The 113,864-nt window shown below is 65.7% G+C and carries 107 protein-coding genes and 8 tRNA genes (1 of these 115 running past the window's edge); 59 read left to right on the top strand and 56 right to left on the bottom strand.

What is annotated here, in order from left to right; genetic code table 11:
- The 6 genes from rpsA to B1400_RS06990 all read left to right on the top strand — a co-directional run.
- Positions 1–1,421, top strand: partial view of a 30S ribosomal protein S1 gene (gene rpsA / locus B1400_RS07015; RefSeq protein ID WP_095613696.1) — the 3' portion only. The gene continues 61 nt to the left of window position 1, outside the view; the window shows 1,421 of its 1,482 coding nt (coding positions 62–1,482); the start codon falls outside the window, past its left edge; the stop codon is at positions 1,419–1,421.
- Between the two features lie 158 nt (positions 1,422–1,579).
- Positions 1,580–2,218 (top strand): dephospho-CoA kinase, encoded by a 639-nt coding sequence (gene coaE / locus B1400_RS07010; protein ID WP_095613695.1) that lies wholly within the window; start codon positions 1,580–1,582, stop codon positions 2,216–2,218.
- An 8-nt stretch (positions 2,219–2,226) separates the two neighbouring features.
- Positions 2,227–4,338 (top strand): excinuclease ABC subunit UvrB, encoded by a 2,112-nt coding sequence (gene uvrB, locus B1400_RS07005; RefSeq protein ID WP_095613694.1) that lies wholly within the window; start codon positions 2,227–2,229, stop codon positions 4,336–4,338.
- 67 nt (positions 4,339–4,405) lie between these two features.
- Positions 4,406–5,392, top strand: a complete 987-nt coding sequence (locus B1400_RS07000; protein ID WP_095613693.1) for a TerC family protein — start codon at positions 4,406–4,408, stop codon at positions 5,390–5,392.
- 123 nt (positions 5,393–5,515) lie between these two features.
- On the top strand, positions 5,516–6,958 hold the full coding sequence (gene pyk, locus B1400_RS06995; protein ID WP_095613692.1) for a pyruvate kinase: 1,443 nt from the start codon (positions 5,516–5,518) through the stop codon (positions 6,956–6,958).
- Between the two features lie 141 nt (positions 6,959–7,099).
- A tRNA-Leu gene (locus B1400_RS06990) sits at positions 7,100–7,176 on the top strand.
- A 188-nt stretch (positions 7,177–7,364) separates the two neighbouring features.
- On the opposite strand, the gene B1400_RS06985 is transcribed toward B1400_RS06990, so the two are convergent.
- Positions 7,365–8,543 carry an IS1249 family transposase gene (locus B1400_RS06985; protein ID WP_106408300.1) on the bottom strand — a complete coding sequence of 393 codons (1,179 nt, stop codon included), beginning with the start codon at positions 8,541–8,543 and terminating at the stop codon, positions 7,365–7,367.
- A 745-nt stretch (positions 8,544–9,288) separates the two neighbouring features.
- On the opposite strand from B1400_RS06985, the gene B1400_RS06980 reads away from it, so the two are divergent.
- The 9 genes from B1400_RS06980 to glgX all read left to right on the top strand — a co-directional run bounded on the left by B1400_RS06980 (position 9,289) and on the right by glgX (position 18,971).
- Positions 9,289–9,576: a hypothetical protein gene (locus B1400_RS06980; protein ID WP_095613690.1), complete on the top strand. Its 288-nt coding sequence runs from the start codon at positions 9,289–9,291 to the stop codon at positions 9,574–9,576.
- Positions 9,566–9,895, top strand: coding sequence for a DUF2513 domain-containing protein (locus tag B1400_RS06975; protein WP_095613689.1), 330 nt, complete (start codon positions 9,566–9,568; stop codon positions 9,893–9,895). The genes B1400_RS06980 and B1400_RS06975 overlap by 11 nt, the downstream gene beginning before the upstream one ends.
- A gap of 281 nt (positions 9,896–10,176) precedes the next feature.
- Positions 10,177–10,434 carry a hypothetical protein gene (locus B1400_RS06970; RefSeq protein ID WP_095613688.1) on the top strand — a complete coding sequence of 86 codons (258 nt, stop codon included), beginning with the start codon at positions 10,177–10,179 and terminating at the stop codon, positions 10,432–10,434.
- Between the two features lie 236 nt (positions 10,435–10,670).
- Positions 10,671–11,267, top strand: a complete 597-nt coding sequence (locus B1400_RS06965) for an NUDIX domain-containing protein (RefSeq protein ID WP_095613687.1) — start codon at positions 10,671–10,673, stop codon at positions 11,265–11,267.
- Positions 11,268–11,393: 126 nt separating this feature from the next.
- Positions 11,394–12,161 carry an ANTAR domain-containing response regulator gene (locus B1400_RS06960; protein ID WP_095613686.1) on the top strand — a complete coding sequence of 256 codons (768 nt, stop codon included), beginning with the start codon at positions 11,394–11,396 and terminating at the stop codon, positions 12,159–12,161.
- 121 nt (positions 12,162–12,282) lie between these two features.
- Positions 12,283–15,108 (top strand): DNA polymerase I, encoded by a 2,826-nt coding sequence (polA, locus tag B1400_RS06955; RefSeq protein ID WP_095613685.1) that lies wholly within the window; start codon positions 12,283–12,285, stop codon positions 15,106–15,108.
- A gap of 72 nt (positions 15,109–15,180) precedes the next feature.
- A complete protein-coding gene (locus B1400_RS06950) occupies positions 15,181–16,101 on the top strand; it encodes a Nif3-like dinuclear metal center hexameric protein (RefSeq protein ID WP_095613684.1) in 921 nt (306 codons plus the stop codon).
- A gap of 85 nt (positions 16,102–16,186) precedes the next feature.
- A complete protein-coding gene (locus B1400_RS06945) occupies positions 16,187–16,783 on the top strand; it encodes an NUDIX hydrolase (protein WP_407641080.1) in 597 nt (198 codons plus the stop codon).
- A 43-nt stretch (positions 16,784–16,826) separates the two neighbouring features.
- The gene (gene glgX, locus B1400_RS06940; protein WP_235607374.1) at positions 16,827–18,971 is read left to right on the top strand and encodes a glycogen debranching protein GlgX; all 2,145 of its coding nucleotides are present in this window, start codon (positions 16,827–16,829) and stop codon (positions 18,969–18,971) included.
- A gap of 89 nt (positions 18,972–19,060) precedes the next feature.
- Here glgX and B1400_RS06935 read toward each other — a convergent pair whose 3' ends face one another.
- Positions 19,061–20,299, bottom strand: a complete 1,239-nt coding sequence (locus B1400_RS06935; RefSeq protein ID WP_133064638.1) for an ABC transporter permease — start codon at positions 20,297–20,299, stop codon at positions 19,061–19,063.
- A 98-nt stretch (positions 20,300–20,397) separates the two neighbouring features.
- Here B1400_RS06935 and B1400_RS06930 point away from each other — a divergent pair.
- The 3 genes from B1400_RS06930 (at position 20,398) to B1400_RS06920 (ending at position 21,732) form a co-directional block, all read left to right on the top strand.
- Positions 20,398–20,474, top strand: a tRNA-Pro gene (locus B1400_RS06930).
- A 66-nt stretch (positions 20,475–20,540) separates the two neighbouring features.
- Positions 20,541–20,927: a transcriptional regulator gene (locus tag B1400_RS06925; protein WP_095613680.1), complete on the top strand. Its 387-nt coding sequence runs from the start codon at positions 20,541–20,543 to the stop codon at positions 20,925–20,927.
- Between the two features lie 220 nt (positions 20,928–21,147).
- Entirely contained in the window at positions 21,148–21,732 is a 585-nt protein-coding gene (locus B1400_RS06920; protein ID WP_235607373.1) for a M23 family metallopeptidase, read from the top strand.
- Between the two features lie 4 nt (positions 21,733–21,736).
- On the opposite strand, the gene B1400_RS06915 is transcribed toward B1400_RS06920, so the two are convergent.
- Both B1400_RS06915 and B1400_RS06910 read right to left on the bottom strand, forming a co-directional pair.
- Complete coding sequence (locus B1400_RS06915; RefSeq protein WP_157909656.1) at positions 21,737–23,161, bottom strand: substrate-binding domain-containing protein; 1,425 nt, start codon at positions 23,159–23,161, stop codon at positions 21,737–21,739.
- A gap of 181 nt (positions 23,162–23,342) precedes the next feature.
- Positions 23,343–24,560 (bottom strand): NADP-dependent isocitrate dehydrogenase, encoded by a 1,218-nt coding sequence (locus B1400_RS06910; RefSeq protein WP_095613678.1) that lies wholly within the window; start codon positions 24,558–24,560, stop codon positions 23,343–23,345.
- Between the two features lie 128 nt (positions 24,561–24,688).
- Between B1400_RS06910 and B1400_RS06905 the strand changes: the two genes are divergently transcribed.
- The 14 genes from B1400_RS06905 (at position 24,689) to B1400_RS06840 (ending at position 38,832) form a co-directional block, all read left to right on the top strand.
- The gene (locus B1400_RS06905; RefSeq protein ID WP_095613677.1) at positions 24,689–25,810 is read left to right on the top strand and encodes a GuaB3 family IMP dehydrogenase-related protein; all 1,122 of its coding nucleotides are present in this window, start codon (positions 24,689–24,691) and stop codon (positions 25,808–25,810) included.
- 591 nt (positions 25,811–26,401) lie between these two features.
- Positions 26,402–27,067 carry an Rv3235 family protein gene (locus tag B1400_RS06900; protein ID WP_095613676.1) on the top strand — a complete coding sequence of 222 codons (666 nt, stop codon included), beginning with the start codon at positions 26,402–26,404 and terminating at the stop codon, positions 27,065–27,067.
- A 42-nt stretch (positions 27,068–27,109) separates the two neighbouring features.
- Positions 27,110–29,200, top strand: a complete 2,091-nt coding sequence (locus tag B1400_RS06895; RefSeq protein WP_095613720.1) for an AMP-dependent synthetase/ligase — start codon at positions 27,110–27,112, stop codon at positions 29,198–29,200.
- Positions 29,201–29,280: 80 nt separating this feature from the next.
- Positions 29,281–29,766 carry a peptide deformylase gene (locus B1400_RS06890; protein ID WP_095613675.1) on the top strand — a complete coding sequence of 162 codons (486 nt, stop codon included), beginning with the start codon at positions 29,281–29,283 and terminating at the stop codon, positions 29,764–29,766.
- Positions 29,767–30,026: 260 nt separating this feature from the next.
- Complete coding sequence (gene rpsB, locus B1400_RS06885; RefSeq protein ID WP_095613674.1) at positions 30,027–30,929, top strand: 30S ribosomal protein S2; 903 nt, start codon at positions 30,027–30,029, stop codon at positions 30,927–30,929.
- Positions 30,930–31,013: 84 nt separating this feature from the next.
- Positions 31,014–31,874, top strand: a complete 861-nt coding sequence (gene tsf / locus B1400_RS06880; protein WP_095613673.1) for a translation elongation factor Ts — start codon at positions 31,014–31,016, stop codon at positions 31,872–31,874.
- Between the two features lie 203 nt (positions 31,875–32,077).
- The gene (gene pyrH / locus B1400_RS06875; RefSeq protein ID WP_095613672.1) at positions 32,078–32,824 is read left to right on the top strand and encodes a UMP kinase; all 747 of its coding nucleotides are present in this window, start codon (positions 32,078–32,080) and stop codon (positions 32,822–32,824) included.
- A 53-nt stretch (positions 32,825–32,877) separates the two neighbouring features.
- A complete protein-coding gene (gene frr / locus B1400_RS06870) occupies positions 32,878–33,432 on the top strand; it encodes a ribosome recycling factor (protein ID WP_095613671.1) in 555 nt (184 codons plus the stop codon).
- Positions 33,433–33,562: 130 nt separating this feature from the next.
- Positions 33,563–34,531: a phosphatidate cytidylyltransferase gene (locus tag B1400_RS06865; RefSeq protein WP_095613670.1), complete on the top strand. Its 969-nt coding sequence runs from the start codon at positions 33,563–33,565 to the stop codon at positions 34,529–34,531.
- Positions 34,532–34,591: 60 nt separating this feature from the next.
- The gene (gene rlmN, locus B1400_RS06860) at positions 34,592–35,809 is read left to right on the top strand and encodes a 23S rRNA (adenine(2503)-C(2))-methyltransferase RlmN (RefSeq protein WP_095613669.1); all 1,218 of its coding nucleotides are present in this window, start codon (positions 34,592–34,594) and stop codon (positions 35,807–35,809) included.
- Positions 35,810–36,002: 193 nt separating this feature from the next.
- Entirely contained in the window at positions 36,003–36,581 is a 579-nt protein-coding gene (locus tag B1400_RS06855; RefSeq protein WP_095613668.1) for a TetR/AcrR family transcriptional regulator, read from the top strand.
- Positions 36,582–36,584: 3 nt separating this feature from the next.
- A complete protein-coding gene (locus B1400_RS06850) occupies positions 36,585–37,310 on the top strand; it encodes an ABC transporter ATP-binding protein (RefSeq protein WP_095613667.1) in 726 nt (241 codons plus the stop codon).
- 128 nt (positions 37,311–37,438) lie between these two features.
- Positions 37,439–38,059, top strand: coding sequence for an ABC transporter permease (locus tag B1400_RS06845; RefSeq protein WP_235607372.1), 621 nt, complete (start codon positions 37,439–37,441; stop codon positions 38,057–38,059).
- A 239-nt stretch (positions 38,060–38,298) separates the two neighbouring features.
- The gene (locus tag B1400_RS06840; RefSeq protein ID WP_106408299.1) at positions 38,299–38,832 is read left to right on the top strand and encodes a DUF5067 domain-containing protein; all 534 of its coding nucleotides are present in this window, start codon (positions 38,299–38,301) and stop codon (positions 38,830–38,832) included.
- A 59-nt stretch (positions 38,833–38,891) separates the two neighbouring features.
- Here the strand turns inward: B1400_RS06840 and B1400_RS06835 are convergent, their stop codons facing one another.
- Positions 38,892–39,917, bottom strand: coding sequence for a helix-turn-helix transcriptional regulator (locus B1400_RS06835; RefSeq protein ID WP_095613665.1), 1,026 nt, complete (start codon positions 39,915–39,917; stop codon positions 38,892–38,894).
- A gap of 306 nt (positions 39,918–40,223) precedes the next feature.
- Here B1400_RS06835 and hisF point away from each other — a divergent pair, with 306 nt between their 5' ends.
- The 3 genes from hisF to B1400_RS06820 all read left to right on the top strand — a co-directional run bounded on the left by hisF (position 40,224) and on the right by B1400_RS06820 (position 43,047).
- A complete protein-coding gene (gene hisF, locus B1400_RS06830) occupies positions 40,224–40,994 on the top strand; it encodes an imidazole glycerol phosphate synthase subunit HisF (RefSeq protein WP_095613664.1) in 771 nt (256 codons plus the stop codon).
- An 83-nt stretch (positions 40,995–41,077) separates the two neighbouring features.
- Positions 41,078–41,494 carry a phosphoribosyl-AMP cyclohydrolase gene (gene hisI / locus B1400_RS06825; RefSeq protein ID WP_095613663.1) on the top strand — a complete coding sequence of 139 codons (417 nt, stop codon included), beginning with the start codon at positions 41,078–41,080 and terminating at the stop codon, positions 41,492–41,494.
- Entirely contained in the window at positions 41,491–43,047 is a 1,557-nt protein-coding gene (locus tag B1400_RS06820; protein WP_095613662.1) for a chorismate-binding protein, read from the top strand. The genes hisI and B1400_RS06820 overlap by 4 nt, the downstream gene beginning before the upstream one ends.
- 16 nt (positions 43,048–43,063) lie before the next feature.
- Here B1400_RS06820 and B1400_RS06815 read toward each other — a convergent pair whose 3' ends face one another.
- From B1400_RS06815 to B1400_RS06810, 3 genes are all read right to left on the bottom strand, one after another.
- Positions 43,064–43,654: a uracil-DNA glycosylase family protein gene (locus B1400_RS06815; RefSeq protein WP_095613661.1), complete on the bottom strand. Its 591-nt coding sequence runs from the start codon at positions 43,652–43,654 to the stop codon at positions 43,064–43,066.
- Between the two features lie 311 nt (positions 43,655–43,965).
- On the bottom strand, positions 43,966–44,106 hold the full coding sequence (locus B1400_RS09800) for a hypothetical protein (RefSeq protein ID WP_162288190.1): 141 nt from the start codon (positions 44,104–44,106) through the stop codon (positions 43,966–43,968).
- Positions 44,107–44,333: 227 nt separating this feature from the next.
- Positions 44,334–44,648: a hypothetical protein gene (locus B1400_RS06810; protein WP_095613660.1), complete on the bottom strand. Its 315-nt coding sequence runs from the start codon at positions 44,646–44,648 to the stop codon at positions 44,334–44,336.
- Positions 44,649–44,886: 238 nt separating this feature from the next.
- On the opposite strand from B1400_RS06810, the gene B1400_RS06805 reads away from it, so the two are divergent.
- From B1400_RS06805 to B1400_RS06735, 15 genes are all read left to right on the top strand, one after another.
- Positions 44,887–46,971, top strand: coding sequence for a bifunctional indole-3-glycerol phosphate synthase/tryptophan synthase subunit beta (locus B1400_RS06805; RefSeq protein WP_095613659.1), 2,085 nt, complete (start codon positions 44,887–44,889; stop codon positions 46,969–46,971).
- A gap of 43 nt (positions 46,972–47,014) precedes the next feature.
- Positions 47,015–47,884: a tryptophan synthase subunit alpha gene (gene trpA / locus B1400_RS06800; RefSeq protein WP_407641079.1), complete on the top strand. Its 870-nt coding sequence runs from the start codon at positions 47,015–47,017 to the stop codon at positions 47,882–47,884.
- A 109-nt stretch (positions 47,885–47,993) separates the two neighbouring features.
- Positions 47,994–48,956 (top strand): prolipoprotein diacylglyceryl transferase, encoded by a 963-nt coding sequence (lgt, locus tag B1400_RS06795; RefSeq protein ID WP_095613657.1) that lies wholly within the window; start codon positions 47,994–47,996, stop codon positions 48,954–48,956.
- A gap of 57 nt (positions 48,957–49,013) precedes the next feature.
- Positions 49,014–49,679 (top strand): ribulose-phosphate 3-epimerase, encoded by a 666-nt coding sequence (gene rpe, locus B1400_RS06790; RefSeq protein WP_095613656.1) that lies wholly within the window; start codon positions 49,014–49,016, stop codon positions 49,677–49,679.
- Between the two features lie 119 nt (positions 49,680–49,798).
- Positions 49,799–50,062, top strand: a complete 264-nt coding sequence (locus tag B1400_RS06785; RefSeq protein ID WP_095613655.1) for a phosphoribosyl-ATP diphosphatase — start codon at positions 49,799–49,801, stop codon at positions 50,060–50,062.
- A 56-nt stretch (positions 50,063–50,118) separates the two neighbouring features.
- Positions 50,119–50,970 (top strand): ATP phosphoribosyltransferase, encoded by an 852-nt coding sequence (hisG, locus tag B1400_RS06780; RefSeq protein WP_095613654.1) that lies wholly within the window; start codon positions 50,119–50,121, stop codon positions 50,968–50,970.
- 12 nt (positions 50,971–50,982) lie between these two features.
- Complete coding sequence (locus B1400_RS06775; protein WP_095613653.1) at positions 50,983–51,612, top strand: CDP-alcohol phosphatidyltransferase family protein; 630 nt, start codon at positions 50,983–50,985, stop codon at positions 51,610–51,612.
- Between the two features lie 7 nt (positions 51,613–51,619).
- Complete coding sequence (locus B1400_RS06770) at positions 51,620–52,591, top strand: DUF881 domain-containing protein (protein WP_235607371.1); 972 nt, start codon at positions 51,620–51,622, stop codon at positions 52,589–52,591.
- A 2-nt stretch (positions 52,592–52,593) separates the two neighbouring features.
- Positions 52,594–52,926, top strand: a complete 333-nt coding sequence (locus tag B1400_RS06765) for a small basic family protein (protein ID WP_095613652.1) — start codon at positions 52,594–52,596, stop codon at positions 52,924–52,926.
- Between the two features lie 147 nt (positions 52,927–53,073).
- Entirely contained in the window at positions 53,074–53,904 is an 831-nt protein-coding gene (locus B1400_RS06760) for a DUF881 domain-containing protein (protein ID WP_407641078.1), read from the top strand.
- Between the two features lie 6 nt (positions 53,905–53,910).
- Positions 53,911–54,351: an FHA domain-containing protein gene (locus B1400_RS06755; protein ID WP_095613650.1), complete on the top strand. Its 441-nt coding sequence runs from the start codon at positions 53,911–53,913 to the stop codon at positions 54,349–54,351.
- A gap of 19 nt (positions 54,352–54,370) precedes the next feature.
- Positions 54,371–55,135 (top strand): MerR family transcriptional regulator, encoded by a 765-nt coding sequence (locus B1400_RS06750; protein ID WP_095613649.1) that lies wholly within the window; start codon positions 54,371–54,373, stop codon positions 55,133–55,135.
- A gap of 32 nt (positions 55,136–55,167) precedes the next feature.
- Complete coding sequence (locus B1400_RS06745) at positions 55,168–55,596, top strand: hypothetical protein (RefSeq protein WP_133064637.1); 429 nt, start codon at positions 55,168–55,170, stop codon at positions 55,594–55,596.
- A 76-nt stretch (positions 55,597–55,672) separates the two neighbouring features.
- Positions 55,673–56,032 (top strand): fluoride efflux transporter CrcB, encoded by a 360-nt coding sequence (crcB, locus tag B1400_RS06740; RefSeq protein WP_095613647.1) that lies wholly within the window; start codon positions 55,673–55,675, stop codon positions 56,030–56,032.
- A 9-nt stretch (positions 56,033–56,041) separates the two neighbouring features.
- On the top strand, positions 56,042–56,428 hold the full coding sequence (locus tag B1400_RS06735; protein ID WP_095613646.1) for a fluoride efflux transporter FluC: 387 nt from the start codon (positions 56,042–56,044) through the stop codon (positions 56,426–56,428).
- A 481-nt stretch (positions 56,429–56,909) separates the two neighbouring features.
- Here B1400_RS06735 and B1400_RS06730 read toward each other — a convergent pair whose 3' ends face one another.
- The 6 genes from B1400_RS06730 to B1400_RS06705 all read right to left on the bottom strand — a co-directional run bounded on the left by B1400_RS06730 (position 56,910) and on the right by B1400_RS06705 (position 64,615).
- A complete protein-coding gene (locus B1400_RS06730) occupies positions 56,910–57,632 on the bottom strand; it encodes an HAD hydrolase-like protein (protein WP_095613645.1) in 723 nt (240 codons plus the stop codon).
- A 19-nt stretch (positions 57,633–57,651) separates the two neighbouring features.
- A complete protein-coding gene (locus B1400_RS06725) occupies positions 57,652–57,999 on the bottom strand; it encodes an RNA polymerase-binding protein RbpA (RefSeq protein ID WP_095613644.1) in 348 nt (115 codons plus the stop codon).
- A 71-nt stretch (positions 58,000–58,070) separates the two neighbouring features.
- Positions 58,071–60,674 (bottom strand): DEAD/DEAH box helicase, encoded by a 2,604-nt coding sequence (locus B1400_RS06720; protein WP_095613643.1) that lies wholly within the window; start codon positions 60,672–60,674, stop codon positions 58,071–58,073.
- Between the two features lie 112 nt (positions 60,675–60,786).
- Entirely contained in the window at positions 60,787–61,104 is a 318-nt protein-coding gene (locus B1400_RS06715) for a hypothetical protein (protein ID WP_095613642.1), read from the bottom strand.
- A gap of 11 nt (positions 61,105–61,115) precedes the next feature.
- Positions 61,116–63,041 (bottom strand): helix-turn-helix transcriptional regulator, encoded by a 1,926-nt coding sequence (locus B1400_RS06710; RefSeq protein WP_095613641.1) that lies wholly within the window; start codon positions 63,039–63,041, stop codon positions 61,116–61,118.
- Between the two features lie 146 nt (positions 63,042–63,187).
- On the bottom strand, positions 63,188–64,615 hold the full coding sequence (locus tag B1400_RS06705; protein WP_095613718.1) for a UTP--glucose-1-phosphate uridylyltransferase: 1,428 nt from the start codon (positions 64,613–64,615) through the stop codon (positions 63,188–63,190).
- 284 nt (positions 64,616–64,899) lie between these two features.
- Here B1400_RS06705 and B1400_RS06700 point away from each other — a divergent pair.
- Positions 64,900–64,973 (top strand) — tRNA-Pro (locus tag B1400_RS06700).
- A gap of 102 nt (positions 64,974–65,075) precedes the next feature.
- Here the strand turns inward: B1400_RS06700 and der are convergent.
- Positions 65,076–67,217 (bottom strand): bifunctional cytidylate kinase/GTPase Der, encoded by a 2,142-nt coding sequence (gene der / locus B1400_RS06695; protein ID WP_095613640.1) that lies wholly within the window; start codon positions 67,215–67,217, stop codon positions 65,076–65,078.
- On the bottom strand, positions 67,214–67,987 hold the full coding sequence (locus B1400_RS06690) for a pseudouridine synthase (RefSeq protein WP_095613639.1): 774 nt from the start codon (positions 67,985–67,987) through the stop codon (positions 67,214–67,216). Before B1400_RS06690 ends, der begins: the two co-directional genes overlap by 4 nt.
- Positions 67,988–68,145: 158 nt before the next feature.
- Here B1400_RS06690 and B1400_RS06685 point away from each other — a divergent pair, with 158 nt between their 5' ends.
- Positions 68,146–69,165, top strand: a complete 1,020-nt coding sequence (locus B1400_RS06685) for an MIP/aquaporin family protein (protein WP_106408298.1) — start codon at positions 68,146–68,148, stop codon at positions 69,163–69,165.
- On the opposite strand, the gene B1400_RS06680 is transcribed toward B1400_RS06685, so the two are convergent.
- From B1400_RS06680 to B1400_RS06595, 18 genes are all read right to left on the bottom strand, one after another.
- Positions 69,127–69,414, bottom strand: coding sequence for a DUF3017 domain-containing protein (locus B1400_RS06680; RefSeq protein ID WP_095613638.1), 288 nt, complete (start codon positions 69,412–69,414; stop codon positions 69,127–69,129). The two genes, B1400_RS06685 and B1400_RS06680, sit on opposite strands and share 39 nt — an antisense overlap.
- Positions 69,415–69,591: 177 nt before the next feature.
- Entirely contained in the window at positions 69,592–71,226 is a 1,635-nt protein-coding gene (gene purH / locus B1400_RS06675; RefSeq protein WP_095613637.1) for a bifunctional phosphoribosylaminoimidazolecarboxamide formyltransferase/IMP cyclohydrolase, read from the bottom strand.
- Positions 71,174–72,592 carry a cell division protein PerM gene (locus B1400_RS06670; protein ID WP_162288191.1) on the bottom strand — a complete coding sequence of 473 codons (1,419 nt, stop codon included), beginning with the start codon at positions 72,590–72,592 and terminating at the stop codon, positions 71,174–71,176. The genes purH and B1400_RS06670 overlap by 53 nt, the downstream gene beginning before the upstream one ends.
- Entirely contained in the window at positions 72,589–73,506 is a 918-nt protein-coding gene (gene sucD / locus B1400_RS06665) for a succinate--CoA ligase subunit alpha (protein ID WP_095613635.1), read from the bottom strand. The genes B1400_RS06670 and sucD overlap by 4 nt, the downstream gene beginning before the upstream one ends.
- A complete protein-coding gene (sucC, locus tag B1400_RS06660; protein ID WP_095613634.1) occupies positions 73,503–74,699 on the bottom strand; it encodes an ADP-forming succinate--CoA ligase subunit beta in 1,197 nt (398 codons plus the stop codon). Before sucC ends, sucD begins: the two co-directional genes overlap by 4 nt.
- Before the next feature lie 40 nt (positions 74,700–74,739).
- Complete coding sequence (locus tag B1400_RS06655; RefSeq protein ID WP_095613633.1) at positions 74,740–75,321, bottom strand: adenine phosphoribosyltransferase; 582 nt, start codon at positions 75,319–75,321, stop codon at positions 74,740–74,742.
- A gap of 35 nt (positions 75,322–75,356) precedes the next feature.
- Complete coding sequence (yajC, locus tag B1400_RS06650; protein ID WP_095613717.1) at positions 75,357–75,806, bottom strand: preprotein translocase subunit YajC; 450 nt, start codon at positions 75,804–75,806, stop codon at positions 75,357–75,359.
- A gap of 73 nt (positions 75,807–75,879) precedes the next feature.
- Positions 75,880–76,962: a Holliday junction branch migration DNA helicase RuvB gene (gene ruvB / locus B1400_RS06645; protein ID WP_095613632.1), complete on the bottom strand. Its 1,083-nt coding sequence runs from the start codon at positions 76,960–76,962 to the stop codon at positions 75,880–75,882.
- A gap of 9 nt (positions 76,963–76,971) precedes the next feature.
- Complete coding sequence (ruvA, locus tag B1400_RS06640; protein WP_095613631.1) at positions 76,972–77,595, bottom strand: Holliday junction branch migration protein RuvA; 624 nt, start codon at positions 77,593–77,595, stop codon at positions 76,972–76,974.
- A gap of 44 nt (positions 77,596–77,639) precedes the next feature.
- The gene (gene ruvC / locus B1400_RS06635; RefSeq protein ID WP_095613630.1) at positions 77,640–78,221 is read right to left on the bottom strand and encodes a crossover junction endodeoxyribonuclease RuvC; all 582 of its coding nucleotides are present in this window, start codon (positions 78,219–78,221) and stop codon (positions 77,640–77,642) included.
- Positions 78,222–78,227: 6 nt separating this feature from the next.
- Positions 78,228–78,983, bottom strand: coding sequence for a YebC/PmpR family DNA-binding transcriptional regulator (locus B1400_RS06630; RefSeq protein WP_095613629.1), 756 nt, complete (start codon positions 78,981–78,983; stop codon positions 78,228–78,230).
- Between the two features lie 54 nt (positions 78,984–79,037).
- Positions 79,038–80,240 carry a glycosyltransferase family 4 protein gene (locus tag B1400_RS06625; protein ID WP_235607369.1) on the bottom strand — a complete coding sequence of 401 codons (1,203 nt, stop codon included), beginning with the start codon at positions 80,238–80,240 and terminating at the stop codon, positions 79,038–79,040.
- Between the two features lie 37 nt (positions 80,241–80,277).
- Entirely contained in the window at positions 80,278–81,297 is a 1,020-nt protein-coding gene (locus B1400_RS06620) for a phosphatidylinositol mannoside acyltransferase (protein ID WP_095613627.1), read from the bottom strand.
- 8 nt (positions 81,298–81,305) lie between these two features.
- Positions 81,306–81,968 (bottom strand): phosphatidylinositol phosphate synthase, encoded by a 663-nt coding sequence (pgsA, locus tag B1400_RS06615; protein ID WP_095613626.1) that lies wholly within the window; start codon positions 81,966–81,968, stop codon positions 81,306–81,308.
- A 165-nt stretch (positions 81,969–82,133) separates the two neighbouring features.
- Entirely contained in the window at positions 82,134–84,212 is a 2,079-nt protein-coding gene (gene thrS / locus B1400_RS06610; RefSeq protein WP_095613625.1) for a threonine--tRNA ligase, read from the bottom strand.
- Positions 84,213–84,347: 135 nt separating this feature from the next.
- Positions 84,348–85,307 (bottom strand): DUF2971 domain-containing protein, encoded by a 960-nt coding sequence (locus B1400_RS06605; RefSeq protein ID WP_095613624.1) that lies wholly within the window; start codon positions 85,305–85,307, stop codon positions 84,348–84,350.
- Positions 85,308–85,355: 48 nt separating this feature from the next.
- On the bottom strand, positions 85,356–86,954 hold the full coding sequence (locus B1400_RS06600; protein ID WP_095613623.1) for an ATP-binding cassette domain-containing protein: 1,599 nt from the start codon (positions 86,952–86,954) through the stop codon (positions 85,356–85,358).
- 247 nt (positions 86,955–87,201) lie between these two features.
- A tRNA-Gly gene (locus tag B1400_RS06595) sits at positions 87,202–87,274 on the bottom strand.
- Positions 87,275–87,436: 162 nt separating this feature from the next.
- On the opposite strand from B1400_RS06595, the gene B1400_RS06590 reads away from it, so the two are divergent.
- Positions 87,437–87,961: a GNAT family N-acetyltransferase gene (locus tag B1400_RS06590; protein ID WP_157909655.1), complete on the top strand. Its 525-nt coding sequence runs from the start codon at positions 87,437–87,439 to the stop codon at positions 87,959–87,961.
- A gap of 116 nt (positions 87,962–88,077) precedes the next feature.
- Positions 88,078–88,749: a hypothetical protein gene (locus B1400_RS06585; RefSeq protein WP_095613621.1), complete on the top strand. Its 672-nt coding sequence runs from the start codon at positions 88,078–88,080 to the stop codon at positions 88,747–88,749.
- A gap of 114 nt (positions 88,750–88,863) precedes the next feature.
- Here the strand turns inward: B1400_RS06585 and B1400_RS06580 are convergent, their stop codons facing one another.
- The 8 genes from B1400_RS06580 to B1400_RS06535 all read right to left on the bottom strand — a co-directional run bounded on the left by B1400_RS06580 (position 88,864) and on the right by B1400_RS06535 (position 93,736).
- Positions 88,864–89,487 carry an ABC-2 transporter permease gene (locus tag B1400_RS06580; RefSeq protein ID WP_095613620.1) on the bottom strand — a complete coding sequence of 208 codons (624 nt, stop codon included), beginning with the start codon at positions 89,485–89,487 and terminating at the stop codon, positions 88,864–88,866.
- Complete coding sequence (locus B1400_RS06575) at positions 89,484–90,401, bottom strand: ABC transporter ATP-binding protein (RefSeq protein ID WP_095613619.1); 918 nt, start codon at positions 90,399–90,401, stop codon at positions 89,484–89,486. The genes B1400_RS06580 and B1400_RS06575 overlap by 4 nt, the downstream gene beginning before the upstream one ends.
- Positions 90,398–90,811, bottom strand: coding sequence for a GntR family transcriptional regulator (locus B1400_RS06570; RefSeq protein ID WP_235607368.1), 414 nt, complete (start codon positions 90,809–90,811; stop codon positions 90,398–90,400). Before B1400_RS06570 ends, B1400_RS06575 begins: the two co-directional genes overlap by 4 nt.
- A 950-nt stretch (positions 90,812–91,761) precedes the next feature.
- Complete coding sequence (locus B1400_RS06560; protein ID WP_095613617.1) at positions 91,762–92,376, bottom strand: GNAT family N-acetyltransferase; 615 nt, start codon at positions 92,374–92,376, stop codon at positions 91,762–91,764.
- 981 nt (positions 92,377–93,357) lie between these two features.
- Positions 93,358–93,430, bottom strand: a tRNA-Val gene (locus tag B1400_RS06550).
- Between the two features lie 30 nt (positions 93,431–93,460).
- A tRNA-Val gene (locus B1400_RS06545) sits at positions 93,461–93,532 on the bottom strand.
- 30 nt (positions 93,533–93,562) lie between these two features.
- Positions 93,563–93,633 (bottom strand) — tRNA-Cys (locus B1400_RS06540).
- A 30-nt stretch (positions 93,634–93,663) separates the two neighbouring features.
- Positions 93,664–93,736: transfer RNA gene (locus B1400_RS06535), tRNA-Gly, on the bottom strand.
- A gap of 322 nt (positions 93,737–94,058) precedes the next feature.
- Here B1400_RS06535 and B1400_RS06530 point away from each other — a divergent pair.
- Complete coding sequence (locus tag B1400_RS06530; RefSeq protein WP_095613616.1) at positions 94,059–94,859, top strand: PAC2 family protein; 801 nt, start codon at positions 94,059–94,061, stop codon at positions 94,857–94,859.
- A 130-nt stretch (positions 94,860–94,989) separates the two neighbouring features.
- On the opposite strand, the gene B1400_RS06525 is transcribed toward B1400_RS06530, so the two are convergent.
- Positions 94,990–95,880 (bottom strand): undecaprenyl-diphosphate phosphatase, encoded by an 891-nt coding sequence (locus B1400_RS06525; protein ID WP_095613615.1) that lies wholly within the window; start codon positions 95,878–95,880, stop codon positions 94,990–94,992.
- Between the two features lie 88 nt (positions 95,881–95,968).
- Here B1400_RS06525 and B1400_RS06520 point away from each other — a divergent pair, with 88 nt between their 5' ends.
- A complete protein-coding gene (locus B1400_RS06520) occupies positions 95,969–96,832 on the top strand; it encodes a fructosamine kinase family protein (protein WP_095613614.1) in 864 nt (287 codons plus the stop codon).
- On the opposite strand, the gene dnaJ is transcribed toward B1400_RS06520, so the two are convergent.
- Positions 96,825–97,967 (bottom strand): molecular chaperone DnaJ, encoded by a 1,143-nt coding sequence (gene dnaJ, locus B1400_RS06515; protein ID WP_095613613.1) that lies wholly within the window; start codon positions 97,965–97,967, stop codon positions 96,825–96,827. The two genes, B1400_RS06520 and dnaJ, sit on opposite strands and share 8 nt — an antisense overlap.
- 40 nt (positions 97,968–98,007) lie before the next feature.
- Positions 98,008–99,111: a heat-inducible transcriptional repressor HrcA gene (hrcA, locus tag B1400_RS06510; protein ID WP_095613612.1), complete on the bottom strand. Its 1,104-nt coding sequence runs from the start codon at positions 99,109–99,111 to the stop codon at positions 98,008–98,010.
- A 313-nt stretch (positions 99,112–99,424) separates the two neighbouring features.
- On the opposite strand from hrcA, the gene tkt reads away from it, so the two are divergent.
- Together tkt and tal are read left to right on the top strand one after the other, a co-directional pair.
- Positions 99,425–101,521: a transketolase gene (gene tkt / locus B1400_RS06505; protein WP_095613611.1), complete on the top strand. Its 2,097-nt coding sequence runs from the start codon at positions 99,425–99,427 to the stop codon at positions 101,519–101,521.
- Positions 101,522–101,619: 98 nt separating this feature from the next.
- A complete protein-coding gene (tal, locus tag B1400_RS06500) occupies positions 101,620–102,726 on the top strand; it encodes a transaldolase (protein ID WP_095613610.1) in 1,107 nt (368 codons plus the stop codon).
- A gap of 115 nt (positions 102,727–102,841) precedes the next feature.
- Here tal and B1400_RS06495 read toward each other — a convergent pair whose 3' ends face one another.
- From B1400_RS06495 to B1400_RS06480, 4 genes are all read right to left on the bottom strand, one after another.
- Positions 102,842–103,510 (bottom strand): pentapeptide repeat-containing protein, encoded by a 669-nt coding sequence (locus B1400_RS06495; RefSeq protein ID WP_095613609.1) that lies wholly within the window; start codon positions 103,508–103,510, stop codon positions 102,842–102,844.
- Positions 103,511–103,536: 26 nt separating this feature from the next.
- Positions 103,537–104,700: a pyridoxal phosphate-dependent aminotransferase gene (locus tag B1400_RS06490; protein ID WP_095613608.1), complete on the bottom strand. Its 1,164-nt coding sequence runs from the start codon at positions 104,698–104,700 to the stop codon at positions 103,537–103,539.
- Positions 104,700–105,251, bottom strand: a complete 552-nt coding sequence (locus tag B1400_RS06485) for an Lrp/AsnC family transcriptional regulator (protein ID WP_235607366.1) — start codon at positions 105,249–105,251, stop codon at positions 104,700–104,702. The genes B1400_RS06490 and B1400_RS06485 overlap by 1 nt, the downstream gene beginning before the upstream one ends.
- Before the next feature lie 65 nt (positions 105,252–105,316).
- Positions 105,317–106,621: an aminotransferase class I/II-fold pyridoxal phosphate-dependent enzyme gene (locus B1400_RS06480; protein ID WP_235607365.1), complete on the bottom strand. Its 1,305-nt coding sequence runs from the start codon at positions 106,619–106,621 to the stop codon at positions 105,317–105,319.
- A gap of 147 nt (positions 106,622–106,768) precedes the next feature.
- Between B1400_RS06480 and B1400_RS06475 the strand changes: the two genes are divergently transcribed.
- Entirely contained in the window at positions 106,769–107,170 is a 402-nt protein-coding gene (locus B1400_RS06475; RefSeq protein ID WP_095613607.1) for a hypothetical protein, read from the top strand.
- A gap of 176 nt (positions 107,171–107,346) precedes the next feature.
- On the opposite strand, the gene B1400_RS06470 is transcribed toward B1400_RS06475, so the two are convergent.
- The 7 genes from B1400_RS06470 to B1400_RS06440 all read right to left on the bottom strand — a co-directional run.
- Positions 107,347–108,174 carry an HAD hydrolase family protein gene (locus B1400_RS06470; protein ID WP_095613606.1) on the bottom strand — a complete coding sequence of 276 codons (828 nt, stop codon included), beginning with the start codon at positions 108,172–108,174 and terminating at the stop codon, positions 107,347–107,349.
- A gap of 129 nt (positions 108,175–108,303) precedes the next feature.
- A complete protein-coding gene (gene secG / locus B1400_RS06465; protein ID WP_095613712.1) occupies positions 108,304–108,555 on the bottom strand; it encodes a preprotein translocase subunit SecG in 252 nt (83 codons plus the stop codon).
- A gap of 81 nt (positions 108,556–108,636) precedes the next feature.
- A complete protein-coding gene (gene tpiA / locus B1400_RS06460; protein WP_095613605.1) occupies positions 108,637–109,443 on the bottom strand; it encodes a triose-phosphate isomerase in 807 nt (268 codons plus the stop codon).
- A gap of 120 nt (positions 109,444–109,563) precedes the next feature.
- The gene (locus B1400_RS06455) at positions 109,564–110,769 is read right to left on the bottom strand and encodes a phosphoglycerate kinase (protein ID WP_095613604.1); all 1,206 of its coding nucleotides are present in this window, start codon (positions 110,767–110,769) and stop codon (positions 109,564–109,566) included.
- A gap of 162 nt (positions 110,770–110,931) precedes the next feature.
- Complete coding sequence (whiA, locus tag B1400_RS06450; protein ID WP_095613603.1) at positions 110,932–111,891, bottom strand: DNA-binding protein WhiA; 960 nt, start codon at positions 111,889–111,891, stop codon at positions 110,932–110,934.
- Between the two features lie 163 nt (positions 111,892–112,054).
- Positions 112,055–112,987, bottom strand: coding sequence for an RNase adapter RapZ (gene rapZ / locus B1400_RS06445; RefSeq protein ID WP_407641077.1), 933 nt, complete (start codon positions 112,985–112,987; stop codon positions 112,055–112,057).
- The coding region (locus B1400_RS06440) for a shikimate dehydrogenase (RefSeq protein ID WP_106408297.1) at positions 112,984–113,864 on the bottom strand (881 nt) is incomplete at its 5' end. The genes rapZ and B1400_RS06440, both read right to left, overlap by 4 nt.

Below are 113,864 nucleotides of genomic sequence, written 5' to 3'. Positions count from 1 at the left end.
ACTTCATCAAGGCAGTCGATTCCACCATCAAGAACTTCGACGATGGTGATCTGGTTGAGGGCACGGTCGTCAAGGTCGACCACGACGAGGTCCTCCTGGACATCGGCTACAAGACCGAGGGCGTGATCCCCTCCCGCGAGCTTTCCATCAAGAAGGACGTCGATCCGGATGAGGTCGTCAAGGTCGGCGACACCATCGAGGCCCTTGTCGTCACCAAGGAGGACAAGGAAGGACGTCTGATCCTGTCGAAGAAGCGTGCTCAGTACGAGCGCGCCTGGGGCGACATCGAGAAGATCAAGGAAGACGACGGCGTCGTCGAGGGCACCGTCATCGAAGCCGTCAAGGGCGGCCTCATCGTGGACATCGGTCTGCGTGGCTTCCTGCCGGCGTCGCTCGTCGAGATGCGTCGCGTGCGCGACCTTTCGCCGTACATCGGCCAGAAGATCAAGGCGAAGATCCTCGAGCTCGACAAGAACCGCAACAACGTGGTCCTGTCGCGCCGCCAGTACCTCGAGGAGACCCAGTCCGAAGTGCGCGAGACCTTCCTTTCGCAGCTCAAGAAGGGCCAGATCCGCGAAGGCGTCGTCTCGTCGATCGTCAACTTCGGCGCGTTCGTCGACCTCGGCGGCGTCGACGGTCTCATTCACGTCTCCGAGCTGTCCTGGAAGCACATCGACCACCCGTCCGAGGTCGTCAAGGTCGGCGACAAGGTCACCGTCGAGGTGCTCGACGTCGATCTCGACCGCGAGCGCATCTCGCTGTCGCTCAAGGCGACGCAGGAGGATCCGTGGCAGCGCTTCGCCCGCACCCACGTGCCGGGCCAGATCGTGCGCGGCAAGGTCACGAAGATCGTCCAGTTCGGCGTCTTCATCTCCGTCGAGGACGGCATCGAGGGCCTCGTGCACATCTCGGAGCTCGCGAACCGCCACGTCGAGAACCCGGAGACCGTCGTCAAGCCGGGCGAGGAGGTCTTCGTCAAGGTCATCGACGTCGATCTCGACCGTCGTCGCATCTCGCTGTCGCTCAAGCAGGCCAACGACTCCGTCGACCCGGCCTCCGAGGACTTCGACCCGGCGCTCTACGGCATGCCGGCCGAGTACGACGAGGAAGGCAACTACAAGTATCCGGAGGGCTTCGACCCGAACACCAACGAGTGGATCGCCGGATACGAGAAGCAGCGCGAGGAATGGGAATCCCAGTACGCCGCCGCCCACGACCTGTGGGAGCAGCACAAGGAGTTCGTCGCCAAGGAGCTCGAGAACGCCGAGGCGTCCGCCGCCGAGGACGGCCAGAACTCGCCGAAGGAAGAGAAGGTCGAGGAGATCTCGAACTACTCCTCCGATTCCGAGTCCAACGGCACCCTCGCCGATTCCGATCAGCTCGCCGCCCTGCGTGAGCAGCTGCTGAACGAGAAGAAGTGAGCCGCTGAAGCCCAAGGCGTCCCTCAGGCGCCGTGCGCATGTCCGCGCACGGCGCCTCTTTTCGTCTCCGGCGGCCGCACGGGCCGCGACGGGTTGACACGGCGCGCAGGCCGCGCCTACGATGTGGACGTCGACGATCGGACGAGGGGAGGGCGAGGATGCGAGGCGACCGAAGGCGGTTCGTGCGCGTCGGGCTGACCGGCGGCATCGCCGCGGGCAAGAGCACCGTCGCGGCACGCATGGCCGCGGACGGCGCCGACGTCATCGATTACGACTTCCTCGCGCATGTCCTGCAGGAACCATGCTCACCGGTCATCGCCCCGATCGCCGAGGCCTTCGGGGATGATGTCGTGGATGCGCGCGGCGGCATCGACAGAAAGGCGCTGGCCGACCGTGTGTTCGGCGCGTACGCGTCCGAGGGGGCGCTCGAAACGCTCAACGGCATCATGCATCCGAACGTCTACGAGCTCGCGCGCAACCGCGAACGGAGCATTCTCGCCCGGGGCGGCCGCCATGTCCTCGTCCATGACATCCCGCTGCTCGGCGAGGTCATGGACACGATCCCCTTCGTCTTCGACACGGTCGTCTGCATCGTCGCTCCGGAAGGGGAACGCATACGACGCCTCGTCGCCACGCGCGGCATGACGCCGGATCAGGCGCGGACTCGCGTCGAGGGGCAGGGGAGTGACGCCTCGCGGCTTCGGTACGCCGATGTCGTCATCGACGCGACGCAGCCGATAGAACAGATGTTCGATTATGTTGATAACCTCGTCGGGACATGGTTCGACGAGGAGTAAGGATCGCGATGGGATTCAACATCGAGCGCACGGACAAGCCGTTCGTCGTCAAATCGCAGTACAAGCCGTCCGGAGACCAGCCGCAGGCGATCGACGAACTCGCCACGCGCATCGAGAACGGCGAGAACGACGTCGTGCTCATGGGCGCGACCGGCACCGGCAAGACGGCGACGACGGCGTGGCTCATCGAACGGCTGCAGCGCCCGACGCTCATCATCGAGCCGAACAAGACGCTTGCCGCGCAGCTGTGCGCCGAGTTCCGCGAACTCATGCCCGACAACGCCGTGAGCTACTTCGTCTCCTACTACGACTACTACCAGCCCGAGGCGTACATCCCGCAGACCGACACGTACATCGAGAAGGACTCGAACATCAACGACGACGTCGAGCGTCTGCGCCATGCGGCGACGGCGAACCTGCTCACGCGCCGCGACTGCGTCGTCATCGCGACCGTCTCGTGCATCTACGGCCTGGGCACGCCCGAGGAGTACGCCGGACGCATGCTGTTCCTCAAGCGCGGCCAGCGGATCGACCGCGACCGGCTGCTGCGGCTGTTCGTGGACATGCAGTACAAGCGCAACGACATCGCGTTCACGCGCGGCACCTTCCGCGTGCGCGGCGACACCGTCGAGATCATCCCCGTATACGAGGAGCTCGCCGTGCGCATCGAGTTCTTCGGCGACGAGATCGACCGCATCTCGATGCTCCATCCGCTCACCGGCGACGTCATCGGCGAACAGGACGAGGTGCACATCTTCCCGGCCTCCCACTACGTCGCAGGTCCCGAACGCATGGAGAAGGCGATCGGGTCGATCCAGCGCGAGCTCGACGAACGCGTCGCGGAACTGCGCAGGCAGGGCAAGGAACTCGAGGCGCAACGCCTGTCGATGCGCACGACCTACGATCTGGAGATGCTCTCGCAGGTGGGCGTGTGCTCCGGCGTCGAGAACTACTCGCGCCACTTCGACGGGCGCGCGCCCGGCACGCCGCCGCACACGCTGCTCGACTTCTTCCCCGACGACTTCCTGCTCGTCATCGACGAATCCCATGTGACGGTGCCGCAGATCGGCGCGATGTACGAGGGCGACGCGAGCCGCAAGCGCACGCTCGTCGAACATGGATTCCGCCTGCCGTCGGCGATGGACAACCGTCCGCTCAAATGGCCCGAATTCCTCGAACGCGTCGGACAGACCGTCTATCTGTCGGCGACGCCCGGCGACTATGAGCTCGGCCTGTCCGACGGCGTCGTCGAGCAGATCATCCGTCCGACCGGCCTCGTCGACCCGAAGGTCGAGGTGCGTCCCGTCGACGGCCAGATCGACGACCTGCTCGCCGAGATCAAGGAACGGGTGGCCAGGAACGAGCGCGCGCTCGTGACGACGTTGACGAAGAAGATGGCCGAGGACCTCACCGACTACCTGCTCGAACGCGGCATCAAGGTCGAGTACCTGCATTCGGACGTCGACACGCTGCGCCGCGTCGAGCTGCTGCGCGAACTGCGCGAAGGCAGGATCGACGTCATCGTCGGCATCAACCTGCTGCGCGAGGGCCTCGATCTGCCCGAGGTCTCGCTCGTCGCGATCCTCGACGCGGACAAGGAGGGGTTCCTGCGCTCCTACCGTTCGCTCATCCAGACGATCGGCCGCGCGGCGCGCAACGTCTCCGGCACCGTCATCATGTACGCGGACGACATGACGGCGGCGATGAGCCGGGCGATAGGGGAGACGGAACGCCGCCGCGAGATCCAGATCGCCTACAACGAAGAGCACGGCATCGACCCCAAGCCGCTCATCAAGAAGATCAGCGACGTCAACGACATGCTCGCCAAGGAGGACGTGGACACGCAGACGCTGCTCGAAGGCGGCTACCGCAACGCGGGCAAGGCCGGCAACACGCATCTGGGCGTCCCCGCGCTCGACCCGCGTCAGGCCGACCGCAGGCACGAGGAGATCCTCAAGGCCGGCCTTCCGGCGCAGGACCTCGCCGATCTCATCCGCCAGCTGTCCGACCAGATGCACACGGCGGCCGAGCAGCTGCAGTTCGAGCTCGCCGCGAGGCTGCGCGACGAGATCCGCGACCTGAAGAAGGAGCTGCGCGCGATGACCGAGGCCAAGCGCTGAGCCGTGTCCGCGTCCGGCGCCGGACGCGGACGGCCGGCGTCGTCGACGCTCCGTAAGCTGGGTGGCTATGGCAGAAACACCCGTCTCCTTCATGATCGGCACGTACGTCGTGCTCGCCGCCTTCTTCATCGTCGACCTGTTCGTCCTGGGACGTCGCCCGCATGTGCCTTCGACGAAGGAATGCGTACAGCACATCGCGTTCTTCGTCGCGATGGCGCTCGTCTTCGGCGCCCTCATCTGGTGGGTCGCCGGATCCGGGCCGGCGATCGAGTTCTACTCGGGCTGGCTCACCGAATACTCGCTGAGCATCGACAACCTCTTCGTGTTCGTCATCATCATGTCGAACTTCGCGGTTCCCAGAAAGCTGCAGAAGTTTGTGCTGTCCGTCGGCATCACGATCGCGCTCGTGCTGCGCGGCCTGTTCATTCTCGTCGGCGCCGCGCTCGTGCAGCGCTTCACATGGGTGTTCTTCATCTTCGGCGCGTTCCTGATCTACACGGCCGTCAAGGTCGCCCGCGGCGAGGACGACGACGAGGAGTTCCATGAGAACGCGCTCATCCGCATGCTGCGCAGGGTCAGCCACATCACCAACGAATACGACGGCGAGCGGCTGCGCGTCACGAAGGACGGCGTGAAATACTGGACGCCGATGCTGTTCGTGTTCCTGACGATCGGCACGACCGACGTCATGTTCGCCTTCGATTCGATCCCGGCGATCTTCGGCCTGACGAAGGACCCGTTCATCGTCTTCACGTCGAACGTCTTCGCGCTGCTGGGCCTGCAGCAGCTGTACTTCCTGCTCGGAGCGCTGCTCGACAGGCTCGTCTATCTGCCGGTCGGCCTGTCGGTGGTCCTCGGCTTCATCGGCGTCAAGCTCATCCTCGAGGCGCTGCACGGCAACACGCTGCCGTTCATCAACCACGGGCAGCCGCTGGCGATGGTGCCCGAGGTGCCGACGTGGATGTCGCTCGCCGTCATCGTGCTCGCGATCGGCCTGTCCGCGCTGTTCAGCGTGCTCAAGATGCGCAGCCTCGAGAAGCGGCAGGGACGCTGAGCGGTGTTATCGCTCACAAGAAAAATCGTCCCCAAGCGCAACACGCCGCGCCGGGTGTTGTAAGCTTGTACCGGCGTTCGGGCTTCGTCCCGAAAAGTAATCACAAAGAATAGGTAGGCATCCATGCGCAAAGCAAAGATCGTAGATACCATCGGTCCGGCCACTGAATCCCTTGAGAACCTCACCGCCATCGTCGAGGCGGGAATGGACGTCGCGCGTCTCAATCGTTCGCACGGCACCCCGGAGGACCACCTGCGCGTCTACAACAACGTGCGCGAGGCCTCGAAGACGACCGGCCGTAACGTCGCGGTCCTCGTCGACCTGCAGGGCCCGAAGATCCGCTGCGGCTGGTTCAAGAAGAACGCCGACGGCGAGGACAAGGTCCTGCTCAAGGAGGGCCAGGAGTTCATCATCACGACCGACGACGTCGAGGGCGACGAGCACATCACGTCCACGACCTTCAAGGGCCTGCCGGGCGACTGCCACCCCGGCGACCCGATCCTCATCGACGACGGCAAGGTCCGCCTCGAGGTGACCAAGGTCGAGGGCAACAACGTCTATACGAAGGTCATCGTGGCCGGCCCGGTCTCGAGCCACAAGGGCATCAACCTGCCGGGCGTCGCCGTCTCGCTGCCGGCGCTCACCGAGAAGGACGAGCAGGACCTGCGCTGGGCGATCCGCACCGGTGCCGACATCATCGCGATGTCCTTCGTCCGCTTCGCCACCGACATCGACCGCGCCCATGAGATCATGGACGAGGAGGGCCGCCGCATCCCGATCGTCGCGAAGATCGAGAAGCCGCAGGCCGTCGAGAACCTCGAGGACATCGTCAAGGTCTTCGACGGCATCATGGTCGCCCGTGGCGACATGGCCGTCGAGATGCCGTTCGAGGAGGTGCCGCTCGTCACGAAGCGCTGCATCGAACTGTCCCGCCAGTACGCGAAGCCGGTCATCGTCGCCACCGAGGTCCTCGGTTCGATGGTGCATTCGCCGGTGCCGTCGCGCGCAGAGGCCTCCGACTGCGCGAACGCCGTCCTCGACGGCGCCGATGCGACGATGACCTCGAACGAGACGGCCGTCGGCGAGTATCCGACCGAGACCGTCAGGACGATGGCCCGCATCTCCGGCTATGCGACCGAGCACGGCTTCGACCGCATCCCCAAGCTCAAGGACCTCGATATGTCGAGCACCGGCGCAGTCTCCTCGGCCGCCGTCGACCTCGCCGAGAAGCTCAACGCGAAGGCGATCGTCGCCTACACGCAGACCGGCTCGACCGTCCATCGCGTCTCGCGTGAACGTCCGGCGACGCCGATCTACGGACTGACGACGAACGAGCACACCTACCACTGGCTCGCGCTCAGCTGGGGCACCGAGGGCATCCTGCTTGACGAGGACTACCACGACATGTCCCGCAAGGACCTGATGACCTTCACCGACAAGACGCTGCGCGCCGCCGGCAAGGTCTCCAACGGCGACAAGATCGTCGTCCTGAGCTCCGCGCAGGGCGATCACCAGCCGGGCCGCACCGACTCGATCTACGTCCACACCGTCGGCGCCTGCGACTGACGTACGGCATGGACGGCGCGCCGTTCCGCGTCCGTGCTCGCGAAGGCCGCCCGGGGCATCGGTCACCGGGCGGCCTTCGCCGTCCCTGCGTGTTGCACCATGCGTCCGTTATGGTATAGTTGAGCTTTGTCGCGCCGCGACGCCCCTGTATCCCAATCGGTAGAGGAGACAGCCTCAAAATCTGTACAGTGTGGGTTCGAGTCCCACCGGGGGCACCAAGCATCAGGAGCCGGCCATCGTTGGAACATCAATGATGACCGGCTCCTCGCATGCCTGACGATCCTGTATTTGGACACAAAGACAGCAAAGAATTTGAACCGATTCGAACGCGTGGCGGTGCCTCCGCTGTGATGCTCCTGGCGCAGTGCGGGGGTTACGTGACAAAATGTGTGCCTTATGCGGCGTGTCATGAGCGTCCGCCCCAGCCTTTTCTGATGCCGAATCCTGGTTCGTGGGTGTCGGGGTCGTCGCAGGGCAGCTGCACTTGGGTCCATGTTCCGGGTTCCGGCTCCCCGGTCGGCCGGGGTATGGGCTTGCGCTCGTTCCAGCAGTCGGGGGTCACGAAGCGTTCGGGGTCGGGATTGGCGCTTTTCATGTAGACGACCCATTCGCAGCATCGTTTCGTGTGTTCGGGGCTCAGGCCGCGGTGGGCGTCGAGTTTTCGTTTGAGGTCGGCGTTGACCCCGCCCTCGAGCCGGTTGGTGTTGTTGGGCAGGTCCTCGCCGTGTTCGAGGTAGGCGAAGAGCGTCCCCTCCCGTTGCATCGCGATGATGCGGAAATAGGCGCGGCGCGGCCGTTCGTGGGTCCACCACCATGTGCGTCCCGCCCGGGCCTTGGGATTGTCGGGGTCCGTTCTGGCGTAGGTGCGTTCCTTGATGTAGTCGCCGTGCCGGGCGTGCCAGTCGTTGAGGGCCGCCAGCCATCCGGCGGCCCGCTCCGGATCGTGGATCCGCGGCAGCTTCCTGATGGGGGAGAGCAGTTCGCGCCCCGCCTCGCTCTTGGGTCTTCTCGTCAGGTCGGCGAACGTGTTCCCGGGCGTATGCACCAGACAGCGCTGCACCGGCACGCCCGGCCAGACGCCGGCCGCGGCCCCGAGACAGGCGGCGGCGCCGTCGCACACCAGCAGGTCCGGCGGCGTCAACGACCGCATCAGCGCGTGATAGGCGGCCCTGTTCTCCCGGTGGCACCATTGCCAGCCGATCGTCGCGCCGTCGTCACCGATGGCGACCAGCATGCACCAGCCATGGGGCACGTACGTGCCGTCGACCTCGACGAACCGGTGGACCACGCCGTCGTCGCCGATGTGCGGGCGTACGTTCCAGCACCAGTCGACGGCACGCAGGAACGTGCGCCGGCTCACACCGATCGCCTCCGCCGCGGCCAGCATCGAGACCGTGCCGGTCACCCAGCGCAGGAACGCGCGGAACTGGGCCATCCGGACGCCGTCCTCGCGTCCGGCCACGCCGCCGGCGCGGCATGGGTCGCACCGCCAACGCTGTCTTCCCGCCGAGGTCTTCCCGTTCTTTCTCATCGGCGAGCCGCACAGATCGCACAGCCTCGCCCTTGGTGATTTCGCTCGTGCCATGCGACCAGCACACCAATAGCACGGGAACCGGGAAAGTCAAGCACGTCGCCGGATTAACGCCCGAAACGTTAATCCCACCACGACACGCCTTACGGCAGTAAGACCGACCGCGAACTTAAGACACACATTTTGTCACTTAACTCCAGTGCGGGATACCAATCGCCCGAGGACGTTCGCAAAGACCCCCACGATGGTGAGGCGGCCGAACAATGCGGCCGCCAGCACCCATCCGAATACACCGACGGCGAGCACGGCTACAGCCCCGAGCGTAAGGGCCGCGGCAAGCAGTCCGCCGGCGACCTCAACCTCGCCGCGTGGGGACGACTACCGCGCCTCGCTCGCGGAACGCCTTGTCGCCGCCAATGATCCCCGTTGAGAGCTGCCTCCGGAAGAGCCGATGCCGGTTCCCGAATGGTGGCGCAAGGACCGTGACCTTCCGGAACTGACCGTCAGGCATCTCAACCATCTGCTGTACGGATCCGGGAAAAGCCCCGTAAAGGCGAAGACTCACGAAAATGGCAATACAGTGGCGGTCACATGCACGGATATGGCTGGATCGCCGAACGGTCTGAATTTCCTGAAGACTGGGGCGTACAGCGAATCCTGCGAGCCGCGAAACAAGTCTGCGAGCATGGCGTGGAGGGTCTGAGAACGAAGTGGATGACCGTTGATGGATGCGATATAATCGTTGCATTCGCAGGTAAAAAGAAAAGACTCGTCAGCATATATCCGAGAAGGCAGTGACATGGGTGCTCGAAGCATCACCATTGATGACCTGCTCAAGTACTACCTCAAGCTCCTCACCATTGAGGGCTGCGGCAAATGGTCGGATGAACTGCGCGACGCATACGAGGCCGGAGAATACGCGGCCGGATTGATCATTGCGATGGCGGCATGCCAGAATCAGAATCTGAAGCCTGACCGGTCGATGCTACGGGCCACTCTCGCCTCGCCTTGGTGCGAACAAGGCTCAGACGCCGACGTGATTGGCCATGAGCTACTTCAGAAGGCGGAGGCCCACGTTGCGTCGTGACATGGATCTGATCCGGCATATCCTCATCATGGTGGGGGATTCACCTGTGCCGTTGAACGCGACGGTGTTCGTGGACGAGGCGCATCCGTTCGAGACGGTCGCCTACCATATCGATCTGATCGGACAGGCCGGTCTTGCGGACACCTCCATCACGCGGATGAGCGGGAAGGCCATCGCCCGCGCCGAGGTCAGCCCGTTGGCATGGAACGGCAACGAGTCCCTCGACGCGATCCGTTCCGACACCATCTGGTCGCGCGTCAAACAACGCGTCGGCGCCACGTGGAGTATGTACTTCACATCGACTATGACAATACGTTGAAAAGAATAACGAAAGCGGTTCCCGAGAGCCAATAACGGGTTCGGGGGAAACCGCTTTGGAACTATTCTACTGCAATCCGCCCAGATATCCAAGCTAGCGCAAAAGGAATGTGATTGCGCATCACATGGATGCAATCCTCCTTGGCAGGTACAAATCCTGCTCCGGGTACGGCGCCGACACCAGTCGGGCGGCGCCACGCGCGCCGAACACCAAGCGCGGATTCAAACGGCCACGATGACCGCATCATCGGCAAATACACTCCCGACCAATGGGGAGGAACCATGTCCATCACACGCCTCAGGCACATCTATTGCATCACGGACCCGTCCGGCGAGCCGGAAGACTCCGGCACGGAGCACGAATTAGAGGGAGGGGCGAGCCGCGATGGAGGTGGGCGAGCCGTATGCCACACACTGATCTGGATGATCGTGCCGAACGTCCAATTGCCGGCGAATGTGGAAGATCAGGTCTATGAAACCCTCACCGCTGAAGATGAACGGGAATTGGGATTCATCCTCAACCATGAGGAATCCCGCTGAATGACCAGCCGCCCATTCGGTTGGTCTTCGTTTACCGATGGTTCGGCCGCGGCAGACGACTGAATCCGACCGTAATCGGCTGTTCCCTGCCGCGCCGTTGACCGTGCGCACCATACGGCGAGAAGTCAGCGGAAAGAGCGCCGCTGCTCGCGTGTTTTCGTCTGTGCGGGAAGTCGCCGATGCTTGCCGTATACAATGGCACCAGTGTGTTGTTCGTACTCGAAAGGAGCATCCCAATGAGCAAGGAGACGTATCGCCGCTTCGATCCGTGGCGCGCGGCGCCGGTAGTCGAGGAGTCGCGCAAGACCGTGCTGGGCGGCCATTACTTCACGGTGGACCAGGTGTCCTATGATTCGCGCGATATCGGCCATTTCGACCGCTACATCCTGCACAAGAACAACGGCGATTCGGTCGGCGTCATCGGTCTGACCGACGACGGTCTGATTCCGCTCATCGAGCAGTACCGCGTCGCCGTGCACCGCTGGACGTTGGAGATCCCGGCCGGACATGCGATCAAGGCGGGGGAGCGGCCGACGGATGTGGCGCAGCGCAAGCTCGTCGAGGAGGTCGGATATACGGCGTCCCATCTGACGCAGTTCTGCCGCTTCATCAACACGCCGAGCTACTCGACGCAGTACACCGCGCTGTTCTTCGCCTCCGGCCTCACGCCGGCGTCGCCCCAGGAGGCGCCCGAGGAGCTGCGATCGTCGGTGCGGTACTTCACGCCCGAGGAGGCGTACAAGATGGTGCTTAACGGCACGATCCTCGACGCGAAGTCGATCATCGCGATCCAGCGCGTCTACGAGTCGCCGAACCACATGGTCCAGGACTGACTCGATTCCGCGCAGGCGTGCCGTTCCGGGCTCGCCATGACCTGCGCTATACTGCATAAGGACCAATGCGCGCCGGTGGCATCGGCGCCGAGCGAAAGAGACATGGGACGGATGACTGTACAGGACATGGACAAGGAACACGAAGAAGAGGTCCTCACCGAGGAGGAGCTGGACACGCTCGCCGCCGGCGGCGATGCGGCGAGCACGGCCGAACAGGACGAGGAGAAGAAGACGGAGGGGCGCAAGCCCACAGTCGTCGTCGCCGAGGACGAATCGGTCAACCGCATGGACCTCGTCGCGATGCTCGAGGACAACGGCTACGATGTCGTCGGTCAGGCGGCCAACGGCGAGGAGGCGATCGCGCTGACGCGTGAGTTCAAGCCGGATGTGGTGTGCATGGATGTCAAGATGCCGCATATGGATGGCATCACGGCCGCGGGCGTCATCTGCGACGAGAACATCGCGCCGGTCGTCATGCTCACCGCCTTCTCGCAGATCGACCTCGTCAAGCAGGCGATCGGCGCCGGCGCGATGGCCTATGTGACCAAGCCGTACGAGGAATCGAAGCTGCTGCCGGCGTTGGCGGTGGCGATGGGACGTTTCGCCGAGATCAACGAGCTGCTTGACAGCGTCGAACGCAATGAAAACGAGCTCAAGGACACGCAGGAGAAGCTCAAGGACACCGAGGAGCAGCTCAAGAAGGCGCAGGACACGCTTGAGGAGCGCAAGCTCGTCGACCGGGCGAAGGGCCTGCTCATGGACAAGGCGAACTTCACCGAACAGGGCGCGTTCCGTTGGATCCAGAAGACGTCGATGGATCAGCGCATCCCGAAGAAGCGCCTCGCCCAGGCCATCATCGAGAAATACGGCGAGGACGATCAGGACAACGACTGATCGCACGTCCGCAGACTGATCGCGGGTGCGCGATCCCGCATCGGGATCGTGCACCCGCGACGTCGTTTCGTGACGCTTCGCGCCACCCATCACACCCAACCCCAAGCATGATCGGACACCCATGGACCCCTCAACAACCACGCGCCCAACGCTGCTCGTCGTCGACGGCCATTCGCTCGCCTTCCGTGCGTTCTACGCGCTGCCCGTCGACAACTTCAGCACGGAGGACGGCCAGGCCACGAACGCCGTATACGGCTTCCTGACGATGCTCTCCCAAGTCATCGAAACCGAAAAACCCGACCGCGTCGGCATCGCATTCGACGTCAAAGGCGGCACCTTCCGCAACGAACTGCTCGCCCAATACAAAGGCACACGCGAAGCGGCCCCCGAGGAGCTGCTCAGCCAGCTGCCGCTCATCCAGCAGGCGCTGACCGCGCTCGGCGTGCGATGGATCGAAAAGACAGGCTACGAAGGCGATGACGTCATCGCCACGCTCGCGACGATGGGCGAGCGCGACGGCTGCCGCGTCCTTGTCCTGTCCGGCGACCGCGACGCCTTCCAGCTCATCGACGACGACGTGACCGTGCTCTACCCGGGCTACCATTTCAAGGACCTCAAACACATGGACCCCGCCGCCGTCGAAGCCAAATACCATGTGACGCCGCGGCAATACCCCGACCTCGCCGCGCTGCGCGGCGAGACCTCGGACAACATCCCGGGCGTGCCCGGCGTCGGCGACGGCTTCGCCGCGAAATGGATCAACCAGTACGGCAGCCTCGACGCCATCATCGAACACGCCGACGAAATCGGCGGGAAGAAAGGCGAGGCGCTGCGCGAGAACCTCGATCAGGTCCGTCTCAACCGCCGAGTCAACACGCTCGTGCGCGACCTCGACCTCGGCGTGACGATCGACGATCTCGGCTACGGGCACGCCGACGCCGACCTCACCGAACGGCTCTTCGGCGAACTGCAGTTCGGCGAACGCACCCGCACGAAACTGCTCGCGTCCTTCAACACGGCGACGGACGCCTCGGGGCGTCAGGAAGAGTCGTCGATACCCGCGATCGTCGAACCGCTCGTCGACACGCTCACCGATGCCGCGTCCCTGAGCATGTGGATCGAACAGTACTGCCCGCCGGCCGACGCGACCGGCGACGGGCCTGACCGCAGCCTCGACGTCATCGCCGAATACGACCGGCAGGGCATGCAATGCGCCGACGCCGTGCGCCGTTCATGGACGCTGTACGTCGACGGCGATGCCAAGCCGGGCCATGCCGCCGCGCGCATGGCCGCCATCATGGCCGGCGCGCATGCCGTCGTCTTCGACCCCGCAGATCCGCGTTACCACGACACGCTGCGTGCGCTGCTTGACACCCGCGCAGGCAGCATGAGCGTGCACGGCTTCAAGGAATCTCTGCATATGCTCACCGCCGCCGGCCTGCGCTGCCCATCGGTCCTGTTCGACACGAACCTCGCCGGATATCTCATCGACCCCGACTTCCAAGGCGGCAGCCTCGAGGAGTGCGCCGCCCACTTCCTCGACATCCACATCGACGGACACGCCGAAGGACCGAGCCAAGGCACCCTCGGTTTCGAAGACGACGACCAGGACGAGGATCCGGCCCAACGTTGCATCGACCACGCCGCCGTCGTCGCCGCGCTTGCGCGCCGTCTGGCCCCTGAAATCGAGCGACGTGAGCAGTACCCGCTGCTGCGCGACATCGAACTGCCGACCTCGCGCGTGCTGTTCCATATGGAGCGCATCGGCGCGAGCGTCGACCGCGCACGCCTTGACGAGCTGCACGCGCAATTCGCCGACGAGTCGGCGCGGATGGAAGCCATCGCCGAGCGCGCCGCCGGCCGCAGCCTCAACCTGCAGAGCCCCAAGCAGCTCGGCGTCGTCCTGTTCGAGGAGATGGGACTGACGCCCACGAAGAAGACGAGGAAGGGGTCGTACACGACGAACGCCGCCGCGCTGCAGATGCTGTACGCGACAAGCGAGGAGGGGTCGAAGGCGAACGAGTTCCTCGGCGCACTGCTGCGGCACCGCGAGACGAACAAGCTCAAGCAGATCGTCGAGACGCTCATCGACGCAATCGACCCGAAGGACGGCCGCATCCATACGACCTTCACGCAGACGGTCACGGCGACGGGACGTCTGAGCTCGGTCGACCCCAATCTGCAGAACATCCCCAACCGCAACGCCGCCGGTCGCGAGATCCGTTCCGGATTCGTGCCGGGCGACGGCTTCGTCGATCTGCTCAGCGCCGATTACTCGCAGGTAGAGCTGCGCATCATGGCCGATCTCTCCGGCGACGAGGCGCTTATCGAGGCCTTCAGGTCGGGCGCCGACTTCCACCGCTATGTCGCCAGCCTCGTCTTCGGAGTGCCGGTCGACGAGGTCACACCGGACGAACGCGGCCGCGTCAAGGCGATGAGCTACGGTCTGGCCTACGGGCTGAGCACCTACGGCCTGTCCAAGCAGCTCGGCATCTCGAACGGCGAGGCGACGACGCTGCGCGACCGGTATTTCGAGACCTTCGGCAAGGTGCACGACTATCTCGAGTCGCTCGTCGCGAACGCGCGGCGCACCGGTTACACCGAGACGATATTCGGACGCCGGCGCTATTTCCCGGATCTCAATTCGCCGAACCGGCAGCGTCGGGACGCCGCCGAACGCGGTGCGCTCAACGCCCCGATCCAAGGCTCGGCCGCCGACATCATGAAGATAGCGATGATCCGCGCCGACCGCGCGCTGCGCGACGCGAAGCTCGTGAGCCGCGTCGTGCTGCAGATCCACGACGAACTCGTCGTCGAACTCGCCGCCGGTGAGGTGGAGGAGGCGACGGCGCTCGTCAAGGACGCGATGGAGCACGCCGTCGACCTCGCCGTCCCGCTCGACGTCTCCACCGGCGTCGGCGTCGATTGGCAGCGAGCCGCCCACTGACCCGCCCGTCCCCTTCGTGCGGAGGGGCGTTTTCGCTTCAAAGTAATAAGTAACTTACGGAAAGGAAGCTTCATGGCAAACCTCAAGCAGACCGTCGATATACTCGAGACGCTGTATCCGCTACGATATGCGGAATCGTGGGACCATCCCGGCCTCATCGTCGGGGACCTCAAAGACCCTGCCGATTCGATCGTGTTCGCCGCCGATCCGACGATGGACGTTGTCCGTGACGCCGTCGACAACGGCGCGCAGCTGCTCGTATGCCATCATCCGCTGTTTTTCCGGGCCGTGCACGAGGTCTCCGGGAACACGTTCCGCGGCGAGATCGTCTCACGGCTCTACCGCGGGCATTGCGCGCTCTGGGTCGGCCATACGAACGCCGACGCGGCCTGGCGCGGCGTCGGCATGGCCGCGGCCGACGCCTTCGGTCTTGTGGATCAGACGCCGATGGTGCCGATCGACGATGCGAGCACGCCGCACGCCGTCGGTCTCGGGAGGGTCGGGCGGTTGCCTGAACCGATGACGCTGCGCGACTTCGCCGAACGCGTGGCGCAGGCGCTGCCCGCCACGCGCCACGGCATCCAGATCGCCGGGGACCTCGACGCGCCGGTGCGCACGGTGGGCGTGCTGCCCGGCTCGGGGGATTCGATGTTCAACGAGGTGAACGCGCTCGGCGTCGACGTCTACGTCACGAGCGACCTGCGCCACCATCCGGCGACCGACGAACTGCAGGAAAGCCTGTACGAGGCGGCGATGCGCAAGTCCGGCGTGTCGCTCGGACACGGCGATGGCCATATGCGCCCCGCCCTCATCAACACGCCGCACAGCGCCATCGAATCGCTGTGGTTCTCCTATGCGCTCGAGGATGTTCCGAACGCCGTCGAACTCGCCACCGGCTCGCGTCCGCAGGTGCGCTGGAACCGCATGAACACCGACCCGTGGGATCTGTCGCTGGGCGCGAACTTCACGAAAGGGGACGTCGATGGCCGCTGAACCCGGACGCCATGGCGCATATCAGGATGACGGACGTCTCACGCGACTCGACTCATTGTTCGACGCCACGTCCGACGGCATTGACATGGACGTGCCGGCACGCGTCGTGGACAGCGAGACGAAGTACCGCGGCGCAATCTTCACCGTCGAGGACCGCACGGTGGCATTGACCCGCGACGGCGGCGGCGAGACGCTCATCCACCGTCAGGTCGTCGTGCATGCGCCCTGCGTCGTCATGCTCGTGCACGACGTGCGATCCGACCGGTATCTCGTCGAACGTGAATACCGCGCCGGCGCGAACATCACGACGATCGGACTGCCGGCGGGGCTCATCGACCCGGGGGAGGACCCGCATCAGGCGATGCTGCGCGAACTACGCGAGGAGACGGGTGTCATCCCCGACGACGTCGTCATCGACGAAGCCGGATCCTATTATTCGTCGGAGGGCATGACGGACGAGCTCGCGCACATCGCCGTGCTGCATCTGCAGGGCTGGAGTCAGGGGGAACGCCGATTCGACGCCGACGAGCACGTCGAATCGGCCTGGGTCGACTGGCCGACGTTGCTGACGCTGCCGATCACGGCGTCGAACTCGATCATCGCGATCCAGCATGAGCGGATCCGACGCCTGAGCGAACGGATGGGCGACGCCGGCGCCCGCGGTCTTGACGCTATCCGATGAACGAAACCGGGAGGACGCGACGCGGATGTGCCATACTGAAAGCATGCAGACAAGACCAGGATCCATGTACCCGCTCGGAGCAAGCTACGATGGGGCGGGAGTCAATTTCGCACTGTTCTCACAGATGGCCGAGAAGGTGGAACTGTGTCTGTTCGACGAGCAGGACAATGAGACCCGCGTCGAACTGACCGAGCAGAACTCGTTCGTATGGCACATCTACATCCCCGGCATCCAGCCCGGTAAGCGCTACGGGTACCGCGTGTACGGCCCGTACAATCCGCACAACGGCGAATGGTGCAACCCGAACAAGCTGCTGCTCGACCCCTACGCGAAGGCGATCGAAGGCAATATCGACGGCGATGAGAGCCTGTATTCCTATTGGTTCAACGACGCCGACAACCCGGACGACATGAACGACCTCGACTCGTCGGGCCATACGATGAAATCGGTCGTCGTCAACCCGTTCTTCGACTGGGACAACGACCAGCGTCCGAACATCCCGTATTCGGATTCGGTCATCTACGAGGCGCATGTGCGCGGCATGACGAACCTCAACAAGAACGTCCCTCCGGAGATCCGCGGCACCTATGCAGGCCTGGCGCACCCCGCCGTCATCGACTACCTCAAAGGGCTGGGAATCACGGCGATCGAACTGATGCCGATCCACCAGTTCATCAACGACCCCTTCCTGCAGGAGAAGGGCCTGGGCAACTACTGGGGCTACAACACGATCGGCTTCTTCGCGCCGCACAACGCCTATTCAAGCCAAGGGCAGCGCGGTGAACAGGTCAACGAGTTCCGTTCGATGGTCAAGGCCTTCCACGCCGCCGGCATCGAGGTCATCCTCGACGTCGTCTACAACCATACCGCCGAAGGCAACGACAAGGGGCCGACGCTGAGCTTCAAGGGCATCGACAACCTGTCCTACTACAGACTCGTCGACAACGACAATCTGCATTATTTCGACACGACCGGCACGGGCAACTCACTGCTCATGCGTTCGCCGCACACGTTGCAGCTCATCACCGACTCGCTGCGCTACTGGGTGCAGGAGATGCACGTCGACGGCTTCCGCTTCGACCTCGCGGCGACGCTCGCACGGCAATTCCAGGAGGTCGACAAGCTCTCGGCGTTCTTCGACATCGTCGAACAGGATCCGGTCATCTCTCGGGTCAAGCTCATCGCAGAACCGTGGGATCTGGGATCGGGGGGCTACCAGGTCGGCGGATTCCCGCCGAACTGGTCGGAGTGGAACGGCCGCTACCGCGACTGCGTGCGCGATTTCTGGAGATCGCAGCCGGCGACACTGCCCGAGTTCGCCAGCCGCATCATGGGCAGTTCCGACCTCTACCAGCACAACGGTCGCAAGCCCGTGGCGTCGATCAACTTCGTGACGGCGCATGACGGCTTCACGATGAACGATCTGGTCAGCTACAACAACAAGCACAACGAGGCGAACGGCGAGGGCAACCGCGACGGAGAGAACAACAACCGCTCGTGGAACTGCGGCGTCGAAGGACCCACGACGATCCGCGACATCAACGAGCTGCGCCACAGGCAGATGCGCAACATGTTCTCGACGCTGCTGTTCAGCCAAGGCATCCCGATGATCTGCGGCGGCGACGAGGTCTGCCGCACGCAGCTGGGCAACAACAACGGCTATTGCCAGGACAACGAGATCTCGTGGACGCACTGGAACCTCAAGGACTACCAGCGCGACATGCTCGACTTCGTCTCCAAGCTCGTCCATCTGCGTCTCGAGCATCCGGTGCTGCACCGGCGCCGGTTCTTCACCGGCCGTGAGGCGGGCATGCCGGACGGCGCCCTGCCGCAGGTCGAATGGTTCGACCATAACGGCGCGATCATGGATCTTGAGGCGTGGCAGAACACGCATGCGTTGTCCATCATGGTGTTCCTCAACGGCGGCGACATCCCGGAGACCGACTGGTACGGCAACACGATCGTCGACAACGATTTCATCCTCATCTTCAACGCGCACTACGAGCCGATCATGTTCACGCTGCCGGACGAACGGTACGGCCGCAAATGGAAGCTTGTCGTCGATACGCATAACCCGGACGGCCCGGAACTCAACTACGAAGCCGGATTCGCGATCACCGCGCAGTCGCGCAGCTTCCTGCTGCTCATGAGCGACGACAAGGCGGACGGCAAGGCGCTCTTCGGCTGAGCCGGCCGCCGCGCGTTTCGGCGTCTGCGCATGGGAGGACCCCGGATTCCCGTACGGGAATCCGGGGTCCTCCCATGCGCAGAGCTCCGCTAGTCCCGGGTGATCTGGCGGTGTTGCCCGTTCTCGTTGAGCTGTGCGGCGAACACCGGCGAATTGGTGTCGGTCAGGACGGTGCTGAATCCGGAGCTCTCCTCGTCGCTGAACAGACTGTCGAGCTTGTCGGTATTGACGACCTCATGCGCGATGAGCTGCTGTTGGATGCGGTCCGCCTCGATCGCGGCGATCTGCCGGGAGAAGCCGATGAACCAACCGAGAAAGAGCATCGCCGCGAGCGCCTCGACGTTCGTGAGCGTGTTCTCGCCCTGCAGCCATGCGACGCCGGCGATGACGCACACAAGGATCGCGATGTCGGAGATGACGAAGAACGCGCGGCTGAGCTGCGGTGCAAGCCAGGGGAGCGCGATGAGCAGCGCGAACATGACGCATGGCATGCCGCGGGCGAACACGTTGTGCAGGATCGGGTGGGGCGTGTAGCGGAAGGTGCCGATGCCGATGAACGCGATGCCGGAGAGCGTCAACAGGATCGACAGCAGTGTGATGCGCACCTTGAAGCGGGGGATGTGGTAGGAGACCTGCGGGGTGCGGATGCCGATGGAGCCGTTGGGGCGGATGACCTGATAGGTGGCGATGAGCTCGGAGATCGCGAAGTAGGTGATGATGATGATCGACAGGCCGCCGAAGACGAGCGTGATGTTGAACATGCTCGCTGCGAAGGTCGTGCGGTCGCCGAGCTCGGAGAAGTTGTTGCGGAACCAGTGGGGGTCGTTCGTCGTCGAACAGGCGGTGCCGACGCCGGCGATGACGAAGAAGGGCAGCAGCGACGCGAGCGTCTTCGCGTTCATCAGTTCGGCCTGCACGAAGGTGAGGTAGCCGCACACTCCTGCGAATGTCGCGGTGAGCGCCGGCAGGTACATCTCGAAGACGACCTTGCCCATCATCGAGTTGAGCACCCAGAACAAGGTGTAGCTGGTCAGGAACAGCGTGACCGCGTAGACGAAGGACAAAGCGACGATCTCGAAGGCGCGGCGCAGATGGACCACCCACATGACGTGGTCGTTGAGCATCCTGATGCGGTGCGTGTAGCCGATGACGAACGAGACGACGCCGCAGGCGCCGACGAGCGCGCCGGCGGCCATGAATCGGCGCTGCGACAGCTGCCAGATGGCGGGCGCCCAGCGCAGATAGGCCATGATGGCGGCGCCGCCGACCACCGCGCAGCAGAAGAACGAGATTAAGCCGGCTGATTCGGCCCTCTGATGACGTTTCATGGTTTCCCTTTCCGGTACGACACTCCACATTGTAACGAGGTGGGCGCAAGTCATGGTATTATTTCATCTTGTGCCTGAAGGCGGATGCCTTCGCATGACGGGCTGTGGCGCAGTTTGGTAGCGCGTCTGCTTTGGGAGCAGAATGTCGCAGGTTCAAATCCTGTCAGCCCGACCAGCTTGTTCGAGGCCATCCCGTGAGGATGGCCTCATTGCAATGGTTCCGCACCGGGTGGGAGGGCGTATGAGCGTGAACACCGATGATCGCCATGCGCTCGAACAGCTCGACGGGGAGCCGCTCGACGAGCAGATTGCCTATTACCGCAAGCCGTTCATGGTGTTGTGGGCGGCGGTGCAGGAGTCGTCGGCGGAGCTCGTCGAGGACTGGGGAATGTCGCCCGAGCTCGCGCAGCTGTGGGTGGCGGAGCGCCTGCGGCAAGTGTGCGACTCGCTCGTCGATCGGCTCGCCGAACGTGCGGTGGGACACGGCGTGAGCAAATCGAACGTGTCGCGCGCGGCGGGGGCGAGCCCGACGAACGCGCTGCGCCGCTTCCCGCGGCTGCGCGACCTCGACGAGGGGCGTATGCCGGAGCGCACGCTCATCGACGACGTGCTCGACTCGCTCGATTGACGGATGCCCATGGCTCCTTCCATCACCCTTCTCTTTGTGCCTGCCGTGGCGGCAATTTTGTTGCATATGCGACGGCCATCCACATCAATTGGCCTGCTTTGATCGCGACACGCCGCGTTCGGGACCGTCCGTACACATATCCCCGTCGCGGTGGACATGCGCGCCGCCTGCGCCGGATAGTGGAACGACGACATGTTCCAGCGGCCGAAGGAGGAATCATATGGAACGTCATGATGAGCAGGCGCGTGCGCGCCGCGCCCGTCGCAGAAAGAGGTTCGAGGCGATACGAGGGCGCCGGCGGCTCACTGCGCTCGTGGCGACGTCGACGCTGATCGTCGCCACGGCCACGATCAGCGCGATCGGCGTGCGCACGGCCGATTGCGCATACGCCGACGGCGGATGCGAGCCGACGATGGTGCTGCCGGTCAAGGGAGGGGTGATCGTCTCGCCCTTCGACGCACCTGCGCAGGTGTGGCTCGCCGGTCACCGGGGCGTCGACATCGCGGCCGACGAAGGCGCGACGCTTGTCGCCCCCGCCGACGGCACCGTCAGTTTCGCCGGGAAGGTGGGCGGCAAGTCGGTCGTGAGCATCGTCCACGGCGCGTGGACGCTCACTTTCGAGCCGGCGGTCACGACATTGGCCGTCGGGACGAAAGTGAGACGCGGTCGTCCATTCGGCACGATGTCCGGTTCAAGCGACCATTGCGACGGCGCATGCGTGCACTGGGGCATCCGCATGGCGGGCAGGCGGTACGTCGACCCGGAACGCTGGCTGCGGCCGCAGCGCGTTGTGCTCGTCGACTGATGCCTTACAGGTCGGCGTCGGCGAGCGAGATGTAACCCGGGTCGATGAGCGTCGCCTTGAGGTTGCCGGCGCTGACGGCGATGAGCGGGAGCGCCATCGTCGGCACACCGTCGACCGTGTTGAAGTGCTCCAGCGCGGCCTTGGCGCCGTTGCGGTTGAGGGCCCGGCAGATGCCGGCGAGGCCGGAGGCATTGCCGTTGCGGTCGGCGAGGCCGGTCATCCACTGCTTGCCGTCGACGATGTTCGGGATGTTGCTCACGTACGAACCATAGCCGGTGACGATCGGCCAGCGGTTGGACGTCACCGGCACGGCCTCGCCGTCGCCGGAAGCGTCCCTCCCGTCGCCGTCGTCGATCTGCGGGGCCTGGGTCGGCTCGGGCGCCTTCCCGCGCTGCACGTCGCGCCGTCCGGCGATGTTGCCGAGGACGTCGCCGATCGTGATCGACGGGTTGACGTCGGCGGCGGTGCCGACGTAGCCCATGGCCTTCAGCCCCTTGATGACGCCGTCGGCGACGAAGTCGTTCATCGAGATGACGCCATCGATCGGTGTGAAGGCGCCTTTCGTGTTCGTGTGCAGGCGCGCTTTGATCTCGTCGACGACGTCATCGCTCTTGCGCGCCTGGAAGGCCACGGCGCGCCAGTCGTCCTCGGTCGACGAGGCGGACAGCTTCAGTGACGGGCTGACGACGACGCCGGCGCGGAAGTAGGTGCCGAGCACGCTCCACACCCCCTTGAACGCGTCGCGGGCGAAACGCTGCTCGTCGTCGGGGTGCGAAGCCTCGCCGTCGAAGGGCAGCATGATCTCGATGCGTTTGGGGTTGTCCCTGCTCGTCTTGTCGAGCTCGAGCTTGTTGACGAGTTGCTGCGCCTGCATGCGGCCGATCTGCTCGGCATCGCAGATCGACACGAAGGCGTCCGGCGTGAAGCCGGGGATGCGCGTCGACAGGACGACGACGTGCACGCCGGCCGACTTCGCCCGGTCGAGCGCCGCGACGGTGCGGTTGAGCGCCTCGGCCGTCTTCGCGCCGCCGTCCGTCGATTCGAGCGTCTGCGTCGCATAGTCGCCGTAGTACTTCGTCGATTCGGCCGTGCGTACCGCCGGCGCGACGACAAGCGTCCGTCCGTCGCCCCCACGGCCGTCGTCCCGCTGGACGTGGTCGCGTACATAGGTCTCGATGCTGCGGCTCTGCCTGTCGAGGTCGGCGTCGGCGTGCGTCATGATGGCATCGTCGGCGAATCCATGCTCGACGAGCGCGTCCGATGTGGCCTCGACGAGGCGGTTCCAGGTGTTGATCGGCACGTTCTGCGAGATCGTGAAGCTGTCGGTCGGCACGAACATCGCCACTTGGCCGTTCGTCGCGGACGGCGTCGCGGTCGTGGACGCGCCATCCGTCGACGAATGCGAACAGGCCGCCAATGGGATCGTCATGCCGCAGCATAGCGCCATCGCCATGCATCGTCGCAGAAGTGAGAAGCCCGGATGGGACATGCCGTACCGCTTTCTTATGGGGGATGGGGGACGGGACCGATTGTACCCGAGGAAGTCGGCAACACGTGTGATGCCCCTCTCCCGGAGCGGAAAGGGGCATCACACGAGGGGAACGCCGGCGTCAGCCGCGCAGCGCCTTGTTCAGGTTCTCGTCGAGCGCGTCCATGAAGCCCTCGGTGTCGAGCCACGGGTGGTCGGGGCTGATGAGCATCGCGAGGTCCTTCGTCATCTGGCCGCCTTCGACGGTCGCGATGATCGTCTGCTCGAGCTTTTCGGCGAAATCGGCGACCTCGGGCGTGCCGTCAAGCTTCGCGCGGTGCTTGAGGCCGCCGGTCCACGCATAGATCGACGCGATCGGGTTCGTCGACGTCTTCTCGCCCTGCTGCCAGCGACGGTAATGGCGCGTGACGGTGCCGTGCGCCGCCTCGGCCTCAACGGTCTGGCCGTCGGGGGTCATCAGCACCGAGGTCATCAGGCCGAGGGAGCCGAAGCCCTGCGCGACGGTGTCGGACTGCACGTCGCCGTCGTAGTTCTTGCAGGCCCACACGTAGCCGCCATGCCACTTGAGGGAGCTGTCGACCATGTCGTCGATGAGTCGGTGCTCGTAGGTCAGGCCCTCCTGCTCGTAGCGTTCCTTGTATTCGGTTTCGAAGACCTCGGCGAAGATGTCCTTGAACTCGCCGTCGTAGGCTTTGAGGATCGTGTTCTTCGTGGACAGGTAGACCGGGTAGCCGCGCAGCAGCCCGTAGTTGAAGCAGGCGCGCGCGAATCCGCGGATCGAATCGTCGAGGTTGTACTGCACCTGTGCGACGCCCGGTCCCGGATAGTCGAAGACGAGATGCTCGATCGGTGCAGAGCCGTCCTGCGGCGTGAACGTCACCGTCAGGCTTCCCGGGCCCGGGACCTTGAAGTCGGTCGCCTTGTACTGGTCGCCGAAGGCGTGGCGGGCGACGACGATCGGCTTCGTCCAGCCCGGGACGAGACGCGGGATGTTCGAGATGACGATCGGCTCGCGGAAGATCGTGCCGCCGAGGATGTTGCGGATCGTGCCGTTCGGCGACTTCCACATCTTCTTGAGCCCGAATTCCTCGACGCGGGCCTCGTCGGGCGTGATCGTCGCGCATTTGACGCCGACGTGCTCGCGCTTGATCGCCTCGGCGGCGTCGACGGTCACCTGGTCGTCGGTCGCGTCTCGGTTCTGGATGCTCAGGTCATAGTAGTCGAGGTTGACGTCGAGGTAGGGCAGGATGAGACGGTCCTTGATATCCTTCCAGATGACGCGCGTCATCTCGTCGCCGTCGAGTTCGACGACCGTGCCTTCGACCTTGATTTTCGCCATGGGGGACTCCTCCAATGAGTGACTCGGAACGTTTCCATAGTCATGCATAGCGCATGACTGTTTCGTCCACGGACGATTGTCCAAAACCGCGTCGCGCCGTGTCACAGCTGCGCATTAGCCTAGGAGCCATGTCTCAGGAAATTGAAATCGGCCTCGGCAAGAAGGGCCGCATCGCCTATGGTCTCGACGACATCGCGATCGTCCCGTCGCGTCGCACACGCGATCCGCAGGACGTCTCTACCGCCTGGCAGGTGGACGCCTACCAGTTCGACATTCCGGTCATCGGCGCGCCGATGGACTCGGTGACGAGCCCGAAGACGGCGATCGAGCTTGGCCGCCTCGGCACCGTCGGCGTCCTCGACCTCGAAGGCCTATGGACCCGCTACGACGATCCGGAGCCTATCCTCGAGCATGTCGCCGCGCTCGATCCTCAGGAGGCCACGGCCTATCTGCAGCAGGCGTACGCCGAACCGATCAAGCCGGAGCTCATCGTCTCCAGACTGCACGAGATCCGCGACGCCGGCGTGACCGTCGCCGGCGCGCTGTCCCCGCAGCGCACGCAGCAGTACTACTCCACGGTGCTCGAGGCGGGCGTCGATCTCTTCGTCATCCGTGGCACCGCCGTCTCCGCGGAGCATGTCTCGACCGACCATGAGCCGCTCAATCTCAAGAAGTTCATCTACGACCTCGATGTGCCGGTCATCGTCGGCGGCGCCGCGAACTACACGGCCGCGCTGCATCTGATGCGCGCGGGCGCCGCCGGCGTCCTCGTCGGTTTCGGCGGCGGCGCGGTCTCGGCCGTGCGCAAGACGATCGGCGTGCATGTGCCGCTCGCGACTGCGATCTCCGATGTGGCCGAGGCGCGTCGCGACTACATGGACGAATCAGGCGGCCGCTACGTGCAGGTCATCGCCGACGGCGGCATGGGCGATTCTGGCAGCTTCGTGACGGCCCTTGCGATGGGCGCCGACGCATGCATGCTCGGCGCGCCGCTCGCGAGGGCGAAGGAGGCGCCGGGCCATGGTATGCATTGGGGCTCCGAGGCCCGTCACATGACGTTGCCGCGTGGTTTGCGCTCCGACGTCGGCACCGTTGGCACACTTGAGGAGATCCTCTACGGGCCGAGCCACATGGCCGACGGCAAGACGAACTTCATCGGCGCGCTGCGCCGCGCAATGGCGTCTACCGGCTACGTCGATCTCAAGAACTTCCAACGTTGCGACGTCGTCGTGACGCCGACCGGGCGTTGACCGCATTCGTCGGCGCAAGGGAGGCCCCGAGCGCATGCCGGCAATGGCATGCGCTCGGGGCCTCTTGGTTGCCGTCGGACGGCGTTTGTAAAGCGATGGAAGATGCAGATGTCTTACAGGCCGGAGATTATGCGTTTGGCGTAACACAGGCGACTTGTACTGGCTGGAATTCCGGAAGTTGTTCACTATGTGGATTAGACAAATATAGTTAGATTGTCGCAATAGTGTATGCTTCTGCCCGCTTTGACGTGCAAACGTATTCAAAAATGTCGCTGGAAAACCGTGGAAGGACAACATGTTAAGGGCTTCATATGAGTGTTGTTTGGCGTTATCCACAATGAATCCGCGATTATGTGGATATTCGAGAAGTTTTCCACAAATGGACATTTGTGCTGCAACCGTTGGCATTTCGGCGCAGAATGCGCTAGATTCGTGTTCGACGAGACGACCTGCCGTCCTTTGGCCCGCCCCGGGAAGGCGGTCTCACGTCAGCGCATCAACGAAACAGGAATATGGTTCCGTGCGCACACGGCTGCGGCCATGGGTGCGCGGGGGATTCCCGCGGGCGGGAGAAGTGGAAGGGGTCATTTGATGAAGGCCAACGACGATTACCGGAATGACGAGTTCGACGACGCCGATGACGAGGAGATCCTCGACCTGGGGCTGGCGGCGTTCTACGAGGAGATGGACGAGCGCAGCTGCAGGGAGTTCGACGAGGCGGTTGAACGCGACCGCCGCCGTGCCGAGCGCGCACACATCGAGGATCTGCGGGCCGTCGGCCGCATGCAGCGCGATGCGAGGCGCCGGCCGCTGCCGTCCTACGACGGCGACATCCCGCTGGCGGTGCGCGACGAGTTCCTGCACTACCATGTGCAGCTGTGCTTCGAGCACGAGTACACGGATGCATACATCCGCAATCTGGTGATGCAGGCCTGCCGCACCGTCTGCGCCGCGGTCGAGGTCATGCGTGCGCGCCAGACCGGCAATTCGCTCGCGAAGTACGTCAAGCCCGAATGCATCGAGCGCATCGAGATGATGCGCTCGGTCCTCGCGGGCAATCCCAACCTGCTGCCCGAGCCCGTGCTCAAGATGCGCTACGCGCCGGTCATGCCGCGCCTCGTGCATGCGATGATGCTCAATGAGGGGACGCTCGAGATCTCGATCCACATCTCACTCGGCGCGACGCCCCATTGCGGCAACATGCGACTTGTGCGTCAGGGCGCGCGCTGGGTGTGCGACATGATGGACCTCGGCTGAACGCGGACGTCCGGTGCGACGCCCTGCGTTATAGTGGGAGGCATGCTCAGGGAATATGGACTCGACAACATCTATGTGACCACGCAGAAGGACACCGTGTACGCGCTGCTGGCCGACCGTGCGATCGCCGAACCGGACGACCTCATCGCCCAATGGAAGGACGAGAGGACTCGCCAATGGAACGACGTGATGGCGGGGGAGATGCTCGCCCAGGTGCGCAGCGTCGCCAAGGGCCTGATGGCCCTTGGCGCGAAGCAGGGCACAATGGTCGTGCTGTACTCGGACACCTGCTATGAGTGGGGCGTCCTCGACTTCGCGTGCGCTGCGATCGGCGCGGTGTCGGTGCCGATCTACGAGACCGATTCACCCAAGCAGGCGACGTCGATCATCGAGGAGGTGGAGCCGCTCATCGCCTTCGGAGGCGACGAGGAGCACACGCACACGCTCGACTACGTCGCCGCCGACCACCCGGGCCTCAAGCACGTCCTCAACCTGAAGAACGGCGCGTTGGACGCGCTCATCGACTACGGCGAGGCGCTCGACGACGACGCGCTCGACGAGGAGATCGGGCGCGTGCGCGCCGACGACCTGCTGACGATCGTCTTCACATCCGGGTCGACAGGCAAGCCGAAGGGCGCGATGCTGTCGCACCGCAACTTCACGCACATCGTCAAGAACGGCTATGAGATCCTCCCCGAGATGCTCTACGAGCCGAACCGCCTGCTGCTGTTCCTGCCGCTGGCGCACTGCTTCGCGCGCTACATCCAGTACACGGCCATCGGCGGCCACGGCGTCGTCGGATACGTGCCCGGCGCGAAACACCTGCTCGCCGACCTGCGTGGCTTCAAGCCGACGTATCTGCTCGGCGTGCCGCGCGTCTTCGAGAAGGTGTACAACGCCGCGTCGCAGAAGGCCGGCGCCGGCATGCGGGGACGCATCTTCGCAAACGCCTTCAGGCATTTCGTCGCATGGTCGAAGATGGAGGTCGAGCACAAGAGGCCGTCGGCCATCATGCGCATGAAGCACTCCTTCTATATGAGCACCGTCGCCTCCTCGTTCCGTTCGGCGCTCGGTCCCAACCTGCGGTACCTCGCTTGCGGCGGCGCGCCGATCAACACCGACCTCGTGCATTTCTTCAACGGCATGGACGACATCACGTTCATCCAGGGCTACGGCATGACGGAGACGGCCGCCCCGATGGTCGTCAACTGGCAGAAGGCGAACCGTCCCGGTTCGGTGGGCCGGCCGGGACCCGGCATGGCGATCCGCACCGCCGAGGACGGCGAGATCGAGGTCAAGGGCCCCAACGTGTTCCTCGGTTACTACCGCAACCCCGGCATGACCGACGAGGTCCTCGAGCCGAGCGGGTGGCTCCACACCGGCGACCTCGGCACGATCGACGACGAGGGATTCCTGTACATCACCGGCCGTAAGAAGGACATCATCATCACGGCCGGCGGCAAGAACGTCTCCCCGGCGCCGATGGAGGGTACGATCTGCGAATGCCCGATCGTGGCGCACGCCGTCGTCGTCGGCGACAACAGGCCGTTCGTCGGCGCCCTCGTGACGCTCGACCCGGAGATGACGCCATCGTGGCTGGCGCAACAGGGGCTCGACCCGGACATGCCGATGGAGGACGTCGCGAACAGCGACGCCGTCCATTCCTTCATCCAGCAGTACGTGGACCGGGCGAACGCCGACGTCTCCCGCGCCGAATCGGTGCGCAAGTTCATCGTGCTGCCGCAGGACTTCAGCCTCGAGGAGGGTACGATGACCGCGAGCATGAAGGTCGTGCGCCCCAAGGTACTCGCACGGTACGCCGAGGTGATCGACGGGGAGCTGTATGCGCCGGTGGCCGTCGTGCGCACGCCGAACGTCGGCATGCAGATCCTGGAGAGCACGACCGAGACGGTCAAGAAGGCCGGTGAAAGCGTGCGCGCCGCCTCGGAGAACGTGTCGCCGCGCGTGCGTCAGGCGATTGGCAGCGTCCATGAGCGCCTCGGCGAATGGCGCGACGAGCGCATCGACGTCTCGCACGGTCGGGACGCCGATGCGTCTGCCTCCGATGCCGGCGGCGATCCCGGCGCCCGGACCGACCCGGACGCGAAGGACGGCGCGGCCCCGGCGCGATGACCGCTTCGCGCGCTGTGCCGAAGGCCGCCGGGCGCCGAGAAGAACCAGGAACCAACGAAGCAACGAAGAGGAGCATAACAGTGGCAATCCGCGAAATACGAGTCGTACCCGACCCGGTCCTGCGCACGCCGTGCGAGCCGATCACCGAGATCACGCCGGCCGTGCGCCGCCTCGTCGAGGATCTGCTCGACACCGTCGACGACCCCGGCCGTGCGGGGCTGTCCGCCAATCAGATCGGCGTGGGCCTGCGCGCCTTCTCCTACAACATCGACGGCACCGTCGGCTACGTGCTCAACCCGGTGCTTGAGGAGACGCGCGGCGAGCAATACGGCGACGAAGGCTGCCTGTCGCTGCCCGGCCTGTGGTACAAGACGCGTCGCGCCGACTACGCGCGTGTGCGCGGCATCGATCTCGACGGCAACGAGGTGGTCCTCGAGGGCGACGGCATCATGGGGCGCATGCTCCAGCACGAGACCGACCACCTAGACGGCCACGTCTACATCGACCGGCTCGAGAAGGACGAGCGTCGCGCCGCGATGCGTCGTATGCGCAGCCTGAACTCCTGACCGGCGCCGAACGCCACGGATGCGCCCCTCGCGGAACCATTGATTCTGGGAGGGGCGCATGGTATATTCATCAACGGTGTGCCAACCGGCGCCCCGTGCAGTCGCGCGCATGGGCCGCCGCCAGACATCCCCTATGCGGCGCACCGCTGATAACGCGCCATGCGAGCGACGGCTTGTGTCGGTCGGTCGGACCCCTCGGGGCGAGATTGCACGCAATGCCGCATGGCCAGGCAATAACCGACAAGAAAGGTAGCGATACCATGGCTCAGATCACGATGAGCGAGATGCTCAAGGCCGGTCTCCAGTTCGGACACCAGACCCGTCGTTGGAACCCGAAGATGAAGCAGTACATCCTCACGGAGCGCAACGGCATCTACATCATCAACCTGTTCAAGACGCTCGACCTGATCGACGTCGCCTACGACTTCATCAAGACGACCGTCGCGCACAACGGCACGGTGCTGTTCGTCGGTACGAAGAAGCAGGCCCAGGAGGCCATCAAGACCCAGGCCACCCGTGTGAACATGCCGTACGTCTCCGAGCGTTGGCTCGGCGGCATGCTGACCAACTTCCAGACCGTCTCCAAGCGCGTCACCCGCCTCAAGGAGCTGGAGGAGATGGACTTCTCCGACGTGCACGGCTCCGGCCTGACGAAGAAGGAGCTCCTGCTCCTCGAGCGCGAGAAGGACAAGCTGGAGAAGCAGCTCGGCGGCATCCGCAACATGAACCGCACGCCTTCCGCGATGTTCGTCGTCGACGTCAACAAGGAGGCCCTCGCGGTCGAGGAAGCCCACAAGCTCGGCATCCCGGTCGTCGCGATCGTCGACACCAACGCCGATCCGGAGACCGTCGAGTACCCGATCCCGGCGAACGACGACGCGATCCGCGGCATCGAACTGCTGACGACGCTCTTCGCCGACGCCGTCGCCGAAGGCCTGCTCGAGCGTTCCGGCAAGAGCGCGCAGACCGAAGGCGCCTCCTCCGAGCAGCCGATGGCCGCGTGGGAGAAGGAACTGCTCGAGAACGCCGACCGTGAGAACGCCGTCGTCACCGAAAGCGCCGTGCTCAAGGACGACGAGGCCGAAGGTGCCTCCTCCGAAGCCGCCCGTTCGGACGCCCACTTCGAGGCGTCGCAGGCCGAGCAGGACACCGAGTCCAAGTGATCCCAAGCGGATGACGGCGTCTGCGCCGTCCTCCGCTTGCCTCCGTACACTTTTCTTTTTTCCGATTCAACCAAGGAGACATCAATGGCAGCAATCACCGCAGCATTGATCAAGCAGGTCCGCGAGGAGACCGGCGCCGGCATGATGGACGTCAAGAAGGCGCTCACCGAGGCCGACGGCGACGTCGCGCGCGCGAAGGAGATCATCCGCGCCAAGGGCATCCAGGCGGCCGGCAAGCGTGAGGGCCGCAAGGCCCAGGAAGGCACGATCGCGTCGACCGTCGTCGATTCCGCCGACGGACAGACCGGCTACGCCGTCGAGCTCAACTCGGAGACCGACTTCGTCGCGAAGACCCCGAAGTTCGTCGACTTCTCCAACACCGTCCTCGCCGACGCCGTCAAGGCCGACGCGAACAGCATCGACGACGTCCTCAGCGCGCCTTCCGCCGACGGCGACGTGAAGACCGACATCGAAGAGGCCGCGGCGCTGTTCGGCGAGCACGTCAAGGTCGGCCAGTTCGCGAAGATCACCGGCCCGCGCGTCGAGATCTACGCCCACAAGAAGTCCGCTGAGATGCCGCCGAGCATCGTCGCGATGATCGCGACCGACGAGGCCGGCGCAGCCGTGGCCCATGAGGCCGCGCTGCAGATCTCGGCGATGGGCGCCCGCTGGCTCACCCGCGAGGACGTCCCGGAGGACGTCGTCGAGAGCGAACGCCGCGTCGCCACCGAGAAGTCGCTCGCCGAAGGCAAGCCGGAGCAGATCGTCCCGAAGATCGTCGAAGGCCGTCTCAACGCGTTCTTCAAGGAGAACGTGCTGCTTGAGCAGTCCTATGTCAAGGATCCGTCGAAGACGATCGGCGATCTCTTCAAGGAGGTCGGCGGCCAGGCCCTCGCCTTCGCCCGCCTCGAGGTCGGCAAGGGCCCTGAGGCCGACGTCGACTGACATGATCCGGATATCCGGTGCGGTCATGTGCATCGCGCCGGAGCCTGATATCGGTGACGCGCCGATGGAACGGATGGGGCTGCACGCCATCATGGCGTGCAGCCCCATCCGGCGTTCATGGCCTCTTGTCGCCATGCGGTGTCAAACGCCACCGATACTCTGAAAGACGGTATTTTGCGATCCATCGACGAGGAAGGCATGATATGGCAGAGGAAACGACGCAATCCGAACCGCGCAGGGTGTTGCTCAAGCTCTCGGGGGAGGCCTTCGGCGGCGGCAGCGTCGGCATCGACACCGGCGTCGTGCGCCGCATCGCCTCCGAGATCGTGCCGGCCGTCGAGGCCGGCGTGCAGGTGGCCATCGTCACCGGCGGCGGCAACTTCTTCCGCGGCGCCGAACTCCAGCAGGCCGGCATCGATCGTTCGCGAGGCGACTACATGGGCATGCTCGGCACGGTCATGAACTGTCTCGCACTGCAGGACTTCCTCGAGCAGGAGGGGCAGGCGACGCGCGTGCAGACGGCGATCACGATGGGGCAGGTCGCCGAGCCGTACATCCCGCTCAAGGCGATCCGCCACCTCGAAAAGGGCCGCGTCGTCATCTTCGGCGCCGGCGCCGGCATGCCGTATTTCTCGACCGACACCGTCTCGATCCAGCGTTCGCTCGAGATCCATTGCGACGAGGTGCTCATGGGCAAGAACGGCGTCGACGGCGTCTATACTTCCGACCCGCGCAAGGATCCGGAGGCGAAGCGCTTCGCGCGGCTGAGCTACAAGCGCGCGCTCGTCGACAACCTCGCGGTCATGGACGCCTCGGCGATGGCGATGGCGCGCGACAACGACCAGCACATCCGCGTGTTCGGACTCGAGGCGCCCGGCGACGTCACCCGCGCGTTGCTCGGCGAATCGATTGGTACGCTGGTGTCCAACGGGGAGTCGCAGCTGGCGTGAGCGCCACGTGACGCCCACGACGCCGACAACAGGTTTCATCAAAGGAGAACAACATGGCAAATCTCGTGGATCAGGCCAAGGCCCAGATGGCGAAATCCGTCGAATCGACGAAGGAGAACTTCTCAGGCATCCGCACCGGCCGCGCCAATCCGGCGCTCCTCAACGGCATCGTCGTCGAGTACTACGGCGCTCCGACGCCGCTCAAGTCGGTCGCCACGATCGGCGTGCCGGAGCCGCGTACGCTGTCGGTGACGCCCTTCGACCCGTCGCAGGCGAACGCCGTCGAGAAGGCGCTGCGCGACTCCGACCTCGGCGCCAGCCCGCGTCGCAACGGCGCGCAGATCCTGCTGACGATGCCGGAGCTCACCGAGGACCGCCGCAAGGAATACGTCAAGCTCGCCAAGACGAAGGCCGAGGACGGCAAGGTCGCGGTACGCAACATCCGCCGCAAGACGAAGGAAGCGATCGACAAGGCCGTCAAGGACGGCGAGATGGGCGAGGACGAGGGCGACCGCCTGCTCAAGGATCTCGACAAGGTCACCAAGCAGGTCACCGATGAGCTCGACGCCCTGCTCGAAGGCAAGCAGAAGGAGATCATGGAGGTCTGATCCTCCCCGAGATGATGCGCCTGCGCGCGACCGCCACGACTCCAAGCGACGTGCGCGCGCAGGCGCATCCTTGTTATGCGCCGCGCGGATGGCCGGCGCATGTCGTCGCGCATGTTCCCGAAGGAGGGCCATGATGCCGCATACGCAGCAATCCCGTGAGGCCGAGGAGAGGCTTCAGCAGATCAACCGGAGGACCGGCAGGAACATGCCGCAGGCCGTCGCCACGGCCGTCGTCCTCATCGTGATCATCCTCGCATGCCTGTTCATCAGCCCGACGCTGTTCGCGATGCTCGTCGTCGTCTTCATGATTCCGGCGCTGTGGGAGCTGCGCGTGGACCTCGCGACACGCGGCCTGCGCATTCCGGTGCTCACGCTCTGGATCTGTTCGACGGCGACGCTGCTCGCCGTCTACTTCTGCGAGCGGCACGTCGTGGCGATGGCCGTCGGCGTCCTGGCGTCGCTGCTTGTCGTCGCCGTCACCGCGAGTCTGCAGATCACGCTCAACGGGCGTACGTCGCAGGCCGTCGCGGACAAGGCGACGACCGCGCCGGACGTGCAGGCGCGGCTTCGCGACGACGAACCGCACGGGCGCCTGACGCAGGTGGCCGTCGCGATGTTCACCGTGCTCTACATCCCGCTGCTCGCCTCATGCATCATCATGCCGATCACCTTCAACGGCCATCCGGTCGCGCATGCGATCCTCATCGTGTTCATGCCGGCGCTGAGCGACACCGGCGGCCTGTTCGCCGGCGCATGGCTCGGCCGGCACAAGCTGTGCCCGACGATCTCGCCGAAGAAATCGGTCGAGGGCCTGCTCGGGTCGATCCTCTTCGCGATGGCGGGATGCTTCGCCGTCTTCGCGTGCACCTACGAGGCCTCGCTGTGGGCGTCGCGTTGGCGGGTCCCGATCGTCGCCGGCGTCATGATCGGCGTCGTCGGCACCTTCGGCGACCTGTGCGCGTCGCTGATCAAACGCGATCTGGGCATCAAGGACATGGGCCATCTGCTCAAGGGGCATGGAGGCATCCTCGACCGCGTCGACTCCATCCTGCTGTGCGCGCCCTTCATCTGCGTGCTGCTGTGGATGACCGGACTGTGACGCCGCGTGCATCCCGAACCGTCCGAACCATCAAGACACCCGACGAAAGCCGACTCCATCATGACCTCCAACGACACCTTCCGTCCCACAGGGCAGCCGCATGACGACACGGACAGCGGCATCACGCCCGGCGGCACCTCCGGCGCGTTCCGCGACGTGCTCGCGAAGGACCACGCCCGGCGCGGCAAGCCGCCGCTGCATTTCGCCGACATGACCGCCGACGAACGCGAGGCGCGCGCGAAGGAGCTCGGCATGCCGCGGTTCCGCGTCAAGCAGCTCGCCACCCACTATTACGGTCATTTCGACGCCGACGCCGCCGATTTCACCGATTTCCCGGCGTCGGCGCGCGAGAAGGCCCAGAAGGCCTTCTTTCCGACATTGATCACCGAGGTGACCCGGCAGGTCGCCGACGACGGACAGACGATCAAGACGCTGTGGAACCTGTTCGACGACGCGAAGATCGAATCGGTGCTCATGCGCTATCCGAACCGTACGACGCTGTGCATCTCGTCGCAGGTCGGATGCGGCATGGGCTGCCCGTTCTGCGCCACCGGCCAGCTGGGGCTGACGCGCAACATGTCCACCGGCGAGATCCTTGAGCAGGTGCGCATCGCCGCCGGCATGATGGCGCGCGGCGATGTCGCGGGAGGCCCCGGGCGTTTGAGCAACGTCGTCTTCATGGGCATGGGCGAGCCGATGGGCAACTACCGGGCCATCATCTCGGCGGTACGTCAGATCGGCGCGATGCCGCCCACAGGCTTCGGCATCTCGACGCGCAACATCACCGTCTCGACCGTCGGCGTCGTCCCCGGCATCCGCCGGCTCGCGCAGGAAGGACTGCCGGTGCGCCTCGCCGTGTCGCTGCATGCGCCGAACGACGAGCTGCGCGATGAGCTCGTGCCGATGAACCGGCGTTTCAACGTCGGACAGGTCCTCGACGCCGCGCACGACTACTATCTGGCGAGCAAGCGGCGCGTGAGCATCGAATACGCGCTGATGCGCGGCATCAACGACCAGGAGGTGCATGCACGCCAGCTCGCGAACAGGCTCAACCATTACGGCGACAACTGGGCGCATGTCAACCCGATCCCGCTCAACCCGATCGAGGGGTCGAAATGGACGGCGTCCAAGCCCGAGGACGAGGCGAGATTCATCGAGATCCTGCAGAACGCCGGCATCACGGCGACGCTGCGTGACACGCGCGGGCAGGATATCGACGGCGCCTGCGGACAGCTCGCCGCGAAGACGATCGACACGACGACGCCGCAGCGCTCCTGATTCGCACGAGCCCACCGGCCCGGTACGCGCGGGACGATTCCGTCCCGCGCGTACCGGGCCGGTCGTCATAGGCACTGGCCGAGAAACGCCGCGAGGTTGTGCTCATCGCACCGACGCGATAAGGCAACACATGATACGCAACAACTGTTGCGCAACATGTCCAATGGATGGCCGCAAGAAGAGAGGTCCCCGGATGCCGCGGACGCCCAGATATTCATCGGGGCAGATCGTCGACGCCGCCTTCGCGATCGTGCGCGAGGACGGCGAGGAGGCCCTCAGCGCGCGGTCGCTCGCCGCGCGCCTCGGTTGTTCGGTCAAACCGATCTTCGGACAGTTCGCCGGCATGGAGGAGGTGCGCCACGCCGTGTGGCGACGGGCGCGCGAAGCGTACAACGACTTCACCGCCGATGCGATGCGGCGCCGCTCGGACAAGCCATATCTGTCGAGCGGCCTCGCCTACGTCGATTTCGCGAGGGCGGAGCCGCAACTGTTCGCGATGCTGTTCATGCGGCCGCGCACCGATGAGGAGATGGCGCAGGCCGAACGTGACGTGGCTCCGATCGTCGGGCTCGTCGCGGAGCAGCTCGGCGTCGGCTACGAGCGGGCTTTCGACTTCCATATGCAGTTGTGGGTGTACGTGCACGGTCTGGCGACGATGATCACGTCGCGCTATCTGGTATGGGACGCCGAGTCCGTCGAGCGGTCCACGTCGCAGGTCTATCTGGCGCTCAAGGCCGCGCTCGACGCCGAGCGCACACGGAAAGGGGAGTAGGGCATGGATGCGATACGCACCGTCGACCTGACGAAACGATACGGCGATCTCGTCGCCGTCGACAAGGAGAACCTCGTCGTCGAGGAGGGCACGGTCTTCGCGCTGCTCGGCGTCAACGGCGCCGGCAAGACGACGACGATCTCGATTCTCACCGGATTGACGCGACCGACGTCCGGCGACGCGTACCTGCTCGGCAAGTCGATCCTCGCCGACGGCGCGTGGATCCGCGAACGGATCAACGTCGCCCCGCAGCAGACGGCCGTCGCGGAGAACCTCACCGTGCGCGAGAACCTCGAGCTCATCGCCGGCATCCACGGGCAACCCCGCCGGAAGGCGGCCGCGAGCGCGGAGCGCGTCCTCGGGGAATTCGGGCTCGCGGGCGTTGCCCGCCAGCGCGCGAAGACGCTTTCGGGCGGCATGCAGCGTCGTCTGAGCATCGCGATGGCGTTGATCACCGATCCGCGGATCCTGTTCCTCGACGAGCCGACGGTCGGTCTCGACGTGTTCGCGCGCCGGGAGCTGCGGGACGTCATCCTGTCGCTTAAGGGGAAGGCCACGATGCTGTTGACGACGCATTATCTCGAGGAGGTCGAGCATCTGGCGGACGCCGTCGCCGTCATGGTGTCCGGCAACGTGGTCGCCAGCGGCACCGTGGCCGATCTGGAACGTCGGTCGGGAACGGACACGTTGGAGGACGCGTTCGTGAAGCTTGTTGGAGGTGCACGATGAACGCGCGCAGGATCTGGATCTTCTCGGTGCGCACGATGAAGGAGATACTGCGCGATCCGGTGAACCTGTTCTTCGGGGCGGCCTTCCGGGTGCTGCTGCTGTAGGCGCTGTCCGTCATCTACCGGCAGGTGGGCGCCGGTCCGGGGGCGCATGCCGCGTCGATCACCGGCCTGACGGCGGCGGTCGCCACCTATGCTCCGGTGTTCCTGTCGCTGTTCGCCGGCATGCTGCTCGCGAGGGACAGGACGTCGAGCTTCCTGTCGCGCCTGTTCGTCTCGCCGATGACGGCGGCCGATTTCATTCTCGGCTACACGGCGCCGATGCTGGCGGTCTCGCTCGTGCAGTCGCTGATCACGTTCGTGTGCGCGGGGCTTTTCGGGTATCGTCCCTCCGTGCGGCTGCTGTTCGGCGTCGTCGTCATCCTGCCGATGGCGCTGATGTGCACGGCGATCGGATTGCTGTGCGGCTGCCTGATGAGCGACCGTGCCGTCGGCGGCGTCTGCGGCGCGATGCTGACGACCGTGTCCTTCATCCTGTCGGTCGTCACCGTGCCGGTCGCGGTCATGGGGCCGGCGTTCCGCCATGTCGCGCAGGCGCTGCCGTTCTACAACGCGACACAGGCGACGATCGCGGCCGTCGGCGGCGGAGCCGGGCTGGTCTGGCCGCATCTGCGGATCGTCTGCCCGTACGCGCTCGAGTGCACGGTCGCGGCCGTCGGCGTCTTCGCGTGGCGACGGCGCGAGCGGTGAAGGCGCGATGCCGCGGCGGCCGAGGTGCGGGGATGTGAAGATTCATTGAAGGCGTCTTACAGTGAGACCGCCGTCGGCGCCGACGCGGGCCGTGCCGTTACAATGCCCGTGGATCACATCGGGGAGGCGGCTCGGCCCGCATGCCCCGCGGCATGACGAGAAACGGGCATCGTATGGGTGGAGCGCACGCGAGAAGGACGCCGCCGCAGCCGCGACGGCGGAACGCGGCCGGGGTCAGCATGACGGCACTTGCCGCCGGCGCGACGTTCGTGCTCGCGCTGGGGTTCCTCGGCGGATGGCAGGCGAAGGCGCTGAGCGCCACGGCGCACAGTCCGTCGGTGTCCGCGACGGCGGCCGCCGTCCGTGATGCCGAGGCCGGCGAGGGTATGGATGCGCCGTCGCCCGAAGCGAAGGCCCCGACGAAGCGGCCGACGATCGAATCGGTCACGGCCGTGCGCGCGGTGGACGACGCGCAAGGACGCCGGACGGTGCTGCTCACCGTCGAATGGGAGAACACGACGGCGTACACGACCGGACTGGTGCCCACCTTCACCGTCTCGCAGCGCGGCATCGTGCTCGATCAGGCCGCCTACGGCGACGAACGTCCGGCCGGGTTCGAGGAGGCGTCGCGCTTCCGCAAGGTGCTTCCCGGCACGAAGACGTCGATCCAGCTCGGCTATGCGCTCATCGACGAGGCGGCGCCGGTGCTGCTGCAGGTGACCGACGGCACGCCGAACACCTTCGGCAGCGAGATCGCGCTCGAGGTGCGCTGACATGCGGCGGGGCGCCCTCCGGACATGCGCAGGACGCCCCGCGAAGACCGTCCGTCCGCTCAGCGCCGGTCGTTGCGGTCGGCGATCGCATTCGTGATGATCGACGAGATGCCGCATAGCAGGCCGCCGATGACCCAGGCCATCCAGAACATGCCGTTGGGGCCTCCGTTGAAGAAGAACAGCATCGACAGCCCGGCGATCGTCGCTAGGATCATGATCGTGCCGCAGATCGCGCCGTTGACGCCCTCGGCCGTGTCCATGCGCCGGCTGCGTTCCTCGTGGACCGCCTCCTTGTTGTATTCCTCGACGTTGACGCGCGCGTAGTTCATGCCGCCGTAGGTGCATGCGGTCGCGCCGCCGGCGACGATCATCATGAACAGCGCGACAGGCCATCCCTCGTCCATGTGCATGACGCTGTCGGCGACCATGATGAAGCCGACCGCGATGAGGATCAGGCCGATGCCGAAGATGAGGCTGACCGTGAGCGTGCGCGTCGCCTGCTGACGGTCCTCGCGCGTGTAGAAGTCCTCGACGAAGGGGTGGCGCCGCATGAACTCGGCGTGGCCGAGGCCCGCGGGGATGAAGCAGGCGAGGCCGACGAGCACGCCGATCGAGATGCACAGGAAGACGAGGAAGTCGCCAATCGACGGCGCCACCGGTATCGCATGCTCGCCGGTGAACAGCAGCCCGACGCCGACGCCGAAGACCACGGCGAACACGCCCGCCGAGATCCTCATGTTGAAGGAGCGCATATGCTCGTCATAGCCGGTGATGTCCTGCGGCAGCGCCGAAGCCTCGGGCAGCGGTCCGATCCCGGTCCCGGACGCGGCTTTTGGGCGGGGCGTCCCGTCGCCGTCCGTACCGTCCTGCGTCGCCTCGGATGCGCGCACGTCGCCGATGACCAGATCGTCGAGCGTCACGCCGAACAGGTCGCAGATCATCAGCAGCTTGTCCATCTCCGGATACGCCTTGTCCCCCTCCCATTTGCTGATCGCCTGTCTGGAGACGCCGAGCAGCATCGCGAGCTGCTCCTGCGTCATGTTGCGCTCGGCGCGCAGATACTGCAGATTGTCACTGAAGCCCATCGTCTTCCCTCCTGTCGGATCCGGGCCCGGTGTGCGGGCCTTTCGCCATCCACTATGCCCGACGGGTGCGCGCGCCGTCCATCAGCTTGCGGTTGCATCGGCCGCGCGCAACCGGACCGGCGCATGCAACCTCCGGTTGCATCGGCGCGGTTCCAACGTTTCGCGCATCCGACGACCGTGGGACGGATGGCCCGCATCGTCCACGATGTGGGCGTCGCGGACGCGCCGGACGGCGATGTAACAGGGAATCGCTAGGCTGGAACCATCCGTTTTCCGTCCACACACCATGATTGGAGAGGTGCAGCCATGTCCTTGGCGGTCCGTGTCATCCCATGCCTCGACGTCGACGCCGGGCGCGTCGTCAAGGGCGTCCATTTCGAGAACCTGCGCGACGCGGGGGACCCGGTCGAGCTCGCCGCGGAATACTATCGTCAGGGCGCCGACGAATTGACCTTCCTCGACGTGACCGCGTCGAGCTCGCATCGCCAGACGATGGTCGACGTCGTCACGCGCACGGCCGAGCAGATCTTCATCCCGCTGACCGTCGGCGGCGGCGTGCGCACGCCCGAGGACGTCGATTCGCTGCTGCGCTGCGGTGCCGACAAGGTGAGCGTGAACACGGCCGCGATCAACGACCCGACGTTGATCAGCCGCGTCGCCGAACGTTTCGGCAACCAGGTGCTCGTATTGTCCGTCGATGCGCGGCGCGAGCGCGGCGAGCGGCATACGCGCTCGGGTTTCGAGGTCACGACGATGGGCGGCCGCAAATCGACCGGCATCGATGCACTGTGGTGGGCGAAGCGCGCCGAGGAGCTCGGGGCCGGCGAGATCCTGCTCAATTCGATGGACGCCGACGGCACGCAGCAGGGCTTCGACCTAGAGATGATCCGCGCGATGCGCGAGGTCGTCTCGATTCCGATCATCGCCTCGGGCGGCGCCGGCAAGGCCGATGACTTCCCGCCGGCGATCGCCGCCGGCGCCGACGCCGTGCTCGCCGCTTCGATCTTCCACTACGGCAAGGTCACGATCGGCGAGGTCAAGGACGCGCTGCGCGCCGCCGGCTACACGGTGCGCTGAGCCGGTGCCGCGGGGCGCGCCGGGCTGCGGGTATGATGATGTGGTTCGTTGTTGCGAACGATGATCGATGACATGGGAGCATGATGGGCAGCGAAGCTGAGAAGACCTACGACAATTCCACGACGCTGGATCCGCGCATCAAAGCGCGGCTCAAGTACGACGACAAGGGGCTCGTGTGCGCCGTCGTCCAGCAGTACGACACCCATGAGGTGCTCATGGTCGGCTACATGGACGATGAGGCGTTGCGCCGCACGCTGACGGGCGGCCGCGTGACGTTCTGGTCCAGATCCAGACAGGAGTACTGGCGCAAAGGCGACACCTCCGGTCATGTGCAGTACGTGAAGTCGGTGCGTCTCGACTGCGACGGCGACGCCCTGCTCGTCGAGGTCGACCAGGTCGGCGCCGCGTGTCACACCGGCATGCGCAGCTGCTTCGACGAGGGTGGTCCGCTGCCGGCCGCCGTCGGCGTGCGCCCCGGGGGACGGGAGGAACTGGCATGAGCGGCAACAGCGTGCGCGACCTGGGCTGGGGGGAGACCTGGCCGACCCGTGAACGATTCCATGCGTTGGCTGCCGAAGGCTACCGCATCATCCCGATCGTGCGCAGGATCCTCGCGGATTCGCTGACGCCGGTCGGCCTGTACGAGAGGCTCGCCGGACACCGTTCCGGCACCTTCATCCTCGAATCGGCCGAGACGAGCGGCACGTGGAGCCGCTACAGCTTCATCGGCGTCGACTCGATGGCGCAGCTGCGCTCGAACGGCGGGCGTGCGGACTGGCTCGGCACGGTGCCGGCGGGGGTGCCGCGCGAAGGCGACGTCATCGACGTGGCGCGCGCGACGCTCGACGTGCTGCGTTCGCCCAGGATCGAGGGGCTGCCGAACCTGACGAGCGGCCTCGTCGGCAACATCGGATGGGATGCGATCCGCCATTGGGAGCCGACGCTGCCGGCGAACGCGCCCGACGAGACCGGCCAGAGCGAGCTGACGCTCGCGTTGGCCACCGACATCGCCGTCGTCGACCACAAGACCGGTTCGGTGTGGCTCATCGCGAACGCCGTGAACGTCGATGACCGGCCCACGCGTGCCGACGCCGCCTACGATGAGGCGGTCGCCCGTGTGGGGAGCATGGAGCTGCGGGCGGCCACGCCGGCGCAGGACGAGTTCCGCGTCAATGTGCTCGACCCCTCGATCGCGCAGCCCGAACTGCGCTTCCGCACGAAGAAGGAGGACTTCCTCGCGATGGTGGAGCGTTCGCGGCGCCACATCATCGACGGCGACGTGTTCCAGGTCGTCGGCTCCCAACGTCTCGACATCGATTCGCCGGCCGACCCCTTCGACGTCTACCGTGTGCTGCGCACGCTCAATCCGAGCCCCTACATGTACTTCATGACGCTCACCGACGCGCAGGGCCGCGACTTCAACGTCATCGGCTCGTCGCCGGAGACGCTCATCAAGGTCGACGACGGTCTGGCGATGAGCTTCCCGATCGCCGGCTCGCGCCCGCGCGGCGCGACGCCGGAGGAGGACGAGCGGCTGCATGACGAACTGCTCGCCGACCCCAAGGAACGCAGCGAGCACATCATGCTCGTCGATCTGGCGCGCAACGACCTGAGCCGCGTGTGCGAACCCGAATCCGTCGAGGTGGTCTCGCTGATGGACGTGCTGCGCTACAGCCACATCATGCACATCTGCTCGACGGTCACCGGACGGGTGCGCCCCGACATGACCGTCATGGACGTGTTCACGTCGGCGTTCCCCGCCGGCACGCTCTCCGGCGCGCCCAAGCCGAAGGCGATCGAGCTGATCGACCGGATGGAGCCTGCCGACCGTGGCATCTACGGGGGCACCGTCGGCTACTTCGACTTCTCCGGTAACATGGACATGGCGATCGCGATCCGCACGGCCTTCATCCGCGACCATCAGGCCTCGGTGCAGGCGGGGGCGGGCCTCGTGCTCGACTCGGTGCCCGAGAATGAGTGGCTGGAGACGCGCAACAAGGCCGGCGCGAGCGTCGAGGCGATCAAGATCGCCGCGCAGCTGCGCCGCGTGTGAGCCGTGCCGTTCTCGCTCAGTCGCCGAGCAGCGCGTGCACATGCTCGCGCAGCGCCGGGACCACCGTCTCGTCGAACCATGGGTGTTCGGTGCGCCATATGTCGGTGCGGCCGGAGGGATGCACGATAGGGAAGTACTGCGGCAGATACCGCTCGAAGTCCTTGACGGTGTCCTCGAGCCGCGCCTTCGAATCCTGACCGAGATAGTAGCGTACCGCGTAGGACCCGGCGAGGATCGTCAGCCGCACGTTCGGCAGCAGCTTCATGATCTCGGGATGGAAGGTCGGAGCCACCCATTCGCGCGGCTCCTCCATGCCCTTGTCGCCCGGCGTATCCCCGAGATAGTAGAAATCCATCGGCACAAGCGCGAACTTGCCTGAATCATAGAAGGTCTTCCTGTCCACGCCGAGCCATGCGCGCAGCGTGTCGCCGCTGCGGTCGTCCCAGCACAGGCCGTGCGTCTGGGCGTCGAGGCTCGGCGACTGGCCGACGATCGTGATGACGGCGCTCGACGGCGCCGAGAAGACCGGCTTCTCGCCGCGTGCGGTGAACTCGGCGTCGCGCGGGTCGTCGATGATCTGCTTGGTGATGGATGCGATGGTTGCCATATGCGCTCCTTGATTGTCCTTCCTACCGGCTTAGCATGCGCCGCTTGGACGGGCTCGGATGAACGGCGTTTTTGAGCCGAGGGCGTCAACGCCGACGCCGCGGCGCCCGGATGGGCCGTTACGCACGCCATGTCCGTCGGGGCGTCCGGGCGTGCATGACCGGACGGCGCGACGCAAACCGGTCGTGGCGGCGGACGCGTGCAGTCCGCCCTGGGGACAAGAGAGCATGCGAGGAGGGCGGGACGCCCGGTCGCTCGACCGTCCACGTCCCGCCCTCCTCGCATGTCCGCCGGCGCCATACCGGCGTGGAATCACTCGGACTTGTCCTCGTGGTCCTTCTTGAGCTCGTCGAGCTTGGCCTCGGCCTTGCCCTTGAGTTCGCCGGCCTTCATCTTGACCTCGTCCGCCTTGACTTCGGCCTTGCCCTTGAGCTCGCCGATCTTTTCAGCCATATCAGTCATGATTGGCTCCTTTCGTGTTGGGCGCCTTGTGCGGCGCTTCCTCCATTACAGCAGGGACGGGCGTGCGCCATGGCGCGTTCCTCGCTCGGGGCAATGCAGCGTTCTCCCAGTTTCATCCGCTAGGCCGCGCCCGGGACCGGCGTCCGCCGGATATGCGAAGGCGGGGCGTAGTCGTGCACGACCACGCCCCGCCTTCCGCGGACGGACCGGAATGCGAATCAGTCGTCGAGATCGAGCTGACGGCCGAAGCGTTCGTTGAGTTCGACCTGATCCTCGGTGGCCTTGGCCTCCTTGGCGGCGGCCTTGCCCTCGGCCTTGTCCTTCTTGTCATCGGCCTTGTCGGTGATCTTCTCGAGCTTGGCCTGCGGGTCGTCGGCGGCCTTGACGATCTTCTCGTCCTCCTTGGCGATCACCTTGGCGGCGTGCTCCTCGGCGCGCTCGGCGCGCTTCTCGTCACGGTTCGCCTCATGCTCCTCGTGACGCTCCTCCATGTGGTCCTTGAATTCCTCGAAATGTTCCTTGATGTCTGCCATGACCGGCTCCTTTCACCATACGGTATGGGTTGCGTCCCATTAGACCACCGTCGATGCCGGCACGGGCGGCTTTTCCACTCTCAAGTGAAACTTGTCCGATGCGCATGCCCGCGTGTTAGGCGTGTCGCGGCCCGGCGACCACCATTCAGACGCCGACATGCGCTCGTCATCCGTCTTCCGTTAGAGTGTGCCATGGCGGGAAGGCCCCGCCTTCGCCATCGCATCCCCAAGGAGGAGCATGTCGGTTTTGGATGAACTGGTAGCGGGCGCGCTCGAGGATCAGCGCGACCGTGCACGTGTCACGTCGCTGGACGAGCTCAAGGCCATGGCGGCCTCGGCTCCGGCCCCGATGGACGCGAAGCGATGGCTCAGGCGCGACGACGGGGTGCCGGTGATCGCCGAGATCAAGCGCGCATCCCCGTCCAAGGGGCGTCTGGCGGACATCGACGATCCGGCGTCGCTCGCCCGCGCATACGAGCGCGGCGGGGCGGCCGCGATCTCGGTGCTCACCGAAGGCCGGCGCTTCCTCGGGGCGCTCGACGATCTGGACGCCGTGCGCGCCGCGGTCGGCGTGCCGGTGCTGCGCAAGGACTTCATCACGACCGACTACCAGATCTGGGAGGCGCGCGCACACGGGGCGGACATCGTCCTGCTCATCGTCGCCGCGCTCGACGACGACGCGCTCGGCCGCCTGCTCGCCCTCACCCATGAGCTCGGCATGACGGCGCTCGTCGAGACGCACACCCGCGAGGAGATCGAGCGGGCGGTCGCGGCGGGCGCCCATGTCATCGGCATCAACGCGCGCGACCTCAAGAACCTGCGAGTCGACGTCGGCAGATATGCGGCGCTTGCCGACGGACTGCCGGACGACGTCATCAAGGTGGCGGAATCAGGGGTCTTCGGTGAAACGGAGGTCGAGGACTACGCACGCGCCGGCGCGGACGCCGTGCTTGTCGGCGAAGGCGTGGCCACGGCCGAAGACCATGAGCTGGCGGTGGAACGTCTGGTGAACGCGGGGATCAAGGTGAAGGCCTCGCAGGCGCAGCCACTCGGCACCCACCACGGTCCGTATTACGGCCGCTTCGGGGGACGCTACGTCCCGGAGGCGCTCGTCACCGCGCTCGACGAACTCGAACGGGTGTACGAGGACGCCAAGCGCGACCCGGAGTTCCACAAGGAGCTCGCGCGCCTCAACAAGCAGTACGTGGGACGACCGTCGCCGCTCACCGAGGCGCCGCGCTTCGCCGAGCGCCTGCGCGAGCGCACCGGGCTCGACGCGCGCGTCTTCCTCAAGCGCGAGGACCTCAACCACACCGGCGCGCACAAGATCAACAACGCGATCGGCCAGGCGCTGCTCGTCAAGCGCATGGGCAAGACGCGCGTCATCGCCGAGACCGGCGCCGGCCAGCACGGCGTCGCGACGGCCACGGTATGCGCGATGCTCGGTCTCAAGTGCCGCATCTACATGGGACAGATCGACGCGCGCCGCCAGGCGCTCAACGTCGCGCGCATGCGCATGCTCGGCGCCGAGGTCGTCGAGGTCACGCTCGGCGACCGCATCCTCAAGGACGCGATCAACGAGGCGCTGCGCGACTGGGTGACCAACGTGAAGGACACGCACTACCTGCTGGGCACCGTCGCCGGACCGCATCCGTTCCCGGAGATGGTGCGCGACTTCCAGAAGGTCATCGGCGAGGAGGCGAAGGAGCAGCTGCGTGACTGGTACGGCATCGACCACCCGGATGCGATCTGCGCGTGCGTCGGCGGCGGATCGAACGCGATCGGCATCATGAACGCCTTCCTCGACGATCCGCGCGTCAACCTCTACGGATACGAGGCCGGCGGCGACGGCCCCGAATCGGGACGCCACGCGATCCGCTTCGCGCCGGGCACGGGCGAGCTCGGCATGTTCCAGGGGGCGAAGAGCTATCTGCTCGAGAACGACGAGGGGCAGACGCTCGACACCTATTCGATCTCGGCGGGCCTCGACTACGCGTCCGTCGGTCCCGAGCACGCGTGGCTCAAGGAGATCGGCCGCGTCAACTATTCGTGGGCGACCGACGGCGAGGCGATGAGCGCGTTCAGGGACCTGTGCGAGACCGAGGGCATCATCCCGGCGATCGAATCCTCCCACGCCGTCGCCGGCGCCTACAAGGCGGCGGCGGACCTCAAGGCGAAGGGCTATGAGCATCCGGTCATGATCGTCAACATCTCCGGCCGTGGCGACAAGGACATGAACACCGCGGGCAAATGGTTCGGCTATCTGACCGATGAGCAGAGCAAGGCACTGGAAGCGAATGGAGCACAGGGTGACAATGCGTGAGACGATCGAAATCATCGAGAACGGCGACGGCTTCGTCGCCGATGTGACCGAGACGGCGGCGACCGGGCCGGTCCAGCCGCTGGGAATCTCGCACCGGCCGAGCCCGTGCCGCCGGTTGTTCGCCGAATACAAGGCGCAGGACATGCCCGCGTTCATCGGATACCTGCCCTTCGGCTTCCCCGACACGGACCTGTCGCTCGAGGCGTTGCGCACGATGGTCGACAACGGCACCGACATCGTCGAAATCGGGCTGCCGTACTCCGATCCGGTCATGGACGGCCCCGTCATCCAGGCGGCCAGCCAGATCGCGCTGCGCAACGGCGAGCGGATAGCCGGCGTGTTCAGGGCCGTCGAGACGGTCGCGAACGCCGGCGGCGTGCCGCTCATCATGAGCTACTGGAACCTCATCTTCCACTACGGCGTCGAGCGTTTCGCGACCGACTTCGCGAACGCCGGCGGAGCGGGCCTGATCACCCCGGACCTGATCCCGGACGAGGCCGGAGAGTGGATCGAGGCCTCCGACCGCCACGGGCTCGACCGCATCTTCCTCGTCTCCCCGGATTCGACCGACGCGCGCCTGCGCGTCGTCGCCAGGAACACGCGCGGATTCGTCTACGCGGCCGCCCGTATGGGCGTGACCGGCGAACGCTCGACACTCGACGACTCCTCGCGCGAGCTCGTCGAGCGCACGCGCGCCGCCGGCGCCGAGAACGTCTGCGTCGGCATCGGCGTCTCGACGCCCGCGCAGGGCGCCTCCGTCGGACGGTACGCGGACGGCGTCATCGTCGGATCGGCGCTCGTGCACACGCTGCTCGACGAGCACGGAGACGTGCGAGACCCCGTCCAGGGCATCAGCGCGCTGGCGAATACGACGGCCGCGTTGGCCGAGGCGATCCACGGCTGCAGGCGATGAGCCGCTGACCGATTCCCCGTGCGGCGCGCGTCCCGGGGCCCCTGTGGGCCCGGGACGCGCGCCGCCGTCATAAGGGGAGCGGACGCACCTGTTGCTACCATCGGAAACCATGAACCTTGCCTACATCCCCTCGCCGACGGTCTCGCAGTTCCACATCGGCTCGCTGACGATCCACATCTACGCACTGACGATGCTGCTCGGCATCGTCGCCGCCGTGTGGATCACGAGCGCGCGCTGGAAACGCTACGGCGGCACCTTCGACCAAATCCTCGACACGACGCTTGTGGCGGTGCCCTGCGGCATCGTCGGCGCGCGCCTCTACCACGTCATCACGACGCCGGAGCGCTTCTTCGGGCCGAATGGCGACTGGGTGGAGATCTTCCGCGTCTGGAACGGCGGACTCGGCATCTGGGGCGCGATCGCGCTCGGCGCGCTCGGCGCCTGGGTCTGGGTGCGCCACCGGCATTATCCGATGGCGCTGCTCGCCGACGCGATCGCGCCCGCGCTGCTCGTCGCGCAGGCCGTCGGACGTCTCGGCAACTGGTTCAACCAGGAGCTCTACGGCAGGCCGACGACGCTGCCATGGGGTCTGAGGCTCAACACCGAGGGATCCGCGATCGGCAACGCCGAACAGTGCTACGACGGCGCGACATGCCCCACCGGCACGCTGTTCCATCCGACCTTCCTGTATGAGATGATCTGGAACCTCATTGGTGCGGCGCTCATCGTCTGGGTCGGGCGCAAAGCCGTGCGCACGCTCAAGGCGGGCTCGCTGTTCGCGCTCTACGTCGTGTGGTACACGGCAGGACGCACCTGGATCGAGATGCTGCGCATCGATTTCTCCCATGAGTTCCTCGGCCTGCGCGTCAACGTCTGGGTCTCGATCGTCGTCTTCATCCTCGGCGTCATCGCCTTCATCGTCATCCAACGGGTGGGCAAGCCCACGCCGTTGCTCGCCGAGAAGCTGCGCACCGTCACGGAACTCGAGGAACGCCCGCGTGACGAGCGTTCAGACGCGCATGACGGGCGCGCGGAGCGCGGCGCATCGCGCTCCGGCCCGCACGACGCCTGAGCCGCCGGGCCCCGACGGCCTGCGCGTTCGTCGCTTGCCTTACTTAGAATGGCAGACATGGATATCAAAATCGCACCCAGCATCCTTTCCGCGGACTTCTGCAATCTCGAGCGCGACCTCGATCGCATCGCGAACGCCGACCTCGTCCACGTCGACGTCATGGACCATCACTTCGTCCCCAACCTCACGATCGGCGAACCCGTCGTCAAGCGCATCTGCGAGGTCACGGAGCTGCCGGTCGACGTCCATCTGATGATCGACGACCCGGATCGTTGGGCTCCGGGCTACGCCGAGCGCGGTGCGCATTCCGTCACCTTCCACATGGGCGCGACCCACGCCCCGGTGCGTCTGGCGCGCCAGCTGCACGACATGGGCTGCGAGGCGTGGTTCGCGGTGCGCCCCGCCGAGCCTGTCGAGCCGATCTTCGACATCCTCGAGGAGTTCGACACGATCCTCATCATGACCGTCGAACCCGGATTCGGCGGCCAGAAGTTCCTCGCCAACCAGATGGGCAAGGTGCGTCGCCTGCGCGACGAGATCACGCGCCGAGGGCTGGCGACGAACATCCAGGTCGACGGCGGCGTCGGCATCAAGACCGCGCCGATCGTGGCTGAGGCCGGCGCGAACATCCTCGTCGCAGGATCGGCCGTCTACGGCGCCGAAGACCCGGCGAAGGCGATCGACGAGATCCGCGACGCCGCGCGCGCCGCCTACCGCGACTGAGCGCCCCCGGCGCATCCCACATCCGATATCACCGGCCGCGCATCCACCGCGGCCGGATCCACGACCATGACCATGCGCGCCCATCGGGGCGCGCACCCAGACTGACAGGAACCACCATCATGAAGACGTTCGAATCGCTGTTCGAGGAACTGAGTGCGAAGGCCGCCGCGAAGACGCCGGGCTCGCTGACCGTGCAGGAGCTCGAGAAAGGCACGCATTTCATCGGCAAGAAGATCGTCGAGGAGGCCGGCGAGACCTGGATCGCCGCCGAATACGAGGGCGCCGAGCGCACCGCCGAGGAGATGAGCCAGCTCATCTACCATCTGCAGGTCATGATGATCGACCGCGGCCTGACGCTCGACGACATTTACAAGAACCTGTGACCGGCACCGCGCACGCGGCAGGGCGCCCGTGCGCATGATTATCTTTGGAGGAGCCCATGCTACGCATCGCCGTACCGAACAAGGGAATGCTGTCCGAACCCGCCTGGAACATGCTCGAGGAAGCCGGATACCGACTCAGGAGCAACCCGCGCCAGCTCGTAGTCGAGGATCCGGACAACGACGTGGAGCTGTTCTATCTGCGTCCGCTGGACATCGCCGTCTACGTCGGTCGCGGCACGATCGACGTCGGCATCACCGGCCATGACCTGCTGCTCAACTCGGGGACCGACGCGCAGGAGGTCATGGACCTCGGCTTCGGCGCGTCCACGTTCCGCTTCGCGGCGCCGCAGGATTCGGACATCCGCGAGCTGGCCGACATCGACGGCAAGCGCGTCGCGACGTCCTTCGACAAACTCGTGCATGACTACCTGACCGCGCACGACATCCAGGCCGAGACGATCCACCTCGACGGCGCCGTCGAATCGTCGGTGCAGCTCGGCGTGGCCGACCTCATCGCCGACGTCGTGTCCACCGGCACGACGCTGCGCAACGCCGGCCTGCGCATCTTCGGCGACCCGATCGTGCATTCCGAGGCCGTGCTCATCCGCTCGCCCCGGCTCGAGCCGGACGATGCGCGCCTCGAGCGCCTCGAGCGGCGCCTGCAGGGCGTGCTGACCGCCAAGCGCTATGTGCTCATGGACTTCGACATCCCGGTCGACCGCATCTCGGCCGCCGTCGACATCACGCCCGGATTCGAAAGCCCGACGATCTCGCCGCTGCACGACAAGCAGTGGTCTGCCGTGCGCGTCATGGTCCCCAAGGCGAAGGTCAACGGACTCATGGACGAACTGTATGCGGTGGGCGCGCGCGGCATCATCGTCACGGCGATCCAGGCCACCCGCATGTGACGGTGGGTGCCCATGGCCGCTGAAGGAAAATACAGCCCCGAGCCGCGCGACGTGATCCTGACGATCCCGAATCTGATCAGCGCGCTGCGCATAATATCGATCCCGGTGATCGCGTGGCTCATCGCGAGGCATGACATGGTATGGGCGCTTGTCCTGCTCGCCGTGTCGTCGGCGTCGGACGGACTGGACGGCCTCATCGCGAGGAGCTTCAACCAGGTGAGCAAACTCGGACAGATCCTTGATCCGATCGCCGACCGGCTGCTCATCATCTGCAGCATCCTGGCGTTGGCGGTTTGCGGCGTCGTCCCTTGGTGGATGCTCGCGCTCGTCGCGCTGCGCGACGTCGTCCTGGGCGTCCTCACGCTCATCCTCGCCCAACACGACTACGGGCCGTTGCCGGTGCACTTCGTCGGCAAGACCGGTACCGCCGTGCTGCTCATCTCGATCATCGGGCTGATGGTGGCCGACATCCGCCGCTCGTTCATTCCGCTCGACATCCTGCACTACGGCGCGATCGCATGCGCGATATGGGGCATCGGCCTCTACTGGCTCGCCGGCGTGATCTATCTGCGTCAGGGCGTCTCGCTCATCCGCGCCGACCGCGCCGCGCGAGCCGAGCGCCGTCGCGCCTCCGACAGGTAGGTGCCCGTTGGCCGATCAGTCCTCGATGCCGCCCGTCCAGCCGATCGCGCCCGGACACGAACCGGTGCGTCGTCGCGCCGTCTTCTCTCGCGGCTGGGCGTCGATCGAGTCGCATCACGCGGCGTCGCCGGACGAGTTGCGCCACCGACCTCGCCATCGGCGCAACGGCGACGATTCGCTCCAGCTCATCGACGACCTCATCAACCGGCCGATGGATCAGCTGTACAGCGATTCGCGCCTCGTCACGAGGCCCGATTCCAGAATCGTCTACTGGGGCACGCGCATCGTCGTGTTCCTCATCTGCATCGTCGTCGGCTTCTTCGGCAGCCAGTTCGTCCGGCTGCTCAACACCGATCCGCGCAAGCAGGTCCGCGAATCGCTCGCCAATCAGCTTGTGGCGAACAACGCGCACGTCGACGCGCTCGACAAGGACATCGCGGACCTGCGCAGGCAGGTGGAGGAGCAATCGAAGTCGGCCACGAAGTCGCCGATCGAGCAGGTCGTCGAGGAGAACGAGGCATCGGCCGGGGCCACGCCGGTCAAGGGCGAGGGCATCGTCATGACGATCGCCGATCCGGTCGCGGCGGCCTCGGATTCGTCGCAGGGGGCGCTACCGCGCGACGGCGCGAACGACCGGCTGCGCGTCGTCACCGACGCCGACCTGCAGCTGCTCGTCTGCCTGCTGTGGCGAGCCGGTGCCGAGGCGATCGCCATCAACGGCAACCGCCTCGGCGTCGAGACGTCAATCCGCACGGCCGGCAACTCGATCCTCGTCGGCACGACGCCCGTCGAGAGCCCGTACCGCATCCAGGCGGTGGGGGACCGCAACGCGCTGGCCGACGCGATGGGCGAGAAGACGCTGCCGACGCTGTACAGTGATTTCCATAAGGCCGGCATGTACCCGCAGGTCGACAAGGTGGGCACGATGCGGCTCGAGGCCGCGAGCGTCGGCAAACTGACCTATGCAAGAAGGAGCTGAAGATGGCAGCCGTGCTTGGACTCATCATCGGGGTGGTCGTGGGATTGTTCGTCCGACCCGACATCCCGGTGTTCCTGCAACCGTACCTGCCGATCATGGTCATCGCCGCGCTCGACGCGCTGCTCGGCGCCGCACGCGCATACTTCGAACGCAGCTTCTCGGACCGCGTGTTCGTCATCTCCTTCCTCTCGAACGTCGTCACGGCGACGCTGCTCGTGCTGCTGGGCAACCAGCTCGGCGTCGGCTCCCAGCTGACGACCGCCGTCATCGTCGTCCTCGGCATCCGCATCTTCTCGAACGTCTCGGCGATCCGCCGCTACATCTTCCAGGGGTGAACGATGGGCGACGAACAGATGGAACGCGATCCGGCCGAAGACGAGCGCGGCATCCGCGGCATCCATGACGACGCGGCGCGTGATGGCGGCTCCGCCGTCAACGACGTGGAGGGGGAGCCCGAGCCGCTGACGGCGGAGCATCCGCGCGTGTCGGGACAGGACGACGGGCAGTCGGACCTGCTCAAGCGCATCCTCTCGCAGCACAGCCGCGACAAGGCCAACGACCGCACGAAGACGGGCGCGTTCCCGGTCGTGCGCAAACGCAAGCCGAAGGCGCTGTCATCGAACGCCAGGTCGCTCAAGGCGCGTTTCGGCACCGGGGTGCTCATCGCCGTGCTGTGCGCGCTGCTCGCCTACGCCTACGTCATCCAGATCAACAACAAAGACACCGCCTACGAGACGCTCACCGAGACCGAGCTGACGCGTCTGATCAGCGAGACGAGCACGCAGGTGGAGCGCCTCGAGCAGCGCAGGAGCGAACTGACGAACCAGCTGAAATCGCTTGAGGAGGCCGCCGACAAGGAGGCGCAGGCCCAACGCATCGCCCAGGAGAACGAGGAGACGAGCGGCATCCTGTCGGGAAGGCTGCCCGCGCAGGGCAAGGGCGTCGTCATCCGCATCTCGCGGCCGCAGAAGGCGCCGATCGACGCGGCCACGATGTTCAACCTCATCGAGGAGCTGCGCAACGGCGGCGCCGAGGTCATCCAGATCGACAACGTGCGCGTCGTCACCTCCACCTACGTCAGCGAGACGAACAGCGGACTCGTCTGCGACGGGCAGACGCTGACGACGCCATACGTCATCAAGGCGATAGGCGATCCGGCCAACCTCGCGAACGCCGTGAACATAGCAGGAGGCGTAGGTTCGAGGCTCACCGTCAAATATGGTGCTAATGTGACGGTAGAGACTTCCGACGACGTCAGGATCACCGCGACGCAGCCGGTCATGAAATACAAGTACGCAACGATTGTAGAATAGGCAGTTATGACAGAACCGATTCCAGGCGCGGGCGAGACGACGATCATCGGTCTCCCGGCCATCCAGATCCCCATCACCACATCGGGAGACCGTCCGCTCACGCAGGAGGACCTCGAGACGATCACGCGGCTTTCCGACAACACCGCACTGCTCATCGCGACGCGCGGCGCGCTGTCCGGATCGCGCTACCTGCTCGACGAGGACGAGGTGACGGTGGGGCGCGACCCGCGTGCCGACATCCTGCTCGACGATTCGACGGTGTCCCGCTCGCATGCCGTGTTCCGCCGCGTCGACGGCAAGTACGAGGTGGTTGACGCAGGCAGCCTCAACGGCACCTACGTCAACCGGCAGCGCGTCGACCGCGCCGTCCTCAAGGACGGCGACGAGATCATGATCGGCAAGTTCCGCCTCGTCTACTTCACGAATTCGGCGATCCGCCAGCACTGACGGACGGCCGCAACGATCCATGACCCGGCAACGAGGCCGCGGCGCGTCCGCGGAGCAGATCGATGGGCCACGCTACGTGGATGTGCCGCTCATCGACGTGGACGACACGATGGTGCAGGGGGAGCTGTTCCCCGACGAGTGCTCCGGCGTCGCGCTCCGCGGCTACCGCGGCACCGTCGCGTCGCAGGTGGCGGGCATCACCTACCGACAGCTCGACTACTGGGCGCGTAAGCGCATCGTCGTCCCCTCGATCGCGCCGTCGAGCGGTTCGGGTACGAGACGCCTGTACTCCTTCGACGACGTCGTCGTCCTCGCCGTCTCGAAGAGGCTGCTCGACATCGGCGTGAACCTGCAGAACGCGACGTCGGCGATCGAGTTCCTCATCGCGCAGCCGCCCGAGCGGTTGCGGCACCTGACGATCCTGTGCGATGGGCAGCACGTCGAGGAATGCTCGGACGGCGAGCAGATCGCGCAGGCGCTCGAGGACGGCGACGCCGTGTTCTGCGTGTCCGTGGGTGCGCTGTGGACGAGGGTCGAAACGGCGCTCGAACACGCCGACTACACGGAGGTGACCGGCGCCGTGCACCGGCGCAACACAAGGCCGATCGACGACATCGCCGCACGCTCGATGCGCGAGCGGCTCGAACGCCGCCGCGCGGAGCATGCGCGCTTCGTCGAACGGTATGCGAACCAGACGCTCGAGGAGGCGCTGCGCCGCAGACCGGACGCCGAGGACGGCGGCCGGGACGACATGACGGACGACGACGAAAGGGGAGCGGCATGAACGCGGTGCCGGCCATCATATGGATCATAGGCGTGGTCAGCGCATTGGCCGTATGTGCTGTCACGATCGTGCGCAGCCACTATCACGACGGAGAGGACCTCAAGGTCCGTCCGGTCAGCTGGGCCGTCATCGGCGCCCATTTCGCCACGCTCGTCCTCGTCGCGCTGCCGTATCCGATCTACCTGCAGCACCGTGACGCGATCGGCGCGCATGCGCGCGCGCTGTATGCACGGCTTGGATGGCCGTCGGCCATCATCGCGGTCAGCGTCATCATGCTCGAGCTGTTCCTGATGTACATGCAGGCGCGTCGTGCGATGCTCGCTCAGGAGGCGCGCGACACGGCCGAGCGGGGGGTCGAGGCCGACCGCGCCGACGCGCATGCGGCCGTCGGCGAGACGGCGAACGCCCATAACGAGGGCGAAGACAAAGACGAGGACGACTGGCCTAGCACGTTGGTGTGAGCGTCCCGTCCCGCACAGGGCATGATCGCGGCGGCGCGACGGCCGATCGGCGAAGAGGAAGGACAGGGAAGTGTGGATGAGGGTTCTGGCCGTCGCGGTCGGCGCGTTCGCCGGCGGCGTGCTGCGTGCATGGACGTCCGCGAAGCTCAACCGCGGTGCGGGCCGCATCCCGGCCGGCACGCTCGTCGTGAACCTCGTCGGATCATTCGTGCTCGGCATGATGATCGGATGGACGGCGCGCGGTTGCGTCGCCCCGCAACTGCAGGCGTTGGTCATGACCGGGCTGTGCGGGGGACTGACGACCTTCTCGACCTTCACGTCGGAGACGGCCGCGTTGTTCGCCGAGCGGCGCTCCGGGCGCGCCTGGCTGTACTGGATCGGCAGCGTGGCGCTCGGACTGTCATGCGCATGGGCCGGCATGCTGCTCACGCGGTAAGGGGAGGCCATGACGACCGGAATCAGGCAGATGCTCGCCGTCGGGATCGGCTGCGCGACGGGTGCCGTCGTCCGTATGCTGCTCGGCGCGTGGCTCGACGGCGCGATGATCGACGCATTGGTGATCTGCCTCGTCAATCTGTTGGGTTGTCTGCTGATGGGCGTGCTCACGTCGTTCATCGAGGCGCGTCAGCCTGATGTCATCTGGGCGAAGGCGATGACGACCGGCTTCTGCGGGGGACTGACGACCTTCTCGACCTTCTGCGGCGACGCGGTGCAGCTGCTCGCGACCTCGCCGCCGCTGTCGCTCGGTATCATGCTCGTTTCGCTCGCCGGCGGCATGGCGCTCTACGTCGCCGGTCGTCATATGATCCGTACACCGAGGGATGAAGGATGAGCGTGAGGCATTCCCGTCGGGCGGTGCACGGGTCGTCGGCGAGAACACGCGTGAACCTCATATGGTTCAACCCGATATAGCTAATCTGACATAACGTACATTATCGGAAATATATATGGAGCTTCCCTCATCATGGTCTGCGCATACCGTTCCGTCTCTGTCCGGCGCCCCGTCGTCACGGCGCGTCACCGCGATCAACGTCATGGCGCCCCGGCGTGCGTCGTTCGGGCGCGCCATGTCATGCAGGCGCGACGACGACGTCCGCTGCGTCGCCTTGTTGTCCGAGGCGCCAATATCGTCCGCATTGTCCGAGTGTCGACGCATCTGAGCGTGCTTATTATTTCCGCAGGCTTCTTTTGCCCATCAGCTTCGTGTGTCGCATGGATTCCATTAATCGATCGCCATCATCGGCATATGAAAAACCGGCGGATTTGTTCGGTAAATAAACAAATCCGCCGGCATGCGTCATGGATCGCTGATGTCAGTCGTTGAAATACTCCTCGACCGCATCGCTCAGTTCATCGACGGTGTCGATGACACGGTAGGCGCCGTGTTCGACGAGTTCGCCGGGCTCCGCGTAACCCCAGCCGCAGCCGAGGCAGTCGATGCCGCACGCCTTTGCGCCGTCCACGTCGGTCCACCGGTCCCCGACCATCAACGCGCGGTCGCCGGCATCGGGATCGTAGCCCATGTTCTCGAAGGCGTATCGGATGACCTGGTCCTTGTCGGTGCGTGAATTGTCCTTGCTCGCCCCGTAGATGGCGTCGACGAGACCGGTCAGCTGGAAATGGTCGCAGATCGGGATGGCCTGGTATTCCGGCTTCGCCGTCGCGATCGCAAGGAAATAGCCGCGTGCGCGCAACGCCTTGAGCTGCTCCGGAATGCCCGGATACACGGTGTTGTAGAGCCGCCCGGGAACTTTGTTGCCCGGTTCGTTCGGATCGTCGAAGACCGCCTCGTCGCCGTAGTAACGCCGGTAGACGCGCACCGCCTCATCGAGCTTCTCGTCCGGTATGCCGTAGCGGGACATCGATTCGAAGATCGCCGGTCCGATGAAACGCTGCAGCTGCTCAGGCGTCGGCTCCGGGACGCCGACGGCCTGATAGGCCTTCTTCACGCAGGCGAGGATGCCTGGATCGGATTTCGTCAGCGTGCCGTCCAGATCGAGCAGCACGGCACGCAGCGGATGATGGATGGTCGTCATCGTGAATCGCTCCCCTCAGTCACTCGTAGTCCGGAATCCAGCCGTCCCGGTGCATCTCGAGACGCTTCTCGAGCAGTGCCTTGAGCTCGTCCTCGCTGCGGCGTTCGAGCAGCATGTCCCAATGGGTGCGCGTCGGCTTCGTGATCTCGTCGGCGTCGGCGTCCTTGTCGTCCTCACGGTGCGCGGTGGCGCCGCAGCGGCACTCCCATTCACTCGGGAAATCGGCGCCTTCCGCGAACGGCAGGATTGTACGATGGCCGCGCGGGCAGACATACGCCACCTCGGTGCGCGCGGCGAAATCGACGTTCGCGTCCGACTCCAGCGATTTCGCGCCGATGCTCATGCCGCGCAGACTGCGTTCAGCCATTTATGTTCCTCCCAAAAGACGGTTCCAGTGGTTCCACGCTACAAAACAGTTCGGACGTGGGCTTTATTCCATCAGTCGACGCCCGAATAGGCGACGATGCCGCGGTTGACGGCGTCGTAGGCCTCATGCGCGCGGGCCGCGAGCTCCACATGCCCGGCGCCCATGTACGGCTCGGCGACCGCGATCTGCTGGAGCACGTCGGCGAGCCGCTTCGCGTTGCGCACGAAGTCGCCGGCGGTGAGCTCCGTATGCTCGAGCACTTCGGAGAGGCTGTCGCCGCGCGCCCAGTCGTAGACGACGTCGACGATGCCGAAGTCGAGCGGCTGCAGATAGTTCGTGACGCCGAGATCCTCGCACAGCATGAGCACCTGGTCGTCGAGCTCGGCGAGTTCGCGGGCGCGTTGCGCGACGAGCCCGCGCGGACCGCCCGGATACCGGCGGGGTTCTCCCCCTTCGCCGCGGCGCGCCTCGTACAGGATCGATGAGATGACCGCGGCGAGCTGGGCGGCGTCAAGTCCGTCGAGCGTGCCCGAGGTGATCGCCTGGGCGAGCATGAGGTCGCGTTCCGAATACAGGCGCCGCAGCAGCTGGCCGTGCTCGGTCAGACGGTAGTCGCGGACGCCGTCCTCGTCGGCGCGCTCCAGATAGCCGAGCTTCTCGAGGATCGTGCAGATGCGGTCGAACTGACGCGCCACCGAGCCGGTACGCGAATCGTAACGGTCGCGCAGCCGTGCGAGCTCACGGGTCTCGCGGATCCAGCGGTTGCCCCACTTCATGTGCTGCGCGAAGTCGGGACACGCCTTGCATGGATGGTCGTGCTCGCGTTCCTTGAGCGCGGCGATCCTCGCGTCGAGGCGCCGGAAGGCGCGCGACTTCTCGGCGTTGTCGCGGAAGATCTCGTGCTTGAGCCGGCGGCGCTCGTTCTTCTGCAGATCGCTCAGCTGCATGCGGATCCGCAGCAGGTCGGTGAAGTCGCCGTGTTCGCAGGCCATCGCGTCCTCGTAGCCGGCGATCGCCTTCTCGAGCGCATCCATGCGCGCCTCGATCCGCCACGCGGACGCGTTCGCCTCCCATTGCGCGAAGGAATGGTCGAGCGTGTCGCGCGCCGTCTCGTAGTCGCTGCCGTTGAGCAGGTTGACGGCCATGTTGAACGTGGGCTTGAAGCTTGAATGTAGCGGGTAGACGCGCTTGCTCGACAGCGCCACCGCCGTCTCGGGCTTGAAGCCGCGGTGGTCGACGACGATCGCGTTGCCGATCGTGTCGATGCCGCGGCGCCCCGCGCGGCCGGTGAGCTGCGTGTACTCCCCCGGAGTCAGTCCGACGATGCCGGTGCCGTCGTATTTCTCGAGCTTCTCGATGATGACGCTGCGCGCCGGCATGTTGATGCCCAGGGCGAGCGTCTCGGTCGCGAACACGACCTTGATCAGGCCCTCTTCGAAGAGCCGTTCGACGATCTGCTTGAACAATGCGATCATGCCTGCGTGATGCGGGGCGAAGCCTTCCTCGAGCGCATGGCGGAACTGCGTGAACCGCAGCGTCTTCAAGTCGTCATGTGTGAGCTGGCCTTCGATCATCTCATCGATGATGACGTCAATGCGCCGCGCCTCCTCGTCGGTCGTCAGGCGCAGGCCGGCGTCAAGGCACTGCTCGACGGCCTCGTCGCACCCGTTGCGCGAGAAGATGAAGTAGATCGCCGGCAGCATACGCAGGAAGTTGAGCTCGTCGACGACGGCCCAGCGACGAGGATGGTAGCGTTCGACGCGCCCGCGGCCGCCCCGGCCGTCCGGACGCCCATGGCGCCCCCCGCCACGGCGCCGGTCATGGGCGTCGGCGCCGCGGCGCCGCAACTCACGCCGGTCGAACTCGTCGAGCTTCGCCGTCAGCCGCGCGTTCGGCTTCGTCGTCGCCTCGCCGCGCTCGTCACGCCGGTACAGGTCGAGCACCTCCGGCTCGGTGCGCGGGTCGCGCTGTACGAGGACGTACTGGTCGAGCGGCACCGGACGGTGTTCGGAGATGACGAGCTTCGTCTCGCCGCGCACCGAGGCGATCCAGTCGGCGAAGTCCTCGACGTTCGAGACGGTCGCCGACAGGCCGACGATGCGCACCGAAGACGGCAGGTGGATGATGACCTCCTCCCAGACGGGTCCGCGGAAGCGGTCGGCGAGGTAGTGCACCTCGTCGAGCACGACGTAGCGCAGCGCTTCGAGCGTCGTCGAGTGCTCGTACAGCATGTTGCGCAGCACCTCGGTCGTCATGACGACGATGTCCGCCTCCGAGTTGATCGAGGTGTCGCCGGTGAGCAGACCCACCTTTTGCGGCCCGTAGAGCGTGACGAGGTCATGGTATTTCTGGTTGCTCAACGCCTTGATCGGCGTCGTGTAGAAGGCCTTCGCGTTCTGCTCCTGAGCGAGATAGACGGCGAAGTCAGCGACGACGGTCTTGCCGGCGCCGGTCGGCGCCGCGACAAGCACGTTCGACCCCTCCTCGAGCGCCTCGTTCGCATCCATCTGGAACCCGTCGAGCTCGAAGGGCAGCGAGTCGGCGAAGCGCTGCGCCACCGAGCGTCGCCGATGGCGCACCTCGGTGAAACGTGCGTAGCGCTCGGACGGGCTCAGCTCCCGTGCCTGTGCGTCCTCCTCGCGATGATGTGCGGTGTGCCTGTGATGTCGTGCCATGATGGAACCTTCATCCGTTGATGTCGATGGCCGCGGGCGCCCCATGTCGGAACGCCCGCGGCCGGGTAATATGCCGTCGCGCGACGACGGGGCGTCATCGCGCGACGGTCTTTCAGTCGTTGAACCGCGACCAGCGGCGCCAGACGGCGGCATGGCGGTCGTGCCGGCGCTCCCTGCGTTCGATTACGCCGGCATGGGCATCCGCGTAGCGGTCGGCGGCGACGGCGAGCGGTTCGGTGAAGATCGCGCGCCGGGGAGCGGCCCCCTCGTCCTGCGGCGCGTTCATCTCGTCGATGCGCGCGGTGATGTCGGCGGCGACGGCGCCGACGACCTTCGATGCGCGCATCGCGTGCACGGCCGCATAGACGACGCCGGCGACGAGCATCGCGAGCATGAAGAGCGCGAGGATGAGCCAGATCCACCAGGGCATGGATGTCCTTCCTACTGTTCCTGTTCGGTCTCGATGACCTGATCGGAGAGACTGAGTTCGCGTTCGGCGCGGGCGATCATCATCGTGCGCAGCGTCTCCGGGGCGACGGCGACGATGTGGCGGGCGTGGGCGATGCAGAAGGCGACGAACCAGGAATCGGACTGCACGAACAGATGCACCTTCTCGCCTTCGCCGCATGGTTCGACGTCCGCATCGGCGAGCGTCTTGATGAAGTCGAGATGCGGCTGGTCGGTGATGAACACGGCGGGCGTGGCCGTGTCGATGATCCACTTGCGCAGGTCGGAGACGGAGACCTTCGGGATGTCGAGCGGCTTCGTCGGCGCGACGATGCTCGCCTCCTCGATGCGCGCGATTCGCAGCACCTGCCAGATGCGGGGCTCGCCCGTCTCCTTGTTGAGCGTCATGTCCTTGCGCACGAGCGCTTTGAGATCGTCCGGCGCGTACTGCTCGACGTCCGTCCACATCGCCGCGTAGTAGACGCCTTCGTCGACGTAGATCTTCGACGGGGCGACGAGACGGCGCATGACGCGGCCCGAGCCGTCTCGGTACTCCATGTTGAGCAGCGCATGGTCCTTGATCGCGCGCTTGACGGCGTCGAAGCAACGCGGCTCGAGCTCGTATCCGGTCAGGCTCAGCCAAGGCGTCTCCCCCGGCGCGACGTATTTGACAAGGCGTGCATACAGGTCGCGCGCCTGCTCTCGCTGGTCCTCGGGCAGCAGCTGCGCATGGGCAAGATAGTTGACCGAGGCGGTGAGCATGCTCATGTACTGCGGCGAGATGCCGGCGAGGCGTTCGAGACCGAGCGAGTTCGTCGCCGAGACGATGCCCTCGGCGTCGAGCAGCGACCAGTCGATGTCGAAGAACTGGCTGCCGGCCATCTCGCCGTCGTCGGAGACCGTCGTCAGCGTGTTGATATCCTTGTGGATCGTGTTGACGTACTTCTTCATCTCGTCGTCGTTCTTCGGGCTGCCGATGAAACGCTCGGCGAGTTCGGGCAACGAGTACTCCTCGCCCAGATGCGCGGACAGGAACAGCATCAGGCGCAGACGCCGGTCGACCTCGCTGCCGGTCTGGAACGCGTTCTTCTTGTGCGTCTTCGCGTTCTGGGGCTCCTCGTCCTCGTCAGGCTCTCCCGATTCGATCGAATGGGCGTGGACCTTGGCGCTCATCGGGTTGGCGGAGTCGTCGGCGAGCTCGAACCGCGTCGCCGCGTTGAGGCGGCGATGGTACGCCGCGACGGCCTCGGGCGGGCTGACGACCGACGAATTGGGGTGTTCGAGGACGAACATGGCCAGATCGTCCGAATCGGTGTAGGCGACGTTGATGTGCTCGCCGTCGACGGCGACGGTCGCGGCGAAGCGACGCGAATCGACTTCCCTGACCAGATTCTCCGGGATGTGCTGGGTGCCGAGCCCCGGCGCGATCGAATCGAGACCGAGTCCGGGAATCGGCGTCTGCGGCACACGCGGCGCGGTGCGGGAGGCGTGTGCCGGTTGCGTGGGGGCCGGCATCGAGGACATCGACATCGAACGCGCCAGATAGTTCGCGGCGGCGAGGACCGGCAGGTCCTCGGGACGGAACCGCAGGCGGATGCGCGGCTCGTCGCCGAGCTGCAGGCGGTATGACGCGAAGTCCTGCCCTTCGGACTTGGATGAGTATTCGGGTTGCCGCGACTCGATCGCGATGCCCATCGCGGCGAGCTTCGCCCGGTCGCGCTGGAACTGCTTGGCGAACGCCGCCTTCGCCGCCTGGTCGGCCAGCTCGCCGTACGAATCGGCGTAGGCCTTCACGCGTTGTGCGATCTGCCGCGATGTCAGCCATTGCGGAAAGGCGGATGACAGTACTGCCAGAACATCGAGCTCGTGTTTGCCCCACTTGTCGGAGAAGCGGCGCCTACCGTTACTACCCTCAGCCATTGGTCCTCACGTATCATTAAAGTTTTTCGTAGGTGTGGGCATCGGGGGATGCCGTGCACCCTCTCCCATGATATAGGCTTTTTCAGCCCGGATGGTCGATTTCTCGAAAAAACTCCGATTTTCTTGGTCTGCGAACAAACGGCGGATCACAGCCATTCGTCCGGCTCGACGCCCTGCGGTCCGACGAATTCGCCGTTCGGCACGTAGCTGGGACGCCCCGAATCCGCAAGGCGCGCGTCCCCGAACAGGCTGACGTTGCGGCCGAAGGTCCAGTCGCCCTCGACACGGAACGACGCGGCCGCGGCAATCGACGGCACGCCATAGGGGAAACGCTCCTCGAAGTCCTGGATGTTCTTGTAGTAGCGCTTGTCGAGCTCGACGTTCGGGAAATGGTAGTCGCCGTCCTCCATCTCGTAGGAATCAGTCAGATGGAAGCGGTCGGAACGCATGATGAACAGGTCGTCGGTCGTCTTGACCGGCAGGAAGCGCATGCGGTCCACCTGCACGCAGATCGCGCCGTTGAACAGGTTCACGGCGGCGCCCATCGCCGTCTCGAGCTGGACGACCTTCGTCGACGTCGGATCGGTGGGGTCGACGGTCTTGTGGTTGCGGATGACCGGCAGCGGCAGCACACCGCCGTGCTCGTCGAGCATCCTGCGCAGCGCGTCGATGCGCACCCAGATGTTGTTCGTGTTGAAGAACGGATGCTTGTGGATGTCCATCGCGGCGCCCCGGTCGCGTGGATCCACCTGCGTCATCTCGCGCAGCATCAGGCGTCCGGTGACGCGGTCGCGCACGATGTGGCCGCCCTTGCGGTCGGCTTCGGTGCGCCGCGCCACCTCGATCATGATCGGCGCGCCGGTGTTCTCGAAATGCTGTGCGAGCGTGCGCGACGGTCGTGCGCCGAGGTTGTCCGAATTGGAGATGAACAGGTAGCGGAACCCGCGCTCCTCGAGGATGGTGAGCAGTCCGGACTCATAGAGCGTCGAATACAGGTCGCCGTGCCCCGGCGGACACCATTCGAGGTCGGGATTCGCCGACCATCGCACCGGTTCGCCGGTCGACAGGTCGATCTTGGGCTCGACGTGCTGGACGATCTCGATGGGCACGTCCTCCTGCACGAAGTGGTGGTTCTTCGCGATCGCGTCCATCGTGTCCTTCGACGTGCGGAACGAGTTCATGAAGGTCAGCGGCAGCTCGACGCCCAGACGCGTGCGCGCCGTATCGACCTGGCCGAGGATGATGTCGAGGAATCGCATCGGACGCGCCTTGTGGCGGCGCACCGGCAGCAACGACTTCGCGTAGTCGAGGCCCATCGACGTGCCGAGGCCGCCGTTGAGCTTGAGGAACGCCGTCTTGGCGAAGGCGTCGACGGCCTTGTCGTGGTTGATCGTCTCATAGACGTCGTGGAAGTTCGGGACATCGGTGATCGGCTCGACGTCGGCCTCATGGATGTAGCTCGTGTCCTCCTCGTTCGCCCAGACGTCGTAGAGATGCTCGAACTGGGCTATCGCGGTGTCGCTCATGCCCTGCGACCGCATCTTGTGCGCGGAGCGCTCGAAAACATCGACCATGGTGATGACCAATCCCTTTCTCGGTTGCGCGCACGGCCGGTGGCCGGCATCCGTGCGCAATGCCGTGTCCCAGTGTAGCGGCTCCACCTTCAATCTGTCTAATTGAGCGCGAGGCAATATGCATTATCTTCGTTTCTCTGCGATTTAGAGAGAGTTTTCCGTGGTGATAACACGACGATTGACGGCATCGCGGGACGGACGCGGACAATGGTCGCCGCGCCGGCCGATTTGGCGTTGTCGCCGAGGCTGTGCTACATTGGCTCTTCGGTGCAGGACGCACCGCTCGGACCATAGCGCAGTTTGGTAGCGCACTTGACTGGGGGTCAAGGGGTCGCGGGTTCAAATCCCGCTGGTCCGACAGATCAATCCCCCGGGGCGGCGAACGCCCCGGGGGATTTTCGTATGCGGCCCATGGGTGGGCGCCCGTGACACACCACGGGCGCCCACCCATGCCATGGCGTCACTTGCGCCGCTTCTTCTCTCGGATGTTGACGGAGATCTGGATCGGCGATCCCTCGAATCCGAACTCCTCGCGCAACTGACGCTCGAGGAAGCGGCGGTAGCCGTGCTCGAGGAAGCCGGTGGCGAAGACGACGAAGCGCGGGGGCCGGCTCGAGGCCTGCGTCGCGAACAGGATGCGCGGCTGCTTGCCGCCGCGCAGCGGATGCGGATGCGCGGCCTGGACCTTGCCGAGGAAAGCGTTGAGCTTGCCGGTCGGGATGCGCTTGTCCCACGACTCGAGCGCCTGCGTCATCGCGCGCGACAGGCGGTTCGTGTGCCAGCCGGTCTTCGCCGAGAGGTTGACGCGTTGCGCCCAGGTCACGCGGTCGAACTCGGTCTTCCACAGACGCTCCATGCGCTGGCGGTCGAACTCGTCCATGAGATCCCATTTGTTGAACACGAGCACGACGGCACGGCCCGCGTCCACGGCGGAGCTCATGACCTTGAGGTCCTGATCGGAGATCGGCACCGACGCGTCGAAGAGCACGAGCGCGAGTTCGGCGCGTTCGATCGCCGCCTGCGTGCGCAGCGACGAATAGTATTCGGCGCCGGAGAGCTTGTGCTGCCGGCGCTTGATGCCGGCCGTGTCGATGAAGAGGTAGTCTTCGCCGTCGATCGTGACGATCTCGTCGACCGGGTCGCGCGTCGTGCCCGCCAGATCGTTGACGACCGAGCGCTCCTCATGCGCGAGCTGGTTGAGCAGCGACGACTTGCCGACGTTCGGTTTGCCGACGAGCGCGACGCGGCGCAGATGCGACGGCGTGAGGAACCCGGAGGTGCGTTCTGCGCCGCGCAGCGCCTCGAGCGCCGCATCGAGCAGGTCTCCCACCCCCCTGCCGTGCATCGCGGAGATCGGGTACGGTTCGCCCAATCCGAGCTTCCAGAACTCGGCGGCCATGTATTCGCCGGCCTGGTCGTCGACCTTGTTCACGGCGACGACGACGGGCTTGCCCGCGGAGCGCAGCATCCTGACGATGCGCTCGTCGGTCTGCGTCAGCCCGGTCTGTCCGTCGACGACGAAGACGACGGCGTCCGCAAGCTCGACGGCGATCTGCGCCTGCGAGGCGATCGCCGAGTCGATGCCCTCGACGTCGGCCTCCCAGCCGCCGGTGTCGACGAGCTTGAAGTCCGTGCCGGCCCATTCGGCGTCGTAGCTGACTCGGTCGCGCGTGACGCCTGGCGTGTCCTCGACGACGGCGGCGCGACGGCCGAGGATGCGGTTGACGAGCGTCGACTTGCCGACGTTCGGCCGGCCGATGACCGCCAGCACGCCGACCTCCTTGCGCTGCGCCGTCCGTTCGCCGGAAGTGAACGCGGAGCCGTCGATGAGCGCCTCGTCGCCTTCGTCGAGCTCGTATCCCTCGAGGTTGCTCGCATATTCGGCGTACTCCCGCTCCTCGATGGCGTCGTCGACGAGCCCGATGAGCAGGTCGAGCGTCTGCTCGAAGTTGAGGTCGGAGTTGTCGATCGTCGTGACGCCGTCCTCGGCGACGGTGAAGTTCGTCACCTTGGAGTCGGCGGCGTCGCGCGCGGCGACGTTCTCGGCGCCGGCGTCGCCGTCGGCGGCCTGATGGGCGCGCCGCGCCTGACGCACATCCTCGCGCGCCGTGAGCAGGACGCGCACCTCGGCGTCCGGGGCGACGACGTCGGTGATGTCACGCCCCTCCGCGACGATGCCGAGACCATGCGAGAAGCCCTCCTCGACGCCTTCGGCGGCGATGTACGCCCGCTGGGCGGCGACGAGGATGTGGCGCACCGGGATGATCGACGAGACGCGCGAGACATGCGCGCTGATCTCGCTCGAGCGGATCTGCTCGCTGATGTTGCGCCCATCGCAGAACACGCGTGCGTCGTTCGGCGTGTCCGGATCGACGCTGATGTCGAAGTGCCCCTCGGTGAACAGCGCCGCGACCGTCTCGGTGACCTCGCGCTCGTCGACGTCACCGGCGTCGAGGTCGATACCCTGCTCGAGCACCCACCAGGTCGCGGCGCGGTACATCGCGCCGGTGTCGAGATAGGCGAAGCCGTAGTACTTCGCAAGCGCCTTGGACGTCGAGGACTTGCCGACGCCGGCGGGGCCGTCGATGGCGACGGTGATCACAGGCCCACCTCCTTGGAGAGCGAACGGACCTCGGTGGCGGACAGCACACGATACGAGCCGGGCTTGAGGTCGCCGAGCTTGATCGGTCCGATCTGCGTGCGTACGAGGCGCTTGACCGGGAAGCCGATCGCGCCGAAGATGCGCCGCACGATGCGGTTCTTACCCGAATGGAGCGTGACCTTGACGATCGTCTGCTCACGGCTCTGGTCGATGATCGAGCAGTGGTCGAGCTTGATCCATCCGTCGTCGAGCTGCACGCCGGTGCGTACGAGGCGCCGGCAGACGTTGCCGCTCATGCGCCCCTCGAGCGTGGCGATGTAGGTCTTCTCGACCTCGTACTTCGGGTGCATGACGTGCTGGCTGAGCTCGCCGTCGTTCGTCATCAGGATGAGGCCCTCGGAATCGTAGTCGAGGCGTCCCATATGGAAGATGCGCTCGTACTTGTCGCCGACGATGTCGCGCAGCGTGTAGCGTCCCTTCGGATCCTCCATCGCGCTGAGCACCTTCCTCGGCTTGTTGAGCGCGAGCGTGACATGCTTCGGATTGAGGCGGATACGCGATCCGTCCACGCGCACCTGCTGCGTCTTGGGGTCGACCCTCGTGCCGAGCTCGGTGACGAGTTCGCCGTCGACCTCGACGCGGCCGTCGACGATCATCTCCTCGCATTTGCGCCGCGAACCGAAGCCGGCCTGCGCGAGCAGCTTCTGCAACCGTATTCCGTCGTGTTCCTCGGTGTGTGATTTCCTTGCTTGACTATATGCGTGTGGCATCGTTCTCCCAACGTGGCCGTTCGTGTTGATGGCGTCGTCCCGCACGCCCGAAGGCGACGGCAGGACCACTGTCTAGTATTGTACAGCGTGGCCGCCGAACAACGGCGTCCCAGCCATGGTGAAGACCATGGCTTCAAGTACCGCAAAGGAATATATCTATGACCGCTGTTGATAACGATTCCACGGTCGACGTCCGCGAGGACGCCGCCGTGCAGAACGACGGACACAGCATTTGGGCCCGCCTCGGCGCCGAATTCGCCGGCAGCCTGCTCATCTGCTTCTCGATCTACATGGTGAGCTCGTTCGGCGTGGTGAACTTCGGACTCAACCTCGCGTTCATCGTCGTGGCGACCGGCGTCGTCTACGGCGCGATGACGTCGATCTTCGCGCGCGTCTCCGGCGCGCAGTTCAACCCGGCCGTCACCGTCGCGGCGATGCTCACGTCGAAGACCCGCGTGCGCGACGGCGTATTCTACATCATCGCGCAGGTGCTCGGCGGCCTCGTCGCCGGCGCGCTCTTCGTCTTCCTCATCCCGAGCTCGGAGACGGTGAACAAGTCGCAGTGGACGATGATGGCGATCAACGGCTACGACGTGAACAGCCTGACTTATGCGAGCCTGAGCCAGTACGGCCTGACCTACGGCGTCACGATGGCGATCGTCGTCGAGCTGCTCGCGTCGGTCATCGTTGTGGCCGCCGCGATGACGACGCTCAAGCGCAGCGGGCGTGCGACGCGCTCCGCGGCCGTCACGATGGGCGTCGCCTATGCCGCCGCCGCCGCGATGGCCGCCCCGATCACCGGCGCGTCGATCAATCCGATGCGCGCCACTGGCGTCGCCGTCTTCGCGCAGCATGAGGAAGGCTCGCACACGGTCAATCCGCTCTCACAGCTGTGGGTGTTCTGGGTGACGGCGATCCTTGCCGCCGCCATCGTCGCGCTCGTCATGATCGTCGCGCAGCTCGCGCATTCGCGCGCGGCCAACGGCGACGAGATGGACGTCGACGTGGCCGAGGCCGCGATGGCGCAGGGCGACGCGGCCGATCACGCCGACGCCGATGACGCCGTGGTCTATGAGGAGCAGGCCGAGTCCGTCGAGCTGCCGGCGCCCGAAGCGCCGGCGACCCCGGACGACGCCGGCTCAGCGGATGAAGCGGATGGCGAGGTACAGCAGCGTTAGCGCGACGCCGAAGCCAATGCCGCACACGGCGTCGAAGGCGACTGACCTGACCTTCCAGGGACTGCGTTCCCGGTAGATCAGCCGCACCGCACCGGAGCCGATGGCGGTCACGGACACGATGGCCGTGGCGGCCATCGGCTCCCCCATTATCGCGAGCACCGTGGCGGCTACGACGAGCCCGGCGACGCACCATTCGAACCATGGCCTGCCCTCATGGTGCTCCGAGACATAGGGATGGTGTGCGTTCATCGTCAGGCTCCTTGGCGGTTTCGGCGGTCGGGACACCGACCATCCTACTCCCGCGGGGATCCCCCCGACGTGGTCCTTTGGACGCGCCGATGCAGACGGGCGGGGCCGCGTCACGGGAATCTCCCGTGACGCGGCCCCGCCCGTCATATGCGCTGAGACGGTTGCGCCGGTATGGGATCAGTGGAAGAAGTGGCGCGTGCCGGTGACGTACATCGTCACGTTCGCGTTGCGCGCCGCCTCGAACACCTCCTCATCGCGGATCGAGCCGCCGGGCTGCACGATCGCCTTGACGCCGGCGTCGATGAGGATCTGCGCGCCGTCGGCGAAGGGGAAGAACGCGTCGGAGGCCGCGACGGCGCCCTGCGTGCGATTGCGGCCGTCGTCGAGCGTGTTCGCGCGTTCGACTGCGAGGTTCGCCGAATCGACGCGGTTGACCTGCCCCATGCCGATGCCGACCGTCGCCATGTCGTCGGCGATGAGGATCGCGTTCGACTTGACGCAGCGCACCGCGCGCCATGCGAACTCGAGGTCCTTGAGCGTCGCGGCGTCGGCGGGCTCGCCGGCGACGAGCTTCCAGGCATCCGGGGCGTCGCCCGGGGCATCGATGAGATCGGTGGACTGCACGAGCAGGCCGCCGTCGATCTGACGGAACTGCCGCTTCGCCTTCGGCGGCTCGCCGACCTTGAGGATGCGCAGGTTCTTCTTCTTCGCCTGCAGCAGCGCCAGCGCCTCGGGCTCGTAGTCGGGGGCGACGATGACCTCGGTGAAGATCGGACGCACGCCCTCGGCCATCTCCAGCGTGACGGTCGCGTTCGTCGCGATGACGCCGCCGTAGGCGCTCATCGGGTCGCAGCTGTGCGCCTTCCTGTGCGCCTCGGCCACGGTCTCGCCGACGGCCAGTCCGCAGGGGTTGTTGTGCTTGACGACGGCGACGGCGATCTGCGGGGCGAAGTCCCACACGGCGCGCCATGCGGCGTCGGCGTCCACGTAGTTGTTGTAGCTCATCGGCTTGCCGCCGAGCTGCTCGGCGTCGGCGAAGCCGCGCATGTTGAGCGGATCGACGTAGAGCGCGGCGTCCTGATGCGGATTCTCGCCGTAGCGCAGCACATGCGCGCGGTTCCAGGTGCGCGTGAAGGTCGCCGGGAACTTGGCGAGCTTGGCCTCCTCGACGGGGTCGGCGTCCGCGGCGGCGTTCCGGATCGAGTCGGGCTTCGGCCAGTGGGCGGCCGTCCATTCGCCGATCGTGGCGTCATAGGCGGCGGTGTGTGCGAAGGCCTTGCCGGCGAGCCAGCGACGCTCCTCGAGCGAGAAGCCGGTGCCGTCCTCGATGCGTTCGGCGACGAGCGCGTAGTCCGCCGGGTCGGTGACGATCGCGACGGTCGCGCTGTTCTTCGCCGCGCCGCGCACCATCGAGGGGCCGCCGATGTCGATCTTCTCGATGACGTCGGCCTCGCCGGCGCCGGAACGCACCGTGTCGGCGAAGGGATAGAGGTTGACGATGACAAGGTCGAAGGGCCGGATGCCGAACTCCTCGAGCTGGCGGGCGTGGTCCTCGTTCGTCATGTCGGCGAGGATGCCGGCGTGGATATGCGGGTCGAGGGTCTTGACGCGGCCGTCGAGGCATTCCGGGAAACCGGTGACCTGGGACACCTCCGTGACGTCCACGCCGAGCTCGGCGAGCCTGCTCGCGGTGGAGCCGGTGGACACCACCTGCGTTCCGGCGTCAATGAACGCCTTGGCGAGGACTTCGATGCCGTCCTTATGGAAGACCGATACCAATGCCCGTCGTAGCGGTCGGTTCGTTGTCGTCACCTTGCTTCTCCTTTTGTTGCGGGGTTGAGTTCACCACTCGTGCGGTGAACGGCTTCTTCTCTGTGGGTGCGTCCCCGTCCTCCTGCTGCGAGGAGACGCTGCGCGCCTTGGCCGGGGCGCCGGAGCCGGACTCCGTGGCGCCGCGGCGCGCGATGAGCGTGCGGACGGCGAGGACGATGGCGGTCAGGAGCAGCATCGTGCCCCAGGCCAGGAACAGACCCGACGCGCACGGCCGCGCCGTGGCGTTGGTGGCATGGCGGACGTCGACGCCGACGGACGCGAGGTGTTTCGTGCCGAGCGCGCCGTCGGACAGCGCGTACAGCAGCGTGCACATCAGCGAGACGACGGCGGACGTGATGCAGAACGCGCCCACCGGATAGGCGTAGGCGAACAGGAGGTCGCGTGCGTCGGAGGCCTTCGCCTGCGAGGGCCTCAACCCGAAGCCGCGTTTGGCGATGAGCACGAGCAGGCCGAGCGTGAATCCGACGACGATCGGGATGAGCGTCACGCACAGGCGGATCGTCGGATCGGCGACCGGCTGCGGGAACAGACGGAAGAGCGGAAGGGCCGGCAGATGCGCGGCCGAGCCCTCGGTGAGCGTGAACGTCGCAAGGTCGCCGATCGAGAACCCGGCGCCGAACAGCCAGGATACGGCCCACAGCATGAGGTTGGGCAGCCACGCGACCGCCATGACGCACATGAGGGCGCGCGAGCCGGCCTGCACATGCATCATGTCGAAGGCGGCGCCGACGGCGTGGTGGCCGAGCACGATCCAGGCGATGACGGTGCCGAGTCCGCACAGCAGCACGATGGCGACGATGAGCAGTCCGAGCCTCACGCCGACGGCGATGACATGACGGATCGGCGCGGAAAGGTGCGCGCGCAGATAGCCGCGCAACGGCTCGAGGCGCTCCCTGTCACGGACGAAGGCCCACGCGAAGCCGAGCGTGAAGACGAGCGCACCCTTGCACAGGACGAGGAAGGTCGGGTCGTTGAGCGCGACGGTCAGGTTGTTCTCCAGCAGGCGGTCGAGCACAAGCCATGTGGCCAGGCCGGCGACGTAGCCGCGGGGGTCGGTGCCCATCCTGCGGAAGACGGAGCGGATGAGCGCGACGAGCAGGAAGGCGAGCAGCAGCGGGACGACGGTGACGACGATCGAGGATGTATGGAAGCCGACGCCTTGGGACAGCAGCACGACGGCCTGCGTCAGCGGCACCGTGAACGCCGACATCGTGTCGCCGCCCTCCTCCATCGCGGCGACGAGGAGGACGAGCGCCATCAGGAAGCCGAGCGGCACGGCGTAGACGAGCATCGCCACGCACGACGCGGCGACGCCTCGCAACCACGGCATCAGCTTTCTGTTCATCCGAGCGCTGCCAACGCCTCTCGCATGTACTGCGCGGCCTGCGCCGGGGTCCTGCCGACGCGGATGCCGACGGCCTCGAGCGCCTCCTGCTTGTCCTGGGCGGTGCCTTTGCCGCCTGAGACGATGGCGCCGGCATGCCCCATCTGCTTGCCTTCGGGGGCCGTGAAGCCGGCGATATAGGCGACGACGGGCTTCGTCATGTGCTCGCTCGCCCAACGTGCGGCGTCCTGCTCGGCGCTGCCGCCGATCTCGCCGATCATCATGACGGCCTTCGTGTCCGGATCGGCCTCGAAGGCCTCGAGCGCCTCCTGCAGCGTCGTGCCGACGATCGGGTCGCCTCCGGCTCCGAGGCAGGCTGTGAAGCCGATGTCGGACAGCTCGCCCATGAGTTGGTAGGTGAGCGTGCCCGATTTCGAGACGAGGCCGAGCGGGCCGCGGGCGACGATGCCGTCGGGGATGATGCCGAGGTTGACGCCGTGGGTGTCCGCGCTCGACGGCAACGTCATCAGGCCCGGGCAGTTCGGGCCGACGATGCGCACTCCCCGGCGCAGCGCGAGTTCGACGAAGTAGGCGCTGTCGGCGACCGGGATGCCCTCGGTGATGACGACGACGACCTCGAAGCCGGCTTCGACCGCCTCGACGACGGCGTCCTTCGCGAACCTCGGCGGCACGAAGACGACGCTCGCCTTCGCGCCGGTCGAGGCCTTCGCCTCGGCGCATGTGGCGAACACCGGTACGTCGACGTCCGCGCCCGAAGCGTCCTCGAAGACGATCGACGTCCCGGCCTTGCGCGGGTTGACGCCGCCGACGATGTTCGTACCCGCCTTGAGCATGCGCGCCGTGTGCGTCATGCCCTGATGTCCGGTCATGCCCTGAACGATGACCGGGGCGTCATCCTCGATGAAGACGGTCATTTGGTCTCCTCCTTCGCCTGTGCGGCGAGACGGGCCGCTTCGGACGCGGCCGTCTCCATCGTGGCCGCCACATGGATGTTCGGGATGTCCGCGTCGGCGAGGATCGTCAGCCCCTCGGCAGCCGCGTTGCCGTCGAAGCGCACGACCATCGGCTTCGTGACGTTGAGCCGTTCGATGGCCTCGATGATGCCGAGGGCCACCTGCTCGCAGGAGGTGATGCCGCCGTACACGTTGATGAGCACCGATTCGACCTGCGGGTCGGACAATACGATCTCAAGGCTCTGGCACATCGTATCGGCCGAGGCTCCCCCGCCGATGTCGAGGAAGTTCGCCGGCTGGACGCCGGTCCCCTGCTCGCGCCCGGCGAAGGAGACGGCGTCGAGGGAGCTCATGACGAGACCGGCGCCGTTGCCGATGACGCCGACCTGTCCGTCGAGGTGCACGTAGTGCAGGCCGTGTTCGGCCGCCTTGCGCTCATAGGGGTCCTCCGTCGCGCGATCGTCGAAGCGCGTCCAGCCATCGTGACGGAACGCGGCGTTGCCGTCGAGCGAGATCTTCGCGTCAAGCGCGCACAGGCGCTTCGTGGACTCGTCGTCCGGATCGCCGACCTTGGCGAGCGGGTTGATCTCGACGAGCGTCGCGTCGTTGTCGTGGAAGCATTTCCACATCTTGAGCAGAATGTCGGCGGCCTGGTCGACGTCGGCGTGGTAGAAGCCGATGCTCGCCGCCATCGCGGTCGCGGCGCGCCGGTCGAAGTCCTCGAGCGCGCTGATGTGCAGGCGCTTGACCGACTCGGGATGCTCCTTGGCGATCTGCTCGACCTCGGTGCCGCCGTTGGCGGTCGCGAGCACGTCGAAATCGCGCGAGGAACGGTCCACGGAGATCGACACGTAGTATTCATGCAGTATGGATTCGGCCTCGGCGATGAGCACGCCGTGCACCCTGTGCCCGTGGATCGTCATCGGCAGAATCTGCTCGGCGGCCCGCACGGCCTCGTCGCGGTCGCGGGCGATCTTGACGCCGCCGGCCTGGCCGCGGTGCCCGATCTTGACCTGCGCCTTGACGACGACAGGGTATCCGATCGTCTCGGCAGCCTGCGGGACGTCCTCGACGCGCTGGACGAAGATCGCGCGCGGTGTGTCGATGCCTTGTTCGTCAAGCAGCTGACGTGCTTGGTATTCGTATAGATCCATGGATTCCTCTTGAAATGGGCCGGGTGGCGTGCGGCGATGCTCAGGCGGGCATCATCAGCAGGGAGCTCGTCGGGTAGTCGCCGAGCGCCTTGACGCCGTCAAGACCCGAAAGCTCCATGATAAAACTAAAGCCGGCGACGACACCGCCGCACGATATGACCAAATCGCGGGCAGCCGAGGCCGATCCGCCGGTGGCGATCAGATCGTCGACGATGAGGACGCGTTCACCTTCGCGGATCGCGTTGCGCTCGATCTCGATCGTGGCCTCGCCGTATTCGAGCGCGTAGCTTTCGCTCACGGTGGGCGGCGGCAGCTTGCCGGCCTTGCGCACGGCGATGAATCCCTTGCCGAGCCGCTCGGCGAGGGCCGGTCCGAAGAGGAAGCCGCGCGCCTCGAGTCCGGCGACGGCATCGAATTCGTCGTTCGCGATCGACAGGTTCGAGACGAGCGCGTCCATCAGGATGGACAGGCCGCGCGCGTCGGCGAGGACCGGCATGATGTCGCGGAACAGGATGCCCTCCTTGGGGAAGCCCGGGATCGCGCGTACGAGCGAGATGAGATAGTCGGCATCCTCCTTGTCCATCGATGCCGGGTCGGTGAGCGTGATGTCCGTGGAAGTCATGGTCGGCGGTCCTCCCCTGTGTCGGCGGTCGTTCGTCAGTCCTCGTCGTACGGCGACTTCGTGTTCTTCGTCGTCGTCTCCTCGACGTCGACCTCGTCGCCGTCGCCGTCCGTCGCGCGTTCGCTCACCTCGGTCGTGATCTCCTTGGGGCCGTCGGCGTCGTTCTCGTCGTCCTTGACGAGCGGATTGCCGTTTTCGTCCACGTCGTCATCGGAGACGTAGGCGGGACGGATGTACTCGCGGCTGATGGCCTTCGAGGAGAACCGCAGGATGCTGCCCTCGGAGTCGATGACGATCTCGTCGTATTCCTCGTCGACCTCGACGACCTTGCCGATGACGCCGCCGATCGTGATGACCTCGGTGCCGGCGTCCAGGTTCTTCCAGAAGCTCTGGCGCTCCGCCTGCTGCTTCTTCGCTTTTCTCGTCTGGAACACCATCATCAGGATCATGGCGACGAGAAGAACGATGAGGAAGATGTAATCCATGCTCATGAGAGGGCTCCTTGGGAAACGGGACGACCGTGGGATCGGTTGGAAACGGTGTTACGGATGGTTCAGTCTAGAACAGCTTGCTGACATCGCCGCCCGTCTCCTGCGGCGGCGTCAGGCCCAGATGCCCCCACGCCTTGGCCGTGGCGACGCGGCCCTTGGGGGTGCGCATCATGAAACCCTCACGCACGAGGTACGGCTCGCACACCGTCTCGACGGTCTCCGCCTCCTCCCCGACCATCGCCGAGAGGTTGTTGAGACCGACCGGACCGCCGTTGAAGTTGCGGATGATCGCGTCGAGCACGGCGATGTCGAGGCGGTCAAGGCCTTCGGTGTCGATCTGGTAGAGCGCCAGCGCCTCCTTGACGTCATCGGGCTCGACGATAGGCAGATCGTGCACGATCGCCCAGTCGCGCACGCGGCGCAGCAGGCGGTTCGCGATGCGCGGCGTGCCGCGCGAACGGCGCGCGAGCTGGTGCGCGGCGCCTTCGCCGAGTTCGAGGCCGAGCACCTTCGCCGAACGTTCGATGAGCTTCTCGAGCTCCTCGGTCGGGTAGAAGTCGAGATGTGCGGTGAATCCGAAGCGCGCGCGCAGCGGCGACGGCAGCATGCCCTCACGCGTCGTGGCGCCGATGACGGTGAAACGCGGCAGCGTCAGCGGGATCGACGAGGCGCCAGGCCCCTTGCCGACCATGACGTCGACGCGGAAGTCCTCCATCGCGATGTACAGCAGCTCCTCGGCGGCGCGAGGCAGGCGGTGGATCTCGTCGATGAACAGCACCTCGCCCGCATCGAGCGAGCTGAGGATGGACGCGAGGTCGCCGGCATGCTGGATCGCCGGGCCCGAGGTGACGCGGATCGGCACGCCGAGCTCATTCGCCACGATCATCGCCAGCGTCGTCTTGCCGAGTCCGGGAGGACCGGCGAGCAGGATGTGGTCCGGCGGCACGTCGCGCTTGCGCGCCGCGTCGAGGAACAGCTGCAGCTGCGCCTTGAGCCGTGGCTGGCCGATGAAGCCCTCGAGGATGTGCGGCCGCAGCTCCTCGTCGCTCACCGGTTCGTTGCCCACGGCGTTCGCGGACACCATGCGCAGCGACTCCTCGTTCGCGTTGCTGTTGTCCGCGCTGAAGACGTCGAAATCATCATGCGCCATGAGGTCGCCTCACCTTCCCCGGTCCATCGACGCCAACGCGAGCCTGAGCACGTCGGACACGGCCTCGTCGGGCAGGGGCGTCGCGAAGCCGTGGTCCCTGATGACGGCTTCGACGGACTGCTGCGCCTCCTGCTGCTTCCATCCGAGGGACATGAGCCCCTCGACGACGCGGTCGGCCCCGGCGTCCTGCGGCATGCGCCGTGCCGTACCCTCGTCCTTCGTCGGCGCCGCGGACAGGTCGATCGACCCCTTGAGCTCGAGGATGATCTTCTGCGCGCCCTTCCTGCCCAGCCCCGGTGCCTTCGCGAGGGCGCCCGCATCCTCGTCGCGGATCGCCTGCACGAGCTGGTCGCTCGGCAGCGTGGACAGCAGCGACAGCGCGACCTTCGGACCGATGCCGCTGACCTTCTGCAGCTGCAGGAACATGCGGCGCTCCCCGGCGGTGAGGAAGCCGAACAAGGTGATCGCGTCCTGCGCCACGCTCATCGACGTCTGAACGGTCGCCGCCGATCCGACATGCAGCGAGGCCAGATCGGCGCTCGGCATCCGCACCTCGAACCCCACGCCGTGGACGTCGATGAGCGCCGTCGTCGCGTCGATGTGGGCGACGACGCCGTTGAGCATGCCGATCATGCGATGGCCGCCTTTCGTTGGTCTTCGAACAGATGTTCGGTAGTCTACATGCCTCTGCGGACGCCGCCGCGGCGCGAGGCGTGCTGGGCCGCCTGCGCCCACTGGCGCTGCGCCTTCGTCAGATGCTGCTCGCGTTCGCCGCCTTCGAGCGCGCCGGCCGGCCGCAGCGCATGGCAGATCGCGATCGCGAGGGCGTCGGCGGCGTCGGCGGGCGTCGGCGGTGCGTTGAGGTTGAGCAGCCGGGCGACCATGCGCTCCATCTGGACCTTCTGCGCCTTGCCGTTGCCGGTGATGGCGAGCTTCGACTCGGTGGGCGTGTGCAGCGCGACCGGGATGCCGCGCTGGGCGGCGGCGAGCATCGCCACGCCGGCTGCCTGCGCGGTGCCGAGGACAGTGTTGCGGTTCTCCTGCGCGAACACACGCTCGATCGAGACGGTGTCCGGGATGAACTCGTCGAGCTTGGCGGCGATGCCGTCGTAGATCGTCAGCAGACGCAGGTCCTGCGACAGATGGGGGTCGGAGCGGACGACGTCGACGTGGATAAACGAAAGCCGGCGGGGTGCGCCGGCTTCGATCACACCGACTCCGCACCGTGTCAGTCCGGGGTCGACTCCAAGGATGATCAACGGGGATTACTCCTCGTCGAGCTGTGCCATGACCTCGTCCGAGGCGGTCCAGTTGCTGTAGATGTTCTGCACGTCGTCGAGGTCGTCGAGGTTGTCGATGAGACGGGCGACCTTGCGGGCGTCGTCGAGCGAGAGCTCGACCTCGTTCTTCGGCATCATGACGAGGTCCGCGGAATCGTAGTCGATGCCCGCGTCCTGCAGCGCCTGGCGCACGGCGGTCAGGTCGGACGGGTCGGTGACGACAGTGTAGGATTCGCCGTCGTCGGTGACGTCCTCGGCACCCGCCTCTGCGGCCTTCTCGAACAGGTCGTCGAAGTCGACGCCCTCGGACGGGACGACGATCGCGCCCTTGCGCTCGAAGTTGAAGCTCACCGAGCCGGTCGTCGCGAGCGAGCCGCCGCCCTTGCCGAGCGTCGAACGCACCTCGGCGGCCGCGCGATTGCGGTTGTCGGTGAGGCATTCGATGATCAGGCCCACACCCGCCGGGGCGTAGCCCTCGTAGACGATGTCCTCGTAGTTGGCGCCGCCGGCCTCCTCTCCGGAGCCGCGCTTGACGGCGCGCTTGATGTTGTCCGCCGGCATCGAGGCCTTCTTGGCCTTGTAGATGGCGTCATAGAGCGAGGGGTTGCCGTCGGGATCGCCACCGCCCTGGCGGGCGGCGATTTCGATGTTCTTGATGAGCTTGGCGAACAGCTTGCCGCGCTTGGCGTCGATGGCGGCCTTCTTGTGCTTGGTGGTGGCCCACTTGGAATGCCCTGACATAATGCTCCTAGACAGGTGATGGATATTACGAAACGTGTTGATTCTAATGCGCTTCTACGACAAGGCGCCGCGCCTGCCGGCCAAGGCGCTGCGGTATACGGCGAGCACCTCGTCGACGACGCGCTCCCAGTCGAAGTCCCCGGAGCGCTTCAGCCCGGCCCTCCCGAGACGCGCCCGGCGTGCCGGGTCGGCGAGCAGATCGCATATGCGTTCGGCGCAATCGGCGGCGTCCCGGTTGGCGAACAGCGCGGCGTCGCGTCCCCGCTCGGTCACGTCCACGAAGGCCGGCAGGTCGGAGGCCACGATCGGACAGGACGCCGCCATCGCCTCGGCGAGGACGATGCCGAAGCTCTCGCCGCCGGTCTGCGGCGCCACATAGACGTCCAAGGACTTGTAGAAACGCGCCTTGGCGTCGTCGTCCACACGGCCGAGGAACTCGAAGCGTTCGAGCAGCGCCTCTCCCCCGTCGCGCTCGGCGATGGCCTTCGCCGCCTCGGCGCCGCCGTCCCCGACGACGAGGAATCTCGCCCCCGGATGGCGTTCGAGCACCAGTGCCGCCGCGTCGACGAAGACCGGGAACCCCTTGCGATCCTCCTCGAGACGGCCGAGGAAGCCGATCGTAGGATGTCCGGGCGTACCCTGCCAACGCCTGTCCGGGCGTGCGCGCAGATAGGAGGCGCGGTCGATGCCGTTGGGGATGACATGGCGGCTGATCGAAGCGGGCAGATAGTGGTCGGCGGTGCGCTGCGCCGCCGGCGAGACGAAGATCGCCTCGTTCAACGGCTCCAGATACGAATGCAGATACCGCTGGAACAGGTGCAGCGCCTTCGGATACGGTTCGATGCTCGCGTGGAACGTGGCCACCATCGGCGGCGCGCCGCGCATGACGAGCGGCTTGTGGCTCACCGACGGCGCCTCCGGCTCATGCAGATGCACGATGTCGAACTGGCCTTGGCGCACCCAGCGCCTCGTCTGCAGGCCGGCGGCGAGGAAATAGCTCAGATGCGCCCACGAGCCGTTGTAGGGGATCGCGAACGACGAGCCGTTCGTCTGCACCCACAGCGGCATGTCCTTCGTGCGCCGGCCGGGCGCGAAGACCGACACGGAATGCCCGCGGCGCATGAGCGCCTCGGAGAAGTCGCGGATATGGTTCTGCACGCCGCCCGGCGTCTCGAACGAATACGGGCAGACGATGCCCACGCGCAGCGGGCGTTCGTCCGGGCGCACATCGGTGGAGGCTGGTTCCTGCGAAGACATACAGAGCATTGTCGCCGACCGAATGGACTTCGGGCGGTCAGTCCCCGACGCGCGCCGACGCGAGCAGCGACTCGGGCACGTCCTTGAGCCTGTCCAGATCGAGGTCCTCGAGGAAGATCGGCTGCAGCATGTGCCAGTCCTCGGGATGCGCGGCGATGCCCCGCGCCCAGACGTCGACCCACGCCTGACTGATCGCATGGATCGCATCCTCGCGCTCGAGCCCTCGGTAGGCGTCGATGTCCAGCGGGCCGCTGATCTCGCACACATAGCCGTACGGCGTGCCCGCGGCCCGGCGTCGCTCGCCGGAAAGCCGCTCCCGGTACGTGTTGACGACGTACAGCGGCAGACCGGTGTCGTAGGCGAGCGTCGCCGGTCCCCTCGCGACGCGGATCGTCGAGCCGAAGGCCTCGACGAACTCGCCGTGCCGGCTCAGGTCGCGGTCGGCGAGCAACGGCACGAGGACGGACGGCTGCCTGAGCGCCTCCTCCAGCCGCTCGGTCAGATGCGGCGTGCCGGTCAACAGGATGCGCATGCCGAGGCGCTCGCGGATCGAGACGAAGGCGTCGAGCATGTCCGGGTCGGCGAGCCGCTCGGCCACGGTCGTCACCGGCGCCACGCCGAACTGCGCCCAGAAGCCGTCGTAGTCCCAGTTGCCCTGATGGCCCATCGCGATCGGCGCCGAGGAGGCTTGCCCGTCCGGCGCCGTGAGCGCGATGATCGAATCGAGCCCGTCGCCGTCGCCGCGGATGCGGGCCAGCAGGCGCGAACGGTCGCTCGCCCCGACGGTGAGCGCCTCGGAGAAATAGGTGAAATAGGAGCGCATGCCCTTGCGCGAGAGCCTGCGTAGCGTCCGGGAGCCGACGTGGGAGGAGCCGTTGTCCTCGGCACCCTCGGCCGCTGACCATGCGAGCACATGCCGCAGATTGCGTTCGAGCTGGCGCACCGACCCGACGCGCAGCAGCCACGCGACGTCGGCGGCGGCGAGGAACGCCCCGCGCACGACGCGTTCGGGCAGCACGCGCGGGTGGTTCGCGAGCCATGCCATCACATTGACCATGCGGATCCTCAGCCTTTGTCCGCATCGTCGAATTCGGCTTCGATCGATACGCGGGCCTCGTGGATGCGCTGGCCGACCGTGATGGTGCCGAGCGCCGCGAGGATGCACATCGTCGCCATGAGCCAGATGTCCTGATGCGTCAGGCCGCTGATCGCCATGCCGACGAGGATGATCGTCAGCCGGTCGGAGCGCGTGGCGATGCCGCCTTTCGCATCGGCGCCCACCGATTCGGCGCGCGCTCGGATGTACGAGGTGACGAAGGACGTCATGATCGCGTAGATCGCGGCGCCCATGCCGACGAGCGCGACGACGTCGTAGCGGCCGTCGGCGAGCAGCATCGCGTTGCTGCGCATAAGGAAGTAGATGATGACGCCGAGCAGCACGGCCCAGTCGGCGACGCGGTCGAGCGTCGAATCGAGGAAGGCGCCGAAATGCGTGCCGCCGTTCGTCAGCTGCGCGACCGAGCCGTCGAGCGAATCGAAGATGACGAGCAGCGTCATCACGAGGGCGCCCCAGAACAGCCAGCCGGTGATGCCGGTGGCGATGCCCGCGACGATCGTGCCGACGGCGCCGATGACGGTGACGGCGTTGGCGGTCAGGCCGATCCGCACCATACCCCTCGCGATGGGGTTGATGAGGCGCTTGAACCATGGTCGAAGCTTTTCCAGCATGATGTGTCGTTCCCCGGTGTGTTCGTGCGGCTCCCCGTTGGAGCCTTCCGTACATGAAGCATAGAAAAGGACGCCGATAAGCGGCTCGTCGGGAGCCGGCCGTCCGCCCACGGACGCGGGAAGGCCGGGCGCGGAGATCATCCGCGCCCGGCCTTCGCCGACGGACTATTCGGCGTCGGTGTCCGAGACGCTGAACTCGACGTCCTCGGCCGGCTGCCCGGTCGCCCTGCGGAAGTCGTCCGCGCTGTTGACCTGGACGCGCTTGGCGATGACCTCGAGGATCCACGCCTTCGCCTGGTCCACCGGCACGCCGTTGAGCTGGCTGCCGTCGCGGAAGCGGAAGCTCACCGCGTCGTTGTTCATATCCTCCTCGCCGGCGATGATGATGAACGGCACCTTCGACTTCGAGGCGTTGCGGATCTTCTTGCCGAAGCGGTCGTCGGACAGGTCGGTCTCCACGCGCACCATGTCCTCCTCGAGGGAGTCCATGAACCGCTGCAGATGCGGCGCGAACTCGTCGGCGACCGGCACGCCGAGCGCCTGCACCGGCGCGATCCACACCGGGAACGCGCCCGCGTAGTGCTCGAGCAGGATCGCGAAGAAGCGCTCGATCGAGCCGAAGAGCGCGCGGTGGATCATCACCGGGCGCTGATGCGTGCCGTCCGGCGCGATGTACTCGAGCTGGAAGCGCTCCGGCAGGTTGAAGTCGAGCTGGATCGTCGAGACCTGCCATGTGCGGCCGATCGCGTCACGCGCCTGCACCGAGATCTTCGGCCCGTAGAACGCGGCGCCGCCCGGATCGGCGACGAGTTCGAGACCGGATTCCTCGGCCACCTCGGCGAGCGTGTTCGTCGCCTCCTCCCAGATCTCGTCGGAACCGACGAACTTGTGCTCGTCCTTCGTGGACAGTTCGAGGTAGAAGTCGTTGAGGCCGTAGTCCTTGAGCAGGTCGAGGACGAAGGTCAGCAGGCTCTTGAGCTCGTCGCGCATCTGCTCGCGCGTGCAGTAGATGTGCGAATCGTCCTGCGTCAGGCCGCGCACTCGCGTCAGGCCGTGCACGACGCCGGACTTCTCGTAGCGGTAGACGGTGCCGAACTCGAAGAGGCGCAGCGGCAGCTCGCGGTAGGAACGCTGGCGCGACTTGAAGATGAGGTTGTGCATCGGGCAGTTCATCGGCTTGAGGTAGTAGTCGAAGCCCTGCTTGACGATGTTGCCGTCCTCGTCCTTCTCCTCGTCGAGGTGCATCGGCGGGTACATGCCGTCCTTGTACCACTGCAGATGGCCGGACGTCTCGTATAGGCCGCCCTTCGTGATGTGCGGGGTCTGCACGAAGCTGTAGTGGTGCTTGCGGTGCATCTCGCGCGAGTAGTCCTCCATCGCGTTGATGACGGCGGCTCCCTTGGGGTGGAACACGGCCAGGCCAGGTCCGATCTCCTCCGGGAACGAGAACAGGTCCATCTCCTGGCCGAGCTTGCGGTGGTCGCGCTTGGCGGCCTCCTCCATGCGTGTCTGGTAGGCCTTGAGCTCGTCCTTCGTCGGGAACGCCACGCCGTAGATGCGCTGCAGCATCGGGTTGGCCTCGGAGCCCTTCCAGTAGGCGGCGGCCGCGCGCTCGAGCTTGAACGCCTTGATGAAGCGCGTGTTCGGCAGGTGCGGTCCGCGGCACAGGTCGGTCCATACGACGTTGCCGTCGCGGTCGACGTTGTCGTACATGCTCAGCTCTTTGTCGCTGATCTCGACGGCCGCCTCGGTGTCGAGCGCGTCCTCCTTGTCCTTGATGAGCTCGAGCTTGTACGGCTGGTCGGCCTCCTCCTTGAGCGCCTCCTGCTCGGTGACGACGCGGCGGGAGAAGCGCTGCGCGGATTTGATGATGCGCTGCATGTGCTTCTCGATCGTCTTGAGGTCGTCCGGCGTGAACGGCTCGGCCACGTCGAAGTCGTAGTAGAAGCCGTTCTCGATGACCGGCCCGATGCCGAGCTTGGCGTCCGGGCGGATCTCCTGCACCGCCTGCGCCATGACGTGAGTCGCCGAATGGCGCATGATCGCGATGCCGTCCTCGGAGTCGAGCGCGATCGGCTCGACGGCGTCGCCGTCCTTGAGCGGCGTGTAGAGGTCGCGTGGTTCGCCGTTGAGGCGCACGGCGATGATGTTCTTGTCGTCGGCGAACAGCTCGACGCCCGTCTGGCCCGCATCCACCTCCTTCGCCTCGCCGTTGACCGTGATGGAGATGGTGTTCTGTGCCATGGGTTTCGTCCTTGTCTATCTGGGTCCGCGGTACAAGGTGCAGACCTGGACTGTTGGTTACAGGTACATAACCTAGGGTTCAGCGCAGACAACGACCCGCTTGTCCCAAAGTGCGGGCGCCGGCGTCCCGCGGCGTCACCGGTAGGTGCCGCGGGAACGGTCGACCGTGGCCTCGGACACGCCCGCCGTGCGCAGCAGCATGAGGATGTCCTGATCGCTCGCCGCGCAGCATGGGCCAGTGACGACGTGACGCAGCGTGCGGCGCAGATCCAGCCCCAGATCGAGCGCCGGCACGAGGCGCTCGCCGCGCGCCAGCATCAGGAAACGCGCATGGGTGACGACGTCCGGGAAGCGCCGCGGCAGCGCGGACGCCAATGCGGCCTGCAGTTCGCCGAATCCGGGGGTCCTCGCGTTGGGACCCCATACGGCGAGCCGCCATTCGCACTCCTCCCGGAAGAAACGCTTCTTGCAGAACGCGGTGGACGCGACGAACTCGAGCGTCGCGTCGAGCAGACGCCCGCGGACGGCGTCACCGTCGCGCTCCGCCGCCTCGCGCAGCTCGCGCACGTCGTTCGCGACGCGCGAGGCGAGGGCGTCGAAATACACGGCGGCGCGCTCATGTCCGTAGACGATGGGCCGGTACATCGTCATCATGTGCGTCTCCAGCGGACGGCCGTCGTCGCCGCCGACCGTGAACGAGGGCTCGGCCTTTGCGAAATCGGACAGGTCGAAGCCGAGCGCCACGCCGCGGCCGTCGTCGCCGTAGGCGCGCCACTGGCTGAGCCGGTCGGGTTTGCGGGAAAGGCATGCCGCGTAGCATAGCCGGTTCGGCGGCAGCAGATGCTCGCTGAGCGCCTCGCGCAGCAGCGCGCGGTAGTCGGGGCGCAGCAGCCCGTCCCAGCCGTCGGCGAAATGCAGATCACCGCCCGCGCCGCGGACGAGCCCGGCGCGTCTGAGGCTGTCCATGGCAGCCGCGTACCCGTACGTGATCTCCGCCGAATCGTTGGACTTCGTGACGTCGCACAGCCGCAGCGACGCGTTCTGCACGATCGCGCACGCCGTCTCGAGCGAACAGTAGTGATAGGTCAGCGTCATCGTCGTCTCCTGCCGTCGTATTCCCCCGCCATGATACCGTCCGTCGCCTCACTTGTCGGCGCCGCAGGCCTCGTCGAGGAACCACCGCTCATGGCTGACGACGACGAGCGCGCCCGGATAGCCGCGCAGGAACCGAGCCAGCGCCCGCTTGGCATGCAGATCGAGATGGTTCGTCGGCTCGTCGAGCACGATGAGCTGCGGCCCCGACAGCAGCCCGAGGCACAGCGCGAGCTTCTGCGTCCGCCCAGGGCTCGGCTCCTCGCCGCGCAGCAGCCGGTCGGGGTCGTCGTTGAGCTGCGCGAGCATCGACAGCACATGCGCCTTGTCGCCCGCATCGAGCGCATGCAGGCGCGCGAGCAGCCGCGCATGGGCGTCGGCGTCCGGGATCTGCCCGACATACAGCGTCGGCAACGCGTCGTCGACCGATCCGAGCAGCGCGCGCACGACCGTCGACTTGCCGGTGCCGTTGGCGCCGTCGACACCGATGTGGTCGCGCGGTCCGACGCTCAGCCGCGGCACGCGGATCCCGCGGACGCCCTGCGCTGCCGCATCTGTATCCGCGTCCGAGATCGCCCGCGCATGCCATCGCACGCCGTCGACATCCAGTTCGGACACGGCGAGGCAGCCGTCGTGCGCCGTCGCATCGTCGAAACGCAGGACGCCGGCCTCGACATGCGCCGGCTCCCGGCGTGCCGACGGCGTGATGTCCAGCAGGATGTCGCCGTCGTAGCGCTTCGCGTCCGTCTCGATCGACGCGGCTTCGCGCCGCGCCGTCTCCAGACGGCTGCCGAGCGCACGGTAGGCGGCGGCGCTCGCCTTGTCCGCCTGCTTCTCGTTCCATTTGTGCGTGTTGCGCGCGTCGTGGTCGTGGCGGTCGATCAGATGGCCGCCGTGCTTGCGGGCCGCCGCGGCGTCCATCATCGCGCGGCGCGCGGCGCGCGACCCTTCGAGCGCCTGCCTTTTGCGCTGCGCCGCCTTGAGTTCGTCGGCGGCCTCGGCGCGGCGCAGCTCGTGCGTCCGCCGCGCCTTCGTGTAGCCGCCGGCGTAGCGTTCGATCACGGTGCGGTTATGCCTGTCGCTGTGCCGTCGCGTGAACATCAGGCATTGCATGCAGGTGGCGTCGATGAGTTCGACGTCGTGCGAGACGAGCACGCCGACGCCGCGGTACGCGCGCATCGCCGCGGCGATCGCGTCGCGGGTGTCCGCGTCCACATGGTTCGTCGGTTCGTCGAGCACGAGCAGGTCCGGCGAGCCGTGCAATGCACACGCCACCTGCAGGCGTTTGCGTTCGCCGCCCGAAAGCGTCGCGAAGCGGTAGGGCCAGTCGTCGCCGATGCCGAGCGCGTCGCGCAACGCGATCGCCTCGGGCGACCAGTCGTCGCGCAGCTCGTCGAGATTCGCCGGCTCGTGTGCGCATTCCTGCTCGCAGTAGGCGACGACGAGCGTGGACGGCGACGGATTGACGGCGCCATGCGTCGGCGTCAGCGCGCCGCAGACGATCTTCGCGAGCGTCGTCTTGCCGCAGCCGTTGTCACCGAGCAATGCCGTCCAGCCCTGCGGCAGCGTCATGTTCACGCCGTCGAACAGAGGCTCCTGCGCGCCGTCATAGATATAGGAGATGTCATGCAGATCGAGTGTCGTGGCCATGGTCGGTTCCTTTGCCGATATGGCGTGCTGCGAATATGGGAAAACGAACAGTGAACGAGACCGCGCTGCGTAGGTATGGGCGACGGGATGACGGATGTCATCGCCGACGGATGCAGCAGAACACGGCAGCACGCGGGACGTGGCTGGCCGACTGATTCATTCACTGCATTCAGATCCGCAAGTGTCCGTTGACCTCCGATGAGGAACTCCCCTGGCATATCGGGGAATTCGCGATGATGATGGTGAGAGCGGACAACGGGACTCGAACCCGCGGTCTCGACCTTGGCAAGGTCGCGCTTTACCAACTAAGCTATGTCCGCATGTGCACGGCGCGGCATGCATCGCACAAGCACGAGTCGTTACTCTACCGGATATCGTCGTCCATGCCAAACCGGCGTGTCATGCATATATGCGCGCGTTCGGCCATCACCGAACACGTGTTTCTACACTGGAGCGAAACCGAACGAAAGGAGCACGCATCCATGCCGATGATCGAGCTGTCCAGAAGCGACGACGTGGCCACGATCAGGGATCTGAGCATCGAGACGTTCACGCAGACCTTCGCCGCGCTCAACACGCCGGAGGATATGGACAAGTACGTCGCCGACCATCTCTCCCCCGACGTGATCCGTCGGGAGATCGACGATCCGGACTCGACGTTCCTCGTCGCCACCGTGGACGGCGCGCCGGCCGGCTACATGAAGGTCAACGTCGGCGACGCGCAGACCGAGAAGATGACCCACGGCCATATGGAGGTCCAGCGCCTGTACCTCCTCAAGGCGTTCAAACGCCACGGGCTCGGGACGGGTCTCATGCGCGCCGCCTTCGACATGGCGCGCGCGCAGGGCAAGACGAGGATATGGCTCGGCGTATGGGAGCACAACGACCCGGCGATCGCGTTCTACGAGCGTTTCGGCTTCACGCGGATCGGCTCCCACGACTTCGTGCTCGGCGAGGACAGGCAGACCGACCTGCTGATGGAGGCGGTCGTACCGGCGCAGGAGTGACGAGGCTGTGGGGGCTTTGCGCAGGAACCCTCACCCGCGGGGTCCGGCAGCAGTCGGACGATATACTTGGTGCGGAAAACGATACGCCCGAGGACGACCGACGAAAGGACGTGCAGATGACCACACGATCAACGAAGACGGCGGCGCTCGCCGCGGCGGCGCTCATGGCTTCCGCGCTCGCCGGATGCGGTTCGTCCGCCTCGTGGGACGCAGATCGGATGGACGCCGTCTGGAGCGAGCACGTCGCCGATGCGGGCACGCCGTTGACGGCCGACGAATTCGAGACGACGACGTGGCGCGCCTCCAACGGCGACATGGTCATGTTCCATGACACGTCCGAAGCGTGGCCGCATATGCCGATGCCGACGACTCGCGGCAAGGACGACCATCATACGACGCTCATCCCCGAAAGCGTCCAGGGGCAGAGCGAGCTGCTGCAGTTCGAGTTCCTGCAGTACGCAGATGTCAAGCTCGACGGCGCCTACTACGTCGTCTCCACGTCCTTCCCCGCCGACCCGGCGGACCTGTCCGGACAATGGAACGAGGGCAAGGACGGCGACCTCTTCGTGCTCGCCGTCAACACGGACGCCCATGAAGGCTACCGCGTGCGCGCCACGGCAAGCGGCCTCGACGCGCAGTGCATGACCGACGGCGTCAAGGACGCCGGCTGCTATCAGGTGCTGTTCCAGGGCCTCGCCGACGACGCGAAGGCGAACGGCGGCGTGCTCACGCTCGAATACGTGGACATGGGCACCGGCGACGCCGATGCGTCAACGTCGCAGGAATAGACGCCGCGCGCATGCATATGCATATATATAGAGGTGCAAGAGAATCGCGGAATCGGGCGGCCTCGTCGATGAACGACAAGGCCGCCCGATTCCGTTGATGATGCCGCCGGTCGTCTACAGCTGCGCCGACCGCAGCGCATGCCGCGACACGATGGCGGAGACGACGAGCACGGCCGCGCCCAGTGCGGCGCCGATGCCGTACAACGCCCACGACGGCGTCGAGACGATCGTCGCGAGCAGTCCGTCGGCGCCCATGTCGAGCGACACGGCGAGCACGACGAGCGTGAACACGATCGCGAGGATGCACACGCGGGCGATCTGCGCGCGGTCGCGGAAGATGATGTTCACCGGGATCTCGATCGAGACAGTCAGCACAGTGAGCAGCGTCGCACATGCGACGACCATCGCCGACTGCGCGACGGACTGCCGATGGATTACGGCGCTGAGCGCCTGCAGCACGAACGCGAGCAGGCAGGACGGTACGATCGAGACGAGGTACTTCTCCGCCACGTACTGCTCTCTGCTGAACGGCATCGAGAACAACATGCGCCGTATCGGGGCGCTCAAATCGTTGCGAATCATGTTCCCGCACACCGTGGCGAGCAGCATCGGCATAAGCAGCACGCCCGTGACGTACATGTCCGAGACGGTGTAGAACACGCACAGCGCCAACGCCACGAGCAGGAACGCCCGGTTTTTGCCCATCGCAATCACATCCCTTGCCAGCAGTCCTCTCATGACCGGTTCCTTTCCCTGATCGTCTCGTCGGTCTCCTGATCCATCGGCGCGTGTTCCGACTCCCCGGCCATCGTCATGACGGTGATGAGCCCGTCGATGTCGCCTCGCGCGATCTGGACGCCGGGCATGTTCTCCTCGTAGTAGCGGCGTTCGTCGGTGAGCGCATGGACGGCGCCATGCATGCGCGCGCTCGCGAGGATATGCGAGCGGTCCATCGCCGCCGCCTGCCCGTCGGTGAGGATGAGCGTCGCATAGTCGTCGCGCAGACGGTCGATCGTCTCGTGCAGGCGGATATGTCCGCGGTCGATGAGGTAGAAGTCGTCGCACAGCGATTCGATGTCCTTCGCATTGTGCGAGCTGATGAGGATCGCGCGTCCCGGCGTCTCCATGTAGGCGCGCAGCAGGTCGAGCAGCTCGCCGCGCGCGACGATGTCGAGCCCGGCCGTCGGCTCGTCGAGGATGAGGACCTCGGGTCGATGCGACATCGCGATGATCGTCCTGAATTTCGCGGCCATGCCGGTGGAGAAGTCGCCCATCGGCTTGTCCACAGGCAGCTCGAAGCGTTCGAGCAGCTTCCGGCACAGCGTCGCATCGAAGTCGGGATAGAAGGCCGCCTGCTGCCTGATGACGTCGTCGCCGGAGAACACGGCGTCGAAGGCCGCGTCGGCGAGCACGGCGCCGACGCGTCGTTTGACGGCGTTCCGCAGCCGGGTGACGTCGGCGCCGAGCAGCGCGCCCGATCCGGCATCCGGTTCGGCGAGTCCGAGGATGATCCGGAACGTCGTCGTCTTGCCTGATCCGTTGACGCCCACCAGCGCGGTGATGCGATCCTTCGGCACCCGCATCGTCACGTCGAGCGTGAAGTCCGCGTATCGTTTCGTCGTATGGTCCAGCGTGATCGCGTCGTCGCTCATCGCGTCTCCCCTTCCATGTCCGTCGCCTCGTCGTCCGTCTCGTCGAGCAGCATCGTGACGAGTTCCATGATCTCCCCGTCATCCAGCCGCAGCCTGCGCGCCTTGGCTATCGCCTGCGCGAATTCCTCCTCCACCCGGCGGTTGAGTTCCTCGGCCACGATGTTCGGCGAGACCTCGGCGACGAAGGTGCCCTTGCCCTGCACGGTGACGACGAGGCCCTCCTGTTCGAGCACGTCGTACGCCTTTTTCGCGGTGAGCGCCGAGATCGCGCATTGCCGCGCGAGGGCGCGCACCGAGGGCAGCGCGTCGCCCGCTCTGAGGTCGCCTGTTTTGATGAACGCGCGGATGCGGTCCACGATCTGCTCGTAGATCGGCGTCATCGAGGCGGCGTTGATGACGATGTCCATCATGCCTTCGTCCTCCCGTCGTCGTTGGTTGCGGCGTATGCCGCAACCAAGTGTATAACACTATATAACAGTACAGTACACTATATAACGATAGTGACGGCATGCGGCGCGTCGGACGGGAAGACGGGGTGTCTGCGAACCGAGGCGCGTGGGGCCGAAGTCATATTTTCTATGTTTTTATCTCTCTATGATTATGGTGAATACGCTGTAGATTATGTAATTACATACATTGCAATCCGTTTTTGTTTTCATAATTGAATGACATCTCGCTAGGCAATCCATGCACGTATGTCGCAACAGAGTCCATCGGTATGGTCGAATACCCTTTGATTATTCTGCTGATTCGGCAATCGGGACCGTTGGGGTTCTCTGCGGCGTATATTTCGGCCCAACGATTCAGCGCTGAGTCGTGGACAAGGAAGGAGGACGAATATGAAAAAATCCATATGGAAAAATCAGCCGCGATACTTATGTCATTGACTGCTGCTCGGCGAGTTCTAGCGATTGTTACAACACTTCGAGGAATCGGAGATTACGGTGTTGAGCCACGAGTCCGAAGAGGTCGCATACAAGCGGTTGCGTGACATGTAAGCCGCCAAACGCGGTGTGTGAAACGCATTTTATCAAGTTAGCTTTTTTAGTTAGCTTTTTGGTTTTTCGTCATGGGCATGATGGTGTGCTTATTGATTGGTGTTGTTGAACATGAGGGTCTGGATCATGTGTTGACTTGGTCCGTGGAATTCGATGATTCTGCCGTCATCGACCGCATCGTCCATCACAGCAGAATCGTCCACTCCTACAACGAATCCCACCGGGCGTTTCGCCCCGACAAGGAGATGTGCCCGCATGGCCATGTCCGCGCCCGGGTCGGCTCCTACGATCGACATCGCGCTGGATATGGATGGCCCCGCACCTTAGGATGCAGGCCATCCATTCGCCGACCGTCGACGAGGTCAGTCCTTGAACCAGACCCATCGATGATAGCGAGTGGCATCGGGATCCGTCCCGAGGTCCTCGAACCCGTGCCGCGCGAACATGTTTTCGCTGGGCGTGTTCTCCGGGTGGATGCGCGCCATGATGCTCAATGGGTTCGGCCTGTCCTCGCACTGTCGCTGGATTTTTTGGCAGGCGTGATTCAGCAGCACCTTACCAACGCCGCATCGGGAGACGGCGTTGGAGCGGGCGATATAGGCGATGAAGCCTCGATCCTCATCGAAGTCGTTCTCCGCCAGATCAAGTGCGAAGCACACGAATCCATAGATGCTCCCCACTTGGTGCGCGTCCCGGATGCGCTCCACGCATATATCAGCCCACTGGTACCGAAAATCAAGATCGTAATTCACATCCTGAATGAACCGCTGCACCTCGAGCGCATAACGCCAGTAGATGCAACCGTTTTCCGATTCGAACAGGCTGACGAAACCGACTTCATCGTCCTGGTCGACATATCGTTTGAAGGCAGCTTGATACGCCTCGGCGGAAACAGGTTGGGCGCACTCGAACCTTTTGAGTTCGGGGTAATAGTCAGGACTGACGTTGAGCCATCTGTAGTCGCTGTCTGCGCTCATGTTCTTCTCGCGCCCTCCGCAGGAACTCCTGATCGAACGATTTCCTCAGACTCGCACCGTACTCTTTGGGTGCCAATCCATAACCGGTAGGCGCGGCGGGTTTCTTCAGCGTGTTCGACATGCTTTCGGACATATCCGACACCTCCTCACTATGTCTTCCAACGCAGTATTTTGCTCATGCATGGGAGACAATGTTGTTCTTTATGGCCATCCATTGTTTTATGTAGGGCGTTATCGTTTGCGCTGTAGCGATAATCCTACTCGTCAGTGCATACTACCGCACTGGAGATGGCGTGTCCATAATACATGCGATAACAGAGACCCCGCGTCCGGTTGACGAAGGTGCCGGCACCCACCGCGTATGCGGAACCGGTCATTTTGGCTCTTCCCCGGAAGTGAGCGGCTTGTTTGTTCGCAGCATGGAAAGTGAGGGAATCAGCCGCGACGGCGCGGCTGACGCCGAACGCCATTTTTGAGCGGGGGCGTCCATTGTCCTGTCGCTTGGGTGTCGTCCAGTCGGCGAGACCGCGCCGGTACTTGTCGACGCGGATTCGCTCGTCGTCAAGTTACGCCCTCGCGCGGGCGCGAGTGTCGAACAGGCACTCACCCTGCTCCCCGGACGTTTGGGATTCGCGTAACGGGCCAGATAGGCCACGCTCCCATCCGTGCGTCCCTTCTCCAGAACACCGCCGAAACGACATCCCTCCATACTCGTGTTTGTGTTCGTCGTGCGCCTCTCCGATGCGGCAGAAAGCTACCTCACTGCGACACGCCGAAACACAGGGATGCACGTCCAACCCGGAACGATCCCCGGGTACCTTGGTACCCGACCGGTACCCGAAATCGCATATCCGGTTTCCGAAACCACGCACGCACCACCCATGGACGCGCACTCGGGCGACACGCCCGACACGCCGACCAATCTCAACGGACACGCCGAAACAGAAAGGCCTCCGACATGCCGTCGGAGGCCTAAGCGAGTGGGTGATGTAGGAATCGAACCTACGACCCCTTCCGTGTGAAGGAAGTGCGCTAGCCGCTGCGCCAATCACCCGTTCTTCAATTATGCCGATCACTCGGCTTGTGGGCGATACAAGATTCGAACTTGTGACCCCTTCCGTGTCAGGGAAGTGCGCTACCACTGCGCCAACCGCCCGGTCGGCTTGGATGATCGCTCATCCGTGCGAGGTGGGTACGAGAGTCGAACTCGTCTATACGGCTTTGCAGGCCGCTGCCTAACCGCTTGGCTAACCCACCGACAAGGTCGTCAGACTCATCGGACCTTAGAGCGGACAACGGGACTCGAACCCGCGGTCTCGACCTTGGCAAGGTCGCGCTTTACCAACTAAGCTATGTCCGCATGTGTTCCCGGCGGCGCTTGGGCTGCCTGAGCACGATTGACTACTTTAAACGACGCCGCTGCGATTCGCAACATCACGGCGTGTCGCCCGTCGTGCCGCCCTTCCCCGGCCGCGTGGCCCGACGTTCAGGAAGAACATGCGGCCCACAGTGCGGAACGGGAGCCGCACACGGCGGCGAGACCGGCGTAGACTGTGCTTCCAATACCCCGATACGCCGTACGCCGAGAGGTGTCAGCCCGGGGCTAACCTTCACGATTCCTGAACAAATCGAGGTCTAGAGTAAAAGTCATGTACGGACAGAGACCCAGAGCGAGATACATCATGGTCGCCGCGTTCGACGGTTGGAACGATGCCGGTCAGAGCGCGACGAACGTCGTGCGCCATCTGGTCTCCAAGTTCCATGCGCTCGAGGTCGGCCACATCAGCCGCGACGGTTACTACGACTATCAGACCTCCCGCCCGATGCAGTGCGTCATCCAGGGCACACGGCGCATCCTGTGGCCGCAGACCGCGTTCTACGACATCACGATCGACGATTCGTTGCACATCCTCGCCCAGCTCGGCCCCGAGCCGAACTACCACTGGATGGAGTACTGCAAGGAGAGCCTGCACTTCGCGCAGCAGTACGACGTGCACAGCATCATCACGCTCGGATCGATGTTCGCCGAGTGCCCGCACACGCGTCCGCTGCCGATGGACGTGAGCGTCGACGGCGAGCAGACGGATCCGGACAGCGAATACAGCGGCCCGATCGGAATCCCCCATCTGCTTGACGCGCTCGCGATCGAGGAGGGCTACGAGACGACGGCCATCTGGGTGTCGCTGCCGCAGTACCTCGGATCCGACCCGTGCCCCCAGGCCACGTTGCAACTGCTCGACGAGCTCTCGAAGGTCATCGGCGTCAGGCTCGACGCGAAGGACCTCGAGAACAAGGCCGCCCAATGGCGCTCGCACTGCGACATCATGGTGCGCAACAACGCCGACCTCGCGCAGTACGTGGACCAGCTCGAACATGATGCCGACATGCGCCAGCGCGCGAAGGACATCACGACGGCCGGCGCGCCCGCCGTCGAACAGCTCGTGCAGGAGGCGGAGGCCTATCTGCGCGACCAGCAGATGTGAGCGTCGGCGCGGACGTTCGCGAATTCATCTGATGTTCATCTCCGGCGCGCCGTGACCGGCGGCCGTATATGGTTCGGGGCCCGTGCAAGGATTCCTTGCACGGGCCCCGAACCATATACGGCCGCACGGCTCAGGCGTTGCCGCCGAGCGCCGCGCCCTCGAGCGGCTGCAGCACGCCGGTGAGCAGCAGCACGGCGACGACGACGGCCAGCACGATGCGGTAGATCGCGAACGCCTTGTAGGAGAACGTCGACACGAACTTGAGGAAGCCGATGATGACGATGTAGCCGACGACGAAGGCGACGATGGTCGCCGCGATCGTCGCACCCCAACCCGGGAACATCGGGTCCGCCGCCGCTCCCCCGTTGATCGCCTTGGCGGCCTCGAGGATGCCGGCGCCGAACACCGCCGGGATCGCCATCAGGAACGCGCAGCGCACGGCCGCCTCTCGCGTGTAGCCCATCGCGCGCCCGAACGTGATCGTGCCGCCCGAACGCGAGACGCCCGGGATGAGCGCGAGCATCTGGCCGATGCCGTAGAGGACCGAGTCCTTCGTCGTCATGTCGTCGATCGTCTTGACCTGCGGGGCGCGGTCGTCCACGATCCACAGGATGACGCCGAAGACAAGCAGCATCGCCGCGGTGATCCACAGGTTGCGCAGCGTGCTTTCGATCGCGTCCTGGAACAGCAGGCCGGCGACGACGATCGGGATCGTGGCGATGATGATGTACCAGCCGAGGCGCGCGTCCTTGTTGCCCGCGCCCATGCGGTGGCGCCAGTCGGAGCCCTGCCTGCCGGCGAGGCACAGGCACCAGTTCTTGAGGATGTTCCAGATGTCGTGGCGGAAGTACAGCAGCACGGCGAGCTCGGTGCCGATCTGGATGATCGCCGTGAACGCCGCGCCCGGATCCTGTCCGAGCATGAGGTCGCCGATGATGCGGATGTGCGCGCTCGACGAGACCGGAAGGTATTCGGTCAACGCCTGCACGAGTCCCAGGAATATTGCTTGGAAGAAGTTCATGGACCCTCGTTGAGTAGATGGATGAGTGTATTGACTTCGTTGTTCACTGTACCGCCACCCGTCCCGCCGATACGGCGCACGGCCTAGGATGGGCAGCGGAAACGGGGCGCGGCGCCCCAATCCGGACACGGACAGGCAACGGCGAAAGGAGCCGACGATGGCTTTGGAGTACAGGAAGAGCAGGGCGCACGCGCCGAAGGGCTTCTTCGAATGCGAGGGCAAGGGGCTCGAATGGCTCGGCGAGGCGACGCCGCATGGCGGCCCGCGCGTCGTCAAGGTGTACGGCTGGGGCGACGACCACCTCGACATCGAACGCGTGCAGGCATGCCCCAGCACGCCGCAGGCCGCGCGCCGCTTCGGCGCCGCCCTCGCGCATATGCACGACGCCGGCGCCGCGTACTTCGGCTCCGCCCCCGACGGATACGACGGCACCTGCTACTTCGGGCCGTTGCAGGACCCGGTGCCGATGGACACCGGCGCATGGACCGACCCGGCCACCTACCTCGCTGAGGGACGTCTGCGCCCGATGGTGCAGCTCGGCATCGAACGCGGCGCATTGCGCGACATGGACATGGACCTGACGAACGAGGTCATCGACGCGCTGCCCGAACTGCTCGGCCGCGCCGCGGCGGACCGTCCGGCCCGCGTGCACGGCGACCTGTGGAGTGGCAACGTCATGTGGACCGACGACCAGGGCGAGGTCGAGGCCGTCCTCATCGACCCGGCCGCCCATGGCGGACACCGCGAGGAGGACCTCGCGATGCTCCACCTGTTCGGCATGTCCTACCTGGGCGAGATCACCGAAGGCTACCAGTCCGTGCACCCGCTCAAAGCCGGATACGAGGAACGCACGACGCTCTGGCAGCTCTACCCGATCGCCGGCCACTGCGTGTTCTTCGGCGGCGGCTACGTGAGCGAATACCGCCAGATGTGCCGTTCGCTGCTCAGCTGAACGCGTCCTTGATCTTGCTGAAGAACCCCTTCTTCTGGGCCGCGACGGGCTTCGAGCCCTGAGCGTCGATGGAGCGGTCGCCGTCCTTGCGCAGCTGGCCGAATTCGTCGATGAGCTTGCGCTCGCGGTCGTTGAGCTTCGTCGGGATCTGCACCTCGATGTGCGCGATGAGGTCGCCGCGCTCTCCGTCGCCGCCCAGATGCGTGACGCCGAGTCCCTTGAGCTCTATCTGCTGGTCCGGCTGGCATCCGGCCGGGATCTCGAGCGACCGCTCGCCGTCGAAGGTCTCGAGCGTGGTCTCATGTCCGAGCACGGCCCAGGTCATCGGCACGCTGATCCAGCAATGCAGGTCGTCGCCGTCACGCGTGTACTGGCGGTCGCGGCGCACGCGGAAGTCGATGTAGAGGTCGCCAGCCGGTCCGCCGCATTCGCCGACCTCGCCCTGACCGTCCATGCGCACGCGCGTGCCGTCGGCGACGCCCGCCGGCACCGGCACGTCGAGGGTGCGGCGCGTGGGGACGCGTCCGTGGCCGTGGCACACCGTGCACGGATGCTCGATGATCGTGCCGTGCCCCTCGCAACGGTCGCACGGCGCCGAGGTCATCATCTGTCCGAGCAGCGTGCGCACGACCTTCTGGACGTGGCCGGTGCCGTGGCACTGCGGGCAGGTGACCGGCGGCTTGCGGTCCTCGGACCCGGTGCCCTCGCAGTGCTCGCAGACGCCCATCGTGTGGTATTCGAGCTTCTGGGTGCCGCCGAAAACGGCGGTCTTGAGCGTGATCACCATCGACTCGATCGTGTTGCGTCCCGGCTGCGTGCGCGGGATGGGCCCTTCGCCGCCGCCGCCGAAGGCGCCGGTGAAGAACTGGCTGAAGATGTCGCCCATGTCGAAGGGGCCGGACGCGCCGTATGCGCCGGAGCCCGGGTCGTTCGGATCGACGCCCGCGTCGTACATGCGCCGCTTGTCCGGGTCGGAGAGCACCTCGTAGGCGCTGTTGACCTCCTTGAACTTATCCTCGTATTCGGGGCCGGCGATGTCCGGGTGGTATTTGCGGCTCATCCTGCGGTACGCCCGCTTGATCTCCTCTTCGGTAGCCGTGCGTTCCACGCCAAGCGTTTCGTAGTAGTCAGCCAATGCCAGGGTTCCTTTTCTTCCAATGGGTCAACGTGTGGTGTCACGAGGCCATGCCGGTCTCGGTCGTCCCGGTGTGCTCCAGGAACGTCGTCAGGTACCGCGCGACGGCGCGCACCGACGCCATCGTGATGGCATAGTTCATATGGGTGGGTCCGATCGAGCCGACGAAGGCGATCGGCGCGGCCGCGCCGTCCTCGTCCCCGCCGGCGTCGGCGGCCTCCCCGTCCGTCTCGCTCGCACCGTAGCCGCTCGTGACGACTGCCGCGTGGATGAGCCCCGGCGTGTTCGTCTCGGAGCCGATGGCCACGCCGACGCCTCGCGCGTCGGGCGCCTCGCTGAGCTCGGTCATCAGATGCATGAGCACCGCGCGCTCCTCGAGGGCGTCGAACAGCGGCGCGAGGTCCTGCGCGGTGGCGCGTTGGCGGGCGAGGGCCGAGACCCCCGACATGAACAGCTCGTGGGTGCGCTCCTCGTCCGCCATCGATTCGAACGCGGACGCGACGCGGCCGGGCAGCGCGCGCACGTCGTCCATGTCGTCGCCGAGCCGCAACGCGCGGATGCGAGACGCGGCCGTGCGCAGCGTCAGCGAGCCGCAACGCTCGTTGACGGCGTCGCACAGCGACTGCAGATGGCCGCGCGCCGGCAGCTGCCCCACCGACAGCACATGCTGCGCGACGCGGCCGGTGTCGGTGACGACGACGGCCAGGATCGACGAGGCCGACACCGGCACGAGCTCGAGGTGCCACAGCCGCGACTTGCCCAGCGACGGTGAGGCGACGACGGCCACCTGACCGGTGAGCTCGGACAGCAGATGGGCGGCGCGCTGCAGCGTGTCCTGCAGGTTCACTGAATCGTCCAGGAAGGTGTGGATGGCGCGCCGCTGCGATTCGCTCAACGGCACGACGGTGGCGAGCGTGTCCACGAAATAGCGGTAGCCGCGCTCGGTGGGCACGCGGCCGGCCGAGGTGTGCGGCTGGACGAGGTAGCCCTCCTCCTCGAGTGCGGCCATGTCCTTGCGGATCGTGGCCGAGCTCACCTGAAGGTGGTGGCGCGCGATGAGCGCCGCCGAGCCGACCGGCTCCTGGGTGCGGATGTAGTCCTCGACGACGGCGTGCAGCACCTGCATGCGACGTGTCTGGGTCATGGTCGCTCAAGCCTCCTGAACTGTTCGAAGCGGACGGGCGCGCGGGTGAGGCGCGCGGCCGGTCGACTTCCATTGTATGAGCACTCTTGGTCATCGAGTGCTAGTTTGCCGCTGCCGGCGAACGGCGCATGGCGCCGCGGCGCCGGCCGTTGCCGGCCGGCGCCGCGGCCGGCGCGCATCCGAACACGCCAAACGCCGCCGTTTAAGTCGGTTACGGCGGCTACTATGTAAGGGCAATGTGAAGGACGGGCGAAGAACGGCACAATGCCGGACCCCCGCGCGCCCGAAGTATTGGAAGGAAAGTAGATCACCTATGACCGATAACATCTGGTCTGAACTGGACGAGCGCGCCATCAAGATGGCGAAGGCCCTCTCCGCCGATGCGGTGCAGAAGGCGGGTCACGGCCATCCCGGCTCCCCGATTTCGCTGGCCCCGATCGCCTACACGCTCTATCAGCGCTTCATCAAGCAAGACCCGAACGACCCGAACTGGGCCGGCCGCGACCGCTTCATCCTCTCGGGCGGCCATGCGTCGCTCACCCAGTACGTTCAGCTGTACTTCTCCGGCTACGGCCTGACGCTGGATGACCTCAAGTACTTCCGCGGCGGTGCGGACACGCGCACCCCGGGCCATCCGGAGTACGGCCTGACCCCGGGCATCGAGATGACGACCGGCCCGCTCGGCCAGGGCGTCGCCTCGGCCGTCGGCTTCGCGTACGGCCAGCGCTACGAGCGCGGCCTGCTCGACCCGGACGCTCCGGAGGGCACCTCGCCGTTCGACCACAAGGTGTGGGTCATCTGCGGCGAAGGCGACATCGAGGAAGGCGTCTCCGGCGAGGCCTCCTCGCTCGCGGGCAACGAGAAGCTCGGCAACCTCTTCGTGATCTTCGACGCGAACCACATCCAGATCGAGGGCGAGACGAAGATCGCGCTCGACGAGGACGTCATCGGTCGTTACAAGGCCTATGGCTGGTACACCGACGAGATCAGCTTCATCCAGCCCGACGGCTCCTACAAGGAGGACATCGAAGGCCTGACCAAGGTCCTCGAGAAGGCCGAGCAGGTCACCGACCGCCCGCACTTCATCAAGGTCGACACGCTCATCGCATGGCCGACCCCGGGCAAGACGAACGATCCGTCGTCGCACGGCTCCGCCCTCGGCGACGAGGCCGTCGCCGGCCTCAAGAAGGCGCTGGGCCTCGACCCGGAGAAGACCTTCGAGGTCGACGAGGAGGCGCTCGCCCACGCCCGCAAGGTCGCCGAACGCGGCCTCGAGGCGCACAAGGAATGGGACGAGGCCTTCGATAAGTGGGCCGCTGCCAACCCGGACAAGGCCGCGCTGTACGAACGCATCAAGAACGGCGAACTGCCGGCCGAGTTCGACAAGGCCATCGACGACCTCGAGGCGGGCTTCGAGGCCGGCTCCAAGGTCGCCACCCGCAAGGCCTCCGGCGCCGTCATCAACGCGATCGCTCCGATCATGCCGGAACTGTGGGGCGGCTCCGCCGATCTGGGCGGCTCCAACAACACGAACATCAAGGGCGCCGCGTCCTTCGCCCCGGCCGAGGACGCCACGACCCAGTGGCCGAACTGCTCGCCGTACGGCCGCCAGCTGCACTTCGGCGTGCGCGAGTTCGCGATGGGATGCATCACCAACGGCATCCTGCTCGGCTCGGACACCCGTCCGTTCTCCGGCACCTTCTTCCAGTTCGCCGACTACATGCGCGCCGCGGTCCGCCTGTCCGCGCTCATGGAGATCCCGAACCTGTACATCTGGAGCCACGACTCCGTCGCCCTCGGCGAGGACGGTCCGACCCATCAGCCGATCGAGCACCTGAGCTCCTTCCGCGACATCCCGCAGCTCGAGGTCGTTCGTCCGGCCGATGAGTGGGAGACCGCCGAAGCCTACCGCTACTTCTTCGAGAAGAAGAACACGCTGCCGACCGCGATGGTCCTGACCCGCCAGGGCGTCCCGACGCTCGTCGAGACCGCCGAGAAGGCCAAGGACGGCGTGCGCAAGGGCGCCTACGTGCTCTACGGCGAGGAAGGCGAGCCGGACGTCATCATCATGGCTTCGGGCTCCGAGGTCCAGTGGGCGCTCGAAGGCGCCAAGAAGCTGGCCGCCGAAGGCATCAAGGCCCGCGTCGTCTCGATGGTCTCGATGGAATGGTTCGAGGAGCAGGACGACGAGTACAAGGAGGAGATCCTCCCGAAGAGCGTCAAGGCCCGCGTCTCGGTCGAAGCCGGCTCCGCGATGTCCTGGTACAAGTACCTGGGCAGCTACGGCAAGGCCATCGCCATCGACCAGTTCGGTCTGCAGGGTGACGGCGCCCAGAACATGATCGATCTGGGCATCACCGCCGAGCACGTCGTCGAGGCCGCGAAGGCGTCGATCGAAGAGGCCCGCTGATTCACCCATGAGGGGATGTCGCAAGGCGTCCCCTCCCCTTGCGCCTATACTGCAATAGGCGAAAAGATTTTTCCCCAACAACAAACAGGAGAAGCAATATGACTGCATCTACTCAGGCAATTTCCGACGCCGGCGTTTCGATCTGGCTGGACGACCTGTCCCGCACCCGCATCGAATCGGGCAACCTCGAGGAGCTCATCAAGAACGACAACGTGGTCGGCGTCACGACCAACCCGTCGATCTTCCAGAAGGCCCTGAGCCAGGTCGGCCCGTACGACGCCCAGCTCAAGGAGCTCGGCAAGGTCGACGTCGAGACCGCGATCCGCGAGCTCACGACGACCGACGTGCGCAACGCCTGCGACATCTTCAAGCCGGTCGCCGAGGCCTCCGACTACGTCAACGGCCGCGTTTCGATCGAGGTCGACCCGCGTCTGGCGCATGAGACCGCCGAGACCGAGAAGCAGGCCGAGGAACTGTGGGCCAAGGTCGATCGCCCGAACGCGATGATCAAGATCCCGGCGACCCTCGAGGGCCTGCCGGCGATCACCGCGACGCTCGCCAAGGGCATCTCCGTCAACGTCACGCTGATCTTCTCGCTCGAGCGCTACGAGCAGGTCATCGACGCCTTCATCGAGGGCATGGTCCAGGCCGACGCCAACGGCAAGGATCTGTCCAAGATGGCTTCCGTCGCCTCCTTCTTCGTCTCCCGCGTGGACACCGCGGTCGACAAGCAGCTCGAGGAGATCGGCTCGCTCGAGGCCAAGGGCCTGCTGGGCAAGGCCGCCGTGGCCAACGCCCGCCTTGCCTATGAGCTCTTCGAGAAGAAGTTCGCCGAGGATTCGCGCTGGGCCGCCCTCGAAGCCAAGGGCGCCAAGAAGCAGCGTCCGCTGTGGGCCTCCACCGGCACGAAGAACGCCGCCTACTCCGACGTCAAGTACGTCGACGAGCTCGTCGCCAAGGACGTCGTCAACACGATGCCGGAGAAGACCCTGCTCGCCGTCGCCGACCACGGCCAGGCCACGCTGGGAATCATTCCGGGCAACTACGATGAAGCCCACGACATCATGAACGACCTCGCCGAAGTCGGCATCAACTTCAAGGATGTCACCGACAAGCTCGAGGCCGATGGCGTCGCCGCCTTCATCAAGTCCTGGGATTCGGTCCTCACCGACGTCCAGTCCGGCATCGACCGCGTCAATGGCTGATTCGCGACTCTTGGATCATGATCCGTCCCTGACCTGACCGGTCGGGGACGAACGCAGGGCCCCGGCATCATGCCGGGGCCCTTTCATATGCGCGCAGTCGAAGGACGCATGCAGATCAGCCGGTGCGGATGCCGATGCTGCGGGCGAACACCTCCGCGAGGTCGGCGATCTGCCCGACGGTCATCGTCGTGCCCTTGAGCGAATCGACGCCGCGGATCTCGCGCAGCCGCGCGCCGCGCAGGTCGACGTCGGAGCAGACGGCGTGCTGCAGCGAGATCGCATCCACCCGCGTGTCGACGAACATGACTCGGGACAATCTGGCGCCGTTGCCGTCGAACTCCCCTATCATGCAATCCCTGAACACGAGATCGCGGCAGATGGCGTCGCGGCAGTTGAGATAGTCGATGCGGCATCCACGGACCTCCACGCCGACGATCTTCGCCGCGTTCGCCTGCACGGCGCCGAACGCGCAGTCGTCGATGAGGCTCGCCTCCACGCCGGCAGCACGAACGTCACATGACGCGGCGCGACAGCCGTCCGCCACCGTGTGGCTGACATGCGCGCGCGCAGCGACGAGCGCGTCGACGGCCAGCCGTTCGAAGACGCAGTCGAGCACGGCGGACGCCGTCATATCGACGACGTCGGCGCGCTGCCCGACGATGCGCAGCCCGTCCAGATCCTCTTCGGGGAGCATGGCGGCGATGCCGGCTTCGACGTACGCGGCGCGCGCGGCCTCGGGAAGCCGCGGCAGCCGTGGCGGCTTGGTGCTGGGAATGTTCGACATACGACCAGCATAGACCGGACATGGATTCACATGTCGCGCAGCGATTCGAGGAACAAGCCGATCCTCGAACAGGCCTCCTTGATGTGCTCCATGCTCGTCGCGTAGGAGATGCGCACGAAGCCCTCGCCGGATTCGCCGAACGCGGTGCCGGGGACGACGGCGACCCTCTGCTCCTCGAGCAGCCGCACGCAGAACTCGTCGGAGCTCAGGCCCGACGACGTGATGTTCGCGAAGACGTAGAACGTGCCTTTCGGGACGTTCGTCGTCAGTCCCATCCGGTTGAGTCTGGCGCAGATGAGGTTGCGGCGCGCCTCGTATTCCCGGCGCATCGCCGCGATGTCCGGCATGCCGTGCTCGAGTGCCTCGATTGCCGCGTACTGCGCCGCCGTCGGCGCCGACATGATGACGAACTGGTGCACCTTCGTCAGCTGTGCGCTCAGCGCCGGGTTGCTCAGCAGGTAGCCGAGCCGCCATCCGGTCATCGCGAAGGCCTTCGAGAACCCGTTGATCACGAGCACCTGGTCGCGGATCTCCTCGAAGTTCGCCGGCGAGCAGAACTCCCCTTCGAACAGCAGTTCGGAATAGATCTCATCGGAGATGACGTAGATGCCGGATTCCCTGATGATCGGCACGATGCGCGCGTAGTCGTCGCGGTCCATCACGCCTCCGGTCGGGTTCGACGGGAAGTTGAGGATGATCGCCTTCGTCTTCTCGCAGATCGCAGCCTCGAGGTCCTCGGGCAGCAGTTTGAAGTCGTGCGCCTGCGTCAACTCGATGCGCACGGGCACACCGCCGGCCATCGTGATCGCGGGTTCGTAGGCCACGTAGTTCGGGTCGAGCACGATGACCTCGTCACCCGGCTCGATCAATGTACGGCAGCATAGATCGACGGCCTCCGAACCGCCGACCGTCACGAGGATCTGCGATTCGGGATCGTAGTCGATTCCGTAGCGGTTGCGGTAGTAGTTCGCGATCTGCCGGCGCAGCGCGATCAGGCCACGGTTCGCCGTGTAGTGGGTGCGTCCCTCCTCGAAGGATTCGACGGCGCTCGCGCTGATATGCCAGGGGGTGTCGAAGTCCGGTTCGCCGACGCCGAGCGAGATGACTCCCTCCATCGAGTTCGCCAGATCGAAGTACTTGCGGATGCCGCTGGGTTTGAGCGCCTCGATGGCGCGGTTGATCGGTTTCATCAGTAGCTCACCACCAATCGCCCCTCGCCGCCGGACGCGCGGGCGGCGCCGGTGAGCACGCCCGACTGCTTGTACTGCTTGAGCACGAACAGCGTCTTCGTGCCGCGCACGTTCTCCATGACGGCGATGCGGTCGGCGACGAACTGGCATACCTCGAACATCGTCCTGCCCTGCACGAGGCAGACGAAGTCGTTGTCGCCGGTGATCAGGTACAGCGAATCGATCTCGGGGTATTTCGCGAGCAGCGCGGCCGTATGGTCGTATCCGCGGTCCTTCATCGGCGTGACGTCCACCTCGATGAACGCCATGATGCGTTCGTCGCGCAGCACCTTGTTGTAGTTGATCACCGTGTGGTAGCCGCAGATGATCCTCTCGTCCTCCATGCGCCGCACGCTCGAGGCGACGCTCTCCTCGTCGCCGCCGAGGATGTCCGCGAGGTCGCGCGCGCCGAGCCGCGCGTCGTTCTCGAGCAGTTCGAGGATCGACAGGTCGTTCGCGTCGACGCCCGCGTCATGCATGCGCGCGTCGACGTTCCTGTTCATATCGCCCATATGGCGCCTTCCTTCTTTCCTTGGTGTTGCCGTTCGTGCCGTGTCCCGTTTCCCCGCGCCGCCGGTCACTGGCGGTAGTGGGAGAAGAACCGCGTCATCTTGTCGACGGCGCCTTTGAGCACCTCGACGCGCGGCAGGTAGACGACGCGGAAGTGGTCGGGGTCCTTCCAGTTGAAGCCGGTGCCCTGCACGATGAGCAGCTTCTCGTCGTGCAGCAGGTCGAGCGCGAACTGCTCGTCGTCGTGGATGTTGAACCTGCGCACGTCGATCCTCGGGAAGATGTAGAACGCGGCCTTCGGTTTGACGGCGGTGATGCCGTCGATCGAGTTGAGCGCGTCGTAGATGTATTCGCGCTGCTCGTAGATGCGTCCGCCGGGCACGAGGTAGTCGTTGACGCTCTGGTGGCCGCCGAGCGCGGTCTGCACGATCGACTGCGCGGGCACGTTCGAGCAGATGCGCATGTTCGTGAGCATGTCGAGACCCTCGATGTAGTCCTTCGCGATCGCCTTGTTGCCCGACAGGATCATCCAGCCGATGCGGTAGCCGGCGATCATATGCGACTTCGACAGGCCGCTGTAGGTGACGCAGAACAGGTCCGGGGCGAGCGACGCGATCGACGTGTGCTCGAGGCCGTCCATGACGAGCCGGTCGTAGATCTCGTCGGAGAAGATCATCAGCTGGTGTTCGCGCGCCAGGTCGACGATCTGCTCGAGCACCTCCCTCGGGTAGAGCGCGCCGGTCGGGTTGTTCGGGTTGATGATGACGATCGACTTCGTGCGGTCGGTGATCTTGGCGCGCATGTCGTCGATGTCCGGATACCATTCGGACTGCTCGTCGCAGATGTAGTGCACCGGCTTGCCGCCGGCCAATGTGACGCATGCCGTCCACAGCGGATAGTCCGGCGCCGGCAGCAGCACCTCGTCGCCGTTGTCGAGCAGCGCGCTCATGCTCAGGTTGATGAGCTCGCTGACGCCGTTGCCGGTGTAGATGTCCTCGACGCCGACATTCGGCAGGTTCTTGAGCTGCGCGTACTGCATGATCGCCTTGCGCGCCGAGAACAGGCCCTTGGACGCCGAGTAGCCCTCGGTGTCGGTGAGCTGCTGGGCCATGTCGTAGACGACCTCGTCCGGCGTGCGGAAGCCGAAGGGCGCCGGATTGCCGATGTTGAGCTTCATGACGTGCATGCCGGCGGCCTCCATGCGCGCGGCCTCGTTGACGACCGGGCCGCGCACGTCGTAGAGGACGTTGTCGAGCTTATGCGACTTCGCGAAGGTGCGTCTGCCGCGCACCTTGGGCTCCTCGGGCGTCACGCTCGAGGGCACGTCGATGAACGAGGGGTCCTGAACGTCGTCGTCGAATTGCGGTTCCATGATGTGCTCCTGTCCGGATCGATGCGGTGCCGATGCGTGGGTCGGTTCGCTGATGTTCAAAGATGACGGCTGGACATCGTGTGCAGCGACGTCCTTCGGTTCAATGCCATATTCATGTTCAACATCTTCATGTTCAATTGAATCCCTGTGTTCAAAATCCATAAGTTCAACGATATTGTGCTGTTCAATATCTTCTTGAACGTTACCGTCGGCATGCTGTTCAATGACATGACGATGTTCAACGTTTGTTGTTTGTTCAACATCGTTGAAGGTGGCCGGATGCTCGTCGAAGGCGACCTGCTCCCCCGCGAGCCAGCGCGCGTCGACGCCGAGCACAGCGGCGAGGAAACGCTCTATCTCCGGACGGGGCCGCGTCTTGCCGTTGACGTATTGGCTGACGTGGCTGCGGCCGAGTTTGACGCCATGCTCCTCGGCCGCCTTCACGAAGTCGCTCTGCCGTATGTTGCGCAGATCCATCGCCTGATTGAGGCGCTGCGTGAATCGATCCGTCATCAAAGCTCCCGTCGCGAGATGTGCAATGCAAACTGAACGACAGTCTAGCATACGTTGAACATGACACGCTGAACGTTGAACAACGGAATCCGGATGATGAACTTGACCGTCTGCGGTCCGTGATCATCCTCCAATGTACATGATGTTCAACATGATCTCATCATTGTTCAAACATTATGCTTTTTGTTCAATGACTATTATCAAGTGTTCAATTACAGCATGTTGTGTTCAATCCATTGGGCGACACCGTCGTCATTGTTCGATGCGCATACCTCGTCGCTGATCGCGAGGACTCGGGGATTCGCGTTCGCGACGGCAACGCCGGTGCCGGACTGCTCCATCATCGCGATGTCGACGATGTCGTCTCCGAAGGACACGGCCGATGACGGGTCGATCCCCCAGCGTTCGTACAACGTGCGCATCGCCTGCTCCTTGTTCGCCTCCGGTGCCATCAGCATCCAAAGCCTTCCCTCGGAGACGTGTACATCGAAGTCGTCGGGGATGAGCGTGGCGAGCAGTCCGGTCTGGTCGGCGCGGGGGAAGGCGATGATCTTGTCGGCGACGCCGTCGGGTACGTCGCGGAAATCGGTGTAGGTCCATGTCTGCGACGTCCAGTACTGCGTCACGTCGAAGTTCGTGTAACGCACGTCGTCCATGACGATGCCGATTTGCAGATCCGGCATGACGCTCAGGATCGCGCGACACACGTCGCAGGCACGGCTCGAGGGGAAGCCGACCTTGAGCAGGGCGCCCGTCTCGGCGGCCCGGCGCCCCGTGAGCGACGCCATGTCGGAATGTGACGGATCGAAGTCGATGAGCGCGCCGTTGAGGTAGATGCACGCGTCGGCGCGCAGCCTTCGGACGATGCCGAGCCCGGTGCTCACCGGACGCGCCGTGGCGACGGCCACCGGGATGCCGGCGTCATGCAGGCGGTCGACGGCGCGCTGCGTGCGCATGCTGAAGTCGCGTTCCTCGAAACGCGGCGCGTCGTGCAGCAATGTGCCGTCGAGATCGACGATGATGGATGACGTGGTGGGCATCTCCCCTCCCCTATCGTATTGGTCGTATCGTGTCGTCGGTCAAGGTCGGATCCCGCCGGGGCCGGCGCATACAAAGAATCCCATGGCCGTCATGGCCATGGGATCGAAGCTGATGGTCGCCACGGAGGGTCAGACCGCGGGGACGAACTTCGCGATGAGCCCGAGCGCGACGATGATCGCGGCCCAGATGAGCGCGATGATGACCGTCCAACGGTTCAGGTTCTTCTCCGCGACGCCCGAGGAACCGGCGTTCTGCGTCAGGCCGCCGCCGAACATGTCAGACAGGCCGCCGCCCTTGCCCTTGTGCATAAGGATGAGCAGGGTGAGCAGCAGGCTGAGCACGACGAGCACAATCTGCAGGATCAGCTTGACAACTGCGATACCGGACACTGGTGAACCTCCAAAACTATCAATTGCTGGTACCACCTTAGCGCAAGGCCGAGAACAAAACGACGCGCAATCTCAAAGACCTTGTGAAGATGTGGTCCTCAGCGTGAGCATGCAGATCCTCGTCAGCTCATCGACGTGCAGCGCGGCGCCGCCGATGAGGAATCCGTCGACGTCGGGTTCGCTGATGAGCTCGACGGCGTTGCGCGACGTGACCGATCCCCCGTACAGCACGCGCACCGTCTGCGCGACGTGGTCGTTGAAGGTGCGCGCCAGATGCGCGCGGAACGCCTCGGCGGCGTCCTGCGCGGACTGCGGCGTGGCGACCATGCCGGTGCCGATCGCCCACACCGGTTCGTAGGCGATGATGAGCCGCTCGGCCTCCTCGTCGGAAAGATCGCGCGTCACGTCATGCACCTGTCCGACTGCGAAGTCGAGCTCGATGCCCTTGCGGCGCTCCTCGAGGCTTTCGCCGACGCACAGGATCGGCTGCATGCCGGCGGCCAGGACGGCGCGCACCTGATCGACGATGTTCGCGTCGTCCTCGGGATGGTATTTTCGGCGTTCGGAATGGCCGACGATGACGTAGCTGCAGCCGAGGCGGGCGAGCATGTCCGCGGAGACGTCGCCGGTGAAGGCGCCCTGGGATGTGACGGAGACGGTCTGCGCCCCGTAGCGGATCCTGAGGTTGTCCGCGTCGACGAGCACCTGGACGCTGCGCAGCGCCGTGAAGGCCGGAAACAACGCCACCTCGCATTTCGAGAAGTCGAAACGGCCGGATTTGAGGTTCTTCGCGAATTGCTGGACGAAGGCGGTCGCCTCGAGATGATCGAAGTTCATCTTCCAGTTGCCGGCCACCATCGGAATGCGTGCTGATGCCATATGGATTCCCTAGGACGTGGGTCTGCGGATGGAACGCGCGGCGCGCACCGCCGTGTGCCGGACGGTGCGCGCCTTGTCGTCGCGGTACGGGCGCCGCGGCACGAACCGCGGCATGTACCGTCAATCGAGGACCGTGAGTCCCGGAAGCTCCTTGCCTTCGAGGAATTCGAGGGAGGCGCCGCCGCCGGTCGAGATGTGCGAGAAGCCGTCCTCCGGGAAACCGAGGTTGCGCACCGCTGCCGCGGAGTCGCCGCCGCCGACGATCGTGAACGCGCCGTTCGCCGTCGCGTCGACGAGCGCCTGGGCGACCGCGCGGGTGCCGTTGGCGAACTGCGGGATTTCGAACACGCCCATCGGACCGTTCCATACGACCGTCTTCGAATCGACGATCTTGTCATGGAAGAGCTTGCAGGATTCGGGGCCGATGTCGAGACCCATCATGTCGGACGGGATCTGGTCGGCCGGGACGACCTTCGGGTCGATCGGGGTGTCACCGGCCGGGAAGCCCTTGTTGACGACGATGTCGACCGGCAGGACGAGTTCGACGCCGTTCTTCTCGGCCGTCTCGATGTAGCCCTTGACCTTCTCGATCTGGTCCTCCTCGAGCAGCGACGTGCCGACCTCGTAGCCCTTGGCCTTGAGGAACGTGAACACCATGCCGCCGCCGATGACGAGGCGGTCGGCCTTGTCGAGGAGGTTCTCGATGACGCCGAGCTTGTCGGAGACCTTCGAGCCGCCGAGCACGACGGTGAACGGACGCTCCGGGTCCTCGGTCGCCTTGGACAGCGCCTTGACTTCCTTCTCGACGAGCAGGCCGGCGGCGGCCGGCAGATCGGCAGCCACGTCGTAGTTGGAGCCCTGCGCGCGGTGCACGACGCCGAAGCCGTCGGAGACGAAGACGTCGCCGAGGGCGGCGATCTTCTTCGCGTACGCGGCGCGTTCGGCCTCGTCCTTGCTCGTCTCCTCCGGGTTGAAGCGGACGTTCTCGAGCAGCACGACGTCGCCGTCCTTCATCGCGGCGACCTTCTCCTGCGCGTCCGGGCCGTAGGTGTCCTTCGCTAGGACGACCGGGACGCCGAGCAGCTCGCTGAGGCGTTCGGCGACCGGCGCCAGGGAGAGCTCCGGGACGACCTTGCCCTTCGGGCGGCCCAGATGCGCCATGAGGATGACCTTCGCGCCGTCCTTGCGCAGCTGTTCGATCGTGGGGAGGGCGGCCTTGATGCGACCGTCGTCGGTGATGGTCGTGCCATCGAGCGGCACATTGAAATCGGCGCGGACGAGGACGCGCTTGCCCTTGAGATCTCCAAGATCCTTGAGTGTCTTCATATGGATTTTCCTTTCTCGCCGCCGGTGTTGGCGGGGAACGGCTGCATGATCCGCCAGTTACGCATCATACAGCCACAAACGAACAGGCGCGTCCTTCCGCCGAGAGCGTCGGCCCCGCCTGTCCACAGATGTTTCCGGGCCGTCGTCGGCCCGGGGCGAGGCTCACGCCTCGGCGTCGGCGTCCTGGGACGCCTTGGCGACCTTGTCCGCCAGCTGCAGCAGGCGTCGGATGCGTCCGGCGACGGCGTCCTTCGTGATCGGCGGCTCTGCGAGGCGCCCGAGCTCCTCGAGGCTCGCGTCGTCGTGGTCGAGGCGCAGCTGCCCGGCGGCGCGCAGGTTCTCCGGCACGTCGTCGCCGAGGATCTCGAAGGCGCGGCGCACCTTCTCGCACGCCTCGGCCGCCGCCTTCGCGCTGCGGCGCATGTTCGCGTCGTCGAAGTTGGCCAGACGGTTCGCCTTGCCGCGCGCTTCGCCGTCGGATCGCTTGCCCGTCCACTCGCGCGCCGAGCGCGGGGCCCCCATCAGGTTGAGCATGCGTTCGATCGCGTCGGGGTCCTTGAGTGTCACGCGGCGCGAGCTGCGCAGCTGGCGGGGCTTGGCGCTGACACCGAGGCGGCGTGCGGCGCTCGTGAGCGCCAGCGCGGTCTCGTCGGTCGGGCAGATGATCTCGAGATAGCTGGCCTTGCCGGGATCGGACAGGCCGCCGTGCGCGAGGAACGCGCCCCGCCAGATCGCCTTGATCTGGGCGATGTTGCCGGCCATGAGCTCCTGGGGCAATCCGGCGACGGCCTGGTGCTTGCGCCGGTCGAGCAGGCCGGTCTGCAGCGCGAGGGCGACGCCGCCGCGCTCGACGATGACCATGTAGCGGCGCACCGGACCGGTCGGCGTCTGGCGTTCGACCGCGGTCAGCATCGCGTCGTGGCCGTACAGGTTCTTGATCGCACGCTGGAGCCACTGGGCCGCGTCGAGAGAGTCGAACTGCGCCTGGACGATGATGTTTCGATCGCTTTTGCGAAGGCCGCCTCCGAAACGGAGCATCGAGGTCACCTGCGCCTTCTGCGCCAGGACCATCTCCCCGTCGATTTCGGACAGCTCACGTTTGACTTCATCGAGAAGAGCCAAAGGATCCTCCTGTTGTGTTTATCGTGATCGATACGGCGTGTCGCAAGTGACCACCGACATTCCGTGATACCGAAGGTCTTGGACAACGACGGATGTGGACCCGCATTTGACAAACCGTTGGAATTGTGCTTGTTTCTTCGCGTGTCGCGTGGGCCGGGACGGATCAGGACTGGCGCCGGTCGAGCTCGCGCGCGGACACGCTCACGTTGAGCCCGTGGGCGCGCAGACGTTCCGCCAGGGCCTCGCTCATCGCGACGGAGCGGTGCTGGCCGCCGGTGCAGCCGATGGCGATCGTCACGTAGTGCTTGTCCTCCTGCGCGTAGCCGTTGACGGCGATCTCGATCGCCCTCTCGTAGGCGTCGAGGAACTCGGTCGCGCCGTCGCTGCGCAGCACGTAGTCGCTCACCGGCTCGTCGCGGCCGTTGAGCCCGCGCAGCTGCGGCACCCAGTACGGGTTCGGCAGGAACCGCACGTCGGCGACGAAGTCGGCGTCGATCGGGATGCCGTATTTGAAGCCGAAGCTGAAGATGTGCACCGAGACGGTCGTCGGACCCGAACCCATCAGCGCGTTGTACAGCTTCGTCGACAGCTGGTGGATGCTCAGATGCGAGGTGTCGATGACGATGTCGGCGCGCTCCTCGAGGTTCTCGAGCATCTCGCGCTCCTCGCGGATGCCGTCGATGAGCCGTCCGCTGCGTTGCAGCGGATGCGGCCGGCGCACCGCCTCGAAGCGCTTGATGAGCACCTCGTCGTCGGCGTCGAGGAACAGGATGCGCGTCTTGACGCCGAGGTCGTCGAGGTGGCTGAGCATCGCGGACAGGTCGGTGAAGTAGTCGCGGGAACGCACGTCGATGACGGCCGCGAGCTTGTGCACGCCGCTTTTGGACGCGGTCATCATGTCGACCATCGGCACCATGAGCTGCGGGGGCATGTTGTCGACGACGTACCAGCCCATGTCCTCGATGCTGTGCGCGGCATGCGACCTGCCGGCCCCGGACATGCCGGTGATGAGCATGACCTCGAATCCCTCGGCCGGCCCGCCGATGTGCCCCTTCGGTCCGTCCGCGTGCGTCGTCGTCTCGTTGCCCTGGCTCACAGCGCCTCCTCCAATGCCTCTCTCATGGCCTGCTCGAGCGGCCCGTGCATGGACCGCCCGTCGACGGCGTCGAAGTCATCGTCTGCGGCGAGTCCGGTCATGAGCAGCACCTGGGCCACCGCTTGATACAGTAGCATCTCCTCCCCGCCCAGCGCGACGCCGCCCAGACGCTCCCAGATCTCCATAAGCTCGGTCGGGCGCGGGTCGTAGACGACGTCGAGCAGCATACCGCGCACGGAGACGCCGGCCTCGTCGAGTCGGTTCGCGACGGCGTCGGCGCCGTGCGCCGGGATCGTGTTGACGACGAGGTCGGCGTCGGCGAGCAGCGCCGGGACATGCGCGTCGTCAAGCGCGGCCGTCGTCACGTCGACTCCGTGCCGGGCGCCGATCTCGGCGAGTCCGGGGGTGCGCTGCGGGTGGCGCGCGGCGACGGTCACGTGCGTCACGCCGCCCATCATGACGTATGCGGCGAGGGCGGAAGTTGCGGTGTTGCCGTTGCCGAGGATGACCGCCGACTGGTTCGCCTCCGGCTGGACGCCCTGCGCCTGCGCCGCATGCGCGAAGGCGCGGGCGATGCCGTAGACGTCGGTGTTGTACAGGCGCGTCGCGCCGTCGGCGAATACGGCCGTGTTCGCGACGCCGAGCTCGCGCGCCCACAGGTTCGACGGCGTCCCATAGGGCTGGATCGTGCGTTTGAGCGGCATCGTCAGGCTCAGCCCGGCCCAGCCGGCGTCGAGCGAGTCGAGGAAGCCGGCGAGGCCGTCCTCGTCCATCTCGATGCGCCCGTAGCTCCAGCCGTCCAGTCCGAGCGCGCGGTAGGCCGCCTCGTGGAGCACCGGCGAGAGCGAATGGGCGATGGGCTTGCCGAGGACGGCGC

The sequence above is a fragment of the Bifidobacterium italicum genome (genome assembly GCF_002286915.1).
GTDB lineage: Bacteria > Actinomycetota > Actinomycetes > Actinomycetales > Bifidobacteriaceae > Bifidobacterium > Bifidobacterium italicum.
Note: the sequence above shows the minus strand (reverse complement) of the source record. Positions and strands in the feature narration are given on the sequence as shown.

Bases quoted from the DNA above. Each gene is read 5' to 3' on its own strand.
- coaE (WP_095613695.1), top strand. From the start codon at position 1,580: ATGCGAGGCGACCGAAGGCGGTTCGTGCGCGTCGGGCTGACCGGCGGC.
- uvrB (WP_095613694.1), top strand. From the start codon at position 2,227: ATGGGATTCAACATCGAGCGCACGGACAAGCCGTTCGTCGTCAAATCG.
- B1400_RS07000 (WP_095613693.1), top strand. From the start codon at position 4,406: ATGGCAGAAACACCCGTCTCCTTCATGATCGGCACGTACGTCGTGCTC.
- pyk (WP_095613692.1), top strand. From the start codon at position 5,516: ATGCGCAAAGCAAAGATCGTAGATACCATCGGTCCGGCCACTGAATCC.
- B1400_RS06985 (WP_106408300.1), bottom strand. From the start codon at position 8,543: ATGGCACGAGCGAAATCACCAAGGGCGAGGCTGTGCGATCTGTGCGGC.
- B1400_RS06980 (WP_095613690.1), top strand. From the start codon at position 9,289: ATGGGTGCTCGAAGCATCACCATTGATGACCTGCTCAAGTACTACCTC.
- B1400_RS06970 (WP_095613688.1), top strand. From the start codon at position 10,177: ATGTCCATCACACGCCTCAGGCACATCTATTGCATCACGGACCCGTCC.
- B1400_RS06965 (WP_095613687.1), top strand. From the start codon at position 10,671: ATGAGCAAGGAGACGTATCGCCGCTTCGATCCGTGGCGCGCGGCGCCG.
- B1400_RS06960 (WP_095613686.1), top strand. From the start codon at position 11,394: ATGGACAAGGAACACGAAGAAGAGGTCCTCACCGAGGAGGAGCTGGAC.
- polA (WP_095613685.1), top strand. From the start codon at position 12,283: ATGGACCCCTCAACAACCACGCGCCCAACGCTGCTCGTCGTCGACGGC.
- B1400_RS06950 (WP_095613684.1), top strand. From the start codon at position 15,181: ATGGCAAACCTCAAGCAGACCGTCGATATACTCGAGACGCTGTATCCG.
- B1400_RS06945 (WP_407641080.1), top strand. From the start codon at position 16,187: ATGGACGTGCCGGCACGCGTCGTGGACAGCGAGACGAAGTACCGCGGC.
- glgX (WP_235607374.1), top strand. From the start codon at position 16,827: ATGCAGACAAGACCAGGATCCATGTACCCGCTCGGAGCAAGCTACGAT.
- B1400_RS06935 (WP_133064638.1), bottom strand. From the start codon at position 20,299: ATGAAACGTCATCAGAGGGCCGAATCAGCCGGCTTAATCTCGTTCTTC.
- B1400_RS06925 (WP_095613680.1), top strand. From the start codon at position 20,541: ATGAGCGTGAACACCGATGATCGCCATGCGCTCGAACAGCTCGACGGG.
- B1400_RS06920 (WP_235607373.1), top strand. From the start codon at position 21,148: ATGGAACGTCATGATGAGCAGGCGCGTGCGCGCCGCGCCCGTCGCAGA.
- B1400_RS06915 (WP_157909656.1), bottom strand. From the start codon at position 23,161: ATGACGATCCCATTGGCGGCCTGTTCGCATTCGTCGACGGATGGCGCG.
- B1400_RS06910 (WP_095613678.1), bottom strand. From the start codon at position 24,560: ATGGCGAAAATCAAGGTCGAAGGCACGGTCGTCGAACTCGACGGCGAC.
- B1400_RS06905 (WP_095613677.1), top strand. From the start codon at position 24,689: ATGTCTCAGGAAATTGAAATCGGCCTCGGCAAGAAGGGCCGCATCGCC.
- B1400_RS06900 (WP_095613676.1), top strand. From the start codon at position 26,402: ATGAAGGCCAACGACGATTACCGGAATGACGAGTTCGACGACGCCGAT.
- B1400_RS06895 (WP_095613720.1), top strand. From the start codon at position 27,110: ATGCTCAGGGAATATGGACTCGACAACATCTATGTGACCACGCAGAAG.
- rpsB (WP_095613674.1), top strand. From the start codon at position 30,027: ATGGCTCAGATCACGATGAGCGAGATGCTCAAGGCCGGTCTCCAGTTC.
- tsf (WP_095613673.1), top strand. From the start codon at position 31,014: ATGGCAGCAATCACCGCAGCATTGATCAAGCAGGTCCGCGAGGAGACC.
- pyrH (WP_095613672.1), top strand. From the start codon at position 32,078: ATGGCAGAGGAAACGACGCAATCCGAACCGCGCAGGGTGTTGCTCAAG.
- frr (WP_095613671.1), top strand. From the start codon at position 32,878: ATGGCAAATCTCGTGGATCAGGCCAAGGCCCAGATGGCGAAATCCGTC.
- B1400_RS06865 (WP_095613670.1), top strand. From the start codon at position 33,563: ATGATGCCGCATACGCAGCAATCCCGTGAGGCCGAGGAGAGGCTTCAG.
- rlmN (WP_095613669.1), top strand. From the start codon at position 34,592: ATGACCTCCAACGACACCTTCCGTCCCACAGGGCAGCCGCATGACGAC.
- B1400_RS06855 (WP_095613668.1), top strand. From the start codon at position 36,003: ATGCCGCGGACGCCCAGATATTCATCGGGGCAGATCGTCGACGCCGCC.
- B1400_RS06850 (WP_095613667.1), top strand. From the start codon at position 36,585: ATGGATGCGATACGCACCGTCGACCTGACGAAACGATACGGCGATCTC.
- B1400_RS06840 (WP_106408299.1), top strand. From the start codon at position 38,299: ATGACGGCACTTGCCGCCGGCGCGACGTTCGTGCTCGCGCTGGGGTTC.
- B1400_RS06835 (WP_095613665.1), bottom strand. From the start codon at position 39,917: ATGGGCTTCAGTGACAATCTGCAGTATCTGCGCGCCGAGCGCAACATG.
- hisF (WP_095613664.1), top strand. From the start codon at position 40,224: ATGTCCTTGGCGGTCCGTGTCATCCCATGCCTCGACGTCGACGCCGGG.
- hisI (WP_095613663.1), top strand. From the start codon at position 41,078: ATGGGCAGCGAAGCTGAGAAGACCTACGACAATTCCACGACGCTGGAT.
- B1400_RS06820 (WP_095613662.1), top strand. From the start codon at position 41,491: ATGAGCGGCAACAGCGTGCGCGACCTGGGCTGGGGGGAGACCTGGCCG.
- B1400_RS06815 (WP_095613661.1), bottom strand. From the start codon at position 43,654: ATGGCAACCATCGCATCCATCACCAAGCAGATCATCGACGACCCGCGC.
- B1400_RS09800 (WP_162288190.1), bottom strand. From the start codon at position 44,106: ATGGCTGAAAAGATCGGCGAGCTCAAGGGCAAGGCCGAAGTCAAGGCG.
- B1400_RS06810 (WP_095613660.1), bottom strand. From the start codon at position 44,648: ATGGCAGACATCAAGGAACATTTCGAGGAATTCAAGGACCACATGGAG.
- B1400_RS06805 (WP_095613659.1), top strand. From the start codon at position 44,887: ATGTCGGTTTTGGATGAACTGGTAGCGGGCGCGCTCGAGGATCAGCGC.
- lgt (WP_095613657.1), top strand. From the start codon at position 47,994: ATGAACCTTGCCTACATCCCCTCGCCGACGGTCTCGCAGTTCCACATC.
- rpe (WP_095613656.1), top strand. From the start codon at position 49,014: ATGGATATCAAAATCGCACCCAGCATCCTTTCCGCGGACTTCTGCAAT.
- B1400_RS06785 (WP_095613655.1), top strand. From the start codon at position 49,799: ATGAAGACGTTCGAATCGCTGTTCGAGGAACTGAGTGCGAAGGCCGCC.
- hisG (WP_095613654.1), top strand. From the start codon at position 50,119: ATGCTACGCATCGCCGTACCGAACAAGGGAATGCTGTCCGAACCCGCC.
- B1400_RS06775 (WP_095613653.1), top strand. From the start codon at position 50,983: ATGGCCGCTGAAGGAAAATACAGCCCCGAGCCGCGCGACGTGATCCTG.
- B1400_RS06765 (WP_095613652.1), top strand. From the start codon at position 52,594: ATGGCAGCCGTGCTTGGACTCATCATCGGGGTGGTCGTGGGATTGTTC.
- B1400_RS06755 (WP_095613650.1), top strand. From the start codon at position 53,911: ATGACAGAACCGATTCCAGGCGCGGGCGAGACGACGATCATCGGTCTC.
- B1400_RS06750 (WP_095613649.1), top strand. From the start codon at position 54,371: ATGACCCGGCAACGAGGCCGCGGCGCGTCCGCGGAGCAGATCGATGGG.
- crcB (WP_095613647.1), top strand. From the start codon at position 55,673: ATGAGGGTTCTGGCCGTCGCGGTCGGCGCGTTCGCCGGCGGCGTGCTG.
- B1400_RS06735 (WP_095613646.1), top strand. From the start codon at position 56,042: ATGACGACCGGAATCAGGCAGATGCTCGCCGTCGGGATCGGCTGCGCG.
- B1400_RS06730 (WP_095613645.1), bottom strand. From the start codon at position 57,632: ATGACGACCATCCATCATCCGCTGCGTGCCGTGCTGCTCGATCTGGAC.
- B1400_RS06725 (WP_095613644.1), bottom strand. From the start codon at position 57,999: ATGGCTGAACGCAGTCTGCGCGGCATGAGCATCGGCGCGAAATCGCTG.
- B1400_RS06720 (WP_095613643.1), bottom strand. From the start codon at position 60,674: ATGGCACGACATCACAGGCACACCGCACATCATCGCGAGGAGGACGCA.
- B1400_RS06715 (WP_095613642.1), bottom strand. From the start codon at position 61,104: ATGCCCTGGTGGATCTGGCTCATCCTCGCGCTCTTCATGCTCGCGATG.
- B1400_RS06710 (WP_095613641.1), bottom strand. From the start codon at position 63,041: ATGGCTGAGGGTAGTAACGGTAGGCGCCGCTTCTCCGACAAGTGGGGC.
- B1400_RS06705 (WP_095613718.1), bottom strand. From the start codon at position 64,615: ATGGTCGATGTTTTCGAGCGCTCCGCGCACAAGATGCGGTCGCAGGGC.
- B1400_RS06690 (WP_095613639.1), bottom strand. From the start codon at position 67,987: ATGCCACACGCATATAGTCAAGCAAGGAAATCACACACCGAGGAACAC.
- B1400_RS06685 (WP_106408298.1), top strand. From the start codon at position 68,146: ATGACCGCTGTTGATAACGATTCCACGGTCGACGTCCGCGAGGACGCC.
- B1400_RS06680 (WP_095613638.1), bottom strand. From the start codon at position 69,414: ATGAACGCACACCATCCCTATGTCTCGGAGCACCATGAGGGCAGGCCA.
- B1400_RS06670 (WP_162288191.1), bottom strand. From the start codon at position 72,592: ATGAACAGAAAGCTGATGCCGTGGTTGCGAGGCGTCGCCGCGTCGTGC.
- sucD (WP_095613635.1), bottom strand. From the start codon at position 73,506: ATGACCGTCTTCATCGAGGATGACGCCCCGGTCATCGTTCAGGGCATG.
- sucC (WP_095613634.1), bottom strand. From the start codon at position 74,699: ATGGATCTATACGAATACCAAGCACGTCAGCTGCTTGACGAACAAGGC.
- B1400_RS06655 (WP_095613633.1), bottom strand. From the start codon at position 75,321: ATGACTTCCACGGACATCACGCTCACCGACCCGGCATCGATGGACAAG.
- yajC (WP_095613717.1), bottom strand. From the start codon at position 75,806: ATGGATTACATCTTCCTCATCGTTCTTCTCGTCGCCATGATCCTGATG.
- ruvB (WP_095613632.1), bottom strand. From the start codon at position 76,962: ATGGCGCATGATGATTTCGACGTCTTCAGCGCGGACAACAGCAACGCG.
- ruvA (WP_095613631.1), bottom strand. From the start codon at position 77,595: ATGATCGGCATGCTCAACGGCGTCGTCGCCCACATCGACGCGACGACG.
- B1400_RS06630 (WP_095613629.1), bottom strand. From the start codon at position 78,983: ATGTCAGGGCATTCCAAGTGGGCCACCACCAAGCACAAGAAGGCCGCC.
- B1400_RS06625 (WP_235607369.1), bottom strand. From the start codon at position 80,240: ATGTCTTCGCAGGAACCAGCCTCCACCGATGTGCGCCCGGACGAACGC.
- B1400_RS06620 (WP_095613627.1), bottom strand. From the start codon at position 81,297: ATGGTCAATGTGATGGCATGGCTCGCGAACCACCCGCGCGTGCTGCCC.
- pgsA (WP_095613626.1), bottom strand. From the start codon at position 81,968: ATGCTGGAAAAGCTTCGACCATGGTTCAAGCGCCTCATCAACCCCATC.
- thrS (WP_095613625.1), bottom strand. From the start codon at position 84,212: ATGGCACAGAACACCATCTCCATCACGGTCAACGGCGAGGCGAAGGAG.
- B1400_RS06605 (WP_095613624.1), bottom strand. From the start codon at position 85,307: ATGACGCTGACCTATCACTACTGTTCGCTCGAGACGGCGTGCGCGATC.
- B1400_RS06600 (WP_095613623.1), bottom strand. From the start codon at position 86,954: ATGGCCACGACACTCGATCTGCATGACATCTCCTATATCTATGACGGC.
- B1400_RS06590 (WP_157909655.1), top strand. From the start codon at position 87,437: ATGCCGATGATCGAGCTGTCCAGAAGCGACGACGTGGCCACGATCAGG.
- B1400_RS06585 (WP_095613621.1), top strand. From the start codon at position 88,078: ATGACCACACGATCAACGAAGACGGCGGCGCTCGCCGCGGCGGCGCTC.
- B1400_RS06580 (WP_095613620.1), bottom strand. From the start codon at position 89,487: ATGAGAGGACTGCTGGCAAGGGATGTGATTGCGATGGGCAAAAACCGG.
- B1400_RS06575 (WP_095613619.1), bottom strand. From the start codon at position 90,401: ATGAGCGACGACGCGATCACGCTGGACCATACGACGAAACGATACGCG.
- B1400_RS06570 (WP_235607368.1), bottom strand. From the start codon at position 90,811: ATGATGGACATCGTCATCAACGCCGCCTCGATGACGCCGATCTACGAG.
- B1400_RS06560 (WP_095613617.1), bottom strand. From the start codon at position 92,376: ATGAGCGCAGACAGCGACTACAGATGGCTCAACGTCAGTCCTGACTAT.
- B1400_RS06530 (WP_095613616.1), top strand. From the start codon at position 94,059: ATGGTCGCCGCGTTCGACGGTTGGAACGATGCCGGTCAGAGCGCGACG.
- B1400_RS06525 (WP_095613615.1), bottom strand. From the start codon at position 95,880: ATGAACTTCTTCCAAGCAATATTCCTGGGACTCGTGCAGGCGTTGACC.
- B1400_RS06520 (WP_095613614.1), top strand. From the start codon at position 95,969: ATGGGCAGCGGAAACGGGGCGCGGCGCCCCAATCCGGACACGGACAGG.
- hrcA (WP_095613612.1), bottom strand. From the start codon at position 99,111: ATGACCCAGACACGTCGCATGCAGGTGCTGCACGCCGTCGTCGAGGAC.
- tkt (WP_095613611.1), top strand. From the start codon at position 99,425: ATGACCGATAACATCTGGTCTGAACTGGACGAGCGCGCCATCAAGATG.
- tal (WP_095613610.1), top strand. From the start codon at position 101,620: ATGACTGCATCTACTCAGGCAATTTCCGACGCCGGCGTTTCGATCTGG.
- B1400_RS06495 (WP_095613609.1), bottom strand. From the start codon at position 103,510: ATGTCGAACATTCCCAGCACCAAGCCGCCACGGCTGCCGCGGCTTCCC.
- B1400_RS06490 (WP_095613608.1), bottom strand. From the start codon at position 104,700: ATGAAACCGATCAACCGCGCCATCGAGGCGCTCAAACCCAGCGGCATC.
- B1400_RS06485 (WP_235607366.1), bottom strand. From the start codon at position 105,251: ATGGGCGATATGAACAGGAACGTCGACGCGCGCATGCATGACGCGGGC.
- B1400_RS06480 (WP_235607365.1), bottom strand. From the start codon at position 106,621: ATGGAACCGCAATTCGACGACGACGTTCAGGACCCCTCGTTCATCGAC.
- B1400_RS06470 (WP_095613606.1), bottom strand. From the start codon at position 108,174: ATGCCCACCACGTCATCCATCATCGTCGATCTCGACGGCACATTGCTG.
- tpiA (WP_095613605.1), bottom strand. From the start codon at position 109,443: ATGGCATCAGCACGCATTCCGATGGTGGCCGGCAACTGGAAGATGAAC.
- B1400_RS06455 (WP_095613604.1), bottom strand. From the start codon at position 110,769: ATGAAGACACTCAAGGATCTTGGAGATCTCAAGGGCAAGCGCGTCCTC.